This is a genomic window from Sphingobacterium sp. SGR-19 (assembly GCF_011043555.1).
Taxonomy (GTDB): domain Bacteria; phylum Bacteroidota; class Bacteroidia; order Sphingobacteriales; family Sphingobacteriaceae; genus Sphingobacterium.
Genome location: NZ_JAAKGS010000005.1, coordinates 115,344 through 230,686, shown reverse-complemented (window position 1 = coordinate 230,686; position 115,343 = coordinate 115,344). Strand labels below are relative to the sequence as shown.

At 43.3% G+C, this 115,343-nt stretch carries 98 protein-coding genes and 1 riboswitch (2 of these 99 cut by a window edge); of the genes, 33 read left to right on the top strand and 65 right to left on the bottom strand.

Going from position 1 to position 115,343, the window contains the following annotated elements:
• The 7 genes from G5B43_RS11730 to nagA all read right to left on the bottom strand — a co-directional run.
• Positions 1–2,276 carry the 5' portion of a SusC/RagA family TonB-linked outer membrane protein gene (locus G5B43_RS11730; RefSeq protein ID WP_165294940.1) on the bottom strand. It extends 1,177 nt beyond the left edge of the window, so only the first 2,276 of its 3,453 coding nucleotides appear in the window; its start codon is at positions 2,274–2,276; the stop codon falls past the left edge of the window.
• A 219-nt stretch (positions 2,277–2,495) separates the two neighbouring features.
• On the bottom strand, positions 2,496–4,259 hold the full coding sequence (locus G5B43_RS11725; RefSeq protein WP_165294939.1) for a RagB/SusD family nutrient uptake outer membrane protein: 1,764 nt from the start codon (positions 4,257–4,259) through the stop codon (positions 2,496–2,498).
• Between the two features lie 2 nt (positions 4,260–4,261).
• Positions 4,262–7,600, bottom strand: a complete 3,339-nt coding sequence (locus G5B43_RS11720; RefSeq protein WP_165294938.1) for a SusC/RagA family TonB-linked outer membrane protein — start codon at positions 7,598–7,600, stop codon at positions 4,262–4,264.
• A gap of 211 nt (positions 7,601–7,811) precedes the next feature.
• Positions 7,812–9,035 (bottom strand): exo-beta-N-acetylmuramidase NamZ domain-containing protein, encoded by a 1,224-nt coding sequence (locus G5B43_RS11715; protein ID WP_165294937.1) that lies wholly within the window; start codon positions 9,033–9,035, stop codon positions 7,812–7,814.
• A gap of 249 nt (positions 9,036–9,284) precedes the next feature.
• Positions 9,285–9,449, bottom strand: a complete 165-nt coding sequence (locus tag G5B43_RS11710) for a hypothetical protein (RefSeq protein ID WP_165294936.1) — start codon at positions 9,447–9,449, stop codon at positions 9,285–9,287.
• Between the two features lie 79 nt (positions 9,450–9,528).
• Positions 9,529–11,199, bottom strand: a complete 1,671-nt coding sequence (locus G5B43_RS11705) for a glycoside hydrolase family 10 protein (protein WP_165294935.1) — start codon at positions 11,197–11,199, stop codon at positions 9,529–9,531.
• 37 nt (positions 11,200–11,236) lie between these two features.
• On the bottom strand, positions 11,237–12,355 hold the full coding sequence (gene nagA / locus G5B43_RS11700) for an N-acetylglucosamine-6-phosphate deacetylase (RefSeq protein ID WP_165294934.1): 1,119 nt from the start codon (positions 12,353–12,355) through the stop codon (positions 11,237–11,239).
• 252 nt (positions 12,356–12,607) lie between these two features.
• On the opposite strand from nagA, the gene G5B43_RS11695 reads away from it, so the two are divergent.
• The 5 genes from G5B43_RS11695 (at position 12,608) to recG (ending at position 17,422) form a co-directional block, all read left to right on the top strand.
• Entirely contained in the window at positions 12,608–12,994 is a 387-nt protein-coding gene (locus G5B43_RS11695; RefSeq protein WP_165294933.1) for a RidA family protein, read from the top strand.
• A 3-nt stretch (positions 12,995–12,997) separates the two neighbouring features.
• Entirely contained in the window at positions 12,998–13,951 is a 954-nt protein-coding gene (locus G5B43_RS19615) for an EamA family transporter (RefSeq protein WP_165294932.1), read from the top strand.
• Between the two features lie 71 nt (positions 13,952–14,022).
• Positions 14,023–14,742 (top strand): hypothetical protein, encoded by a 720-nt coding sequence (locus G5B43_RS11685; RefSeq protein ID WP_165294931.1) that lies wholly within the window; start codon positions 14,023–14,025, stop codon positions 14,740–14,742.
• Between the two features lie 130 nt (positions 14,743–14,872).
• Positions 14,873–15,286, top strand: a complete 414-nt coding sequence (locus G5B43_RS11680; protein WP_165294930.1) for a hypothetical protein — start codon at positions 14,873–14,875, stop codon at positions 15,284–15,286.
• Positions 15,287–15,316: 30 nt separating this feature from the next.
• Positions 15,317–17,422 (top strand): ATP-dependent DNA helicase RecG, encoded by a 2,106-nt coding sequence (gene recG / locus G5B43_RS11675; RefSeq protein ID WP_165294929.1) that lies wholly within the window; start codon positions 15,317–15,319, stop codon positions 17,420–17,422.
• Between the two features lie 4 nt (positions 17,423–17,426).
• On the opposite strand, the gene G5B43_RS11670 is transcribed toward recG, so the two are convergent.
• Positions 17,427–17,651 (bottom strand): helix-turn-helix domain-containing protein, encoded by a 225-nt coding sequence (locus G5B43_RS11670; protein WP_105718292.1) that lies wholly within the window; start codon positions 17,649–17,651, stop codon positions 17,427–17,429.
• A gap of 132 nt (positions 17,652–17,783) precedes the next feature.
• On the opposite strand from G5B43_RS11670, the gene G5B43_RS11665 reads away from it, so the two are divergent.
• Together G5B43_RS11665 and G5B43_RS11660 are read left to right on the top strand one after the other, a co-directional pair.
• Positions 17,784–19,577: a hypothetical protein gene (locus G5B43_RS11665; protein ID WP_165294928.1), complete on the top strand. Its 1,794-nt coding sequence runs from the start codon at positions 17,784–17,786 to the stop codon at positions 19,575–19,577.
• Positions 19,578–19,684: 107 nt separating this feature from the next.
• The gene (locus tag G5B43_RS11660; RefSeq protein WP_165294927.1) at positions 19,685–23,164 is read left to right on the top strand and encodes a DEAD/DEAH box helicase; all 3,480 of its coding nucleotides are present in this window, start codon (positions 19,685–19,687) and stop codon (positions 23,162–23,164) included.
• A gap of 6 nt (positions 23,165–23,170) precedes the next feature.
• On the opposite strand, the gene G5B43_RS11655 is transcribed toward G5B43_RS11660, so the two are convergent.
• Complete coding sequence (locus G5B43_RS11655) at positions 23,171–23,722, bottom strand: hypothetical protein (protein WP_165294926.1); 552 nt, start codon at positions 23,720–23,722, stop codon at positions 23,171–23,173.
• 178 nt (positions 23,723–23,900) lie between these two features.
• Here G5B43_RS11655 and G5B43_RS11650 point away from each other — a divergent pair, with 178 nt between their 5' ends.
• From G5B43_RS11650 to G5B43_RS11625, 6 genes are all read left to right on the top strand, one after another.
• Entirely contained in the window at positions 23,901–24,299 is a 399-nt protein-coding gene (locus G5B43_RS11650) for a hypothetical protein (RefSeq protein ID WP_165294925.1), read from the top strand.
• A 138-nt stretch (positions 24,300–24,437) separates the two neighbouring features.
• On the top strand, positions 24,438–24,944 hold the full coding sequence (locus G5B43_RS11645; protein ID WP_165294924.1) for an RNA polymerase sigma factor: 507 nt from the start codon (positions 24,438–24,440) through the stop codon (positions 24,942–24,944).
• Positions 24,945–25,009: 65 nt separating this feature from the next.
• Entirely contained in the window at positions 25,010–25,552 is a 543-nt protein-coding gene (locus G5B43_RS11640; RefSeq protein WP_165294923.1) for a hypothetical protein, read from the top strand.
• A gap of 77 nt (positions 25,553–25,629) precedes the next feature.
• Positions 25,630–26,820, top strand: coding sequence for a GTPase HflX (gene hflX / locus G5B43_RS11635; RefSeq protein WP_165294922.1), 1,191 nt, complete (start codon positions 25,630–25,632; stop codon positions 26,818–26,820).
• A gap of 2 nt (positions 26,821–26,822) precedes the next feature.
• Positions 26,823–27,518, top strand: a complete 696-nt coding sequence (lipB, locus tag G5B43_RS11630; RefSeq protein WP_165294921.1) for a lipoyl(octanoyl) transferase LipB — start codon at positions 26,823–26,825, stop codon at positions 27,516–27,518.
• A gap of 16 nt (positions 27,519–27,534) precedes the next feature.
• The gene (locus G5B43_RS11625) at positions 27,535–27,954 is read left to right on the top strand and encodes a 6-pyruvoyl trahydropterin synthase family protein (RefSeq protein ID WP_165294920.1); all 420 of its coding nucleotides are present in this window, start codon (positions 27,535–27,537) and stop codon (positions 27,952–27,954) included.
• Here the strand turns inward: G5B43_RS11625 and G5B43_RS11620 are convergent.
• The 6 genes from G5B43_RS11620 to G5B43_RS11595 are packed head-to-tail and all read right to left on the bottom strand — an operon-like array spanning position 27,949 to position 34,152.
• On the bottom strand, positions 27,949–29,277 hold the full coding sequence (locus tag G5B43_RS11620) for a DUF58 domain-containing protein (protein ID WP_165294919.1): 1,329 nt from the start codon (positions 29,275–29,277) through the stop codon (positions 27,949–27,951). The two genes, G5B43_RS11625 and G5B43_RS11620, sit on opposite strands and share 6 nt — an antisense overlap.
• Complete coding sequence (locus G5B43_RS11615) at positions 29,277–30,272, bottom strand: AAA family ATPase (protein WP_165294918.1); 996 nt, start codon at positions 30,270–30,272, stop codon at positions 29,277–29,279. The genes G5B43_RS11620 and G5B43_RS11615 overlap by 1 nt, the downstream gene beginning before the upstream one ends.
• Complete coding sequence (locus G5B43_RS11610) at positions 30,269–31,483, bottom strand: DUF4350 domain-containing protein (protein WP_165294917.1); 1,215 nt, start codon at positions 31,481–31,483, stop codon at positions 30,269–30,271. Before G5B43_RS11610 ends, G5B43_RS11615 begins: the two co-directional genes overlap by 4 nt.
• Complete coding sequence (locus tag G5B43_RS11605; protein WP_165294916.1) at positions 31,474–32,292, bottom strand: hypothetical protein; 819 nt, start codon at positions 32,290–32,292, stop codon at positions 31,474–31,476. Before G5B43_RS11605 ends, G5B43_RS11610 begins: the two co-directional genes overlap by 10 nt.
• Positions 32,282–33,199, bottom strand: a complete 918-nt coding sequence (locus tag G5B43_RS11600; protein ID WP_165294915.1) for an ABC transporter permease — start codon at positions 33,197–33,199, stop codon at positions 32,282–32,284. The genes G5B43_RS11605 and G5B43_RS11600 overlap by 11 nt, the downstream gene beginning before the upstream one ends.
• Entirely contained in the window at positions 33,190–34,152 is a 963-nt protein-coding gene (locus G5B43_RS11595; RefSeq protein ID WP_165294914.1) for a stage II sporulation protein M, read from the bottom strand. Before G5B43_RS11595 ends, G5B43_RS11600 begins: the two co-directional genes overlap by 10 nt.
• Before the next feature lie 247 nt (positions 34,153–34,399).
• Here G5B43_RS11595 and G5B43_RS11590 point away from each other — a divergent pair, with 247 nt between their 5' ends.
• Positions 34,400–35,128, top strand: a complete 729-nt coding sequence (locus G5B43_RS11590; RefSeq protein WP_165294913.1) for an RDD family protein — start codon at positions 34,400–34,402, stop codon at positions 35,126–35,128.
• Between the two features lie 3 nt (positions 35,129–35,131).
• Here the strand turns inward: G5B43_RS11590 and trmB are convergent, their stop codons facing one another.
• Positions 35,132–35,779 carry a tRNA (guanosine(46)-N7)-methyltransferase TrmB gene (gene trmB, locus G5B43_RS11585; protein ID WP_165294912.1) on the bottom strand — a complete coding sequence of 216 codons (648 nt, stop codon included), beginning with the start codon at positions 35,777–35,779 and terminating at the stop codon, positions 35,132–35,134.
• Positions 35,780–35,835: 56 nt separating this feature from the next.
• On the opposite strand from trmB, the gene G5B43_RS11580 reads away from it, so the two are divergent.
• Complete coding sequence (locus G5B43_RS11580) at positions 35,836–36,771, top strand: GDP-L-fucose synthase family protein (protein ID WP_165294911.1); 936 nt, start codon at positions 35,836–35,838, stop codon at positions 36,769–36,771.
• Here the strand turns inward: G5B43_RS11580 and G5B43_RS11575 are convergent.
• The 3 genes from G5B43_RS11575 to G5B43_RS11565 are packed head-to-tail and all read right to left on the bottom strand — an operon-like array spanning position 36,768 to position 38,015.
• Positions 36,768–37,292: a hypothetical protein gene (locus G5B43_RS11575; protein WP_206367331.1), complete on the bottom strand. Its 525-nt coding sequence runs from the start codon at positions 37,290–37,292 to the stop codon at positions 36,768–36,770. The genes G5B43_RS11580 and G5B43_RS11575 overlap by 4 nt on opposite strands.
• Entirely contained in the window at positions 37,267–37,686 is a 420-nt protein-coding gene (locus G5B43_RS11570; RefSeq protein WP_240904852.1) for a hypothetical protein, read from the bottom strand. Before G5B43_RS11570 ends, G5B43_RS11575 begins: the two co-directional genes overlap by 26 nt.
• Before the next feature lie 59 nt (positions 37,687–37,745).
• Entirely contained in the window at positions 37,746–38,015 is a 270-nt protein-coding gene (locus G5B43_RS11565) for a YtxH domain-containing protein (RefSeq protein ID WP_165294909.1), read from the bottom strand.
• A gap of 229 nt (positions 38,016–38,244) precedes the next feature.
• Between G5B43_RS11565 and G5B43_RS11560 the strand changes: the two genes are divergently transcribed.
• Complete coding sequence (locus G5B43_RS11560) at positions 38,245–39,783, top strand: YifB family Mg chelatase-like AAA ATPase (protein WP_165294908.1); 1,539 nt, start codon at positions 38,245–38,247, stop codon at positions 39,781–39,783.
• A gap of 6 nt (positions 39,784–39,789) precedes the next feature.
• Here G5B43_RS11560 and G5B43_RS11555 read toward each other — a convergent pair whose 3' ends face one another.
• From G5B43_RS11555 to rsfS, 4 genes are read right to left on the bottom strand one after another with little or no spacing between them, the layout of a single operon-like run.
• Positions 39,790–40,419: a rhomboid family intramembrane serine protease gene (locus tag G5B43_RS11555; protein ID WP_165294907.1), complete on the bottom strand. Its 630-nt coding sequence runs from the start codon at positions 40,417–40,419 to the stop codon at positions 39,790–39,792.
• Positions 40,420–40,431: 12 nt separating this feature from the next.
• Positions 40,432–41,079 (bottom strand): lactate utilization protein C, encoded by a 648-nt coding sequence (locus G5B43_RS11550; RefSeq protein WP_165294906.1) that lies wholly within the window; start codon positions 41,077–41,079, stop codon positions 40,432–40,434.
• A 17-nt stretch (positions 41,080–41,096) separates the two neighbouring features.
• Entirely contained in the window at positions 41,097–43,151 is a 2,055-nt protein-coding gene (gene ftsH, locus G5B43_RS11545; RefSeq protein ID WP_165294905.1) for an ATP-dependent zinc metalloprotease FtsH, read from the bottom strand.
• A gap of 40 nt (positions 43,152–43,191) precedes the next feature.
• Positions 43,192–43,566: a ribosome silencing factor gene (gene rsfS, locus G5B43_RS11540; protein WP_165294904.1), complete on the bottom strand. Its 375-nt coding sequence runs from the start codon at positions 43,564–43,566 to the stop codon at positions 43,192–43,194.
• Positions 43,567–43,594: 28 nt separating this feature from the next.
• Between rsfS and G5B43_RS11535 the strand changes: the two genes are divergently transcribed.
• From G5B43_RS11535 to pfkA, 4 genes are all read left to right on the top strand, one after another.
• A complete protein-coding gene (locus G5B43_RS11535; RefSeq protein WP_165294903.1) occupies positions 43,595–44,389 on the top strand; it encodes a biotin--[acetyl-CoA-carboxylase] ligase in 795 nt (264 codons plus the stop codon).
• Positions 44,390–44,540: 151 nt separating this feature from the next.
• Entirely contained in the window at positions 44,541–44,990 is a 450-nt protein-coding gene (locus tag G5B43_RS11530; RefSeq protein WP_206367330.1) for a protein-disulfide reductase DsbD domain-containing protein, read from the top strand.
• Between the two features lie 77 nt (positions 44,991–45,067).
• Positions 45,068–46,780, top strand: coding sequence for a protein-disulfide reductase DsbD family protein (locus tag G5B43_RS11525; protein WP_165294902.1), 1,713 nt, complete (start codon positions 45,068–45,070; stop codon positions 46,778–46,780).
• Positions 46,781–46,807: 27 nt separating this feature from the next.
• Complete coding sequence (pfkA, locus tag G5B43_RS11520) at positions 46,808–47,782, top strand: 6-phosphofructokinase (protein WP_165294901.1); 975 nt, start codon at positions 46,808–46,810, stop codon at positions 47,780–47,782.
• A 29-nt stretch (positions 47,783–47,811) separates the two neighbouring features.
• Here the strand turns inward: pfkA and G5B43_RS11515 are convergent, their stop codons facing one another.
• Positions 47,812–48,498 (bottom strand): response regulator transcription factor, encoded by a 687-nt coding sequence (locus G5B43_RS11515; protein ID WP_165294900.1) that lies wholly within the window; start codon positions 48,496–48,498, stop codon positions 47,812–47,814.
• Between the two features lie 13 nt (positions 48,499–48,511).
• Positions 48,512–50,371, bottom strand: coding sequence for a sensor histidine kinase (locus G5B43_RS11510; RefSeq protein WP_165294899.1), 1,860 nt, complete (start codon positions 50,369–50,371; stop codon positions 48,512–48,514).
• Between the two features lie 125 nt (positions 50,372–50,496).
• Here G5B43_RS11510 and G5B43_RS11505 point away from each other — a divergent pair, with 125 nt between their 5' ends.
• The 3 genes from G5B43_RS11505 to G5B43_RS11495 all read left to right on the top strand — a co-directional run bounded on the left by G5B43_RS11505 (position 50,497) and on the right by G5B43_RS11495 (position 52,484).
• Positions 50,497–50,871, top strand: a complete 375-nt coding sequence (locus G5B43_RS11505) for a hypothetical protein (RefSeq protein WP_165294898.1) — start codon at positions 50,497–50,499, stop codon at positions 50,869–50,871.
• Positions 50,872–50,925: 54 nt separating this feature from the next.
• Positions 50,926–51,576, top strand: coding sequence for a 4'-phosphopantetheinyl transferase family protein (locus G5B43_RS11500; protein ID WP_165294897.1), 651 nt, complete (start codon positions 50,926–50,928; stop codon positions 51,574–51,576).
• 77 nt (positions 51,577–51,653) lie between these two features.
• Positions 51,654–52,484: a UDP-2,3-diacylglucosamine diphosphatase gene (locus G5B43_RS11495; protein ID WP_165294896.1), complete on the top strand. Its 831-nt coding sequence runs from the start codon at positions 51,654–51,656 to the stop codon at positions 52,482–52,484.
• On the opposite strand, the gene G5B43_RS11490 is transcribed toward G5B43_RS11495, so the two are convergent.
• Positions 52,481–53,002 carry an NADPH-dependent FMN reductase gene (locus tag G5B43_RS11490; RefSeq protein WP_165294895.1) on the bottom strand — a complete coding sequence of 174 codons (522 nt, stop codon included), beginning with the start codon at positions 53,000–53,002 and terminating at the stop codon, positions 52,481–52,483. The genes G5B43_RS11495 and G5B43_RS11490 overlap by 4 nt on opposite strands.
• Positions 53,003–53,222: 220 nt before the next feature.
• Here G5B43_RS11490 and G5B43_RS11485 point away from each other — a divergent pair, with 220 nt between their 5' ends.
• The 5 genes from G5B43_RS11485 to lepB are packed head-to-tail and all read left to right on the top strand — an operon-like array spanning position 53,223 to position 57,982.
• On the top strand, positions 53,223–54,020 hold the full coding sequence (locus G5B43_RS11485; protein ID WP_130142573.1) for a ParA family protein: 798 nt from the start codon (positions 53,223–53,225) through the stop codon (positions 54,018–54,020).
• A gap of 1 nt (position 54,021) precedes the next feature.
• On the top strand, positions 54,022–54,939 hold the full coding sequence (locus G5B43_RS11480) for a ParB/RepB/Spo0J family partition protein (protein ID WP_165294894.1): 918 nt from the start codon (positions 54,022–54,024) through the stop codon (positions 54,937–54,939).
• On the top strand, positions 54,939–55,721 hold the full coding sequence (locus tag G5B43_RS11475; RefSeq protein ID WP_165294893.1) for a DUF5683 domain-containing protein: 783 nt from the start codon (positions 54,939–54,941) through the stop codon (positions 55,719–55,721). The genes G5B43_RS11480 and G5B43_RS11475 overlap by 1 nt, the downstream gene beginning before the upstream one ends.
• Before the next feature lie 18 nt (positions 55,722–55,739).
• Positions 55,740–56,480, top strand: a complete 741-nt coding sequence (dapB, locus tag G5B43_RS11470) for a 4-hydroxy-tetrahydrodipicolinate reductase (RefSeq protein WP_165294892.1) — start codon at positions 55,740–55,742, stop codon at positions 56,478–56,480.
• 8 nt (positions 56,481–56,488) lie between these two features.
• Complete coding sequence (lepB, locus tag G5B43_RS11465; RefSeq protein WP_165294891.1) at positions 56,489–57,982, top strand: signal peptidase I; 1,494 nt, start codon at positions 56,489–56,491, stop codon at positions 57,980–57,982.
• Positions 57,983–58,012: 30 nt separating this feature from the next.
• Here the strand turns inward: lepB and G5B43_RS11460 are convergent, their stop codons facing one another.
• Positions 58,013–58,732, bottom strand: a complete 720-nt coding sequence (locus G5B43_RS11460) for a pyridoxine 5'-phosphate synthase (protein ID WP_165294890.1) — start codon at positions 58,730–58,732, stop codon at positions 58,013–58,015.
• Positions 58,733–58,819: 87 nt separating this feature from the next.
• On the opposite strand from G5B43_RS11460, the gene cdaA reads away from it, so the two are divergent.
• Positions 58,820–59,614, top strand: a complete 795-nt coding sequence (cdaA, locus tag G5B43_RS11455) for a diadenylate cyclase CdaA (protein WP_165294889.1) — start codon at positions 58,820–58,822, stop codon at positions 59,612–59,614.
• A gap of 8 nt (positions 59,615–59,622) precedes the next feature.
• Here the strand turns inward: cdaA and G5B43_RS11450 are convergent, their stop codons facing one another.
• The 4 genes from G5B43_RS11450 to metE form a co-directional block, all read right to left on the bottom strand.
• Entirely contained in the window at positions 59,623–64,215 is a 4,593-nt protein-coding gene (locus G5B43_RS11450) for an efflux RND transporter permease subunit (protein ID WP_165294888.1), read from the bottom strand.
• Between the two features lie 8 nt (positions 64,216–64,223).
• Positions 64,224–65,354: an efflux RND transporter periplasmic adaptor subunit gene (locus tag G5B43_RS11445; protein WP_165294887.1), complete on the bottom strand. Its 1,131-nt coding sequence runs from the start codon at positions 65,352–65,354 to the stop codon at positions 64,224–64,226.
• 174 nt (positions 65,355–65,528) lie between these two features.
• Positions 65,529–65,900 carry a hypothetical protein gene (locus tag G5B43_RS11440; protein WP_165294886.1) on the bottom strand — a complete coding sequence of 124 codons (372 nt, stop codon included), beginning with the start codon at positions 65,898–65,900 and terminating at the stop codon, positions 65,529–65,531.
• 144 nt (positions 65,901–66,044) lie between these two features.
• Positions 66,045–68,357 carry a 5-methyltetrahydropteroyltriglutamate--homocysteine S-methyltransferase gene (gene metE, locus G5B43_RS11435; protein ID WP_165294885.1) on the bottom strand — a complete coding sequence of 771 codons (2,313 nt, stop codon included), beginning with the start codon at positions 68,355–68,357 and terminating at the stop codon, positions 66,045–66,047.
• A gap of 78 nt (positions 68,358–68,435) precedes the next feature.
• Positions 68,436–68,535: riboswitch (SAM riboswitch) on the bottom strand.
• 159 nt (positions 68,536–68,694) lie between these two features.
• On the opposite strand from metE, the gene G5B43_RS11430 reads away from it, so the two are divergent.
• The gene (locus G5B43_RS11430; protein WP_165294884.1) at positions 68,695–69,864 is read left to right on the top strand and encodes an alpha-hydroxy acid oxidase; all 1,170 of its coding nucleotides are present in this window, start codon (positions 68,695–68,697) and stop codon (positions 69,862–69,864) included.
• Positions 69,865–69,898: 34 nt separating this feature from the next.
• Here the strand turns inward: G5B43_RS11430 and G5B43_RS11425 are convergent, their stop codons facing one another.
• The 34 genes from G5B43_RS11425 to G5B43_RS11260 form a co-directional block, all read right to left on the bottom strand.
• Positions 69,899–70,945, bottom strand: coding sequence for an AI-2E family transporter (locus tag G5B43_RS11425; protein WP_165294883.1), 1,047 nt, complete (start codon positions 70,943–70,945; stop codon positions 69,899–69,901).
• A 36-nt stretch (positions 70,946–70,981) separates the two neighbouring features.
• On the bottom strand, positions 70,982–71,761 hold the full coding sequence (locus tag G5B43_RS11420) for an enoyl-CoA hydratase/isomerase family protein (protein WP_165294882.1): 780 nt from the start codon (positions 71,759–71,761) through the stop codon (positions 70,982–70,984).
• 4 nt (positions 71,762–71,765) lie between these two features.
• Positions 71,766–74,300, bottom strand: a complete 2,535-nt coding sequence (locus tag G5B43_RS11415; protein WP_165294881.1) for a DUF5686 and carboxypeptidase-like regulatory domain-containing protein — start codon at positions 74,298–74,300, stop codon at positions 71,766–71,768.
• 416 nt (positions 74,301–74,716) lie between these two features.
• Complete coding sequence (locus tag G5B43_RS11410) at positions 74,717–76,105, bottom strand: NADH-quinone oxidoreductase subunit N (RefSeq protein ID WP_165294880.1); 1,389 nt, start codon at positions 76,103–76,105, stop codon at positions 74,717–74,719.
• Positions 76,106–76,124: 19 nt separating this feature from the next.
• Positions 76,125–77,570 carry a NuoM family protein gene (locus G5B43_RS11405; RefSeq protein WP_165294879.1) on the bottom strand — a complete coding sequence of 482 codons (1,446 nt, stop codon included), beginning with the start codon at positions 77,568–77,570 and terminating at the stop codon, positions 76,125–76,127.
• Positions 77,571–77,586: 16 nt separating this feature from the next.
• Positions 77,587–79,506 (bottom strand): NADH-quinone oxidoreductase subunit L, encoded by a 1,920-nt coding sequence (gene nuoL / locus G5B43_RS11400; protein WP_165294878.1) that lies wholly within the window; start codon positions 79,504–79,506, stop codon positions 77,587–77,589.
• A gap of 31 nt (positions 79,507–79,537) precedes the next feature.
• A complete protein-coding gene (gene nuoK, locus G5B43_RS11395) occupies positions 79,538–79,867 on the bottom strand; it encodes an NADH-quinone oxidoreductase subunit NuoK (RefSeq protein WP_130142591.1) in 330 nt (109 codons plus the stop codon).
• Positions 79,867–80,373 (bottom strand): NADH-quinone oxidoreductase subunit J, encoded by a 507-nt coding sequence (locus G5B43_RS11390; protein WP_165294877.1) that lies wholly within the window; start codon positions 80,371–80,373, stop codon positions 79,867–79,869. The genes nuoK and G5B43_RS11390 overlap by 1 nt, the downstream gene beginning before the upstream one ends.
• A 1-nt stretch (position 80,374) precedes the next feature.
• The gene (locus tag G5B43_RS11385) at positions 80,375–80,899 is read right to left on the bottom strand and encodes a NuoI/complex I 23 kDa subunit family protein (protein ID WP_165294876.1); all 525 of its coding nucleotides are present in this window, start codon (positions 80,897–80,899) and stop codon (positions 80,375–80,377) included.
• Between the two features lie 4 nt (positions 80,900–80,903).
• Positions 80,904–81,941, bottom strand: a complete 1,038-nt coding sequence (nuoH, locus tag G5B43_RS11380; protein WP_165294875.1) for an NADH-quinone oxidoreductase subunit NuoH — start codon at positions 81,939–81,941, stop codon at positions 80,904–80,906.
• A 13-nt stretch (positions 81,942–81,954) separates the two neighbouring features.
• Positions 81,955–82,965 (bottom strand): 2Fe-2S iron-sulfur cluster-binding protein, encoded by a 1,011-nt coding sequence (locus tag G5B43_RS11375; RefSeq protein WP_165294874.1) that lies wholly within the window; start codon positions 82,963–82,965, stop codon positions 81,955–81,957.
• 28 nt (positions 82,966–82,993) lie between these two features.
• Positions 82,994–84,340 carry an NADH-quinone oxidoreductase subunit NuoF gene (gene nuoF / locus G5B43_RS11370; protein ID WP_165294873.1) on the bottom strand — a complete coding sequence of 449 codons (1,347 nt, stop codon included), beginning with the start codon at positions 84,338–84,340 and terminating at the stop codon, positions 82,994–82,996.
• Positions 84,341–84,342: 2 nt separating this feature from the next.
• Positions 84,343–84,867 (bottom strand): complex I 24 kDa subunit family protein, encoded by a 525-nt coding sequence (gene nuoE, locus G5B43_RS11365; protein ID WP_165294872.1) that lies wholly within the window; start codon positions 84,865–84,867, stop codon positions 84,343–84,345.
• Positions 84,860–86,095: an NADH-quinone oxidoreductase subunit D gene (locus G5B43_RS11360; RefSeq protein WP_165294871.1), complete on the bottom strand. Its 1,236-nt coding sequence runs from the start codon at positions 86,093–86,095 to the stop codon at positions 84,860–84,862. The genes nuoE and G5B43_RS11360 overlap by 8 nt, the downstream gene beginning before the upstream one ends.
• Positions 86,096–86,111: 16 nt before the next feature.
• Positions 86,112–86,615, bottom strand: a complete 504-nt coding sequence (locus G5B43_RS11355; RefSeq protein ID WP_165294870.1) for an NADH-quinone oxidoreductase subunit C — start codon at positions 86,613–86,615, stop codon at positions 86,112–86,114.
• Positions 86,608–87,162: an NADH-quinone oxidoreductase subunit B gene (locus G5B43_RS11350; RefSeq protein WP_165294869.1), complete on the bottom strand. Its 555-nt coding sequence runs from the start codon at positions 87,160–87,162 to the stop codon at positions 86,608–86,610. Before G5B43_RS11350 ends, G5B43_RS11355 begins: the two co-directional genes overlap by 8 nt.
• Before the next feature lie 25 nt (positions 87,163–87,187).
• Entirely contained in the window at positions 87,188–87,568 is a 381-nt protein-coding gene (locus G5B43_RS11345) for an NADH-quinone oxidoreductase subunit A (RefSeq protein ID WP_165294868.1), read from the bottom strand.
• Between the two features lie 105 nt (positions 87,569–87,673).
• Complete coding sequence (locus G5B43_RS11340; protein WP_165294867.1) at positions 87,674–89,413, bottom strand: tetratricopeptide repeat protein; 1,740 nt, start codon at positions 89,411–89,413, stop codon at positions 87,674–87,676.
• Positions 89,414–89,566: 153 nt separating this feature from the next.
• Positions 89,567–90,529 carry a PstS family phosphate ABC transporter substrate-binding protein gene (locus G5B43_RS11335; RefSeq protein ID WP_165294866.1) on the bottom strand — a complete coding sequence of 321 codons (963 nt, stop codon included), beginning with the start codon at positions 90,527–90,529 and terminating at the stop codon, positions 89,567–89,569.
• A gap of 232 nt (positions 90,530–90,761) precedes the next feature.
• A complete protein-coding gene (locus G5B43_RS11330) occupies positions 90,762–91,637 on the bottom strand; it encodes an energy transducer TonB (protein ID WP_165294865.1) in 876 nt (291 codons plus the stop codon).
• A 19-nt stretch (positions 91,638–91,656) separates the two neighbouring features.
• Positions 91,657–92,208 carry an ExbD/TolR family protein gene (locus tag G5B43_RS11325; RefSeq protein WP_165294864.1) on the bottom strand — a complete coding sequence of 184 codons (552 nt, stop codon included), beginning with the start codon at positions 92,206–92,208 and terminating at the stop codon, positions 91,657–91,659.
• Between the two features lie 19 nt (positions 92,209–92,227).
• Positions 92,228–92,878, bottom strand: coding sequence for an ExbD/TolR family protein (locus G5B43_RS11320; protein WP_165294863.1), 651 nt, complete (start codon positions 92,876–92,878; stop codon positions 92,228–92,230).
• A gap of 97 nt (positions 92,879–92,975) precedes the next feature.
• Positions 92,976–93,809 (bottom strand): MotA/TolQ/ExbB proton channel family protein, encoded by an 834-nt coding sequence (locus tag G5B43_RS11315; RefSeq protein ID WP_165294862.1) that lies wholly within the window; start codon positions 93,807–93,809, stop codon positions 92,976–92,978.
• A 434-nt stretch (positions 93,810–94,243) separates the two neighbouring features.
• Positions 94,244–94,591 (bottom strand): translation initiation factor, encoded by a 348-nt coding sequence (locus G5B43_RS11310; protein ID WP_165294861.1) that lies wholly within the window; start codon positions 94,589–94,591, stop codon positions 94,244–94,246.
• Between the two features lie 4 nt (positions 94,592–94,595).
• Complete coding sequence (locus G5B43_RS11305) at positions 94,596–95,474, bottom strand: diacylglycerol/lipid kinase family protein (RefSeq protein WP_165294860.1); 879 nt, start codon at positions 95,472–95,474, stop codon at positions 94,596–94,598.
• 354 nt (positions 95,475–95,828) lie between these two features.
• Positions 95,829–98,192, bottom strand: coding sequence for a GH92 family glycosyl hydrolase (locus tag G5B43_RS11300; protein ID WP_165294859.1), 2,364 nt, complete (start codon positions 98,190–98,192; stop codon positions 95,829–95,831).
• A gap of 25 nt (positions 98,193–98,217) precedes the next feature.
• Positions 98,218–99,420, bottom strand: coding sequence for a glycoside hydrolase family 76 protein (locus tag G5B43_RS11295; protein WP_165294858.1), 1,203 nt, complete (start codon positions 99,418–99,420; stop codon positions 98,218–98,220).
• A complete protein-coding gene (locus tag G5B43_RS11290) occupies positions 99,417–100,616 on the bottom strand; it encodes a glycoside hydrolase family 76 protein (RefSeq protein ID WP_165294857.1) in 1,200 nt (399 codons plus the stop codon). Before G5B43_RS11290 ends, G5B43_RS11295 begins: the two co-directional genes overlap by 4 nt.
• A 4-nt stretch (positions 100,617–100,620) precedes the next feature.
• Complete coding sequence (locus G5B43_RS11285; protein WP_165294856.1) at positions 100,621–101,763, bottom strand: SusE domain-containing protein; 1,143 nt, start codon at positions 101,761–101,763, stop codon at positions 100,621–100,623.
• Between the two features lie 18 nt (positions 101,764–101,781).
• Positions 101,782–103,386, bottom strand: coding sequence for a RagB/SusD family nutrient uptake outer membrane protein (locus G5B43_RS11280; protein ID WP_165294855.1), 1,605 nt, complete (start codon positions 103,384–103,386; stop codon positions 101,782–101,784).
• Between the two features lie 11 nt (positions 103,387–103,397).
• Positions 103,398–106,406: a SusC/RagA family TonB-linked outer membrane protein gene (locus tag G5B43_RS11275; RefSeq protein ID WP_165294854.1), complete on the bottom strand. Its 3,009-nt coding sequence runs from the start codon at positions 106,404–106,406 to the stop codon at positions 103,398–103,400.
• 33 nt (positions 106,407–106,439) lie between these two features.
• A complete protein-coding gene (locus tag G5B43_RS11270; RefSeq protein WP_165294853.1) occupies positions 106,440–107,492 on the bottom strand; it encodes an ROK family protein in 1,053 nt (350 codons plus the stop codon).
• Between the two features lie 4 nt (positions 107,493–107,496).
• Positions 107,497–108,657, bottom strand: coding sequence for an MFS transporter (locus tag G5B43_RS11265; protein ID WP_165294852.1), 1,161 nt, complete (start codon positions 108,655–108,657; stop codon positions 107,497–107,499).
• A gap of 25 nt (positions 108,658–108,682) precedes the next feature.
• Positions 108,683–110,407, bottom strand: a complete 1,725-nt coding sequence (locus tag G5B43_RS11260; RefSeq protein ID WP_165294851.1) for a class I mannose-6-phosphate isomerase — start codon at positions 110,405–110,407, stop codon at positions 108,683–108,685.
• Positions 110,408–110,535: 128 nt separating this feature from the next.
• Between G5B43_RS11260 and G5B43_RS11255 the strand changes: the two genes are divergently transcribed.
• From G5B43_RS11255 to G5B43_RS11245, 3 genes are all read left to right on the top strand, one after another.
• Complete coding sequence (locus tag G5B43_RS11255; protein ID WP_165294850.1) at positions 110,536–111,270, top strand: GntR family transcriptional regulator; 735 nt, start codon at positions 110,536–110,538, stop codon at positions 111,268–111,270.
• Positions 111,271–111,492: 222 nt separating this feature from the next.
• The gene (gene metK, locus G5B43_RS11250) at positions 111,493–112,752 is read left to right on the top strand and encodes a methionine adenosyltransferase (protein WP_165294849.1); all 1,260 of its coding nucleotides are present in this window, start codon (positions 111,493–111,495) and stop codon (positions 112,750–112,752) included.
• A 396-nt stretch (positions 112,753–113,148) separates the two neighbouring features.
• Positions 113,149–115,343, top strand: the 5' portion of a protein-coding gene (locus tag G5B43_RS11245) for a SusC/RagA family TonB-linked outer membrane protein (protein ID WP_240904851.1). Its footprint extends 757 nt past the window's final position; the window shows 2,195 of its 2,952 coding nt (coding positions 1–2,195); it begins with the start codon at positions 113,149–113,151; its stop codon lies beyond the right edge, outside the window.

Sequence of the window (115,343 nt, the reverse complement as noted above, 5' to 3'; positions counted from 1 at the left end):
CAAGTAATATCTCTTGAAACCGCGCCCGGTGTTCCCAACTGGAAAAACTGCTCACCTCCAGCGTTCAACCACGAGTTTTTCGCAATCCCCATCGTTGGGACATAAATAGAGTTGGGAACAGACTGGTCTCCAATGACGCCATACGATGCTCTTAATTTCGCAAAACTCAATACCGGTTTGAGTGGCTCCATAAAGCTTTCTTCCGAAACAACCCATCCGGCTGAAACACCTGGAAACCAACGCCACCGGAGGTGCTTCGGAAATTTTGAAGAGCCGTCGTATCTCAGATTGGCTTCAACCAAATATTTATTTTTATAGGCATAATTTACGCGTCCGAAGAAACCGACCTGCGAATCCCAGTTTGCTCCACCTCCAGAAGTCTCGGTACCTACCCCCCAATTCAGCTGCGGGTTCTCGTTATTGATTAGATTTGATCGTTGCGACCAATGGCCTTCCCATGCATAGGCAACAATATTCGTTCCCAACATGAATTTCAACGCGTGATCACCCTTATCTAGATTATAATTAGTCAGTGCATTTACCGTATGACGTTTATATAAGTACGAATCCCGATAAACATGCGTTTGCTCCTTAGTTGTGTGGTCGGTCAAGGGGAACTGCCAGGCTGGCATACCGCCACTCTCTACAGGAACACCATTTTCGTCCACGTGTATACGATTGCCATTCTCATCACGTAATTCTTGCACGCCATACCACGTCGTTTTTGCCTGTACATATGGCAGAGATTGACTGAGGTTTGTACTTTCTGTGTTATATGCATAGTCTGCAACAATATCCCAATTTTTCATGACATTTATCGTCGTTCCAAAATTGAGATTCAAAAACCGTTTGGCATGAATCTGATCATGCGAATTTCTGGCAGAAAAGGCTGGGTCAATTATGTCTTCCCCATTCTCCTGCACACCTACTGGGAATAAGCGACTCCAACGATATAGGTACAACCAAGGATCCGCCCCGAACCCTCCCGAATTCAATGAAAAAGGATTACGCTTTCTGCTATCTGCATATCGCGCCCCTCCACGTAAAGTCAAAAAATCATTGACTTCATGTGACAAAGTTAATGTTCCGGTAAGACGTCGGAAATCATCATGTGGTGCAGGTTTCATCATTCCTTCCTGCCCCATATAACCTACACTTAGATTATAATTAGTCTTCCCTGATCGTCCATTCATCCCTAAATTATGAATATTCGAAAACGCATTATCTTTAACCATTGTCTCCACAGGATCGTAGATCCGGTAACCAAATTTCTGCGTTCCATCCCACGACCAATCACGGCCGTAAACTACAGGGTCGTCATAATTGACTACATCTCCCCATTTCTCCTGCCATTCTTTTATTTTCTCAAAACTGTTTCTGTCAATTCGCCAAAAACCTCCAGCAGGTCCTGCCTGTTTCATGTTCTCATGTGCGTCCAGTGTATATTCTAACCCATCAATACCCGCAACATCGATTTTCTTAAAAGGAGACTGTACAATTAGGTTATTAGAATACGTAAAGTTTGTCTTATCTGTTGTTCCCCCTTTTTTTGTTGTGATCAAAATCACACCAAAAGCAGCTTTCGCCCCATATATAGCACTAGATGCCGCATCTTTCAACACCGTAATCGATTCAATATCGTGTGGGTTAACATATTGGATACTCGGTATCTCGACATTATCCACTAAAATCAGCGGATTACTACCTCCATTAGGAGATCCGACCTGTCCCCTAATTTTCATAATAGCATCAGATCCTACTTCTCCACTTGGCACCTGGATATTTAACCCAGGGACCGTTCCTTGTAATCCCCGAGCCAGATCGGGAATAGGCCTGTCACCTACTACCCTATCCATACTCACATTACTGACAGCGCCTGTCAAATGTTCGCGCTTCTGCGCACCATATCCCACAACCACGACTTCTTCCAGTGGGTTATCCTCCACTTGCAGGGTCACATTAATGGAATTGCTAGAAACCACAATGTCCTTGGGCTGATACCCTACATAGCTGAAACGCAATGTTGCACCTATCGGAGCGTTGATTGAAAAATTTCCGTTGTCGTCCGTAAAAACAGAGGTCGTTCCACCCACTATGCTTACGGTAGCTCCTGCTATCGCCCCTTCAACACCTGTGACCTTTCCCTTAACGATGTCTTGAACTACGTTATCCAGTAATAAGGGAGCTACTCCTCCATTCAGAGAACCTTCCCTTGCAACAGATCCCGTCGTCGCAATCAACCCTAAAGCAACAGAAAATAAAAACGATTTTCTCATAGCTAGTTAGTTAGTTTATTTTAATAATGATTACTTCATAAAAGGTTTTCATCTTGCGTATTTTATCATAATTTAAACAAGAAACGCTAAAACCTGCACTAATATAAACAAAAACATAAAATAAAAAAACTTTTTTGCATTTTTTTAAGTGATTTTGTCAATAAATAAAAAAACACGCACAAAGGCGTGTTTTTTCACATCTAATACAAAATGCAATAGCTATTGTCTTGGCCATCCGAAGTTTTGTTCCAACTCAACACCATTACTTTCATAAAGTGAAATCTGATCGAGCGGAATCGGGTCGAGATAAAATTTATCCTCGACCGTTCTTTTAATAGAGGCTGACGGTATGATATACCCCTCATTTGCACCATCTATTGTGATACCGTTCAACTGTTCAGACGTATAATTTGCTTTTACAATGTAAGCACCCCTATTGTTCGTTGGATTTTTCTCTGTATCGGCGTATTCCAGCTTTTTCCATCGGCGCAAATCGTTCAGCCGAAGCCCTTCAAATATGAGCTCGGATCGACGTTCGCGTCTTATTTCCCAAAGAAGGCTTGAAACGCTTGGGTCGCGTGCGGGGTCGTCATACGGTGTCCCATTTACGGCAGGACGTCCACCAGACAATTCTAAGCGCGGTAAGCCTACTCCGTTTCTATCTCGAAGAACATTGATGGTTTTGTCCAGATCGTCCTGCGTTAATACTCCAAGTTCCGCCGACGCCTCAGCGTAATTCATAAGTACCTCGCCGTAACGGATAATAGGCGCGTCGGTAATATTCAAGGAACCTGTTCCCACGGTTTGATTCCTGAGGCTTTCGTTCAGAAATTTCTGTACGGCGTATCCCGAGAGGGCAAAGTTGCTCACCACATTCATCATGCGCAGTTGCGGTGCTATAGTCTGTTGTAAACGCCCGTCACGATCACGCAGCGCATTAGCTACCGTCCGGTCGTTTTCGTAAAGCGGCGATAGACCTATAGGCAGTCCGTCTGTCAATAGATAACTATCTAGTGCATTTTTGGACATCCCAGCCTGCGGTTCCAGATTATTATAAGACATCGCGCTGTGCGACAAAATTCCTTCCGCATATTCTTTGAACAGTATAACCTCCCTATTTCCTTTAAGTGACTCCGAAGCAAACAAGCCACGATAGTCGTTGGAAACCGAGAAAGCACCACTCGTGATCACTTGCTCAGCAGCCCATTTAGCTGCTTCCAAATATTCCGTTGCTTTCGCTTCATCGATAGCGTGGTATTTCAACCATGTTCCTTCAAATAGAAATACCCGTGACATAAAAGCCAACACTACATATTTGTTCACTGCTTGCTGCGCCGGTCCGTCACTGGCACGTACATGTTCGGCAGCAAATCTAAAATCTTCCAGCACCTTGTCCATGACATAAACCCTGGAGTCCCGCGGCCGATACAAGTCAGGATCATCTTCGGTCAAAACCCGATCAATATATGGCACATCACCGAAAGCATTGACAAAATTTGCGTATTCTAAACCGCGGAAGAATCGCCCTACACCCAGCCAGTGGTTCTGAACTTCTTCAGCGAGCTCCGCAATCGGCACACTATTGATAAAGTGATTGGCCTTACGTATACGCGAATAATAAGAACTTACGCCCGTGGGGATTTGGTTTGCAGGTAGAACTGGCGACCAGCCGCCGCCCGAGGTCGGCACATTGATTATAAACTCGTCCACAACAATCTCATTCGGGCTTATCGATATAAAATCATCGTTGATGAACTGCCCGTCATACAAGGTTCCCCTACCAAAACCACTACCATATCCTTTGAAATAGGAGTTATAAAAACCAAAGGTGTAGGTCCGGATGTTGTTTTCGGACGACCAGAACGCTGGATCCGTCAATTGATCTAGCGGATCTTTCGTTAAAAAATCATCGCCCAAAAAATCTTTAGAGCAGGATGTCATCGATAAAATACCTGCTATGGCTATATATTTAAGTAGTTTCATCTCTAAAAAGTTAATTGAAGCCCTAATGAAAATGTTCTGCGGTACGGGTAGGAGCGACCGAATGTATTTAGATCATTGCCTGATCGACCAAAAGCATTGGAATCATCTCTTCCTTCCACGGTATAATCTATTTCCGGGTCAACCGGAACGTCTAAATTATCAAATTCCAACAGGTTCTCGCCGGAGAAGAATACCCTTAATTTCGAAATTTTCGCCTTATCCATCACCGATGACGGTAACGTATACCCAAATGTTAGATTTTTCAATCGTAGGTAGGACATATCCATCAGATACCTTGTTTGTGGCATATGGTTAAGGGTTGTATTGCTCTGATTCTGGTTTGTTGGTCGATAATAAAAAGCGCCGGTATTCTCTGGCGTCCAATAATCCATTTGATGTGTATACCAAGCCTCTGCCGGTCGCCAACCAGGCACAACAAAATCTCCACCTGCCCAAATATCGCGTTGTCCAACACCCTGTAAAAAGAACCCTAGATCAAACCCTTTGAAATCGAAATCTGCACGAAAACCATACTGATACCGCGGATTAGAATTACCGATAATTCTCCGATCGCCCGGATTTTGCACCGTACCATCCCCTACACCAATCACACCATCTCCATTCAGATCTTTATATTTTACGTCACCAGGTCCAAATTTAAACGTAGTCGTCTCGTAAAAAGATTGTGAAGGAATTCCCTCCTTTAACATGTAGGAACCGTCGTCATGGATAATGAAATCATCCGTCTGGAATAGGCGATCCGTTTCGTAGCCCCAGATTTCGCCGATAAGCTTACCTGCATAGTTTGTGGATGTACCATTGGCATTTATTTGTGCTTGTCCATCAAACTTGGTGATTGTCTCTTTGAAATCAGACAGCTGGCCTGCCAGTCGCATATTCAAACCGTTGCTAAAGCTGTGATTATAGGCCAACTCCAATTCCCAACCGTTGGTCTGCATTTCGCCAAAATTACGTAAAGGAGAAAGTGCTCCAAAGCTCGATGGTAGAACCACGCCTCCGGTAATCAGATCAGACACCGTTCTTCTGAAGCGATTGAACGTTACATTAAACTTATTTTGGAAAAATGCGGCATCGATCCCGATCTCTTGTGTGGTCACAGTCTCCCATGTTAAATTTTGGGAAACAACAGTAGGCGTGGCCATCGTATTCTGGTTCACCCCATCGATTACCCAACCCGTTGCTGCCTGGCTCAACGTAGACAGGTATAATCCCGGCGGCACAGTCTGATTGCCAACACTACCCCAGGAAGCTCGTACTTTTAAGAAATCCAGATAGGGTTTTGACCAATCCATAAACTCTTCCTGAGAAAGGACGTAGCCGGCAGACATAGCAGGAAAAAAGCCCCAAACGTTTTCTTTATTGAATCGAGAGGAACCATCATACCGAGCCAGTACTTCGAAAAGATATTTATTTTGGTAATCGTAATTGATACGTCCGAAAAAGCCGAGCGTGGACCAATGCGATGCGCCCGAACTTGTCGTCTGATCGCCAGTTGCCAAACCTAGTTGTGGATAATCCTGATCCAGCAATCCGAGCCGCTGGCCCCAAATGTTGTCCGATTCCGCTAGCTCGGCATTCGCTCCTGCCATAAACTTAAAGTTGTGTGCGTCATCAAAGCTTTTATCGTAGGTTGCATACATATTCGCAACATGCCGGGTACTCATACTACGGTCTTTTCGAGCTCTGTTATGTGCTGCTCCGGTATACGTTATATAATCAAAATCTGTTTTGTTCCAAAAATCCCACCCCGTTACGCTACCACCGTTGGTATCAAACCGGTTGAGATACTGTGAATAGGTATAATCGGCATCCAAGGTTAAACCCTCCATGATGGTTGCTTGTCCCCCAAATGAAATACGGGTCATGTTCAGCGTTCTGACATTCATATTTGCCTGTTGCACATCGGTAATCGCATTCCGCATGGGCAGCCCGTCAATCGTTCCGTAAGGGAAATTTCGTGGCCAACGATACATATAGAAGATCGGTTCGTAAACATCACCGTTGAAAGAATATGGTTTGGTTACATCCGAAGCTGAATACAATACTTTTGCAAAACCTGTCAGCCATTCATTGATATCCGCATTTATTCCGAGATTAAAATTATAGCGGTTGTATTTGTCCGGGTTTTCTTTCAATATACCCGATTGGGAGACCAATCCAAATCCGGCGTTGTAGTTTACTTTATCCGATCCGCCGGTAATGCTCAGGTTATGGTTTTGTTGCGGCGTAAAGTCACGCATAAACATACTTTCTGCATCCCATGGCCGGTGGAAATAAAGAAATCCATCTTTCACTTCCCAATCTCGTCCTTCTACCATTTCCAAACCTAGATTTTGCCCCCCATATAGCCGCTCCCATTCTTCCATCTTCTCAATGGCATAGTCATCGTAACGGGTACCTAAATTGTTATAACCCGTTAGTGATGGATTTGTCCGTTGTTGTGCAAGCAATCCTGCCCTCGCTCCTTCTGCACCGCCGGCAATAACGGGTGTAGTAGTCGGTTTCTGAAGCGCAATGTTATTCGAGTAATTGATGGATGTCTTCGTGTTTCGTTTTCCAGACTTCGTCTTAATCAAAATAACACCCCATGCGGCCCTAGAACCATAAATAGCTGCAGATGCATCTTTGATTACCGACATGGTTTCAATATCCGTCGGATTAATCATGGATAAACTTGGCACTTCCACACCATCGACCAATATCAATGGCGACGCGCCTCCTTGTGTCTGTAACGATCCGCTTACGCCACGTAGTCGAATGGTAGGATCTCCTCCAAGCTCTCCGCTTGGCGTAGACACGGACAAACCAGAGACGGCACCTTGCAAAGCTCGTCCTACATCTGTGATCGGACGCGTTTCAAAAGTCTTCTCCGTATCAACAGTTGATACGGCACCGGTAATATTGGAACGTTTCTGCGAACCGTATCCTACTACGACTACTTCATCTAACGCCGTGTCGTCTGCATCGAGCACCACGTCTAATGTATTGCTCGAAACCACGACATCTTTCGCAAGATATCCTAAGAAAGTAAAGCGTAAGGAAGCTCCTATTGGAGCCTCGATCGAGTAGGATCCTGTTTCATCAGTACTCGTTGCTATTTGCCCTCCGATTACGGCGACAGTCACGCCCGCTAAAGGCCCGTTAGCGTCTCTAACCACACCTTGCACCGTATGTTGCTTTTTAGAGATGTTTCCCCTCAATCCGTCTTTGGGTAAAAACACATCTATGTCTTCCCCTTTTATCGAACCGCCAAAAACGGTCGACGTGCTGGTGAGTGAGAACGCCGCTAAAGCAACGGAAAATAGTAAAGATTTTCTCATAGCTAGCCAGTTTGTTTTCATAATGATTGTCTACTTAACAGGATTTTCAATGCGCGTTTATCTTCACACAGAAAATAAAAAACGCTAAAACCTGCACTAAGTTAAATAACAATATTAAAAAAGCAAACTTTTTTGCGCATTCTATTGTGTTTTTATTTAAAAACAAAAAAAACACGCACAAGGCGTGTTTTTCAAATTTGTTTAACGATCATTACTCAAAATCGGGATACAATAGATATTTTTTCCGCATTTCCTTATAAGCATTCAGCTCTCCTGTCCAACTATTACGAATTTCGCTTTCCGTCTTTCCCTCAATAATTTGTTTTCGTAACTCGTCGGTTCCCGCCAGTTTATCAAAAAACTCCGGGCGAGCAAAAAACTTATTTTTATCCGGCATTTTATTATAGAAGTCCAACAAGTATTTCAAGGTGAATTTTTCATTAACGGCATCTACATTCCGTAAATCAATGCCGTAACACAAGTTACCTTGCTGTTCGACGTGTGCTGCCATTCCTGGCCGTGTACCCGGCGTAAAGGTAAATTCGCCAAATACGGGATCTGGATAACCCACCACTTGAAACGGCCAATCTGTACCGCGGCCTATACTGATATCGGTTCCTTCGAAAAGACAGAGCGACATATACAGTCTAACCGATGTATAATTTGGTAAACTCGGCGATGGAACCACCGGCAACTCATACGGTGTGCTATGATCCCAGTTCTTGACGGGAATTACTTCCAAATCACACTGCTTGCCATCGTCCAACCAGCCTTCTCCATTAATCATTTTCGCCAATTCACCTACCGTCAAGCCGTGAATCATGGCTATTTTATGGTAGCTTATATTCGCTTTAAATTTATCGTCTTTCCGTACGGGGCCATCCACTTGGTCTCCGTTGGGATTGGGTCGATCCAATACGATTACTTTTTTACCCTGATCTGCACAAAGTTGCATCACACGATGCATAGACGCCACATAAGTATAAAACCGCGCGCCTACATCTTGTAAATCGAAAAGCATAACATCTACGGAACCTACTATGGAATCTGCTTTCGCATTTTCACCATACAACGTGTGTAGCGTAAGTCCGGTCTTTTTGTCAACGGTATTATCCACTTTTTCGCCACGTTCAATATCACCTCTAAATCCATGCTCAGGCGCAAAGGCAAATTTTAGGTCTACATTTTCCCGTAGCAATACGTCTACCAAGTGTTGCTTCTCTTCTCCCACTATTGAAGTCTGGTTGCCCATCAAGCCGACTTTCTTCCCTTTTAGTAGGGGTAGATAAGCTTCCAGTTGATCCGCAGCGGGTATTATTCGACTGTCTGACAACGTGTCGGTTTCTGTATTTTCTTTGCTGTTTTGCGTGTTTCCTCCGGCACATGCCGTGAAAGTTACTGTCAAAACAAATAATAAACAGGTAAGTCTTTTCATATTTATGCGTTTTTGTTTCTACAACAAACATAAACAAGAAATGTGATATTTAAAAGAACCATTTCTTTCGACAAATTCCGTACTCCTTTTTTCTTGACAAAAAAGGAGACAAAAAGTCAAGGCTGAATATAGTTTTACTATTTTCTTTGGCTATTCCTAAACAAAATAAAACTCACTTCGTTCAAACATTATTTTGTTTTTAGGGGAATACCCTGCATAAAAATGGACGTAAAACAATAAAAGGCCAATTTAACCCACAATGGCACGAAATAGTTTTGATCGCATGTGGTTACGCCACTGCACCATCCCCTCCTTAACATCCATTGTCGCATCGCAGATGTTCGAGATATGTAGATATCCATCCTTAGTACTATCCACTATCTCAAACATCTGAAGCGACGATTTTTTTTGCATACTTTTTTTGAGGTAAAAAAAGTATGAGCCACGTCGCGGCTTGAGCGACATGAAAAATGTATAATTTAAATGTTCTTTTTTATATGACGTTTTTAGCTATATAATCACTTTCATTACTCAAGCGATCAACAGCTTTCACGGCAACGGTTTTCAGCGATTTTCCGTTTTTGATCTTCGGGAAACTTTTCTCTGTCTGTTGTCCATCCAATATCTCATATTCCCATACATCTCCATATTGCGCATAGACAACCCACTGGAAAACTTCATTAGGCTGTTTGTGAAGCCACTTCGCAAAGATACTGCTGGTTTCCTTTGTCAGCAATAAGCTTGGTGTTAACAACGGGTTGGCATGGAGCCAAGGCGATCGTGGGATCAAAGCTTGTTTGCTATACGGGCCAGATTTCACCGCCTGTACCATGTTAGGACTATTCGTCAATCCGGCGATACTCCAATGAATAGCACCTACACTGCTCGGAATTATTTTTCGCGTCTCTTCAATCTGTCTCACGATCTCCCGAGGTCTGTTTGGCGCCCTTACTTCTACCGTATTTAATCCCGGCCAAAGATGTCGCTTATGCGTATTTTCTGATTCCCACCATCGCAGAAGAGACGTAAAGCTTTGTCTCGGCGGATCGATAGGCCAATATAATTGTGGTGCAAAATAATCTATCCATCCTTTATTCAACCATAGCTTAGCATCTGCATAGAGTTCATCGTATTGGGAAGAACCTGTTACACCCGCAGGATAGCCCGGCTTCCAGATCCCAAAGGGACTCAAACCAAATTTCACAAAATTCTTTTCAGCTTTTATTTCGTTATACACGCGTTCTATAAAACGGTTCACGTTATCCCGACGCCAGTCTGCCCGTGACAATGTTCCTCCTGACCGACGATAGGCGTTCCACGAAGCATCGTCAGGGAAATCCGCCCCTCCATTATAACTAGCATACGGATAAAAGTAGTCATCAAAATGTACGCCGTCGATATCATAGCGTTTTACAATATCCAATACGACTCTGGCAGCATGGTCTTGTGTTTTCGGATTTGCCGGATCAAACCAATACATGCCATTTTTTAGACGAACGACCATATCGGACGCTTTGCGTACCATAGATGCATTGGTCACCGCCCCACCTGTAGCATGATGGGCGCGATAGGGGTTCAACCACACGTGAAGTTCCAATCCGCGTTTGTGTGCTTCCTCGACCCAAAAAGTTAACGGATCATAGTAGGGATTCGGACGTTTGCCAATTTCGCCCGTCAAAAAATAAGACCATGGTTCATGTGGGCTGTCATACAAAGCATCTGCAGAAGGTCTGACTTGAAAAATCACTGCATTAAAATTGTTCTCTTTTAACAAATCCAACAGCTGTATGGCTTCTCGCTTTTGTGCTTCGGTCGAGTAATTTCCCTTCGTTGGCCAATTTATATTAGCAACCGTAGCGATCCAAGCACCTCTAAATTCGCGATCGACATTTGGTAAATCAACGCGCAAGGGAACTTCTATTACAGGCTTTTTTTCTTGACTAGCAGGCTTTGCTGCTGGAACAGCTTTTGCTTTTGCCAAGGCAGCTGCTGCTTCCTCTTCTTTCGCGGCCTTCGCCTCTTCACTTTCCGCTACGACAACCTCTACCGCCGGTGATTTCAATTCCTTCGCGGCTCTTTTATTCTTGCGGGAAGCACAAGAAAATAATACGGTAGACAAAATCAATGCGACTATTGCTGTGTTTTTTATCGGTCTCCAATTCATAGGGTACAAAACTAGTGTTTTTATGTATATGTAAATGTTAAACCACAATCTTTTCACCTTTGCAATACACGGAATGAATATTAAAATCAGTATCAAACACCAAAACGTTTGCTAATGATCCTGCATCAAGATTACCTATATCGGATCGTCCGATTAAATTCGCCGGATAGCAGGTCGCCATCCGAATAGCCTCCGCCAATGGAATATTAACATGTTGCACACAATTTCGTATAGCACCGAGTAGGGAAAGAGCAGACCCGCTAAGTGTCCCGTCCGGCAAGGTATAATGATTACCGTTGAGAACGTGCTGATAAATCCCCTTATCGCATGCCGCCACGGCATCTGTAATCAAGAACAAACGTTTACCCATCAATTCTTTCGCGATTTTAACAGCTTGAAAATCCACGTGTACACCGTCTACGATAATCGACGCCGAAACTTCGGGATGCCGAAAGACCGCCCCAGGAAGACCAATGTCCCGATGATGGAAGGATGACATCGCATTCCAAAGATGGGTTGCCGCTTTTATACCGTTATCAAAGCCCTGTGTGCCCTGCTCAAAACTGGCCGCGCTATGCCCTGCGCTAAGCAATATCGATTGCTCCAAAAGGAAGTCTCTACTTTCCGTATCAAATTGTTCTGGAGCAATCGTCATCATGACGACAGCCCCCTCATGGGAATCTAGCAAGTCCGCTATTAACTCGACGGACGGCGATATGATGAGCTCCGCAGGATGCGCACCTCTTTTGAGCGGATTGAGGAATGGCCCCTCTAAATGCAGCCCTAAAGCAGATAGAGGTTTATAGCTATTAAATACGCGTATTGCCTCTTTAAATACGTCCGTAGTATTTGTTGCTAAAGTTAACACAAAAGAAGTGCAACCTTGCGCAAGGAGTCGACGTTCAATCCGAGCGATACTCTCCGTTGTCAATTCGGCTGAAAAAAGGTCATCACCGGCACCATATATCTGCAGGTCAACAAGTCCGGGGCAGAGATTGGCACCCTTTACATCCACCCGCTCTGCTTCTGCAGGAACGGACGATACAGGGCATATTCCAACAATCTTTTCTCCTTGCATAACCAAGGCATGATCTAAAAAATCATGCTCTCCGTTGAAAATATGACCGTTCACCAATGCAATTTCCTTTTTTTCCATTTGAATTCTTTTGTGCTAAGTTATTGAAGATGTAAACTTACACAAAGTTTAAAACGGATTAATACGCCCACTTTTGATTTTCTAGATTTTCCATTGTAAATTAGCCCTGTTATGCAGCTAAAAGAAACAAGACCGCAACTTTCGAAATCCTCCCGATTTAACAGGAAAGCTATGCGCATCATGAATATCATTGCTATTTCGGTTTTTATCTTGGCCATTATCTATAAAATATTTTTTTCAAAATAACGTACCATGTCACAAAAACAAATACTCAATACGGAGAATGCTCCTGCAGCAATCGGCCCTTACAACCAAGCTATTAGAGCCGGAAATACCTTGTATGTTTCCGGACAAATCCCGTTGATTCCCGAATCGATGGAATTAATCACTAGTGGTGTAGCCGATGAGACCCATCAGGTATTGAAAAATGTGCGAGCAATCTTAACGCATGCTGGGTATACGCTAAATGATGTCGTAAAAGCCAGCATCTTCATTGCTAATATGGATGATTTCGCTACCATCAACGAGGTATATGCACAATATTTTACGGAAAGCCAGCCCGCACGGGAAACTGTAGCGGTTAAGACACTTCCTAAGAACGTTAACGTAGAAATATCCGTTATTGCGTGGAAAGCTTAACGCGTGGAACAACAATCAGAAAAAACGGCAAGTCGCAAGAAATATTTTCTCGCGGCTTTTTTCGCTCCCCTAATTTGGGGATTCATGGCCATTTCGGTACGATGGGTAAAGGAATATCCGGCAGAAGATATTTTATACTATCGGATCCTGGTTGCCCTCATCGTTTTATGGTTATTTATCCTTATATTCCGATTCAAGTCCTTAAAACGTGATATAATCGTTTTTAAACAGTTATCACGCCGGCAGCGGAATCAAACGATTGGACTAACCGTATTGGCTTCGGTATTGATTTTTGGCAACTGGTTCGCATACATATATACCGTCAACCATATCAGTGTACAGTCGGCGGCATTTGCCTATCTCATCTGCCCGCTTATTACTGCCATTGCAGCGTTTTTCATTCTCAAAGAACAATTAAGTCCTTTAAAAAGGATGGCTCTTGGTATAGCACTGATTAGTGCCGTTACGCTGGCAAGCGGTTCGTTTATTGATGTACTTTGGTCGATGAGTATTGCCTCGTTATACGCCCTCTATTTAATTGTTCAACGCGCTTCGCAAGGATTTGATAAACTGAATATGTTGGCCGTTCAACTAACGCTCTGTTCTTTATTTGTTGTTCCGAAGCTTTTTATTAACCAACATTCTTTTCCTACGGCACCTTTTTTTTGGTTCAGCATACTGACAATAGCTGTTGTTTTCACTATTATTCCGTTATTTTTCAGCATGTATGCGTTAACACGCATATCATCTTCTACTACCGGTGTTCTCCTTTATATCAATCCGCTGATTGCATTCACATTGGCGATCACCTACTTTCAGGAGACCGTTGCAGCGTATAAGTACCTGGCTTATTCTTTTATTCTGTTCGCTATTATTCTTTTTAATTGGGAGACATTAAAAAAAATAATAAAACGCAAAAGAGGACACATTCCCAATGAAAGTTTCAAATATCATTAATTCATTATGCTGTGTAGCATCCTAGATTTTCTCTACGTTTATAGAGCTAACTTAACTAAATAATATAAACGATGAAAAGAATTTTACTCTTTGTTACGCTATCCATCCTATTATTCGGTTGTAAGAAAGAAGAAAAAACAGCAGGGGAATGGTCTACGTTGGCAATTGAAAAGCGACAGGAAATCGATAATCTTATTGCCCATACTGCTTGTAATGATATTAGTGAATGGTCTGTCTTTACACACGGAGAACCATATAGCTGCGCTCCGACACATTTCCCTATGCATCCCTCCATAAAAAAGGAATTTGACAAGCTATGGGCAGACTATCTCTATTTCGACCGAGAACACACAAATGCGATGATAAAGCAGGGCATTATCATTGATCCTTGTTGGAACGACATATGGTTCAGTTATGCACCGCTACGGATAGAATGTAGGGATAATAAGGCCTCTTTGGTTTTTATTAGTGACCTGGATGTGGAAGAAAGCTATGCAGAAATAGCGAAAATCTATCCCCGCATCGAGGCTTATCTTGCTGAGTTGACTTGTGAAAGCAATGAAGGCTGGACATACGCGATGCTATATAACAACGATTGTAGCGCTTCATACATTCCGGTTAGGCGGACAAACGAACGTCCTGCCATAAGAACCGACATCGAACTGTATAATGCCCACCGCGCCAATATTGTCAACAAGGAAAAACCGGACTGTAGCGACCGTACCTATGAATATCCCGATGGTATCATCTGCGAAGATGGCAAACCCGTGGTAAACACTAAAACAAACTAAACATGCTATCAGCAACCAACGGTTGCGGCACAAAAATTGGGTTCTCTTTGTTAGAGAACAGCACAAAACGTAGCATTTTATATAAAATGCACGTTCTTTTTATAGATGATAAACTAAATGTGTATATGCCATGAAAAGATTTTTAATATTATTGATAACGCTCGGGATTGTAGTAGCTTGTGCGAAGTCTGAAACCAGCAATCAAGAAGCTGACCGAGAAGAACTGGCCGAAATGCGACAGGAAATATTAGACATGATAAATGCAATACCTTGTGAAAATTCGGAAGATTGGCGTCCACAGGCATTGGGGAGCAAAGCTTGTGGGGGACCACAGGAATATGTCCCTTATCCGGAGGCCGCCGATAGCTCAGGCGAACTACTTGACTTAATAGAAAAATACACCGAATCGGAGTCAGCATACAACAAAAAACATAACGTTATTTCCGATTGTATGTATGTAACATCTCCTACAGGCGTCCGCTGTGTAGACGGTAAGCCCGAGTTTTTCCATACAGAGGCGGCCCCACCAGTGCTATCTGAATAAATAATATTTCGTAAATTAGCCGTCTTAGGAATGGCTAATTTATCTACAATAACCCCGATAGAATACCTAAAAGGTGTAGGTCCGCAAAAAGCGGATGTACTTAAAAAAGAGCTGCAGGTTTTTACTATTGGTGACTTACTATCCTATTACCCCTTTCGGTATATCGATCGCACGCAGTTTCACAAAATCCGCCAATTGCACCCCGATATGATCGGCGCACAGGTTTTGGGCCGTCTTATTTCCATACAGGAGGTTGGAGAAAAAAGAGCGAGAAGGTTGGTCGGTCAGTTCCGAGACGATACCGGAAGCATCGAACTCGTGTGGTTTCAAAGCATCACCTGGCTTAAAAAAAGCTTGAAAGTAGGATCGGCCTACATCATTTATGGCAAACCCTCCGAATTTAACGGACAGATTTCCATCACACATCCGGAGATGGAATTGTTTAATGCGCAGGAAAAGAAAATTGGTAACCTAACCATGCAGCCGGTATATTCGTCCACCGAAAAACTCAAAAAATTTAACCTTGATACCCGAGGGATACAGCGCCTGCAACAAGCAGCTTTAGAAACGGTTTTCGGTACTTTGCAAGAACCTCTTCCTCCTTATTTGCTGGAAAAGCATCAATTAATGGATTATGCCAAGGCTATGCTATCCATCCATTTTCCGCAAAACACACAAGATTTAAACGCTGCCATCCGACGACTGAAATTTGAAGAATTGTTTTTTATTCAACTCCGGTTATTACGCAACAAACAGTTAAATACGCAAAAATATAAAGGCCATCGGTTTGACAGGGTAGGCAATAAGTTCAATACTTTTTTTAATAAACGGCTTCCTTTCCCGTTAACCAATGCCCAAAAACGGGTCATTAAGGAGATTCGGCAAGACACAAACACGGGGGCGCAAATGAACCGCTTGGTACAGGGAGATGTAGGATCAGGTAAAACAGTGGTGGCATTAATGTCCATGCTGATAGCTATCGACAACGGCTATCAGGCTTGTATGATGGCACCGACCGAGATTCTCGCACAACAGCATTTCGCAGGAATTCATGCATTGCTTGGTGATGAACTTTGTACGGTTAAGTTGCTCACGGGCTCCACACCAATCCGGGAGAGGCGGTTGATACATCAACAATTGGAAGATGGCACGTTGGAGATCCTCATCGGAACACATGCGCTCATTGAGGATAAGGTGAAATTTAAAAACATCGGTTTTGTGGTTATTGATGAACAGCATCGATTCGGCGTAGAGCAACGGGCAAAACTATGGCGCAAGAATATTATACCGCCGCACATGCTCGTGATGACCGCAACACCTATCCCCCGAACGCTCGCTATGACCATGTATGGCGATCTTGATATTTCTGTCATCGATGAGCTCCCAGCGGGTCGTAAACCGATAAAAACCGTCCATTTTTACGAGAATCAACGCCTACGGGTTTTCGGCTTTATGCGAGAGGAGATTGCCAAAGGGAGACAGATTTATGTCGTGTATCCTTTGATCAAAGAAAGTGAAAAGATGGATCTGCTATATCTCGAAGCAGGTTTGGAGAACCTGCAGCGCGAGTTTCCTTTGCCACAGTACAAAATCAGCATTGTGCATGGTAAGATGCCCGTCAAGGACAAGGATTTTGAAATGCAGCGTTTTGTAAAAGGCGAAACACAAATTATGGTTGCTACGACTGTTATTGAGGTCGGTGTCAACGTGCCTAATGCCTCCGTGATGATCATTGAAAACGCAGAACGTTTCGGGCTATCACAGCTGCATCAGCTTCGCGGACGTGTAGGTCGAGGTGCTGAGCAATCTTTCTGTATCTTACTAACAACGCATAAGCTGAGCAAAGAAGGGAAGACGAGGTTAGAGACGATGGTACGCACTTCAGACGGTTTCGAAATAGCAGAAGTCGATTTACAGCTCCGTGGACCCGGCGACATTTCCGGCACGCAACAGTCTGGTGTGCTCGAAATGAAAATCGCTAATCTTGCTTCCGATCAAGCTATTCTTATAGAAGCACGAAATAGTGTTATGGAGATCTTCAAGGAAGATCCGGCACTTTCTTTGGAGAGGAACGTGCTGTTGGCACATTATCTTAATCAGCGATCGCCCGGCATTTCGTGGGATAAGATTTCCTGATATATTATTCTTCTTCGCTGACAAGTTGTAGGTGACCATATAACTTATTGAGAACCTCACAAGGTTCCGCGTCGATTGCTTTTGCAATAAGATATAATTCTTCTGCCCTCAAATGTGACGATGTGTTTAATGAAAGTTCATTTATACGGGCTTTGCTCAGCCCCGTCCGTCTGGCTACCATCGATTTATTTACGGATCGCTTTGCTAAAAATTCTCCTAACGCTGTCATGATATCTATCAAATGGTTTGCCTAAAACTACTGAACGTATAGAAAAAATGTACAAATAATTTTATTATTGAAAGTTAATTTATACATTTGTATAGACAAACTATACAATTGGTAATTTTTATAAATCAAATTATGGCAATAGATAAACAGCTTTTAGTAGAACGGCTGATCCAACGGATAGATCTGGATCGGATTTTTCTTTTCTCTTACTCCTTTTTGGGCAAAGAACAACAGCACCTGATTTTAGTCATGAAACCGGAGGATGGTGTTTCTCCGAAGGTGATGAAACCCGTCATTGAGCTTTGCCTTATCGATATGGAGGGGTTATCTTTTGAACTCATTCCCTTTGGTGAATGGCGTAACAAAGTTCGCCATGGAGGACTTTACTATGCTTACGCTTCGCTGCCACAGCATGAAATATACCGTTCACCTCGTAAGGCCACAAAATCGCTTACTGTTCATGAGATTGGTGGCGTTATTGAATTGGCTGGTCAGTGGCAGATGAAGATGAAAAAGGAAGGGGAGGAATTTCGGGATGGAGCATTGAAGTTTGCTGAGCATGGTAATTATTTGAAAGCTACCTTTATGGTGCATCAGAGTTTAGAATCTTTTCTACGTCTACCGCAGGCTATGATACAGGGAAACACGAATAATCAGCACAACTTAGAGAACAGAATGCGAACCCTAAGCACCTATATCCCTGCATTCAAATCGGTTTTGTTGAGCGAAGCTTTTATGGACATCGAAACCTTTCGACTACTTGATAAGTGCTATCACGCCGTGAAGCAAAATAGAGATTTGGAGATAACCGCTTTCGATGCCTCTTATCTGTTTGATAAGTGCTGTGAAATCTCGAAAGCAATAGAGATGCTCTATCAGTTCTTCTTGGATGCGCTGAAGGCCGAACAGCAAACTCGTTTGGAACAGGCCGCACAGCAGGCAGCGTTAGCGGAAGAAAAGAAAAACGCAGCACCAATTACGGCAAATGCCGGCGGCACGACACACATAAGGTGCGAAGACTTTTCCGGTTTTCCTTGGCCAAAAGAATATACGGACGACGTCCATGCGTTGTTAGATAAGGTTCGTGGCAACCACAACCCCGAACAGGTGAGTTTATTGAATTACCATACCGGTGGTTTTTCGGGCAGTAGTCCATTCCGTTTGGAAGGCGCTGAAGAGCGAGCGGGTGTGAAGGTGGAGCTTTATCTCGTCGTGCTGATGAAAAATACGGGGCCTTTTACCTTTAAAACCATGCAGGTGGGCGTCGCGAGTGCGCTGGTGGTTTTTCTAGATCTTAAGTATGTGGAAAAAGGCTTGGCTGAAGGGAACAGATTTGTACATACGGTATGGACGAAGGGGCTTGTCCTACGGAGGAAGTCGACTTTTGAGCCTGCTTTTGAATTAGGGGACATCGATTGGCAACAGGAATGGGAACTTGCGGATAAGATATGGAAAAGAAGCAAGACAGTCCTGATTAATTTAGTCAGTACGGCTAGAGATGCCCAACCGCTTTTTATTGACTCCGGCCTTTTGATGTTACGTAATATGTTGGAAATTGGCGCATATAGCTTTCTGCGGGTAGCCATAGGCTACATACCGAAAACGAAGAATCTCGACGAGCTACTGGATTGGACAGGTGTCGTTGGCAGACAGCTATCGGATTATTTGTTGGATAAAAGTGAGATTCAAGGCCAAATGTTACACCTCATACTTCATCCCAAAACACTTTGGTGGAATCCAGATATACTGGATTCTTTGGAAGAAGTAACACCAGACCTTTGTCGCCTGCAGGCGGAGAAATTGACTAATATGTTTGATCGGCTCTGCTGTGGTGCTATTGAAAAAATTAAAAAACAAGCCATCAGCGTAACCGAGAGGGATTCGGTGTCACCTTCGGCAATGGAAGTTAAACAGGATAATAGTTAAAAAGCTATTCAAAAAAAGTCCGCAGGATGCCGTACTCTCATGGCATCTGATACGGTATCCCTGTTGGACTTTATTATAAACTGAAACAATGAAAAAAAAAAGACTTGATGACCTCTGAAACAGAGGCAAAAGCTACGGCTTTGCCTAAACGCAGAGCTGACGAATCCTATTTGATCCCTTGGGAGGATGGCGAACCTTTTAAATGTTCCAAGGAGTACGTGCTTCAATTTTATAAAGGACGGAAAAACGTGAAAGACTCGGTATTCTCTGGGAACTTTAATGACTTTTACTCTTTTGATGAGTACAGTATCTCCGTTAGGGAAAAAGGTGATGAAAAATATACATTGTATCTCTCGTTGACCAAAGCACACCTGTCGATTCGCTGTAGCTGTGCAAAGCAGGCCGAAGCATTGTGTGAACATGCAGCCGCGGTGCTTTACGAAAAGATATCGTCCTATAATGATTTTTATTTTAATGACCTATACAAAGACGATTTATTAGCTCTTCCACAGAAGTTCCGTTCGATGTTGAGCATTGAACTAGAAGAAAATTGGAACGACGTCGAATTGCAATTGCGGAATAATTCAACTTTCGGCCGTATCTACAACTTTAGCATTACAGAAGGATATGATCGCGAAGCTTGGCACTACAGCCCTTTACCTTATCGAGGAATCAATATCACGGCTACAAAATTTGAAGAAGTAGCATTTTTCGTTATCACAGATGGCTTATACTGTGGCCTCCCTTATGTTTTGCCCTATATTGAAAAAAACAAACAAGGTCGTAATCTTTCAAAAAGTTACCTGTTCTATGAAGGGGCGGAACCGGAGTTATTGTCTCCGCATGACCTATTTAAAGAAAGGATTTGCAAAAAGATGCTGGAGATTGCCGATGATGACAACTATCAAATAAACGGCATACCTCTAGACGGGGACTCCAATCGTCATGACTATAGTAAGGCGCTGGGGATATTGCGGGAATGGCGTACGCTCATTTCGTCACTAAACGACAAAGAAACATTGTGCTTTACCGAACTTTGGGGATATACATACAGCCCTTATCGGGCAAAACTAAAAAATGTGTATCGCAAAAAGGACATACCTATATCCTTGGCCAATGGAGTTATAAAATTGCAAATCGATATGGAAGACCACCCTTCTTATCTCCGTGTAACATTCACTCTTTTCTATCAAGAGGAACGTATAGAAACCCCTCAATTTTTATCTGACAACCATTGTTTCTTCTTATTGGTCGCAGAGAATCACGTCGTTTTTGTGGATGATCTTGATCTGGAGAAAGTCATCAGGGAAGCACGGAAGTCGGACTTCATTTTAACCGTCTTCGAGCATGATCGAGGAAAGTTTTTGGAAGAAAGTCTTATCCCCCTTTCCAGAAGGTATGCGATGCAGATCGTGCTTAAAGGGAAAAGAGCAAATCCTATCGTGCAGGCTAAAAAGCCGAAGCGGATCGTTGATATTGACGTCGCGGATGAGACGCTTCTGGTTCGATCCAGTGTTTCCTATGATCGGTTTGGGGAACACCCTTTGGCTCCGCATGCCAATATCTTGATTAGGACGAACGAGGATAAACAGTATATATATGCACCACGCCATGCCGAGACCGAGCGCGCGTTTTATACCTTCCTACAACAGCAACACAAAGCTTGGTCAGAGCAGCGGCACGAAAGTACGTTCTCGTTACCAATGGATAAGATTGACCATACACAATGGCTATCTATATTTTGTGAACGGTGCAAGCAGGAAGGTATCGAATTGAGAATGGATACAGTCCAGCGGGGATCTTCCTATTATCCGCACCCCTTGAATTGGGAAGTGAGGGATGTGCGTTTTCAGGATAATAAATGTAAGATTTTATTTGTGCCCAAATTTCGAAATAAGATTATCCCCCTACCCGAGTTTGAAAATATGATTACGAAAACAGCAGCCGTATATGACTTAGGAAAGAACCAGTATGGTGTCATCCGTTCCGCCGATATCGGACTATTTAGGCCTATCTTTCTAAGCGCGGAAATTGACGGCGATTATATAATCCTTAATTCGTTGCAGATGCTCTCTTTCCAGACCATCTTGGAGCAGATTGACAGCAAGATTGTTGACGATAGTATCCGGGAACGTCGCGAGCGGCTAGCTAAATTGGAAGAAATTCCACAGTTACCAGTTCCTTCGACGGTCCAGGCAACGTTGCGCCCGTATCAGCTTGCCGGATCCAGTTGGATGGCCTTTCTCAACGAATTTCAATGGGGAGGTCTCTTAGCCGATGATATGGGCTTGGGCAAGACGTTGCAGGTCATCACGCTCCTGGAACATTTTTATCAGGCTCATCCACTTGCTTCTGCGTCGTTGGTGGTTGTTCCCAACTCCCTCCTGTTCAACTGGCAGAATGAATATCAAAAGTTTGCTCCAAACCGAGTGATCATTGTTTACTATGGCATTACCCGTCAAAATAGTACAGACTTTGACGCGGGCGTTATTGTTTTGACTACGTACGGGACACTGTTGTCCGATAGTGATTTTTTTGCTGAGAAATCCTTTTCTTATCTGATCATGGACGAATCTCAGCAGGTGAAAAATCGTAATTCGAAGCGTTTCGAGAGTTTATCACGGATCAATGCGCAGTACCGGATTGCCATGACGGGCACACCGATCGAAAACGGTATTCAGGATATCTATTCGCAAATGAGTTTGGTTAATCCCGGCTTTTTTGGAAATTACCGGGCCTTCAATAAACTATACAAAGGCGCAACCGATGCTGATACTGCGAAAGAAACACTTAGTAGTCTACAAAAGGTCATACAGCCATTTATCTTACGACGTACCAAAAAACAGGTGGCTTTGGATCTACCGGAAAAAACAGAAACTATCCTATATATGGATATGACGCCAGCGCAACGTAAGGTGTATCAGAAATACCGGAAGACATTTCAGGGAGAGGTACAACGTAGCCTAGAAAGCAAAGATTCTGGAAAATCCAAGTTTATAGCCATCGAGGCATTGATCAAACTGCGGCAGATCTGTAATTCTCCGAGTTTACTAAAAGGTGAGTCGCTTGATAAAAATGCGGTCAAGTTGGATTATATCGACGAGATTATTGATAATGTGACGCCTGGACATAAGGTTTTGTTGTTCTCATCTTTTACGGGAATGCTGAAGTTAGTTGCAGAACGTATCGAAGAGCGAGGAATAGAATTCGCTTATCTTGATGGAAAGATGTCGCAGGACAAAAGGCAAAATGCTGTACAGACTTTTCAGGAAAAAGAAAGTTGTCGGGTTTTTCTGATCAGCCTTAAAGCGGGTGGCACAGGGCTCAACCTTACTGCAGCGGATTATGTGTATATCCTTGATCCCTGGTGGAATCCGGCTGCCGAAGCGCAAGCTATCGATCGTTGCTATCGTATCGGTCAGGACAAGCATGTGAATGCCTACAAAATCGTGTGCCGGGATAGTGTAGAAGAAAAGATCTTGGCCTTACAGGAACATAAGAAGAAATTGGCCGACGGACTGATTTTGGATGAGACCAATATCATGAAGTCGCTTACTAAGGACGAGTTGCTGAAATTGTTTGAATAAATCTGATTAACATTCCTGTACGCCACCTCTATCATATATCTCCCGCAGAACCTGCGGTAGCTTGAAGAGAAGTTCCCTTATGGGAATGTATTCCAGATCTAAGGGTAGTTCATCCATATTATCTTCACTGTAATCTCGACGTCGAAGAAGATAGTCCAGCACGGCAAGCCAGTCTTTGAGATTTTTAAATCCAAAGAATGTACGCAGTACCTTCTCGGGAAATATTTTGTTTCCTTCAATTTCTGCTTCGAAAATTTCCTTGCAGCTGTATTGAAACAGTCGATCGCTTGGTATGGGTTTTAATGCAGATTTCTTTAGAATCACATAGGCTATTTCGATCATCTGACCTAATTGGTGATGCATAAACCCATACTCAAAGGCTGTACTTGTTCGCATGGGTGGATAAAGGGAACTATTGATCAGATAATTGAAATTACTCGACCAATTCAACCCCCATTGCTGGACGACTTCTTTCAAAAAACGGTCGGGATCCTTAACGTACTCCTTGTCTAAATAGCGGAAATGTTTTGCTTTTAGTTTCTTTTGCGTATTTTTCATCTCGTTAATTTGTTCTTTATTGGTGATTCAGCTTGCATAAATCCCGTATTGTCTTCTGTATATGGCAATTTATGCAGGTTTCATCATAAATCAGTTTACAAAGGTGTTTAGATATTTTTCTATATTGACAGAGCAAATATAAGATAATAAAATATCTTACTAAAATTTTTAGATAAAAATGTCGAATATTAAAGAACGGGTATTACAGATAGCAGAAAGTAAGGAAATAAGCAAAACAGATTTCTTCAAGAACTTAGGACTTTCCTATGCTAATTTTAAAGGCATACAAAAGAATACCGGATTAAATTCCGACGCGGTAGCTATTATTCTATCCAAACATTCCGACATCAACCCTGCATGGTTAATTATCGGAGAAGGACCCATGTACCGTCATAAAGATGCAATCGTTCGAGAAGAGGAGGTGCGTTATAACGAACCGGTCGTTGTGAACGAGATCGAACATACACTGATCGATGCCCTTAAGCTCGTGATATCCTCTCAGGAAAAAACGATATCTTCCCTTGAAAAGCAGGTGACTATATTGGAAAGGGAGCTCCAAACGCTACAAAATAAGTAGCGAAGATACTCATTGCATACCTTCCCTGCTGGTCACGGTCGCTTTCGCCATTGTGAAAGCAGTCAAGCGAGATGATGTTCTCAAAAAATCGTCCTATTTCTGTAACATATTCCTCTCATTTTCGACATATAAGATATCATGACCGAAAAATTGGAACACTGTTTTGTCAGTCTCTTGGAGGAACACCAGAATATACTCCATAAAATATGCGCCCTCTACACGGAGGACCATGAAACGCATAAGGATCTTTTCCAAGAAATGACCATCCAGTTATGGCAATCTTTTCCGAAGTTCAAAGGCGATTCTAAATTTTCGACCTGGGCCTATCGGGTCTGTTTGAATACCGCTATCTCCTTATACCGACACAATAAGAAAAACATAGTCACTGTAGAATGGGACACCTCCCTGTACCAGCTACGTCAGGAAGAGTACAATCCAGAACATGAAGAGCGCCTCAGGGTACTCTACGCTTCTGTCCGACAGCTCAATGATATTGAAAAGGCGCTTGTATATATGTACCTGGAGAACAAGGATTATGAGGAAATCGCGATCACCCTCGGCATCAGCGAAGGAAATGCGCGGGTAAGAATGAATCGGATAAAAACAAAACTAAAAAACATACTAAATAGACAAGGAGGGTTATAATGGACGGATTGGATTTATTAAAACAGCATTGGAACAGGAACGACAGTTTCCCAAAACTTAACAAAATGGAATTACAGCAGATGATTCACCGACGATCTTCTTCCATTATCAAATGGATTTTTGTCATCAGCATTCTTGAGCTGTCCGTTGGCGTAGGGCTCGCTTTTTTATTGCCTATAGAGGAAAAGCAGACGTCTTCTTTCGAACAATACACCTCGCTGCTACTGGGTATTATTTTTAGGGCTACTATCTTTTTCTTTATCTACATTTTCTTTAAGCATTATAGAAAAATAAGGAATAACACGAACACGAGAACACTTTTGGAAACAATCTTGAAAACCCGTCAAGCGGTAGATCATTATATCAAATTCAACATCTACTTTGTTATCGCTTATACCGTATGGTCAGGATTGCAACATATTGTTAAAGTCTTTAACCACAAATCGATAGGAGAAGGCATTCTGGTGACCTTGCTGGTTATTATTGTTTCCATTCCTATTATTTTAATCACTACGTATTTGATGAAACATTATTATCGAATCCTGTACCGCCGGTTGATCCATAAACTCCATGATAATTACGAAGAGCTCATCCGTATGGAAGGGTAGCTCCTTACATTAGCACAAAAACCATTATCTTTGTAAGCTTGTTCTTTGTATACAAGCGAATAGAGAATTGATCATACATGGGAAAAACTAAAATATACGATACAGCACTTAAACCCGAAACAGCATTACTCGTTTCGGTGATAACGCCAGATATTTCAGAACAAAACGCAAAAGACTACCTTCAGGAATTGGAATTTCTTGTGCAAACGGCAGGGGGAGAAGTGAAAGATGTTTTCACGCAAAAATTGGCAAAGCCGGAACATGCCACTTTCGTGGGATCGGGTAAGCTGGAAGAAATCAGGCAGTACGCGGATGCCGAGGAGATTGACATGATCGTATTTGACGACGAACTATCGCCCTCGCAGCTCCGTAACATAGAACGTGAACTCAAACGTAAAATCTTGGACCGTTCCAACCTCATCTTGGATATTTTTGCCAAGCACGCGCAAACGGCACAGGCAAAGACACAGGTTGAGCTGGCACAGCTACAGTATCTATTACCTCGACTAACCCGTATGTGGACTCACTTGGAGCGTCAGCGCGGGGGTATCGGTATGCGTGGACCGGGAGAATCCCAGATTGAAACGGATAGACGGATTATTCTGAACAAAATATCGCTGTTGAAAGAACGCTTAAGGGTCATCGACAAACAGAATGAAACCCAGCGTAAAAACCGGGGCGAGCTCATACGCGTGGCGCTTGTAGGCTATACCAACGTCGGGAAGTCGACCATATTGAACATGATCTCCAAGTCGGATGTGCTCATGGAAAACAAACTGTTCGCGACGCTGGATACAACCGTACGGAAGGTAGTCATTGACAATCTACCTTTCCTGCTTTCGGACACAGTAGGATTCATCCGCAAGTTGCCCCACCATTTGGTGGAATCCTTTAAATCTACTTTAGACGAGGTACGCGAAGCAGATGTACTTATACATGTCGTGGATATATCCCATCCTAATTTTGAAGACCATATTGCTGCCGTAAACGAAACGCTAAAGGACATCGATGCATTGGACAAACCAATTATTACGGTTTTCAACAAGATAGATGCTTATAAACCTCCCGTAGCGGTCGATGAGAACGGTAAAGAAATTAAAGTTACGCTTGATGAGTTTAGGAACTCCTGGATGGCAAAAAACTCCGATCCGGCTATTTTTCTGTCTGCAACGGAGAAAACCAATGTCGAGGAATTCAAACAGAAATTATACGATATTATCTCCAAAATGCATACAGCAAGATATCCTTATAATAATTTGCTGTATTAACCATGAACAAACGAGTACAATTTATGGATTGGGGATTGGTCGATTATCAGGAAGCATGGGATCGCCAAGAGGAGATATTTACCAAGACGGTAGCTGTTAAGAACGAGAACCGCATAAATGGGACAACCGACTCCACGCCCAATCATCTCATCTTCACGGAGCATCCCCATGTGTATACATTGGGCAAAAGCGGTCATGAAGAGTATTTGTTGCTCGACGAAGTGGGGTTAAAAGAGAAAAACGCCAGCTTTTATAAAATTAACCGCGGCGGGGACATTACCTATCACGGGCCGGGTCAAATTGTAGGGTATCCCATATTGGATTTGGATAATTTTTTTACGGATATCCACCTGTATCTGCGTATGTTGGAAGAAGCCATTATCCGCACATGCGGCGAATACGGAATACAGGCCGGACGCTATGAAGGATTTACGGGTGTATGGATAGATGCCGACAATGACAAGGCGCGTAAAATCTGCGCGATGGGTGTCCGCGCTTCCCGGTGGGTCACAATGCATGGATTTGCTTTCAACGTGAACACAGACCTCAACTATTTCGGCAATATCATCCCTTGCGGCATAGATGATAAGGATGTTACTTCCCTGGAACGCGAACTCGGGCACAAACTGGATATGGACGGGGTTAAAAGTAAACTGAAAGGTCATATCGCTGATTTATTCCAAATGGAGTTGTTGTAAACACTACCTTTGTACTATGATTCTTGCGGAAAGATACCATGATATATCCTGTGGACACCGGGTGGTGGGGCATGAGGGTAAATGCCGGTTTTTACACGGCCACAACTATCGTATACATTTTACGGTGGCGGCTGATCAGTTGGACGAAATCGGTCGGGTTGTTGATTTCTCCGTGATCAAAACCACCCTTTGTGCGTGGCTGGAAGAACATTTTGATCACAAGTTTTTAATTTGGGAAAAAGATGAGTTATTGCCCCAATTGCAGGAAGTAGCAGGTGATAGCCTAGTAGTCGTCCCTTTCAATCCTACAGCCGAAAACATCGCACAGTACCTGGTGGAACATATCGGACCGCAACAATTTAAAGACTATCCCGTCAGGCTCGTAGCTTGCAAGGTAGAAGAAACAGCGAAGTGTTCTGCGACGTATAGCTTATAACAACCCTCTTGCCTTAATTTCCAAATATTTGTTGATGGCATTAATGGTTAGGTTTTCTGGCGACGTATAGATTGTCTGGATTCCCTGTCTATGCAGTTCTTGGATAACAAGATGTTTTTCGTATACAAATTTCTGTGCAATAATCTGATTATATACGTCAATGGTTTTCTTTCCCTCTTTTTTCGCCATATCGATTAACTCGGTATTCTTGAATACGACCACCACCACAATATGTGTCTTGGCCAGCATACGTAAATAGGCCATCTGACGTGACAGCGCATCTATCGTTTCAAAATTGGTATACAACATCAATAAGGAGCGCTTATTGATATGTTTATTACAGAAAGCGTAGAGGTTGCCAAACTCCGACTCTTCGAATGCAGTCGTTATGTTGTAGAGTTTTTCAGAGATCAGCTGCATCTGGTTATTACGTTTCTCCGCGGGAATATGGTCTGATACCGCCTTGGAAAACGTCAGCATACCTGCACGGTCCTGTTTTAGGATAGCTGCATTCGCCAGCACCAAGGTCGAGTTAATCGCATAATCCAGTAACGTCAATCCGTTGAAAGGCATACGCATGACCCGTCCTGTATCAATGAGCGCATAAATAGGCTGTGATTTTTCTTCCTGATATTGATTAACCAATAGTTTCTTATGCTTGGCCGTTGCTTTCCAGTTGAGATGACGATACTCATCTCCTCGCACATATTCGCGTATATGGTCAAATTCCAGTGTAGCCCCAATTTTTCGGATGCGCTTAATCCCCAATTCCACCAATCTATCCGTTGTTGCTAATAATTGATATTTCCGCATCTGGATAAACGAAGGATAGCAAGCCAGTGCGAGAGGCTCATTCAATGTGAATTTTCTTGCAAACAATCCAAGTCTCTGCACTAGGGCGTGGCATCTTCCGAAAGCATAAATACCTCGCGAGGTTGGACGGATTTGATAACTGATGGCTTTGACTTCCCGAGGCAGAATCGTTGACTCCAATTCCACGTTCCGCAGTTGCAGTTGTATCGGAAACTCTTCCAACAGGCGGATACGGACTTTGGCAGGATAACTACTGGTCAACTGAATCTCCATATCATTCTCATCACCGTTCGATAGCTTTTCGGGATAATTTCGCTGTATAATTATTTTACTTTTTTGAAAGTAAAGAAATAGCATATCCCATGCACATGCCGCTATAAATAGCCAAAGAAGTGCAATCACGAAAGGGAATAACGCCTTGATAAAAAAGGACAGCACAAAACATGTCGCTAACAGGAGTAGCGTGTAGAAGAATTTATTGGTTACATACAGACTTCGGATAAAACGCATTATCTCGGGATTTCGATACTGTCTACAATCTGTTTAATGATATAATCACTCGTGAACCCTTCCATTTCCTTTTCCGGAGTCAGCAGCACGCGGTGCCCTAATATTGCCGGAGCGACATACTTCACATCGTCCGGTGTAATAAAGTCTCTTCCTTGAAGTGCGGCGCTTGCTTTTGAAGCTTCTAACAGCGCGATCGAAGCACGTGGTGACGCTCCCAGCGTAAGGTTCGAATTAGAACGCGTATGATAAACTACTTGTGCAATGTATGTCAAGACATCTTCGTGTACATATACAGATTTTATCAACTGCTGAAAACCAATCAATTCGTCAATAGCTAATACAGGTTGTACCAAATCTTCCTTATTGTTCGCTTTTTGCGCATGATGCTCACGCAAGATATCCAACTCTTGCTCTATCGCCGGATAATCAATATTAATTTTGAACAGGAATCGGTCCAATTGCGCTTCGGGCAAACGATACGTTCCTTCGTGCTCTATTGGATTCTGCGTAGCAAATACCACAAACGGTGTTGGTACGGGGTAGGTGATACCATCCACGGTAACCTGCCTTTCGGACATACACTCGAACAAGGATGATTGCGTTTTTGCCGGAGCGCGGTTTATTTCGTCTATTAAAACGATATGACCGAAAATCGGACCTTTTTTAAATTCAAACTCATTGGTCTTTAGGTCTAGCACGGAAGATCCGGTTACATCCGAAGGCATCAAATCGGGTGTAAACTGTATACGTTTAAATTGACCTTTCACCGCTTTGGCCAGCAACTTTGCTGTCAATGTTTTTGCGACACCCGGCATCCCCTCTATCAACGAATGGCCGGTTGCCAGAATAGCAATCAAAAGTTTATGAATGACCTCGTCTTGACCTATAATAACCTTCTTGACCTCCTGTTTCACCGCGTCCATCTTGTCTTTTAGGTCCGTGAGGTCTATTCTGTTTTCAAAACTGGGCTCGTATTTATTTCCTAGTTCGCTCATAGCATATTCGCTTTATGTTTAAAATCTTCGATTCTTTTATTTAACTCAACCAATTCAGCATCCGTAGACGTACTCACTTTTCGATATCTTAGAAGGAGCTCGATCAAGTTTTCGCACTCGTCTAACGGAACAGCGGTTTTCAACGACAATTGTCTTGCAAAAACTTCATCTTCCAATTGCAGAATATCCAGTTGAAAATGCGTTCGGATATCGTACAAAAAGTACTCTACTTTCTTTTGTATAAGGTTGCCCGGATTGCCGCTTTCATAATATAACGTGGCTATTGTACGCGCAAATTCCTTAGATAGATTTAGCTCCGGCTCGACGACTTGGACAGCTCGTTCTTCCCGTTTACTTTTAAACAGTAGAAATAGGATAAGCCCAAAAAGTAAAATATACCAAGCCTGACGCAGTCCGTCATTCTGCAACAATACACGTAAGGGTGTTTTTGCTTCCTCTGTTCCCTTAAAGGTACTATCAAACCAATAGACCTCCTTATTGGAAAGCAATTTCAACACAGCCGCTCCATATATATAATTCTCCTCCTTTAACATGTAGTAATTCGTAAACATCAACGGTTCCAGATGCAGAAGAAAGCGGCCTTTTCCTCTTTTTAACTCGATAAAATTAGGTATCTCCCGATCTTCCACGTCATAATACCCGATTATACGCGTATTGACCGTATCCAAATCGCAGAACAACCCGGGATACTCAAAGTCTTTATAATAAGCTGTTTTGCCATCCACCAGCGAGAATGGGCGATCTTCCACATTGATGACCTCATTAAAATTGTGGGGATAGTGGTATTGCTGCTTTATCCCCAATGTATCAAGTAAATAAAGCGGAAAACTATTGGCAGAAATAAAAACTTCTCCTCCCCTTTCCACAAATTTCAGTAGTTCTCCCGTCACCTCTTTACCTTCGTAAAACCCATTTACGATATAAACTAAACTACTTTGTTCTTTATCCGGTAAAAATGTTTTTAAAAAATCATAGTTTGTCGATGTGAAATCTTCTATCTGTATCTGTTTTTCCAAAATTTCGGGCAATTCTTCCCGCGTTACATATAAACCATAAGGAATTTTATCCCGTTGATCATACGTTTTCGACCAATCAATCTGCTTGTCGCTTGCCAAGTCAATAAACGCAATGGCCAACACGGTGATACCTAGCAATATAAACCCAAATTTCCCAGAGTTCTTCATCGCCATTTTGATTGAAAAGTTAAGAAATAAGGTACATACTCCTCATATTTAGCTTTGTCTATAGCTATATTGCCATACCACACGCGATTGTATATATTGACATTTCGGGTAAAATCTTGTTTTAATTCTTTATGCTCTATTTCTTCAATAAGCTCCACATGGGTTTTGGTGTGTTTCCAATGGATCAGCTCCCGCTTTGCTAATAATTGTATGTTCAAAAGATTGAGGTAACGTATAGCTAATGCAAAATCGCCCTCTTTTTGCGCCTTATCAATAAAACTAGCTAGATCAATATCCAGCAGGTTTTTCTCTACGAACCTTACTTCATCAGACACATCGTCATCATCTTTATCTTTAGCTAGCAAACGCTTACCGGAAAATAGCACGCGATAAATGATCCAGAGAAAAATAACCAACGCCACGACAGCCAGCAATTTATACACCACATCGGCAAATTGGAAATACGCTCTCGCGGGAAATAGATTGTCCAACATTCGCCCTAGCCTATCCAATATTTTCTTGAATAGACCTATACGATTGGGACTGTTCTTGTCATAATCAAACTCCTCGCCTTGATAGCGTCCAAGTAAATTGGTAAATGTTGCTGTATCCACCTGCGGAATCTGGCTCATACGGGGAATGGTGTCGTAATAGCCTTCCTCCATATAATCTACCCAATCCGGTGGGGCATATTCCGGCGCTTTCATGGAGACACTATCTTCCGATACCGGAGATAGAGATTCAGTAGTATCTTGTGCATGAGAATAAAAGAAACCCCAAAACAAAAGTAACATGACCAAAATTCTATTGCCCATCTTCCTCCTTTCCCAAATTTTGTATCTTTTCATAGACGTCTTCGCCGTATGTCACTTCTTTTGCGGTCTCATAAATAATCCCCGACACCAAAACCGTAAACATATAATACACGATATAAAGTAACACCAACAACGTAGCGCCAATAGAGGTAAACATGCGTCCAGCTACACTATCAAAAAATGTAGTCTCGAACCCAATGGTGTTGTATGCTATAATCCCGATAATAAGAGATGGTATTAACGTGAGCATCACCAGAAGTGTCTGGAACACCAAACTTACGACATATGAAGAAACGCTATAATCGACAATTTTTTTCTTTAAGACAGAAAAGCTTTGTTGTATGGCATTGCTGGCGGGCATATATCCCTCCCGATAGAACAAAAATGCGCAAAAGAACCAAACGCCTATAAAAGCCCCCAAAATTCCGACGGCAAAACTTCCGACCAATGGAATAAACATCAGGACAATCATAGCGAACATTAGGGGGATAAACAGAATAACGGAAGCTATAATACTGACAAGTAAAAATCTAAAATATTTGCCTAGGTTCGCTACAAAAGCCCGCCAAACGTCATTAGAATTGAAATCAGTTCCTCTCTTATTCTTCAGCAAGATAAAATATTCAATCGCCAGCCCAAAGAATACCATACTCACCACCAACAGCGTAAATAATGCCGCAATCGCAATGAATACCAAATCCACCGCTTCTGTCCAGCTTTGCGTTGTCGTTAAATTGATCTTGGTTGTTCCGTAATAGATAAGAATCAACATAATGCATAACGGCACGATAGCTAGCTTCAGGATAGTTTGAAAAAAATGCCTTAGCACCAACCGTAAGAGGTTGATGAAATCTTGGACAATTTCACTCAGTTTTCGTTCTTTCCGAAATTCGAAGTCTATTTCCATCCGTTAATTCTTGCCAGTTGATAAGGTCTGATTATATAGAAATAGATAATAGCCATAAATGAGGCTATAATAATACTGATACATAACCAAATGGAAACTTGGTAATGTCGTGTCACAAAGCCTTCTAAAAAGCCCGCTACGATAAAGAACGGAACCGTGCTTATTAACACCTTAGAAGCGGTTTTCATCGCTCTTTTGAACGATTCAAGTCTTGTATAGGATTTCGGAAACAATATACTGTTTCCGATAGCAAGACCGCAGCCCCCAGCAATGACAATTACCGACAGTTCAATAGCTCCGTGAATCCAAACAGCCGACATGGCTTCCTGCATGACGCCATATCGAAAAAATAAATGATGAAAAGCGCCTACCATGATGCCATTACTGAATAAGATATAACCTGTACCTATACTGTAAAATACGCCTAGTACGAAAGCCAGGAAAGCGACTCGAACATTATTAATCGTAATCGCCAAAGCGGAACCTAGCTCACTCCCTCCTTGATAAACGCCGGCAGGGTTTCCATCTTCGATGTTCGCTATACTCATGTCTACGTAGTAGTCGCCTAAGATTAACCGTACAAAATCCAAATCGTATTGAGCTGAAATAAACCCAATGGCTATCGCTAGGCAAAAAATGAGTAGGGAATAGAGCAGCGGACGGCGCAGTTGCCATATAGCCTCTGGAATCTCTTGTTGTACAAAACGCTTGAATTGGTTTTCTGATGATTTTTGATCGCGATACAATTGTTGATGGGCCAATATCGCCAGCTCATTCAGATAATCTTTCGTCTTTGATCGCGGATAAAATGTCTGTGCATACGCCAGATCATTCGTCAATTCCATATAATCGGAAGCCAAGATATCGGGATCTACATTGATCTTATTTCTCAAATTATTTTCAATTAGGATCCATTTTTCTTTATTTCCTTCAATAAAGGATGCTTCTCTCATTATATCTTTCTAATTTTCATCGGTAAAATTTTTCTTTTAATGGTGATGAAGCTATCAGGTTTATTCATTCCCTCATGTGGTTTATTCATTAAATGTTTGCTTTTCATTAGCATTCATGAGCTCACCACGTTCGGTTTGAATATACCATGATGGTTTCTTATCTTTAAATAAAATAACAAAGTAAATAGGAGAAGCTAAAGTTGCACCTACTCGAAGCTAATATAGGAAATATTAACGTTTTAATAAAATGCACAAACTCGCCATCAATACACCGCAGAACGTAAAATTTGAATACAACTTGGCTTCGCTCGGTTCCCGTATCATTGCGTTTGCAATTGACTATTTCATTATTACATGTTACGCCATCATGGTTTATTACTTGGTCTCACGGCTCGGCCTTTTTAATACCAGTGATCCTTGGTTGACAACAGGTGTTTATATGCTTATTTTGCTTCCTGCATTTTTTTATCCTTTTCTCATGGAGACCTTTTTTAACGGACAAACCATCGGAAAAATGATTATGCGTACTAAAGTTGTAAAGGTTGACGGCACACGTGCATCGGTATATCAATATTTTATCCGCTGGGTATGTACTATCGTGGATATCTTTTTATGCGCAGGGGCTCTTGGGATTAGCAGCATCATCGCCACCAAGCACGCACAACGGATCGGTGATATTGCTGCCGACACCACCGTCATCAGTACCAAACAGAACATGGCGCTGCAACAAACGCTATTTGCAGAGATTACACAAGAATATACGGTTACATTCCCTGAAGTAATGCGCTTGTCAGATAAAGATGCCAATACCATTAAAGATATATACAAAAAGGGGTACGAACGCAAAGATTACAATATCATACTCGCGCTAAGCAATAAACTTGTTGAATTGCTAGATGTAAAACCGCAAATGCGCCCCGAAGAGTTTATCGATGTGGTAATTAAGGATTATTATTACACATTTAGGGATCGATAACACTTAAAACCGCCACTGTACGTAATTGATATTTTTATTGTCTGCAAGGTACTTTCGCTCATAATACGTTTTGATGGAAAGTACATCGTCCACTAGATCAGAGTAATACAAATCGGTAGTTTCTTTGATTTTCGGAAACTTCAAGAGTGCAATCTGTTCCAAGGTATAGGCATAGAAGCCATCGTTATCTGTTTTTAGATGCATGATACCGTTATCCTTCAGAATTGTTTTATATTTTTCTAGAAACTTGGGGTTAGTTAGCCTTTTTTTCTCTCGGCTCTCTTGTGGTTGAGGATCCGGAAAAGTAATCCAAATCTCCGCTATTTCATTTTCTGCGAAATGCTCCAATATGGTTTCAATCTGAATACGTAGGAATCCCACGTTGTCAACTCCCTCTTCCAAAGCAGTCTTTGCTCCTCTCCATATCCGATTACCTTTATAATCGACACCTATAAAATTGGTATGGGGAAACATTTTCGCCAAGTTGACCGTATATTCTCCCTTACCACAAGCAAGCTCCAATACAATAGGATTATTATTTCCAAAGAATGAAGACGCCCATTCGCCTTTATAATCTTTCCCTGCGTCTAACTGAACTACATTTTTAAAGGTAGCTACTTCAGCAAATTTCCGTAACTTATCTTTACCCATTCTAAAAAATTTGTCCGCAAAAATAATCTTATATTTGCAGGAATCAATAGTTTAACGTGGAAAAAGAAGCTAAAATATTTGTTGCAGGTCATCGCGGAATGGTGGGATCGGCGATTGTCAGAGCATTAGAAAAAGAAGGGTACCATCGCCTTGTCAAACGCACCTCAAAGGAGCTTGATTTACGCAATCAATCTGAGGTCGCAGATTTTTTCGCTGAAGAACAACCGGAATACGTATTTCTGGCGGCTGCAAAGGTCGGTGGTATTATTGCAAACAACACCTATCGCGCCGATTTTCTTTACGAGAATCTCATGATCCAAACAAATGTGATTCATCAAGCTTATGTTCAGAAGGTCAAAAAACTGTTGTTCTTAGGCTCTAGCTGTATTTATCCGAAACTTGCGCCACAGCCTCTCCAAGAGGATTATTTATTGACTGGCACATTGGAACCTACCAACGAGCCTTATGCTATTGCAAAGATCGCTGGAATTAAAATGTGCGAAGCATATCGCTCGCAATATGGGTGCAATTTCATCTCGGCAATGCCTACTAATCTATATGGCATTAATGACAACTATCATCCCCAAAACTCTCATGTATTACCCGCTCTAATCCGCCGTTTCCACGAGGCGAAGATAGCAGGATTGAGCGAGGTGAGTATCTGGGGGACTGGTTCACCACTTCGGGAATTTCTATATGCAGACGACTTAGGTGAGGCCTGCGTTTTTCTAATGCAACACTACGATGAGGAACAATTTATTAATGTCGGCGTAGGTGAGGATATAAGCATCCGCGATCTTGCTTATCTCGTGCGCGAAATTGTAGGATACAATGGCGAACTCCGATTCGATACAAGCAAACCCGATGGTACTCCTCGCAAATTAATGGATGTCAGCAAATTAAATACACTAGGATGGCGACACAAGACATCCTTACGCGCGGGAATAGCCTTAGCTTATGAAGATTTTCAAAAAAAGAAAGCTAGCAATTAAATTTTATCCGTAAAACGTTCGTCTTCTAGAATAGCAGCTTGTTGCTCCATGACTGCTATTTTTTCTATCGTGTCTTCTTCTGGCTTTTTCTTCTTTTTCTTCTTTTTAGGCTTTAGAAAGGAAGTAACTTTATTTAACAATCCACTTATCTTCTCCTGATTAACCTGCCCTATGGCCGTTTCCGACGCCAATAAAACCATTGCTTTTTTTAACCAGCCCGCTCTTTTTAGCACAGTGGAATTTAACACAATTGGCGCTCCCAACTGTAAGATCCTCGTTAACCAATCGGCGTCTTTACTTCGCATTGCTTTGCCGACACTTGATGTAAGACCCTTTAACATGCCTACACCCGGCACCTGAGCGGCGAGCTGCTGAAAAAAACGAACAGGTGCATTCACCTTAACTTTCAACAGATCATATTGATCTGTCAAATAGGCTTCTTGTTCCTTCCTTCTCAGATTGAGCCGAGCAATCTCTGCTTGTAAATCACTTAAGTTATTTATTTTTGGTGAATTCTTCATTTACGCTTGATTTGATTTCCTCTTCTATCGTATCTTCATCCTCCTCTCCCTGCCATTTGCCTGCAACCTTACGAATAGTGATATTCATAAATATCTTCTCCAATCCAGGTTCAAAAGCACGGATAAGCAATACGAGTACAAAAAATATAACTCCTGTCAATAAAAATCCCAATGCATTGCTATCCAACACTTCGCTGAGATAAAAACCTAACGCCAACGACCAGAAGAAAACGATGAATAAAGTAAATATGATCTTAACAACATCCAGCACCAGAGAGCCGGCTATCCGTGAGCCTTTAGCTAGTCCTTTCAATTGCAACAGTTTGATCTGCGTATCGACATATTCTTTACCCTTCTGAAAGGTACCACTAAGTGAAAATTTTTCCTCTTCCATCAAATGTTTATTTTGGTATGCAATAGAGACACAAGATGCTGTGTCTCTATTGCATGGTATTAAGCGTGTTCTACTATCTCGTCATCGACGATAGCCTCCATCTCGGAAGCCCTCGACTTCACCAAACTGACCAACTTATCCTTGAGTTCGCTAAGTTGATCAAATTGTTCCTCCGCGCGCTCTTTAATCGCATCACCCAAATCAGACAATGACTCATTTATCTTATCTCTCGTTTCGGATCCTTTATCGGGAGCAAACAATAGTCCTACGACTGCTCCCGCTGCTAACCCTGCTAATAATGCAGTTACTATTTTACTGTTCTCATTCATATTTTTTGTCATTTAAGTAATTCTCCATTTCATCAAATTGAAGATTAATTAAGTTATAGACTTAACAAATAACCTTCGTAATCGTTTTAAAAATACAAAAGTATTTCGAGCTTCAGCTTCAAGCCATAAGAGAAAACAAAAATCTTGCTAAAAAGTAACATATCTCCGACTGTTCTTTTGCTTTTGCATTTTTTTATCTATCTTTAAGCAACCATTTTAACAGATAACTATGCTCGTCAAAACCTTCAGCAGTGCTGTGCATGGCATAAATGCAACTACCGTTACGGTGGAAATACTTGTTTGTCCTGGTATCCATTATCATATTGTCGGACTACCAGATAACGCCATCAAGGAAAGTTTGCATCGCATTGAAAGCGCTATCACAGCCGTCGGATATCGTATGCCTCGGCAGAAAATCGTTGTCAATTTGGCTCCAGCTAATATCCGCAAAGGAGGGTCTTCCTACGATTTATCGATAGCAATAGGCGTATTGGCGGCTTCAGGACAGTTGCGTGAGGCCTCACTTGGAGAATACTTGGTGTTGGGCGAGTTATCTTTGGATGGCGACATCCAGCCGATTAAAGGCGCTTTACCCATCGCCCTACAAGCCAAACAAGATGGTTTCAAAGGTATCATCCTACCTCTTGCGAATGCCCGGGAAGCGGCAGCCGTTCAAGGCCTAGAGGTCTTGGCGGCAAAGAGTTTAAAGGATGTTATCCCGTTTTTTAACGGCATACATCAACTGCAACAAATCCAAATCAATATTGAACATGAATTTCTACATCATATAAATAATTATGATGTCGATTTTGCTGATGTAAAAGGACAGGAGAATATAAAAAGGGCCTTAGAAATCGCCGCAGCGGGCGGGCATAATGTCATTCTAATCGGTCCACCCGGAGCAGGTAAAACGATGCTTGCCAAACGCCTTCCAACCATTCTCCCTCCACTTCATTTAGAAGAATCGCTTGAAACCACCAAGATCCATTCTGTCGCGGGGCAACTTAACGCGCTGTCTTCGCTCATGACAGTTCGTCCATTCCGAGCCCCACACCATACGACGTCTGATGTCGCTCTCGTTGGCGGTGGTTCCTCTCCACAACCTGGGGAGATTTCACTCGCTCATCATGGCGTACTGTTTTTGGACGAGCTTCCAGAATTCAAAAGATCCGTCCTAGAAGTCATGCGTCAGCCATTGGAATCTCGAAGTATTACGATTTCACGTGCTAAGTTCTCGGTTGATTACCCGGCGAGCTTTATGCTGATTGCTGCGATGAATCCCTGTCCGTGCGGATATTATAACCATCCTGAAAAAGAGTGTATCTGTGGAAGTACTGTTGTACACCGCTACCTTAGCAGGATATCAGGTCCACTATTGGATCGTATAGATTTACACGTCGAAGTAACGCCTGTCAACTTTAATGAACTCTCCAGTGTGAAAAGTGCCGAAAAAAGCGAAATTATCCGGGAAAGAGTTATACGAGCGCGTACAATTCAAGCGAAACGTTTCGCCAACTTCTTGAATATACACAATAACGCGCAAATGAATACGCCCACCGTACGTCAAATATGCCACGTTAGTCGTTCGGGTCAGCAGCTGTTACGATCCGCAATGGAACGGCTTGGGCTTTCAGCACGAGCGTACGACCGCATATTAAAAGTAGCACGTACCATAGCCGACATGGACGGCTCAGAAGAAATTGAAACCCAACATCTGGCAGAAGCTATCCACTTTAGAAGTTTAGATCGAGAAAACTGGGCAGGGTAACGAGGTCTAAAAAAACTGACTGATAAGATGGCTAATGGACCAAGGGTAAAGCAATATCGTCAGCCCTATTCCCGCAAGCGCACCAAATAAATGGGCATCATGATTGATATTATCGTACGCCTTTTTAGAAGCCCAGATACAATACCCTAAAAAAAGGAACGCAAACAAATAAGCCGGTATCGGGATAACCATAAATAGCCCAAGCATAGCCTTCGGCTGAAACATGATAAAACTAAAGAGTACGGCACAAATAGCACCCGATGCACCTAAACTATAATAACCCGGATTATTTTTCTGCCGGATCAACGTGGGTATATCGCTAAGAATTAAACTAACAACGTACAGCCCCGCAAAAAGCACGTGACCCAGCGCGCCACTGAACTGAACAAACATATTTTCGAGACCGAATCCAAAATAATAGAACGTCATCATATTAAAAATAAGATGCATCCAGTCTTTATGGATCAAGCCGCTCGTAAAAAGCATGTACCATTTTGACTTGTCTCTATGCAATGTATACGGATGTAGCATCAATTTCGTATACCATTGTGGATTAGAAAAAACATATAAACTCAATCCTATTGTCAATGCAAAAATGACGGAGGCAACAGGAGTGGCATAAAGGTAGTATAACATAAAGTCTGTAGATTAAAATCTGTCTTCTATCAAAAAGACGTATAGTTCTTTCGGACCATGCGCACCTAACACCAACATTTTCTCCATGTCTGCTGTCCGGCTGGGTCCAGTAATTGTCGAAATCACGGAAGGTAGCCTATCGGCATATTTTTCTTTCACGCGCTGTAACCCATGTTTAATATCCATAACCAATTGAGAGGTTTTGGCAACGACAATGTGAATAGGCGGATAGATACTCAGCCGGCGGCCAGCCTCATTTCCGTTACTCAACATGATACTGCCGTTGCGCGCAATCAGAGCTTCACATGTTGTAATTCCTGCATCTGCAGCTTCAAGCTGTTGATCGTTTGTATAAATTGGAAAGCCGTATTGTCCCAAAAGGTTCTGTATTTCAAGCTCCCAGGCCAAAATCTTTTTTATTTCCAGTTTCTCCGCTAAAAGTATCAGGTTTTCAATCAGCGAGATCTCACCATCGCAATACACAAAATTACCTGCAACTTGCGTAAATTCCCGTGCAAAGGTGACATCCAAAGGCTCTTCCTCATCTTTATAAAGTGGAGAATCTTCAAAGTCAGCATGTGGATTCTCACGCTTTTGTAACAAAGCTTGACGAATTTTTTTTAGCATCCGCTCTTTAGCAGTCGTATTTCGAATGTTCATGTACGTAACCCGCCGCCCTACTCTTCTGACTTTGTATCGTTGTTATTACTATCCTGGGGAAGATCCAACGGCAAATCAGTTTGTGGAACACCACCTCCGTCAACTCCACCGTTTACGAACTCGTCATACGTCGTGCGGTTCTCAAACGGACGTTTCCCTAAAATTTGCTCTAAATCACTTTGAAATAGAATTTCTTTCTCCAACAGCTTCTCCGCGATTTTGACAAGACCATCTTGTTTATCCAATAAAAGCTGTTTGGTTCGTTCATATACCGCGGAAATCAAGTTCCTCACTTCTTGGTCGATTAACTCTGCTGTTTGATCAGAATAAGGTTTGTGGAACTGTGTTTCTCCCGAACTATCACGGAAAGATACATTACCCACTTTATCATTCATGCCATATACAGCAGTCATGGCATAAGCTAGTTTTGTGATTCGCTCCAGGTCATTTTGTGCACCGGTACTGATACGACCGAACGTGATATCTTCCGCAACACGTCCTCCCATCGTCATACACATGCTATCCAACAATTGTTCTGTAGTATATAGAAACTGTTCTTTCGGCAAATACTGCGCATAACCCAGCGCCGCCACACCACGCGGTACAATGGAAACCTTAACCAGCGGATCCGCAAACTCCAAGAACCAGCCAGTAATAGCATGACCGGCTTCATGATAAGCCACAATCTTCTTCTCTTCAGGAGAGATAATTTTGTTTTTCTTTTCAAGTCCTCCAATGACCCTATCGATCGCATCTTGGAAATCCTGCATAGAAATAGAGGCTTTATTTTTCCGCGCCGCAATCAATGCTGCTTCATTACACACGTTAGCAATCTCTGCTCCCGCAAAACCCGGTGTTTGCGCCGAAAGTTTTTTTGCGTCCACTTCCTCCGATAGTTTCAACGGCTTTAAGTGTACATTAAATATTTGCTCACGTCCAATCAAATCTGGTTTATCGATAGAAATTTGTCTATCAAATCGTCCCGGACGCAACAATGCCTGATCCAATACATCTAAGCGGTTGGTCGCCGCCAAAAGGATAACGCCTAAATTAGTACCAAAACCATCCATCTCAACCAATAATTGGTTCAATGTATTTTCACGCTCGTCATTCCCTCCCATAACGGAGTTTTTACCACGTGCTCGTCCAATCGCGTCGATTTCGTCGATAAATATGATACAAGGTGCTTTTTCTTTAGCCTGTTTGAACAAATCCCGTACACGGGAAGCACCGACCCCCACGAACATTTCTACGAAATCTGATCCCGACAAAGAGAAGAAAGGCACTTGAGCCTCTCCGGCCACCGCCTTTGCTAATAATGTTTTACCCGTACCCGGAGGCCCTACAAGTAAGGCACCCTTCGGAATTTTACCCCCTAAATCCGTATATTTTTTTGGATTTTTCAGAAAATCCACAATTTCCATGACCTCTGTTTTTGCCTCTTCCAATCCAGCCACATCATTAAACGTGATGTTGATCTGGGATTCCTTATCAAAGAGCTGGGCTTTAGATTTTCCGATGTTGAAAATCGCACCTCCACCAGTACCAGCGCCTCCGCCCATACGGCGCATCAGCAACATCCATATTGCCACGATAATTAATAACGGAAGCATGAACGATATAAACCAACCCGCCCATGGGTTGGATCTGTTTTCGTAAAGGGGCTCTATACGTGTTTGTCCCTCAGGCAATTCCGTCTGTGAATTTTTCAACTTCTCGCTCAAAATCTCTGCAGAAGGTTCCGTAAACGTATATTGAGGTCCTACGTCAGGAGACAACAACAGCGCATTCGGACTAGGTGCTACATCTTTATACTTATCTTCTTTAAGTTTATCTTTTTTTATGTACACCTCAACCTCCACCAAATCATTGCTTTTAAAAGCGACAAGCTTTTCAACATCGCCTGGCAGCAATATTTCCTTCTCAAACTTTGAATAGGTAATTTCTTCGGTTTTATCGCTACTAAAAAAGTACTGCAGTCCAAAGAACCCGAGGATAATCAATATCCACAACCACATCATATTAAATTTGGGTGGAACAGGAGTTACTTTTTTACTTGGAATTTTCTTCATTACAATCTATTATATCTTATTTCTCTTACTTTCTAAACTTTTACGCGCTTCGGTACGTCTCAACCTGAGCGTCACCCCACAAATCCTCTATGCCATAATGGCTTCTTTTTTCCGTTTTGAAGATGTGAACAACGACATCTACAAAATCCAATAGGATCCACTCTCCATTGTTATGCCCTTCTTTCCGCCACGGCTCCTGCTCAAAGGCTTTATAAACCTCTTCTTCTATACTCTTCGCGATAGCATTAATTTGTGTTGCAGAATCCGCATGACAGATAACGAAATAATCGGATAAGGTAGCATTCACGTTCCGCATATCCATCCGCACTATATCATTGCCTTTTTTCTCTTGCATGCCGTGTACTACCACTTCTGCAAGCCTACCCGACAAATCCTTTTTTGTATCTTTATTCATTAAAAAATGTTAGTTTTGAGCGATATCTATGTCTTTAAATATTTTTCCCTTGCAAAATAATACATTTTCCCGACTTTACCTTAGACAAAATTTAATTGTATTAGAAGAGGTAACGTCTACCAACGATTATTTGAAAGAACTTTTGTCAAATATTACGCCACTTCCCGAGGCAACTGCCATTATGGCAACACATCAAGTAAAGGGGAGAGGTCAACGGGGAAATTCTTGGCTTAGCCAGCCTTCCGAAACGCTAGCCATCAGCTTTGCCCTATATCCAAAAGACTTCTTCATACAGCAATCGTTTAATTTAAATATGTTAATTTGTTTAGGCATCCAACGATGGGCATCGACACTACTTCCTAATGTACAGATCAAATGGCCTAATGATATCTTTGTCAATGGTAAGAAGTTAGGCGGCGTATTGATCGAAAACCAACTATCGGGTTCTCATATTCGTTCCAGCGTGATTGGTATCGGTATCAATATAAAACAAGAAACCTTCCCTATAGCAATACAAGACAAAGCAACTTCGCTTTATATCGAAAACCCGAAAGCATCAGCGCAATCCCTTGAGTATTACGCGCTGTCTCTTCTTTCAACGATAATGGCATGCTATGAAAGTATTGATTTACAGGATACACAGCGGCTTCTGGATGCCTATAATGAATGCCTGTTTAGAAAAGGGATTCCCGCGCATTACGAAATTGAAGGGGAAACCTGTTTAGGTATTATTCAAGGCTTGGAAAGCGATGGCAAATTAAAAGTATTAATTAACGAACGAGTGCGATTATTTGATCTCAAGGAGATCAGCTTTAAGCTATAAGCTTAGCGAATAGTCAGTTACAAAATTTACTTGTATATCGCTTATATGCTCCCTAAATTTGAATATATTTTCTCTGTCAGGTTAGATTAAACCTTGCAAGATCGGAATAGTCTGATATCAAGGAAAGTATTCATAAAAACAATTTATTAGAATGAAGAAATTAAGTTTACTAATTGTTGCCGTGTTATTTACCATGGCAGGTGCCATAGCCCAGATATACAACCCTGTAAAATGGAGCGTTGCGTCTAAAAAATTAAACGATAAAGAAGCGGTCGTATTTATTCGTGCCACTATTGATAAAGGATGGCATATATACGGAATGAATGTCCCTGACGGCGGACCGATTGCGACATCGTTTGCATTTACCCCATCGAAAGATTACAGTCTAAATGGTAAGGTTGCAGCTCCTGGACCACAGACAAAATTTGAGAAAGCTTTCGACATGAATGTCACGTATTATGCGAAAGAGGTCACTTTTCAGCAAAAAGTAAAACTAAACAAAGGCCAAACAACGGTAAAAGGAACAGTTGAATTTATGGCTTGTGATGCTGAAAAATGTTTACCTCCGGATGAATACGCTTTTAACGTCACAATTAAGTAGTATTTACGAATATAAAAAATGATAAGGCGGTAAGTTTACTGCCTTTTTTTTATTTTAGCGACTTATCTAAATCAGCTATGCGTTCATTATTTAAGTATTTTGTAGTCTTACAAATTTTAACTTTTTCCTTATATAATTCGTCATTTGCACAGCAAGATAGCTTAATTTCCTTTGATGACGTAGAGTTTACGGATGGCTCTGTTGATGCGGGGGAAGATACCCTGTTGGAGGTACCGGACGACCTCGTCTTTGAAGATGGATCGACAAGTGAAGACCGGGAAGAGGAGCAGGCAATAGATGCGCCTGTACAACCGGTGGATGCCAGCGAAACGGAACAGCAGTCCCTCTGGGGGATTTTCATTGCCGGGTTGCTGGGCGGTTTCGCAGCTTTTATCATGCCCTGCATATTCCCCATGGTACCGCTTACCGTCAGCTTCTTCACCAAGAAAGGCGGCTCCCGTGCCAGGGGTATATCACAGGCACTTTTATACGGGCTTTTTATTATCGTCATATATGTGGCACTGGGTATGCTCATCACCATCGCCTTCGGCTCCGACGCCCTGAATGCCCTGTCTACGAACGGCATATTTAACTTTCTGTTCTTTTTGATACTGGTCATCTTCGCGGCATCCTTCTTCGGTGCTTTCGAACTCACCCTGCCGAGTTCCTTTGTCAATAAGATAGATGCGCAATCGGACCGAGGTGGATTATTGGGATTGTTCTTCATGGCATTCAGTCTGGCGCTGGTATCCTTTTCCTGCACCGGGCCGATCATCGGCACGTTGCTGGTAGAAGCTGCCTCCAAGGGCGAGCGTCTGGGGCCTGCTATCGGCATGCTCGGGTTCTCCATTGCCCTGGCTATACCCTTCGTGCTTTTTGCCTTCTTCCCCTCGATGCTTAAGTCCCTGCCCAAGTCGGGCGGATGGCTCAACAGCGTTAAAGTGGTGCTGGGTTTCCTTGAACTGGCACTGGCATTGAAGTTCCTGTCCAACGTAGACCTCGCTTACCATTGGAACTGGCTGGACAGGGAAGTTTTCCTGGCCCTTTGGATAGCGATCTTCGGGCTGCTGGGGCTGTACCTGATCGGCAAGATACGTTTTGCGCACGACAGTCCGTTACCGCACCTGTCCGTTCCGCGCACCATGCTGGCGGTCATCGTATTTGCCTTTGTGGTGTACATGGTGCCGGGCATGTGGGGAGCACCGCTGAAGTCGATATCGGCATTCCTGCCACCGTCGGCAACACAGGACTTCGACCTGTCCACCGTGAACTTTGGCACCGCGGCAACCGGAACATCCAGCACGGGAAAGCAGAAGAAATACTATGAGATCTTCCACGAGCGGGGCACACCCAAAGGGTTTGACCCGTACTACGACTACGGAGAGGGGCTTGCCGCAGCGAAAGAGTTGGGCAAACCGGTGCTCATCGACTTTACGGGCTGGAACTGTGTGAACTGCCGCAAGATGGAGGCCAACGTATGGACCGATCCGAAAGTGGCGACGCTGCTCCGGGAGGAGTTCGTGATGGTGGAACTGTTCGTGGATGACCGGACGGAACTGGCCGCTGAGGAACAGTACGTATCGGAATACTCGGGAAAGAAGATCAACACCATCGGCAAGAAGAACAGCGATTTTCAGGCTTCTGCATTCAACAGCAATTCGCAACCGCTATACGTCATCGTGGATACAGGCGGGAATGTGCTGGTACCGCCTAGCGGCGCTGACTATGACGTGAACAGCTATGCAGCCTATCTACAAAGCGGCATTGATGCGTTTAATAGCAAGGAATAGAGATAAAAAAACAACAATCAATCTAACATGAGAACTATAAAAAATATTGCAGTTTTGACATCCGGAGGAGATTCTCCGGGAATGAACGCGGGTATTCGTGCAGTAGTACGTACGGGGATATACAACGATTTAAATATGTTCGGCGTGCTTAGGGGATATGATGGCCTGGTAAAAGGCGAAATCGTTCCTATGGACGCCAAATCGGTCGCCAATATCATTCAACGTGGCGGTACCATCCTTAAAACAGCTAGAAGTGAAGAATTCAAAACCTACGAGGGACGTAAACAGGCATATGAAAATATTAAAACGTTAGGTATTGATGCCTTGGTTGTGATCGGTGGGGATGGAACGTTTACAGGAGCCTCTAAGTTTATAGAAGAATTTGATATTCCTATCATTGGGATGCCAGGCACTATCGACAACGATTTAGCCGGAACGGATTTCACCATCGGATATGACACCGCTATCAACACCGTAGTTGATGCTGTTGACAAGATAAGAGACACAGCTGAATCTCATGATCGTGTGTTTGTTATTGAAGTTATGGGGCGTGACTCCGGGCTGATTGCATTACGTTCCGGTATCAGTACAGGTGCAGAAGCCGTATTAATCCCTGAACTGACCGTAGACTATGATGCCATCATGAAACGTCTGGACAAATCGCGTAAAAATAAATCTTCCCGTATCATCATTGTAGCGGAAGGCGATAAAGAGGGCGGTGAAGTAGTTGCAGATAAAATCAAAGAGAATTTTCCGCATTACGACGTTCGTCTTTCTATATTAGGGCATATTCAACGTGGCGGCCGTCCAAGCTGTATGGATAGAGTTTTAGCAAGTAGATTAGGCGTAGCTTCCGTCGAAGGTTTACTGGAAGGAAGAAGAGGAGAAATGGCGGGGCTTATCTGCGGACAAGTACAATTTACTCCGTTTAATAAAGCGATTAAGCATATCGATAAGATAAACGAGAACTTAACTAGAATTGTCGAAATTCTATCGTTATAAACAGAAGGGGCGCATCGGGTGCGCCCCTTCTAGCTTACCAGTAGTTTATATCCTTTTCCATGTACATTGACAATTTCCACATTAGGATCTTCCTTGAGATATTTACGTAATTTACTCAAAAACACATCCATACTACGACCAGTAAAGTAATTGTCGTCGTGCCAAATTTTCACTAAAGCCTCCTCGCGGGTAAGCACATCATTTTTGTTCAGGCACAATAACCGCAACAATTCAGCTTCTTTGGTGGACAACTTTTGCTGTTGACCTTTAAAAGAGATAATTTGGCTAGTGTAATCGAAGAAATAATTCCCAATTTCAAATTTATCTGCCAACTCTTCTTCTTTATCCTTGGATACACGCTTTAGCAATGCATTGATGCGAAGTAATAATTCTTCTACGCGGAATGGTTTGGTAATGTAATCATCTCCTCCCAATTCGAATGCTTGTGTTTTATCCTCCATCATACCTTTCGCTGTGGCATAGATGATAGGTATAGTTTTGTCCATTTTACGAACGTCTTTACCTAATGAAAAGCCGTCTTTTTTCGGCATCATCACGTCAAAAATACACAGGTCGTATTTGTCTTTACGAAAAGCTGTAAGCGCCTCCTCGCCATCTTGAGCTAACGTGACGTCAAATTTTCCTTTTAATTCTAAGTAGTCTTTTAGAAGTTCGCCTAAGTTCGGGTCGTCTTCAGCCAGTAATATTTTTTGCATACGAATGTCAGTTTTATGCTTCTCGATCAGGTGTAACACCTTTCAAAGGAAAAGTTAACTCAAAGACTGTGCCTTTGTCTTTTTCACTTTTCACCTGAATTTTACCGTTAAGCCGTTTTACAATATCATTAACATAACTTAGTCCTAACCCAAACCCTTTGACATTATGTACATTCCCTGTCGGAATTCGGTAGAACTGATCAAAAATCTTTTCCTTTTGATCTTTCGTCATGCCCATTCCCTTATCCGCAATCGTAACGACAACATGATGTTTCGCGTTATACGTTTTTACGGTAATCTCGGGGGCATCTTTGCTATATTTGATCGCGTTATCCACTAAGTTAAAAAATACATTGGATAAATGGAGCTCATCCCCGATGACTAAATCGTTCGGAGCAGATATGTCTGTATGGAGTACACCGTTAGCACGCTGGAGTTGTAGGTTCATACTGTCTAAAACACCGGAAACAACCGCATTGATGTGAACATCCACTTTCTCTATTTTTAAGTTCTCCTTTTCTAAGCGAGCAATATTTAATACCCGTTCAATATGGTTACCAAGCCGAACATTTTCATCATAAATAATATTAGCCAATCTATTTACACGCTTGCCGTCCGCGGAGATTTCGGGATCGCGGAGGGATTCACTAGCTATCATAATCGTTGCCACCGGTGTTTTAAATTCATGGGTCATGTTATTCATGAAATCCGTTTTCATCTCCGAAATCTTCTTTTGCTTGAAGATAATACTCAATGTATAAGCAAAAGCACCGATGAGCAACGCCAACAGTGCAATCATAGGCAAGAGCATATAGCTCATGGTATCGCGGATCACCGAGGATTTATTTGGGAAATAAATTGACAAAAGACCCGGTGAACTGTTCAAATCGTTTTCAAATAGCTTTGTACTGTATTTCGCGAATTGTTTTTTTGCATTCGGATTGTTGCTTTGCAGGGTTTCGTATATGATATAGCTTTGATCATCCCTCACTTCGATATTAAAAGGCACATAAATATCGCGTTTGTTCAATTCCGTATCCAGCTCCTTTTTTAAATATTTGATGTTCAAACGCTCGCGAAAAGGTTTTTTCGCAAGTAATATGCTCGACTCAATATCTTTTAAGATGTGTTCGCTTTTGCCCCCTATAATAGCTAATGTATCAAAAAGTGTGGTTGCTTGCTGCAGTTTCTTGGCGTTCAGTACGAGCAGCTCATTCTCCAGCTCCTGCAATTGGCCTGCGATTTCCCGATTTATTCGTGGGATCAACGTAGCTGTCTGCATGGCCTCTACCCTATTGTTTCTGAAATACGGAATAATAAAACGTGTACTATCGTCTTTCGCCGGAACTAAAGGCACCTCACGCTTCGCAGATAATTGTATATCGGTATCAATATATCCTTCACCCAAATATTTATTGACGACATTGAAGTCGATATAGGTCTGATATCGCTTTCTTCTTATATAGGTTTCGTAAAACGCATTGTTGACATAAATCGCATTCGGAACAAGTGCTTTTAAATTCTCTTCCTCTTCTCGGTAGCGCTGCTGATAATCAAATTGCTGCCGTTGCAGCTTTTTTATCTTCTCCTGAATTTGCAATTGGCTTGCCAAAAGCTGCTCATTACGCTCCCGCATAGCTTGGTCGGCCTTGAACTTCTCTTGATTAATACGATCCTGCTCGCGCGCAAATTCAAATATCTCTTGCTTTTCAATCTTGCTGGCAACCGAAGCGAGTGCCGCGGTAACTGCTTCATCAAAAAGTTGAGATTTCTGTTTAAAGGACTCTCTGATAAAATAATATTGCATGGCCATTACCCCTATGAGGGCAACAGACATTAACCATATGATCAGTGTGATACTTCGCTTCTTCATCCTTCTATCTACAAAAATAGGCAGGCTTTGCATTAAAGCTCAGCCTTTAACACTATTTAACAGCAATCGCCTATAAATCAACTTTTTTACGTAACTTTAATAATTGCAAACTTATTCATCATGATATGAAGTTCGTTTTTACGATATGTACAGGCATGTTATTCACGGTAGCATTTGCCCAACAAACCGAAAAAAAGGGAAGCGTTTTTCAGCATATTGGCATCCAGGGTGCGACGATAGACAGTTCAATACTCCTCTTAAAACCCGACACTGGTCGAGTGATAATTATGGGGAGTAGTAAAACTCGTAAATCCAAAAGCATGGAGATTCCCACACGTAGAGATGATATATCAAAAGGTTATACAACACCTGTAAGAAAACTATCTGGAAGAGGACTAGCCCCTATGCCGGGAACAGATAGTTTAGATAAGCATGACACAATTCCTCATCAGGTACCCCGACCGAAAGTTATCATCCGAAGAACACCGCAGAAAAAATAGAATATCACCACAACATCTTCGTATTCATGTTGAGACTTTTCCTTACATTTGGTTATGGCATTGGTATACCTTCGGGAATTAGATAGCGATACAAAATTTGCTATATGGAAAATAGAGGAAACAGCGGAAGAACTATTAGACCGTTTGCAGCTCGATGAACAAGAGAAATCTGTATTGGAACGTTTCAGCAAAGGGAAACGAACATTACACTGGTTGGCATCACGCGTCCTCCTTCGTTACCTCCTCAAAACGGACGAGTTTATTTTCTGCCCATCTGATGAAAACGGAAAGCCCTATTTACCGAATTATCCATATGAAATATCGTTTACACATTCCTACGACTATGCCGGACTGATCATGAGCCGGAAAGGCCCTTGTGGCATCGATCTCGAAATTGTTAAAGACAAAGTATTGCGCATCAAAGAAAAATTCATGAAACCTAATGAATTGGCTTTCATACAGAACGATAATACGGAGCAATTATACGCCTGTTGGTGTGCTAAAGAAGCTGTGTATAAACTCCAGGGCAATAAAGGTATCTCTTTTCTCGAAAACATGACTATCCTACCTTTCCAATATAAACCGCAAGGTGTCATGACAGTTATGCTCCGTAAAGGTAGATTAATGAAGTCTTTCCAAGTGTACTACGAAAAATTTCAAGACTATATGCTCGGTTACGTGGTTGAGCCCGAATTGAAGGCATGAAGAGAAGAATTTGATAATTTGTTAATTCTCAGCACATCTTAGGTTAACAAAAAAAGGTTTTCTTTGGAAAAACGAATATGAAGCGAAACGTTGAATTAGTCGTTATTTCCGATGTCCATCTAGGAACGTACGGTTGCCAAGCAAAAGAGTTGCTGCGATACCTGTCCTCTATAGCACCCAAAAAACTCATTCTCAATGGAGATATCATTGACATCTGGCAATTTAGAAAAAGTTATTTTCCTGAATCCCATTTACAAGTATTAAAATACATCTTAGATCTGGCCTATACCGACTGTGAGGTCGTGTACATCACCGGCAATCACGATGAGATGTTGAGAAAGTTCGGGAAAATGCAGTTTGGACGTATCGAATTGACCAATCGAAAACTTATGGATATCGACAACAAGAAAGTTTGGTGTTTTCATGGCGATGTTTTTGACGCTTCCATCCAACACACCAAATGGCTCGCCAAGCTTGGTGGCTGGGGATACGATCGCTTAATCCAACTAAATAATATCATCAATTGGGGATTGGTTAAATTAGGTTATGAAAAATATTCCTTATCAAAGCGTATCAAAAACTCTGTAAAAAAAGCGATAAAATTCATTTCGGATTTTGAAGAAACTGCATCGCACCTCGCTATTGAAAACGGTTATGATTATGTAATTTGTGGCCATATTCACCAACCACAAATCCGGCAAATAGAAACAAAGAAAGGTACCTGCACCTACATGAATTCTGGAGATTGGATCGAGAATCTCACCGCCTTAGAATATAATCAAGGCAGCTGGAAATTGTTCAACTACGAAAAACACAAAGATATGCTTGAACAGCAACCTATGGAAACCACACCATTTAAAAACAATGTAGAAGAGCTGTTAAACAGTATTGTTAACGGGCCTATCTAAAAACGTGCAATTTCGTCAATCTGTTCCTGCACAAATTTCGTCGTCAACTCATCGATAAGTTGATCATCATTGTCTAACTCATCATGTACTTTTGATAGATGGATTTTCAGTGGTAATACGTGCATACGCATGTAGTTACACACCCCCGTGAAATGGTCCACACCACGTATGTTCCCGTATTTCCCGGTAGACACACCTACCAGTGCCGCTTTTTTGTGAAAAAAAGAAGCGGGAAAAGAACATGCGTCTATAAACACCTTTAATATCCCCGGAAAACTCCCGTTGTATTCGGGAATGATAAAGACAAATTTATGTGCTGCAGACACCAAAGCCTGTATAGGTTTAAAAGCTTCGCTACGTTTCCCATATAGATCCGTAACCGTGATATCGCTTGGTAAGTCTGACAGCGAGAGCAATTCCCACGATTCCCCCTTCCGCTGTAGCTCCTGTTGATAATATTTAGCTATTTTTAAAGAGTTACTCCGTTCGCGATTTGTTCCCGATATAATTAAGTTCATATTATAAAATAGTGCTGTTATAAAAAGCCCTCATTCTAATAAAAGGGTAATGCTATTTTTTTGTATCTTAGCAACCTTAGCCGTTGGGTAAGGGCTTTTGCCAAAAATACGATTTTTAACATCATTTAAGCATTTGCTTTATCGTAGGAATGTAAATTTGGCAGTAACTTTGGGAAAGTTTTATTCGGTCGGCGTTTAGATAAAAAAGGGGTTGAATCTCATGGGAAAAATAATAGCAATAGCCAATCAGAAAGGCGGTGTAGGAAAAACAACAACTTCCATCAATTTGGCGGCAAGTTTGGCTGTTTTGGAGCATAAGACATTGTTGGTAGATGCCGATCCTCAAGCAAATTCCACTTCGGGAATTGGTTTTGACCCTCGGGTGATCAAGGCGAGCGTATATGAATGTTTAGTGAATGACCTACCTCCACGGGAGGCTATCCAACAAACAGACACGCCTAATCTTGATTTGCTACCTGCACATATTGATCTCGTAGGTGCAGAGATTGAAATGATCAATATGCATGAACGAGAGTTTAAAATGAAGAAGATGTTGGATGAAGTGAAAGACGACTACGACTTCATTATCATAGACTGTTCACCTTCTTTGGGATTAATCACTATAAATGCATTGACCGCATCCGACTCGGTTATTATTCCGGTACAATGCGAATACTTTGCATTGGAAGGCTTGGGAAAACTATTGAATACGATTAAAATCGTTCAAACACGATTGAACACCAGCTTAGAAATCGAAGGTATCCTATTAACGATGTACGATGTACGTCTACGCCTATCGAACCAAGTAGTGGAAGAGGTTCGTACACATTTCAGCGATCTAGTTTTTGACACCATCATTCAGCGAAATACCCGGTTAAGCGAAGCGCCTAGCTTTGGTATTTCCGTTATTATGCACGATGCATCATGTAAAGGCGCTATCAATTACTTAAATCTCGCGCGTGAAATATTACAAAAAAACGGTTTAGTTACGGAGAATTCGCAAACAGCAACAGTATAGTATGGCATTACAAAGAAAAACAGGATTAGGAAAGGGATTGGGTGCACTACTGCAAGGTGACGATGTGCAGGTGACAAAGAACGCGGGTAACGCAGATTCTGTAACGAAAGAAAATACCAATACGGCTGCCGGCAGTATCAACTTCATCAAGGTTAGCCAGGTCGCCGTTAACCCCTTCCAACCCCGTACGGATTTCGACGAACAGGCTTTGCAGGAGCTTTCCGAATCTATTAAAGTACAAGGGCTGATCCAGCCTATCACTGTACGCCAGGTAGGAAAAAATGAATATCAATTAATTAGTGGAGAACGTCGCTTACGGGCAGCGAAATTAGCGGGTATCGATGACATCCCCGCATATGTGCGTACAGCCAATGACCAGCAGATGCTGGAAATGGCGCTTATCGAAAATATCCAGCGTGAGAACCTCAACGCCATTGAAGTTGCATTGAGTTTCCAGCGCATGATTGAAGAGTGTAACCTTAAACAAGAAGAACTCGGCGAACGGGTAAGTAAAAACCGCTCTACCGTGACAAACTATCTTCGTTTGCTGAAATTACCTCCAGTCATTCAAGCAGGTATCCGTGATGGAAATATTTCTATGGGTCATGCACGCGCCTTAATTAATGTAGGCGAAGTAGAAAAACAGCTGTATGTCTATCAGGAAATTATCGACAAAGGTCTTTCTGTACGGATGGCTGAAATTTTAGTGCGTAATATACAGCAACAGAACAAGCCGAAGAAAGCTCCTGTAGGAAAGCAACTAGATTTCCAGTACCAGAAAATCGAGGATGATCTGGCTTCTAGGTTCTCTACCCGTGTAAAGTTAAATATGAAAAACAGTAGGGGTAAAGGAGCTATTGAGATTCCTTTTGAGAGTGAAGACGACCTAAGTCGTATCTTGGAATTATTGGATTGGTAATGCGCTATATATCCATACTGTTCTTCATTATTTCCGCGACGTTAAGCATATACGCGCAGGAGCAGGATACGACAACTAAAACCATAGATACTCCGGTAACAGATACCGTTAAAACGAAGATCGCGCTCCAGGATTCGGTAGATATGCCCCAAGACACCCTCGGAGCTGTCCAGGACAGTGTAAGGAAGGAAACCCGAAAAGAGCGCAGAGAAAGAGAAAAAGCAGAGAAAGAACGAGAAAAATACTATTATAAAGACATCAAAAAAGATTCAGCTCGATTGGAAATCGAACAGATTTCCCGCACAGCTTGGAGACGTTCTTTAATTTTACCAGGCTGGGGACAATACACCAATAAAGGATTATGGTGGGTTAAAGTACCTATTATCTACGGAGGACTGGTTACGGGATACGTCGTTTTTGATTACTGGCAATGGTATTATAAAAAATTTCTGGATGAATTGGATTATCGGATTACAACTAATGGTGATAAACAGGATCTCGACCTGTTATACTGGGAAACGGAGGGTCTGGTTCGACAAAAAGACTACGGACGACGGAACCGGGATTTAACGGTTCTGATTACAGCCGGTTTCTGGGGGCTGAATGTTGTCGAAGCCTACGTGGATTCCATGTTGAAATACAGATGGAATATCGGTTCCGACATGACCATGCGAATTCGCCCTACGCTTATCCCAAGCATGAATACAGGATTAGCAAGTTCGCACGCTTTGGGAGGCTTTAGTGTGACGCCTGGCATCAAACTTACAATGAATTTAAAATAAATTAACCAGTTATCAGATATGAGAGTAGTAATTTTAGGTTACGGAAAAATGGGCCAGCTTATTGAAAAGTTTGCGACGAAGCGTGGTCATGAAATTTTTCTCATTGTTGACAAAGACAACCGCGAATCTATTGCAGCAAGTGATATCGCTGACGCCGACGTCGCTATAGATTTTAGTGAACCTGCAGCAGCACTGGACAATATCCATTTATGCTTTGAAGCTAATTTGCCCATCGTAGTAGGCACAACAGGTTGGTATACCCATTTGGATGAAGTAAAATCGATATGCGAAGATGAAAACCAAACGATGCTCTACGGCTCTAACTTCAGCATCGGCGTAAACGTTTTTTTCCATATTAATAAACTGCTGGCGAAAGCAATGAGTCCTTACAAACAATATGATGCGCAAGTGGAAGAAATACACCATATCCACAAGCTTGACGCTCCCAGCGGGACGGCAATTACCATTGCGGAAGGAATTTTAGAAAACACTCCAAGTAAAACAAAATGGGTCAATGATGTTATCGGCGAAGGAGAGGAAGTTATTCCGAAACCAGACGAATTACTTATTGAAAGCCACCGTATCGAAGAGGTTCCTGGCACACACACCGTTTTATACAGTTCCGAAGTCGACCAAATCGAATTTAAACATACGGCGCATAGCCGTGCTGGCTTCGCTTTGGGCGCGGTAGTCGCTGCCGAATGGGTACAAGATAAAAAAGGGTTTTATCAGGTAACAGAAATGTTTGATTTTATTTAATGACAACTATGTATTATATCATTTTCGCCATATTAACGATTGCCACGCTATACGGCTTGTGGCTGCTCTTCAGAAAGGCTGGCAAGCAGGGCTGGGAAGCCATTATCCCATTTTATAGGGAATACGTCATGGCTCAATTGACTGCTCGCCCCACATGGTGGATTATCCTCCTTCTGGTACCGATCGTCAACATATTTATCTTTTACGCGTTGTATCTCGACTTTCTAAAAAGTTTCGGGAAACGCCGGTTCTGGGAAACTGTTGTAGCGGTATTATTGCCTTTTATATTTTTGCCAATATGGGGAAGAGATTCCAATGTGAAATACTTAGGGCAGTCGAATACAGAAGAATTCAATAAAAAATACCCATACAAAAAGTCTGTCGCACGTGAATGGGCCGATGCCATTATTTTCGCCACCGTAGCGGCGTCATTGATTAGAGGCTTTCTCATTGAGGCCTATATGATTCCTACTGGATCGATGGAGCGCAGCCTATTGATTGGTGACTTCTTATTCGTGAGTAAGCTCAATTATGGCCCCCGTATACCGATGACCCCCATTGCTTTTCCGTTTGCACACCACACGATGCCGATAACAGGTGGGAAAGCCTATTCTGAGATTATACAGCTACCCTACAAACGGCTTCCCGGCTTCCAGAAAATTAAGCGAAATGATGTCGTTGTATTCAATTTCCCTGCGGGAGATACCGTAGCTTTAGAATATCAAGAAACGACCTATGCAGATCTGATACGCGCTATGGGGAAAGAAGCAGTACACAATCAGTTTACTATCACAACCCGTCCTATTGATAAGCGCGAAAACTATATCAAGCGTTGCGTCGGAATGCCTGGAGACATTATATCGCTGGAACGGACAAAACTAATGATAAATGGTGAACCCGCCTTTACCCCGCCCGAGATGCAAACGAACTATTTAGTGTATACGGATGGATCTGGACTCAATAGAGAAAGAATGCACGATTTACGAATTGACTTCCAACAGGCCCCAAGTGATCCTAGTGTTTATGTGATGCACATGACTGTAAAACAGGCGGAAATGATCAAAACGTGGGGAAATGTAAGAGACGTTGAGATGATAGTCGATGAATACGATATCGCCTTCCCCCACGATAAACGTTATGATTGGACCATTGATAATTTTGGCCCCCTCACTATTCCCGCCGAGGGTTGGACGGTTACGCTGGATTCCCTTACAATCCCATTATACGGACGTGCCATACGTGCCTACGAAGGCAATACACTAGAGAAAAAATCCGACGGCTATTACATCAATGGTGAAAAAGCAACTAGCTATACATTCAAACAAAACTATTATTGGATGATGGGAGATAACAGGCATAACTCGTTAGACTCACGCTCATGGGGTTTTGTTCCCGAAGACCATATTGTCGGCAAAGCCCTGTTTACATGGATGAGTTGGGATGAAAAAGGCACATTTCTTTCTAAAATACGATGGAACAGAATATTTAAGGGAATTAATTAAAGGCTTAGATACAGGGCTTGGCCCCTGTATCTAAGCCTTTAATGCTAACAAATACCGTTTGATAGTTTCTTCTAATCCTAGATACAATGCGTCGGCAATAAGCGCATGGCCAATACTTACCTCGAGGAGTCCCGGTATACGTTCATTAAAATATTTTAGGTTATGAAGATCCAAATCGTGGCCGGCATTTAACCCAAGCCCCACTTCCTGTGCCTTTCGGGCAGCCTTTATATACGGCGCTATAGCTTTTTGATCATCGTAACCAAATTCCGCTGCATATGCTTCGGTGTAAAGTTCTATTCTATCCGTCCCCGTTTCTGCCGCTCCCTCAACCATCTCCTCATCAGGATCAACAAAAATAGACACCCGGATTCCACTATCTTGAAATAATTTCACCATATCTTTTAAATAATCGCGATGCTTGATAGTGTCCCATCCGTGGTTGGAAGTAATCTGATTAAGTGCGTCCGGAACCAATGTCACCTGTGTCGGTTTGTTTGCCAACACCAGATCTACAAATTTTTGTTCCTGGCAATTTCCCTCTATATTGAATTCCGTCGTTACTTCCGCTTTGAGATCATAAACGTCTTGATAACGGATATGCCTTTCATCGGGGCGCGGATGCACCGTTATCCCCTGTGCTCCGAAACGTTCACAGGCTAATGCCGCAGCCACTACATTAGGTATGTTCCCTCCTCTGGAGTTTCGCAGTGTAGCAATCTTATTAATATTTACAGATAGTTTTGTCATGGTGTTTCTTTTTTTGGATTTTCGTAAGGGCATAGCATGCTAAACCCTTACGAAAATCCAAAAAAAACCTTAAATTGCAAACAGATAATGAATAATCTTGACCCAAATATTCTCAGCGGCTTCCGCCTATTGGACATCATTGACATTTTACTGGTGGCCATTATCATCTATTATATCTATAGTTTGATAAAGGGTACTATTGCCGTTAATATTTTGATAGGGGTAGGTCTTTTCTATGGTATCTATCTGGTCGTGAAACAAATGGAAATGCGCCTGCTTACCGAGATTTTTGGAGGATTCATATCCGTTGGTTCGATCGCATTAATAGTGGTTTTCCAACAGGAGATACGACGATTTTTAATCCATATTGGAAAGAACATTTCGCTGCGACGGAAAAAGTTCTTCCTGTCTTTCCTGAATAATAAAAAAACGTCCCAGATTGACAATGGTGAACAGCTAAAGCCTATCATTGATGCCTGTCGTAGCATGTCTCGCTCCCGCACCGGAGCCTTGCTTGTATTCTCCCGCTATTTTGACGAAGAGTACTATCAATCGAGCGGCGAATACATCGATGCTCCCGTATCGAAGCGTCTATTGGAAAGCATTTTTTTCAAAAACAGCCCGCTACACGACGGTGCCGTCGTTATTGTCGACTTTCGCGTCATGACGGCGAGCTGTGTATTACCGTTGTCCGATAGCGAGGATTTACCCCCGCAATTTGGACTACGTCACCGGGCGGCCATCGGCGTTACCGAAGTATCGGAGGCTGTTGCGGTTATTATTTCAGAAGAAACAGGTGAAATATCTTTTGCTAAAGATGGAAACATCAATATGAACCTCAGCCCCGAGGAATTGGAGAAAATCTTAAGGGAGGAGTTATAGCAGTTCCCTTACTGCCATCCTCCTCCTAGTGCCTTGTATATGACGATTTCGTTTAACAATTCTTCTTTCTGTATCTCCACTTCGTCCAATTCGGCGGCTACCGCATCTTTTTGCGCCGTAATAATCTCCAAATAGGAAACCCGTCCGGCAACAAACAGTTCGTTTGCCGCATCCACAGCACCTTTGAGCGCTTCTACCTCCTCTCTGATATATTGCTGCCGTTGTTCGATATGGTCTTGGGTTTTCACAGCGTTTGATACCTCGTTATAAGCATGGAGCACTCGTTTCTCATACTCCAAAAAGCTTAGCCCATACATGGCTTTATAGGTTTCGTATTGGCTTTTTAACTGGCGTTGGTTGAAAATCGGAGCCGTCAGCCCACCAGCTAAACCATAAGTCAACGATTTGTCGATATTGACAAGCTTATTAAAGCTAAATGCCTGCAAACCTATAAAAGGAGATAATACAACACTAGGCAAAAAAGCCGCTTTGGCAAATTTTACATCCTGCTCTGCCCCGATAAGCTGGAAAGTAGCCTCCCGAATATCAGGGCGTAAAGCTAGCATTTGAAAAGGCGCCCCTACATCCAATTTTCCAAATAAAGGTTGATCGCCAAATCCGGCTTCCACTCGTTGAACTTGGGTATCGAAACTTCCTGTCAAATAGTTAATATGATGCTCCAGCAATGTGATTTCCTGTCTGGTTCGTTCCCGTTCTGCCCTCGAGTTAGCCAAAAAAGCTTTAAATTGCTGTACACCGAGCTGTGTAGCACGTCCCGCCTCTTTCTGCAATTCCGTGATTTCCAAAGCTCGCTCGTTCAACTCAATGTTATTGTCGAACACCTTAATCTTGGCGTCTAAACTCAGCAATTCATAATATGCAGAAGCGATATTAGTCACCAGTTCCGTCTCCACCAGTCGTCTTGTCTCATTTTCCGCCAACAAACTATTGAATGCTGCATTTTTCTGTGCGCGTAGCTTGCCCCACAAATCCAGTTCCCAAGAAGCTCGAACACCGACAAAATAGTCGGGCAATACTTCCGGAATCTGTTCGTCGTCTTTTAAATTTTCCGAAAATCCGGTATCATAGTTACCAATACCCTCTTCCGTATAGAAACCGTATTTTCTCAATCCAGCTTCCGCAGCTAGATCTAAACTGGGTAAAAGAGCCGCTTTTCGTTGCTTAAAGCTCGCCTGTGCAATCTCAATGCGCTGAATAGCTTGCTGCAAATCATAATTATAGACCAACGCGGAGTCGATCAACTTCCTCAGATAGGAATCCGTAAACACCTCTTTCCAAGGTTGATAGGCAATATTTGTCGTGTCGGCATTTACCGAGGTGAGGCTATCGTGATCAAACTGCGTCGGCAGTTCTGCATGTGTTCCTTTTTCCAGTTGCTTTGGCACGCTACACGATACAGCCAACCCCGTACCCACTAGTAATGTTACGACCAGAGGGGCTTGGGGTATCATTTTCTTCTTCTTCTCATCCTCTTTCTTCTTTCTTTTCTTACGCGAACACATCACGTATAGTCCGGGAATAATAATAACGCCAAATAACGTCCCGATTAACATACCACCAACGGAGGCCGTACCTATCGTTCGATTTCCAATAGCTCCGGCACCAGTTGCCAGCATCAATGGTATCAATCCGGCGATAATCGCGAATGATGTCATCAATATCGGACGTAACCTAACATAAGCACCTTCGATCGCAGCCTGTAATACACTCATACCCTGCTTTTGTTTCAACACCGCATATTCAACGATCAAAATTGCATTCTTTCCGAGGAGACCGATCAGCATGACCATTGCCACTTGGGCATAAATATCGTTTTCTAATCCAAGTAATTTCAAGAACAGAAAAGAGCCAAATACACCTGGTGGAAGCCCGAGGATAACCGGCAGTGGTAACAGAAAACTCTCGTATTGCGCGGACAGCAATAAATACACGAACACCAAACAGAGCGCAAAGATGTAAATTGCCTGATTGCCAGAGATAACCTGCTCTCGTGTCATACCTGCCCACTCTATTGCGTATCCCTGAGGCAAATCTTTTGCTAACCTCTGTATCGTCTCAATCGCTTGCCCCGTGCTATACCCCGGTGCCGGTTGGCCGTTCAACATGGCCGACGTAAACATATTGTAGCGTGTTATTTGTTCAGGTCCGTACACACGTTTCATCTGGATAAAGGAAGAATAACGTACCATTTCCCCGTCGTTCGTTTTCACAAACAGGTCCAGCACGTCCTCCGGCCGTTGACGATAATGCGGATCGGCCTGCACCATCACTTTATACATCTGCCCGTAACGGATAAAATTAGTAGCATAAAAACTTCCCATTAGCGTTTGTAGCGTTGTCATGGCGTTTTCAACCGAAATTCCTCTTTTGGCCGCCATATCATAGTCTACCTCTAACATATATTGAGGAAAGCTTACATCGAAACTCGACGAAACTCCTTCTATGGATTCCGTATTATTAAGTGCTGTTACAAATTCATCAACGACCTTTGCCGTCTGATTTAAATCCTCATTTCCACTACGATCCAATAAGCGCAATTCAAAACCCGATGCATTACCAAATCCCGGAACCGTTGGCGGTGGAAAGAACTCGACCCTAGCGTCGGCGATATGCGCGGTCTTTTCCTGTAACTCTCGCATCACATCATCCACCGTGACGTCTCGTTCATCCCAAGGTTTAAGATTAATCATACCCATACCATAAGATGCCCCTGACACCTCGGTTAACAGGCTGTATCCCGCGAGCGTAGAAACGGTCTCGACTGACTCCAAATTTCGGGCAATCTCGCCCACCTCGTTCAATGCCCGTTCTGTGCGGTCTACCGTCGCACCTGGCGGAGTTGTTACATTTATATAGACCATACCTTGATCTTCAGTAGGAATAAAGCCCGATGGCAAGATACTGCTAGCACCCCAAGTGGCAACAAAAAAGAAAATAAGCATTCCAACGGTTACCATCCTGCGTCCGGCAATACGGGTTAACAAACTTCGATAGCCATTCGCTGTTTTATCATACGATGCATTGAATTTCTTGAAGAACTTATTTAACCAGCCTTTGGATTCTTTCTTTTCATGCGGTGATTTCAAGATTAGCGCGCATAGTGCTGGTGTCAATGTTAGGGCATTGATACCCGAAATCACGATCGCCGCCGCTAAGGTCAGGGAGAACTGGCGGTAGAATACCCCCACTGGACCCGAAAGAAAGGCTACCGGTATAAACACCGCCGACATCACCAAAGTGATAGCAATAACAGCGGAACCCACTTCTTTCATCGCAGCAAGTGTAGCCTCCATAGGGGGCAGATGTTCCTCCTCCATTTTAGCAAAGACGGCTTCGACGACGACAATACCGTTATCCACGACAATACCGATTGCCAGCACCAACGCAAACAACGTCAGCAAGTTAATGGAGAACCCCATCATCAGCATAAAAAACATAGCCCCGATCAAACTTACTGGCACAGCAAGAATGGGTATGATGGTAGCTCTGAAATCCTGTAAAAAGATAAAGACGACCAAAAAAACAAGAATAAATGCTTCCAATAACGTCTTCACCACGCTAGACATCGATGCGTCCAGAAAACGGGAAACATCGTATCCCATACTATATTCCATTCCCGGTGGAAAAGTCATAACCTTTAACTCTTCCATGCGGTCTTTTACACGTTGGATTACGTCCTGAGCATTTGATCCGGGCAACTGTTTCATCATAATGGAAGCCGACGGCCGTCCATCTGCTTTAGAAGCCATCTCATATTCTAATGATCCAAATTCTACCTCAGCCACATCACGGATCCGTAAGATCGAACCGTCAGAGTTGGCCCGAATAGGTACATTAGCATATTCCTGAGGTTCGGTAAACCGGCCGGGGTAGCGCAACACATACTGTTGCATGTTTACCGTTTTATCTGATCCAATTCCCGTTTGTCCCGGTGCCGCCTCGATATTTTGCCGGCGTAAGGCTTCAATTACCTCTTCTGTGGATATCTGATACGCCGCCAAACGATCCGGTTTCAGCCAAACACGCATAGCGTAATCCTTAAATCCCATAATTTCGGCAAAGCCGACACCCTCGATTCGCTTCAGTTCTTTAAGGATATTGATATCTGTAAAGTTATATATGAATCGTTCATCCGCCGTCTCATCGGAAGTATAGATATTGAGATACATCAACATACTGTTTACTTCCTTTTCGGTAAGTACACCCGCACGTATTACTTCTTCAGGCAGCTCATCTATTACCGTCGAGACCCGATTCTGTACATTTACCGCTGCGATATCTGGATCGACACCAACGTTAAAGGCTATTTGAATAAGTGTAGTTCCATTATTCGTGGTTACGGTATTCATAGAAGTCATACCAGCGACTCCATTAATTGCTCTTTCCAACGGGATAGCAACTGCATCGGTACTCACCTCTGCATTTGCCCCAGTATAACTTGCAGTTACCACCACTGATGGGGGCACAATATCCGGAAACTGTGTAACAGGTAAAGTAAATAGAGCTAAAAGCCCTAATAAGGTGATAAAAATCGAGATCACCAACGATAGTACCGGTCGTTTTATATAGGTTTCAAACATGTGCTGAATTAGTTTATATCTATTTTTTGGATGTTCTTATTTTTCTCCATCGGAATTACCCGCATACCGTCACGAAGCCCCTGTACGCCTTCGAAAACAATTTTTTGATCTTCGTCCAAACCGCTAGCGACGATATAGTAGTGACCGACACGCTCTCCAGCTCGAAAAGGCTTCATCTGCACCGTAGAATCGTTATTTAATACATATACGTATGCCTTATCCTGAATCTCCACTACCGATTTTTGATGCACAAATTTTGTGTCCCCTGTTGCTACAGGAACCCCTATTTTACCCGACGCACCGTGTTTTAGTAACCCTTCCGAGTTTGGAAATTTCGCCCGTAGTGATATAGAACCTGTACCGGGATTAAACTCGCTTTCCACAATTCTCGCTTCTCCCGCATGGGGATACTCCTCACCATTTGCCAGAACGAGCTTGACTTCTCTTTTAAATGTATTTCGTCTAAAATTGGAATCGCTGGCAAGATTCAGATATTCCGTTTCCGAAATATCAAAATATACATTTACGACACCTAAATCAGATATCGTTGTAATCAGGGAGCCTTCTTCCAACAAAGAACCTTCTTTCAATAGAATCCGATCAATACGGCCATTGAAAGGAGCACGTATGCGTGTTTGGGACAACTTGGTATGCATCTGATTTTTCACTGCCTTCGCTTCTTCTATTTTGGAAAGCGCAGCTTTATACTGTACCTTGATAAGGTCAGCCTCTGTCGAGGATACAATATTCTTTTCAACCAGCTTCTTGATCCGTTCTCTCTCCAGTTCTACTTTCTTTGCTTCGGAGATGGCAATATTGAGTGCTGCATCTGCTTTCGCATAATCTGCCTTATATTCTTCGTCATTCAGTTGGAAAAGCACTTGCCCTGCTTTTACGATCGCACCCTCATCAACATATATCTTTTCCAGAAAGCCCGTCAATCTTGACCGCAGCTCGACATTCTTGTTAGCCTGAATGTCTGCAATATATTCTTGATAAATCGTGGTGTCCATTACCATAAGATTCACTACCGGCACCTGAGTTGTTACTTCTACTTTGTTTTCTGTACTCTTAACGGTACAACTACTAGCAAACAACACCAATCCCATTATCGGGAATACCAATGAAAGCATCTTCATATAAAGTTTTATTATTTAAAAAGTGAATAAGTATATGACTTTTCTACTGCGATTATATCGTAGCTGTCACAACATTCCCGTTGTAAACAAGAACGCCATAGGAATTACATTAACTTCTTGAATATCCGCTGCTGCGAAAATATTCAAAGAATTAGGAAACTATTGGGAATAAAGCTAAAAGGGCTGTAGCCTATATAAGTGGGTGTAGTAGCCCGGTATAATCCGACGCTTCTTTCCATCGTAAACCGGATGTTTGATGTATGAGGCCAGCTGTTTAAAGGAAAACAAGATAGCAAGCACAAATACAAAGAAGGATAATACTGGTCCTTGAAATTCAAAGACACGATATTTATCGTAGAGAATCTCCACATCGTCTGCTTCGTGGTCAAGAGGGAGGTTCAACAAATCGTCAAGGACGAACTCCAAAAGAGATTCACCATTCAGAAGTGAGTCGTCATGCCGTATAACAGACACCGTTTCCGGCTGATAAGCCAGAATGTTCAGGTAGCACAATAATACCAAAGCGTGAACGATCTTAAACCACATTTGACGCAAAAATACTAAGCTTACGTGAAGTAGTCCACTTCCTATTGTAAAAAAAATGTTGTCCGGACCTTTGTATCAAAAACGATACAGCCCGAAGAATCCTCCGGGCTGTGTCTACTTTTATAATACTAATTACCGTGAATATTATTCTGCACGTAATATCTTAGCTGCTTCCACCATAGATTCCAACGCCGCTTTGGTTTCTGGCCATGCACGCGTTTTCAAGCCACAATCAGGGTTTACCCATAACTGTTCAGCAGGTACGACCGCCTTCGCTTTGCGAAGCAAGTGTACCATCTCCTCCGTGCTCGGCACGCGAGGCGAGTGAATATCGTACACACCCGGACCAATATCATTTGGATATTTGAAATCTCCGGCAAAGGCGTCAAGCAATTCCATTTGTGAGCGGGATGTTTCTATCGTGATTACGTCCGCATCCATTGCCGCGATGTCTTCAATGATATCATTGAATTCCGAGTAACACATGTGTGTATGGATTTGTGTATCATCTTCCACGTTCGATGAAGAAACGCGAAACGCACGAACAGCCCAGTTCAAATAACCTTGTTGATCCGCCTTACGTAACGGAAGCCCTTCGCGAATAGCTGGCTCATCAATTTGGATGATTTTGATACCCGCTTTTTCCAATGCCTGCACTTCGTCCAAAATAGCCAAAGCAATTTGGTAAGTCGTTGTCGAACGCGGTTGGTCGTTACGTACAAACGACCATTGCAAAATAGTAACCGGTCCAGTCAACATTCCTTTGACCGGACGGTTTGTCAAGGATTGTGCATAAGCAGACCAACGAACCGTCATGTCTGCCGGACGATAAACATCACCATAGATAATCGGAGGTTTTACACAACGGGATCCATAAGACTGTACCCATCCGTTTTTAGTGAACGCGTAACCTGCCAATTGCTCGCCGAAGTATTCCACCATGTCATTGCGCTCAAACTCGCCGTGCACCAAGACATCGATATCCAGCTCCTCTTGCAAACGGATAGTTCTTTCGGTTTCTTCCGCGATCTCTTTGTCATATTGCTCCTGCGTAATCGTACCTTTTTTCAAGTCTGCTCTCCACTTACGGACATCTTTCGTTTGTGGAAAAGAACCGATCGTGGTCGTGGCAAAAGCAGGCAAATTAAATTTCGCCTGTTGCGCCGTTTTACGAGCGGAAAACGGAGAGGTACGTGTCGCGTCGTCATCCGTAATATTTGCTGTACGCTCTTTTACTTCCGGTTTGTGAATCAGAGGTGATGTTCGGCGGCTTTCAGCAGCCGCTTTGTTCGCTTCAAAACGTTCAGCCGTTTTTGCATCCACCTGACCCTTAGCTAATACCGCCAAGTCCTTCACTTCTGCTAACTTTTGTTTCGCAAAAGCCAACCAGTTTTTCACCTCAGCAGGCAAAGATTCTTCATTATCTTCGTTGTCCAAATCAAACGGAACGTGTAGCAATGATGAAGAAGGCGCAACCCACACACGGTCAGCACCTAGTGCATCCACTGCCTGTTTGATTTTTACCAATGATCTCTCGTAGTCGTTTTTCCAAATGTTTCGACCTTCAACCACTCCTAAAGAAAGTGTCAAAGATGCAGGAACTTTTGATAAAATAGTATCTAGTTGATTTTCTCCACGAACAAGGTCAAGGTGAAGCGCGTGAACCGGCAAATTCACCGCTGTTTCTTCATTGTCACGGAGAGCTTCGAAATAAGTTGCAACGATTAATTTGATGCCTTTGGCCGCGGCAGCCAATTTTTCAAACACTTTACCGTATAAACCACGCGTAGTGTCATCAATATCCAATGCCAAGAAAGGTTCATCAATCTGCACATATTGCGCACCGGCATCAGCCAACTTCGCTAAGATCTCTTCATAAACAGGCAATAATCTATCGATTAAATCAATACGATCGAAGCCTTCTTCCTTTTCTTTACCTATTAAAAGATAAGTTATCGGGCCAATCAATACAGGCTTCGTTTCGATACCCAATGATTTAGCCTCCTTGTATTCGTTCAAGAATTTCTCCGACGTCAACTTAAACGTTTGGTCTTTCGTAAATTCTGGAACAAGATAGTGATAGTTCGTATCAAACCATTTGGTCATTTCCATCGCCGTGACATCCACGCCCCCCTCTTGGAAACCGCGTGCCATCGCAAAATATAGGTCTAAATTATATTGGCGATCAATTTTGTTTAACAGCGAATTGTAACGAGCTGGAATAGCCCCTACTGTTAAAGATAAATCCAAAACTTGATCATAAAAAGAAAAGTCATTAGATGGAATCAAGTCGATACCTGCTTCTTTCTGTGTCTTCCAGTTGCCTTCACGGATTTTAAGTCCAGCTTGCAATAACTCTTCCGCGCTGATTTTCTTAGCCCAATATGCTTCATTGGCCTTTTTCAATTCGCGGAATGCACCCACTCTCGGGTATCCTAAATTGTTTGTTAATAACATAATTATGTACGTTGTTGTGTTAAAATTTCTTTTTTACCATTTGCTTTTGGAGAAAAGGACACCAGAACGAGTGTGCTCAGCTTATCTTTCTCCCGAAGGAGTAGAATGTAGCACCTTGTCAAGAGACAGGTTGCTAAGGCTTCACAGGGTCTACTCCCTCGGCCTTTCTCTATAAGCGGGGCTAAGATAATAATAAAAAGGAATTTAACAAAATTTTCTTTATGCTCCTTTTTTATAAAAAGGAGCGCAAAAGTATGGACTAAAGCGACACACAACAGGATGGTACTTTATAAAATAGTACGTATATTCGCTCCGCTATATTAAAATACCGTTCAAAATGAGTAAGAAAATCGTATATCGATATAATTCGCGATATCCTTCCATCGCCGATTTAAGGAAGAAGGCAAAATCCCGAATTCCCAAATTTGCATTCGATTACCTTGAAGGCGGTTGCAACGAAGAATGGAACTTGGCCAAGAATGAAAGTGATTTCGACGACATTGTGCTCAAACCGCAATACCTCCGCGTATCTGGCGATATCGATATGTCCGTCGAACTTTTCGGGAGACGTTACAGCGCACCATTTGGCATTTCACCCATTGGCCTCCAAGGACTGATGTGGCCCAATGCACCGGAAATTTTAGCCAAGGCCGCTGCGAAAAATGACATCCCCTATACGTTAAGCACCGTCTCTACCAGTAGCATCGAACGCATCGCCGACGTCTCGGAGGGTAAGGCGTGGTTTCAACTTTACCACCCAACCGAAAATAGACTTCGCGATGATATATTACGCCGTTTGGCGGCCGTACAATGCCCCGTTTTGGTGGTCTTGGTCGATGTTCCATCCTTTGGACTTCGCTATCGCGAAATCAAAGCTGGTTTGTCGATGCCACCCAAAATGAATATAGCCAATATCACCCAAGCCATGATGCGTCCGCTATGGGGTATCAAAACCCTGCAACATGGCATACCTTCTTTTGCTACCCTAAAGCCTTATATGGAAAAGGGGCTCGACCTCGCACAGTTAGGTAAGTTTATGGACCGCACTTTTACCGGCAAGGTCGATATCGAAAAAGTAAAAGCCATTCGCGACATTTGGAAAGGTGCACTCGTCGTAAAAGGTATTACAAGCGATGAAGACATGGAAGCGGTCATCAGTATCGGTGCGGACGGTGTGATTGTATCCAACCATGGTGGACGTCAAATAGATGCGGGTGAGTCTTCTATCCACTCACTGATACACCTCGCGAGCAATCCTACTTATAAAGAGAAAATTAAAATTATGCTGGACGGCGGTATACGCTCCGGTGTCGATCTCGCCCGCGCACATGCCGTAGGTTCCGAATTTAATTTTATGGGGCGACCTTTTATGTATGGCGTAGGTGCTTTAGGCGACGACGGCGGAGAACATACTATCAGCTTGTTCAAAGCGCAACTATATCAGGTGATGCAACAACTTACGTTAGAAAATGTGGGGCAATTTCCGGAGAGATTATTGAAAAGGTAAAATTAAAAAACAACCCGTCAACGGCGGGTTGTTTTTATTCCTTTTTTCCTTCCAGATGCTGTCGTTGTAACGACAGACGCTTATTTGCCTTGTATATTTTAACCGCAATCAGGAAATAAGCCAATAACAGTGGGCCATATACCAGTCCGATAAGTCCAAACAGCGGAAGTCCGATAATAACACCTATTACCGTAATCAACGGGTGAATATTCCCAATCTTTTTACTAATAATAAAGCGGAGCACGTTATCAATATTGATAACCAGACCAAACCCCCAAATAAGCAACCCCAATCCCTGCCAAGTTTGTCCTTGGGAGAGCAGTATCAACACTGCCGGCACAAAAATCAACGGCGGGCCCAAAAGCGGAATAAAAGACAAAATAGCACAAATAACGCCCCAGAACAAGGGATCGCCCACATCAAAAATCCAAAAACCAATCGTTAAACATGCACCTTGAACAATAGCAATAACGGTCTGTCCCACAATATTCGAATACGTAATATTTTTCAGTTCCGCCCCGAATACGATCGCCTGCTCCTCATCGAAAGGTAAATAATACAATATCCCGTTTTCAAAACCCCGGTAATTAACAAACAGAAAATATAAGATGAAATACATCACCGTTATTTCCAGAAATATGTTTGCCGCACCCCCCAGAACCGCCGTTAGCAATGTCCCAAAATAAGCAGCACTTGATTCGAGTTGTTCCTGAAGCAAATCGGGTTTTCCCAACTTATCGCCGGCGAATTGGTTTATCGCATCAATAACTTGCTCAATCCAGGCGGGGTTTTCCTGCAGTTCTATCGCTTTTCGAACAAGCATACTCCCTATTCCTACAAAGGGGAGCACGATAATAAAAATAGAAAGGATGATAATAACCACCGCGGACAACGGTTTCGGCCAGCGCCATTTCTCGATCAAGAAAATGTTTAACGTCCGAAAGAGCGTATACATAACCAACGTGCCGAGAAACGCACTAAAAATCCCACGTGTGGCGTATAACAGTATACCGCCCAAAGCTAGGACAATCAAGAGAATAATGATATTTCTCTCTTTTTGGGAAAAAACAGGATTGTTCATACAGTTAATCGCGTCTATAACTGATGAACAACGATATTAAAAGTTTGGTTTTCGCTTTTCCAAGAAAGCCGCTACCCCCTCTTTAAAATCCGGCGTATCAAAAGCATCTGCAAACGCGTCCATTTCTTCTTCATAGCCTTTTTCTGGCTGCATAAGCCCTATATTCACGACCCGAATAGCGGCAGCGATCGCTGTTTGCGAACGCAGATACATTTTCTCCAACAGTTTTTCACAAGTAGCAATCAATTCCTCCGGACGCACTATGTGATTAACCAAACCCCATCGTAATGCATCTTGTGCGTCGATCATGTCGCCTGTCATAATCATTTCTAGCGCTTTTCCACGTCCCACAAGCTGCGGCAGCCGCTGCGTACCGCCGTATCCCGGAATAATGCCTAAGGAAACCTCTGGAAGCCCCATCTTCGCCTGTTCACTCGCCACGCGGATGTGGCATGCCATTGCCAACTCCAAACCTCCGCCCAACGCAAATCCATTAATAGCCGCAATCACTGGTTTGGGAAACGTATACAATTCATCCATCACCTCTTCTTGCCCAGATTTTGATAATTGCCAAGCATCATCAGATGAAAACTCCTGAAATTCTTTAATATCGGCCCCCGCTACAAAAGCTTTATCTCCTGCACCGGTTAAGATGATACCCCGCACATCGTCATTCGCTTTAAGTGTCGCCAATATTTCCGCCAGTTCTTTTAAAACAAGGGTATTCAGTGCGTTCAACTTATCCGGTCTATTTACCGTGATATATGCCGTTTTATCTTTGATGTCCAACAGAAAATAAGTAGGTGTCTCTTGCATGGCATTAGAAATTTAAATGAAGGCTTACCCGATATCTGTCCTTGTCGGCGTTTGGTAATCCCGTATAGTTTAACCGTCGTATATATTCAACGCGCAACAGACGGAAAATATTATCAATACCTACCTTTCCCTCCCAATATGGAATCTTATTATCGAGCACATGTGTCATAATATGTCCGTCGGCATCTCTATCAAAATGAACCACATCTTTACTGATATACGGGTTGTTAACATCGCTCAGCCGCCCATAAAACATTTTACCCCCCCAAATCTCTCGTAATTTAAGCTTCTTTATCAACGGAATCTTATTCAGGATAAATCCTTCGAGTTGATGCTCAAATGCCAAACGGATATATTCGTCTGCTACAAATTCCATGCTGCGCATCATCGAGAAGTCTATTTCATGACGTGTGTCCTCATCCCGGAATATATTCGGCATTTCTAACAATGGATAAGGTAATGTACCCCAGATTTTCCCTCCGCTCAACGTCGCATCGGCAAAGCCGAATTGATTCAAAAAGAAGCGTTTCGAAACAGAAGCACGTACAGCGTCAAATGCATAATCTCCGTTCCAAAAACCTTTTAAGCCTCGGTTATATTGAATATTAAACACCGGATATTTCTCTATAATCGTATTTCGTGTCAAATTACGGTAGTAGAATTTTTCCTTCGGAGCCCATCGTAATACAAATTCCACTTCATTGGTATTTATATTGGATATATTGTAGGAGTTGTCACCTGACGAAATAAATTGTAAATCCCCTATTGCACGCCTACGATGATGGATAAAAGAGCTTTGCAGGCTCACGTGATTGCCAAATTCTATCAAGTGTTTAAGTTGGTACGCATGGGTGTCCATCCATTTCGTCGGGCGGTTGCTTCGTATAGATTGAAAAAAACTATCTCCCTTTTTGAAACCTAGCATCCTACCCGGATCGAAGATATCATGCTGCACGGCCACTTGCAGGTAGTGGGCTGGAAAAGTAGCGACTGATTTGCCATTAAGGGAAAATGTCGGCCGTACGAAATATTTCATCTCACCATCTTGTGTCCCATAGGCTAAATATCCCTCGATAAATACCTTTTCCGAAAATCCGAGCGTCGTCCGTCCACTAAGCCGTATCCGGTTACCCTCGATATTATTCCGTGAATACAAATATTCCAACGGCCCAAACTCCACAGGTCCTGCCGGATAGAATCCCTGCGCTAACAAATAGCCAGCAGCAAGCATCGTCCTAAATGTACGGTTATTGTTCAGTGAATCTACATTGGTGTAAACTCTGTTTTCGACAGGTGACAGCTGCACCGGACGTTGGTGATGGACAAGTTTTTCATTATCTCTTGCCGATGTCAATATCTCAGTAGGTGCTCCCTTAAAAACATCGTCCGAAAAAGAGGGAGAAAAATCGTAATCATAATTGTGCGTAGTCCTACGGCCATAAACGGCATCGCTTCGGTTGGTCCCAAACATGATGTCGACATCGCTACGAACCAAAAACATGTATTGTTCATCATTCGGTCTGAATTGCAAATCAATCGTTATGTCATTGATCCAATTCAAATTTGCCTCCTTGTTTGCGCGCAAAGTAGCACCTTGTACCGCAAATCGCCCATCTGTTGTAATCCGGAGCTTTCCACTAAGCAAAAGATCCGTCTTGTTTCTCGGCTCAAAATTCAATTCTATTAATCGGCCGTCTTCCGTGTCAATGGTGTCCGCAATATAATACTTATAAAAAACGGGTGCGTTGTTCGCTATCGGACTTAGGAATAACTTATTTATCAGAAAGATATTTTCATCATAGATCTCTATATCCTGAAAAAGATAGGATAGATACGATTGAATATTATGATTATTTACATACCGGTCATCAAAATCCGTTTGTTTGATAGATTTTACTCGTTTTTTAAAGCTTTTGGGATCATTCTTCGAATAGACATCACTAAGCTGCTCCTGCATAAATATCGTTAGCAATTTATTTCCGGGTGATGTTAATGTGTCTACATTATCGAAGAAAAAGCTCAAGCTTCCCATCCGTTTATTATACTGCTCCGATGGATTTACGAGGCCAAATTGAAGTTTGTCATACTGCTGGAAGGATAGTCTAGGTTGGTTTTCCAAGCGGTTGGAGCGTTTACTCTTGATCACCTGATGAATAAGATCTACCGCCGGATTTCGATTTCGATATTTCTGTCTACGGGAGATCTCAATCGCATCGATAACATGCTTATCACTTTCGAGTGCAATTTGCACATGTTCCTGTGTCGAATCAACACGCACAAGCATTTCTTTATAGCCAATAGCAGACACGAGGAGCCGCAACGGAAGCGTACTCTTCGTCGTTAGGAGAAATTGCCCTGAAGCACTACAGGATGTCCCGTCGGATGTACCATGCACCTGTATACTAGCCTGTGGAATGCCTTTTCCTGTAGCATCATCTATAACTGTTCCACTGATTTTTTGTTGAGCCACGCCTTGCTGTATAGCAACGCCAAGGGTAAATATCCATATCAACAATTTCAGCAAGCTTATTCTACTCATATCCAAAATGGCACTGCCATAAAGATAGGATTTGTTTTCTTTTTTTCTTGACAAAAAAAGAAACAAAAAAGTCAAGGCTGAGAACGTTTCCGCTATTTTTCTTTGTCTATTCCTAAACAAAATAAACTCGCTTTGCTCAAACAGTATTTTGTTTTTAACGGAATAGCCCTCAGAAAAACGGCCGCGGAAAAGTTCAAGGCCGTTTTAGTCCGCTTAACCACCATCAATTATTGACCACGTTCATTTACGCCCAATACACCACCCCTTCTTAACCTTTAAGGTCGCATCAAAAGCTTTGGCAAATGTAGGATTCATCCCTAGTACTATCCCTAATGCCAAAGGTTTTAAGCGACGAGGTTTATGAACATGTGTTTATTTTGGTGTTCATGAGCTCCCATTGGTCGGTTTGGTTCTTTTTACGGGAAAAAGAACAAAAGAATACTATCCGGATAAACACCGATGATCAGTGTCAATACGGCGGCAATAACCAATACTACCTTATAACTAGTTGGCACATGTTGTTCTGTTACTTCCTCCTCCGGTTTACGGAAATACATATTGACGACTACATGCAAATAATAGTATACCCCGATTGCAGCATTAATAACAGCTAAGATCAACAACGTGATGTTATATATTCCCATCACATTATTGAACATCATAAACTTACCCATAAAACCGGCCGTCAACGGAATACCAGCTAGCGAAAGCATAGCTACGGTCAGTATGAAAGCCAACAGGGGCTGTTTTTTCGCTAACCCATTGAACGACTCAAAGTTCTCTGAGCCGGTGCTGCGTTTGACCAGAATAAGCATACCGAAAGCAATCACGGAAGCCAACGAATACGCTGTTGCGTACACCAGCATACCCGACGCGGAAGTTGCGCCGACAGATACGATGGCAAACAGCATATAGCCTGCATGCGAAATACTCGAATAAGCCATCATCCGCTTAAAGCTAGACTGTAGCAAGGCGGTGATATTTCCTACAAAGAGCGTGATAATGATAATCGTAAGCAATACAGGTGTCCAAAAGTCGTGCAGCGGAACCAATACCGTGCTGAATAGCCGTAGAAAGCCGACAAAAGAAGCGACTTTTACGACCGTACTCATAAAGCTGGTAATCAATATTGGTGCGCCATCATACACATCCGGTGTCCAAAAGTGAAAAGGTGCCGCACCGACCTTAAAACATAAACCACATAGTAACAGCAACACGCCACCATAAAATAAGGGAGAAATCTCGGAAGATGTCTGTACATAGGCTTGCAATTCCGTTAGGTCAAATGTACCCGAAGCCCCGTACAATAGTGTGATACCAAAAAGGAGAAATCCTGTAGAAAAGGCTCCCATCAAAAAGTACTTCAGTGCCGCTTCATTCGAAGCAAGATCTGTTTTCCGAATCCCCACCAGGATATACAAGGCAACCGACATCACCTCAATACCGATGAACAGCATGGCAAAATTATGATAGGCATTAACCAACAACGCGCCTGTCAACGAAAAGATAATCAAACAAAAATACTCCGAAAGATACGTACTGATGTTCTTAAAATATTCTTTAGAAAGTAAAATAACCAATCCAGTAATCACCACGCACAAGATAGAAAAAGACAATGCTAAGCGATCAAAAATCACCATCCCGTGAAACTGCGGCAGTGCTTCGCTGTTCCATCCCGCCACCAGAAAGCCTAGTGTCACGACCAATCCCAGCAGCGTTACAGGAAGCAGTGCGTTCTTTGCTTTGAACAAGCCCAGATATAACACCACCATCCCCAAGATACACAATGTAATAATTGCCCCCATAATATTCTACAATCGCTAATTAAAATTTAATTTGATTCAATAAGTTCGTTACCGATGCCTCTGACAGCTGTAAAATTGCTTTCGGCCATACACCTAAAAATAAGGTAAAAAACACGATAACACCCAACACCAATACTTCGTATCCTTTTATATCCAATACATTTACATAACGTTCCGGCAATGCACCTAACATCGATTTTTGATACAAGCGCAACATATAGACCGCTCCCAAAATTAAGGTCAGCCCGCCGAATACAGCATACCATACCCCGTAATCAAACACACCTTTCAGTAATAGAAATTCACCGATAAAGCCATTCGTCAGCGGTAAGCCTACCGCGCCCATCAGAATAATAAGAAATAACGTTGCCAAACGAGGGGTCTTGCTCGCCATTCCTCCCCATTCCGCCAATGTACGCGTTCCCGTGCGCTCTTGTAAGATATCAATGATAAAAAATATCCCTATTACACTCAAGCCATGGTTCACCATCTGAATGATTGCTCCTTGCAATCCTTCCAGGTTCCACGAAAATACACCGGCTGAAATAAGACCGACGTGTGCAATAGAAGAATAAGCGATCAGACGTTTAGCATCCTGCTGTTTAAAAGCGATTATAGAAGCATACACGATCCCGATAACACAGAGAACCATCACCACTTGGCTATAAGCCAAAGCACCAAGCGGGGCAACCGGTAATAGCCAACGAATCAATCCATATACACCCATTTTAAGCATAATACCTGCCAATAGCATTGTTCCCGCTGCCGGTGCATGCGTATAGGTATCAGGTTGCCAAGTATGGAACGGGAAGATCGGAATTTTGATGGCAAACGCCAGAAAGAACGCCCAGAATATCCAGCGCTGTGCAGACTCCGATAAGTCCAATGCCGCGAATGCACTCCATTCAAAGCTTGGTGTTGCACTTTGATTGTACAGATAAATCAGCGCCACCAACATCAACAAGCTTCCAAAAAATGTGTAAACAAAAAATTTAAGATTAATACGAATGCGGTCGCCATCGCCCCATAACGCACAGATAAAATAGATAGGAATCAAAGCCACCTCCCATCCAACATAGAATGTGAAAGCGTCTAACGCCAAAAATACAAGCAATAATCCGGCTTGCATAAACGAGATCAACGCAAAGAAATTACCTTTATGCGCTTTTCGAAACGAAGACAATACAATGAGTGGAATTAACCCATTTGTCAACAATAACATGGGTAGACTGATACCATCTAAGCCAATATGAAACTGAATTCCCAAGGACTCCACCCACATCCAACGCTGCTCGAACTGTATACTCGCATCCGGTATGAATCCGCACAAAAAAGGGATAGAAAGCCCCAATTCAAGCAACGCAGCAATCAATGCTATCCATTTTGCCCGTACTGCATCCTTTACAAAACATAATACTATTGCTGAAATAACAGGTACTAATAGTAATATAAATAGGTTACTCATTGTTTAATTGTCAAAATTATATACTAAATACGGCATAAAGTAAGATCGCAATCACACTGATCACCATCATCATGATATAAAAGCCCACATGGCCGCTTTGCCACTGCCTTACTCCTTTTCCAGCTCCAACAAAGAAGTTACCCACCCCATTTACAAATCCATCTATTCCCGAGCGATCTACGTATTTATAAAAGCCAACCGATAATCTGTTCAATGGCTGCACAACAAGCGCATCATAAAACTCGTCCACATATAATTTGCGAAAGGATAGCTTATGCAATCCTTTTGACGCCTGCGTATCCGCTGTAGGGAGCGTTTCTTTTCTTACATACCGGTTGTAAGCAACAACGGCCATGATCAAAGCGCCACCAGCAGAAACTCCCATCAACAGGTACTCTGTACTATGACTTAACGACAACGTTTCTGCATGCGCACTCCCCGCCTCAAAAATCGGCGCCAAGAATGCCGCTAAGCTATGGTGTCCACCCAATGCTTCCGGGATATTGATAAAACCACCAATTACAGATAGCACGGCCAAAACAACCAGCGGCACAGTCATTTGCCAAGGGGATTCATGCAAATGCTTTTTCTGTTCTTCCGTTCCTCGGAACTTACCAAAAAATGTCAGGTACAACAAACGGAACATATAGAACGCTGTACATAAGGCAGTCAAAAAGCCTATCGCCCACAAAACAGGTTGGTGCTGAAACGCATGCGCCAATATCTCGTCTTTGGAAAAGAACCCAGCAAACGGCGGAATACCACTAATTGCAATCGTTCCAATAAACATCGTGATAAACGTGACGGGCAGCGCTTTTCTTAAACCACCCATTTGGCGCATATCCTGCTCATCGTGCATGGCGTGGATGACCGATCCTGCTCCAAGAAACAGCAATGCTTTAAAAAATGCGTGCGTCAGAACATGAAAAAAAGCCCCGGTGAACGCACCTACCCCGAGGCCCAGAAACATGTATCCCAATTGGGATACCGTAGAATATGCCAATACCTTTTTAATATCAGTTTGTGTAATCGCTATAAACGCGGCTAATAATGCGGTTGCTAACCCGACAACAGCCATTATTTCCATGGTCACCGGAGAAAGCGTGAATAAGATATTCGAACGAACAACCATATAGATACCTGCTGTTACCATGGTGGCCGCGTGGATTAAGGCAGATACCGGCGTAGGACCTGCCATCGCGTCGGGTAGCCAAGTAAACAACGGAATCTGGGCAGACTTGCCCGTTGCGGCTACAAATAACAAGAGCGTGATGATGAGTAGCATAGAACTTCCCACCGGCATGCTTGCTGCAGCAGCAAATACCGTTCCGTACTCCAAGCTGCCAAAAGTCTCCAAGATAAAGAACATCGCGATAAGAAAGCCCAAATCCCCAATACGGTTCATGACGAAAGCTTTCTTGGCAGCCGAGGCATAAGAAGCGTTTTTGAACCAAAATCCAATCAACAGATAAGAGCAAAGTCCTACACCTTCCCATCCAATGAACATGACCAGGTAATTAGAGCCTAACACCAGAATGGTCATGAAGAAGATGAATAGATTGAGGTAGGCGAAAAATTTTCCAAATCCCGCATCGCTGGCCATATAGCTGCACGAATATAAGTGAATCAAAAAGCCTACGCCCGTAATAATCAAAAGCATAATAGCACTCAGCGGATCCGCTAAGAAAGAAAGCGCTACATGCAGTTTACCGACCGTAAACCAGTCGAAGAGATGTACATATATTTCTCCGGAAGCACCGGCTTCGCGTGCTGCGGCGATTTCGAAGTAAACGAACAAGCTTAATACAAAAGAAGCGAGTACCGCTCCACAGCCGACTATAGCCGTAAGCGCTTTCGGCACACGATTACCCATTAATCCATTTATTACAAAACCTATAAAAGGTATCAATGGGATCAGCCAAATTAATTCAGACATACAATTTCTTACTAAAAATTCTCCTATTCAATTACCAACGCAATTTACTCAACGATTCAATATCCACCGACTTGGTATTTCGGTACACCATGATAATAATCGCCAGGCCGACAGCCACCTCTGCTGCCGCCAACGCCATGATGAAAAATACGAATACCTGTCCTGTCGGATCGCCCCGATAGGCGGAAAAAGCCGCCAACAACAAATTGACAGCATTCAGCATCAATTCGATGGACATCATAATGATGATCACATTCCGACGGATAAGTACGCCCGTAACACCGATAGCGAAAATGATACTACAAAAAATGATGTAGTGGTTGAGTGGAACACCCTGAATCTGCGTTACAATATTCTCCATTATGCTTTTTTAATCTCTTTAACTTCCTTTTTTGCCAATAATACCGCTCCAATCATCGCTATCAACAATAAAATTGCCGAAATCTCAAAAGGCAGCAAAAATTCATTGAATAATACATTACCCAAATGTTTCACGAGTCCAATATCCGTATTGCCGGTCACGATCTCGTTGGATGGTTCGATTACACGAAAAGCCCCTAGAAGCGTCGCAAACAGGCACATCCCAGCGATGACACCTATAACCTTCACCAAGTTAGACTTCATGGGTTCGGTATCCCCGTTGAGATTCAGGAGCATCAGGACAAATAAAAAGAGCACCATAATGGCACCCATATATACAATAAAATTGACTACCGCCAGAAATTGCGCGTTCAGTAAAATATAATGAACCGTCAGCGTGAAAAACGTAACTACCAAATACAGCACGCTGTGTACTGGATTTTTGGTGAAGATCGTCATCAACGCGAAAAAAATAGCAACAAAGGCAACAAAATAAAATAGGGACATGCTAGTTTGTTTTTTCCGGGTTTAGTTTTGTAATATCAAATACGGGCTCGACTAACTTGTCTTTGCCGTAAATAAAATCCTTTCTTACATAGTCTGCCGTCACATGTGGGCCATCCAGATAAATCGCTTCTTTTGGACACGCCTCTTCACACAGACCACAAAAAATACAACGTAGCATATTGATTTCATATACCGCCGCATATTTTTCTTCACGGTATAAGTGCTCTTCTTCTTTTGTGCGTTCCGCAGCTATCATCGTAATTGCCTCTGCCGGGCAAGAAAGTGCACAAAGTCCACAGGCAGTACAGCGCTCACGTCCCTCCTCATCGCGCTTCAACGAATGCAGCCCACGGAAATTCTTCGAATAAGGCCGCTGCTCCTCCGGATATTTCACCGTTGGGATTTTCTTGAAAAAATGTCGTATCGTAATACCTAAACCCTTTGCAATAGCGGGTAGATACATGCGCTCCCAGAAATTCATGGGTTTCTGCTCAATAACTTTCTTTCTATTTGATAAAGATTGCATAGTCTTAAAAATAAGTATCCTTCACCACGATCACCACTGCTGTCAAGACAATATTTGCTATCGCCAGCGGAATCAATATCTTCCATCCCAGTCCCATCAACTGATCATAGCGGAAACGGGGCAGTGTCCAACGTACCCACATGAAGAAAAAGATAAAACCAAAGATTTTAAGGAAGAATACCAATACGCCGATAATCGTGATCCAATTCTGCGACAAGCCTAATTCATACATGAACGGGAAATTATACCCTCCAAAATACAAGGCCGCCATTAGAGCCGAAGAGACAAACATATTGATATACTCGGAAAACATATAAAGGCCGAGTTTCATGGAAGAATATTCCGTATGGTATCCTCCTATAAGTTCTGTTTCACACTCCGGTAAGTCAAATGGCACACGATTACATTCCGCAAACGCACACACCATGAATATTAAGAAACCCAATGGTTGTGCCCAAATGTTCCAGTTGACAAATCCGGACTGTTGAGCGACAATTTCCCCCATAGATAACGTTCCCGTCACCATCAAAAGGGCGATAATGGAAAGCCCCATCGGAATCTCATAGCTAATACTCTGTGACGCTGCACGAATAGCTCCCATGAGCGAAAACTTATTATTGGATGCCCAGCCTCCCAACATAATACCATATACACCCAATGCGACCACACCAAAGATATAAAGTACACCTACGTTGATGTCTGCAACCTGCAGAGCCACCTCACGTTCGCCGATTGTCAGCGTCTGCCCCCATGGGATAACGGCCGAACTGATACAGGCCGTGATAATAGCTAAAGTAGGCCCTAATATAAACAACGGTTTATGTGCTCCAGCCGGGATAATCTCCTCTTTAAAAAAGAACTTTCCGCCATCACAAAGTGGCTGCAAAATCCCTCCAAATCCAGCACGGTTGGGTCCATGGCGATCCTGCATAAAACCTGCTATTTTACGCTCCGCCAACGTCGAGTACATCGCGATGACCAAGGAGATCGTGAAAACAATCACCACCAAAATCAATTTTTCTAAAATAAAAGCTCCTTCCATGTATTTCCTTTGCTTATTTTAAACGTTCCGTTCTTGCCAGCTGCTCTTCATTGGCTTCCTGCAATTGCAGGTTCTTTTTGATCACCGCTGGCGGATTGAATACGTCATAGTGATTGGCGTCGATGACCGATTGCTTGCTGATTGGGGTAGGCTCTTCCAATACCCAGTTCGCTGTTTTCTTTTTTTCAAAACGACAGGTATCACAGATAAACTCTTCCACCTCGTTATATTCATCTTTACGAGCTGTTACACGCAACACATCTTCACCCTTATACCACAAAGTGACCTTGCCAGAGCATGTGGGGCAATCGCGGTGCGCATCTACCGGCTTCGTAAACCACACCCGGTTTTTGAAACGGAATGTCCTGTCCGTCAATGCACCTACGGGGCATACATCAATGACGTTTCCGATAAAATCATTGTCCAACGCATTCTCGATAAAAGTAGAGATTTCTGCATGGTCGCCGCGGTTAATGATACCATGTTCCCGTTTGCCTGTCAATTGATCTGCCACGTAAACACAACGGTAGCATAAAATACAGCGGTTCATGTGCAACTTTATTTTATCACCTATATCGATAGGTTCGAACGTGCGTCGTTTAAACTCATATCGTGTTTGAGACACGCCGTGCTCATAACTCAAATCCTGTAGCTTACACTCTCCTGCCTGGTCACAAATCGGGCAATCCAGTGGATGGTTGATCAATAACATCTCCACCACACCTTTGCGTGCTTCCAACACATCCGGCGACGTGATATTCTGCACTTCCATTCCGTCCATCACGGTCGTCCTACAGGAAGCGACCAATTTTGGCATCGGGCGCGGGTCTTTTTCCGACCCTTTGGAAACCTTCACCAAACACGTACGGCATTTTCCGCCGCTACCCTCCAGCTTCGAGTAATAGCACATAGCAGGAGGCACAATGTCCCCGCCGATTTGACGCGCCGCGTTCAATATCGTCGTTCCCGGCGCTACTTCCACCGGAATCCCATCTATCGTTACCTTAAATTTTTCGTCTGCCATTTGTTTATTTCTTTAACTCTCCACTCCGTCACTCAACACTCGTTACTCCCTCAGTCACCAATCCATAATTCCTTGTCTGTGCTTCCTGCGGGTTCAAAATATGCCATTCAAATTCATCCCGGAAATGCCTTATGGCACTTGCTACCGGCCAGGCCGAAGCATCTCCTAACGGACAGATAGTATGTCCATCGATTTTTTGCTGGATGTCCCACAAAAGATCAATGTCAGAAATATCGCCATAACCATACTCGATTTTGTGCAGTACCTTTTCCATCCAGCCTGTTCCTTCCCTACATGGAGAACATTGTCCACAGCTTTCGTGATGATAAAAACGCGTAAAATTCAGCGTGTTGCGCACGATACATTGATCCTCATCAAACGCAATAAAACCACCCGACCCCATCGCCGTACCCGTTACAAAACCACCGTCTGCCAATGACTCATAGGTCATTAGCCGGGGCTCGCCCTTTGCCGTCTTCAGCGCCAGGTGGGTCGGTAGAATTGGCACCGATGAACCACCGGCAACCACGGCTTTCAAACGCTTTCCATTGGCTATACCGCCACAATATTCATCGGAATAAATAAATTCTTCCATGGGCAAGCCCATTTCAATCTCATATACCCCCGGACGTACCAAGTTGCCCGACGCCGATATTAATTTCGTACCTGTACTGCGCTCGATGCCGATTTTCGCATATTCTTCCCCACCATCATTCACAATGGGCACAGTGGCGGCGATCGACTCTACATTGTTCACTACGGTTGGGCAACCATATAATCCTGCCACCGCAGGAAAAGGCGGTTTAATCCGCGGATTGCCTCGTTCGCCTTCGAGCGATTCTAGCAAAGCCGTCTCTTCTCCACAAATATATGCGCCCCCGCCAGGTTGAACATGTATTTCCAAATCGTAGCCTGTACCCAATATATTTTTACCAAGGAAACCCGCTGCCTTCGCCTCCGCAATCGCTTTTTCTACGATACGAATCTGGGGCATCATCTCTCCCCGGATATAGATATACGACGTATTGGCGCCCAATGCATAACTGGAAACGATCATGCCCTCAATCAGTAAATGAGGAATATAGGTCATTAAATACCGATCCTTAAAGGTACCGGGCTCTGATTCATCCCCGTTGCAGACTAAATAACGTGGAACACCTTCCGGTTTCGCCAGAAAGCCCCATTTCATCCCTGTAGGAAATCCTGCGCCACCACGTCCACGAAGTCCAGACTTCTTAACCTCTTCCACTACATCGTCTGGCGACATCGTTTTGAGCGCTTTTTCCACTGCACGATAGCCTCCCTTTTGACGATAAACCTCAAAAGTATGGATATCCGGAACATCAATATGTGCCAACAATAACTTACGTGCCATACTTATATCGTTTGTGCTTTTTGCTTCAATTCATCAATCAATTGATCCACCTTCTCTTCGGTCAGGTTTTCATAAAATGTGTACTCGGGCCCGATCTGTAATACAGGAGCAAAGCCGCAAGCCGCAACACACTCCACACCTCTCCAAGAAAATAGGCCATCCGCTGTAACCTCTCCTTCTTTAACACCCAGCTTATCTTCTATATGTTGCATGATACGTTCGGCTCCCACTAAACAACAAGGGCCTGTACGGCAGATTTCCAACACATATCTACCTTTAGGTTGCAGAAAAAACATGGTATAAAATGTGGCCACCTCGTATACTTCGATGGGTCGTATATCTAGATACGCAGCAACCTTATCCATCGCATCCACACTCAGCCAGCCGTATTCAGCTTGCACCAAGTGTAAGATAGGCAAAAGTGCTGATTTCTGCCTGCCTTCCGGATAGCGCGCTACCACCTCCGCAAACTTCTCCAGCAGTGGTGCACTAAATTCCACAATCATATTTTCTTTAACACTAAGCATCTAATTCTCCTGCAATAACGTTTAAACTACTCATATTGATAATCGCATCAGAGATAAGCATCCCACTGCTCATAGGAGCAAACATCTGGTAATTGACGAAAGATGGTCTTCTAAAATGTAAGCGATAAGGTGCTCGTCCTCCATCGTGGATAAGATAAAATCCTAATTCACCATTTGCGCCTTCGACAGCGTGATAAACCTCCGATTTTGGTGTTTCCCATTCCCCCATGACGATTTTAAAATGATAGATAAGCGCTTCCATATTGGTATATACCTGTTCCTTCGGCGGCAAATAGAACTCGGGGACATCGGCATGAAATACGCCCGTAGGTTCTTTTTTAATCTTTTCCAATGCCTGCTCGATGATGCGCAGCGATTGCCACATCTCATCATTTCGCACCATGAAACGATCGTATACATCACCGTTTGTGCCTACCGGAACATCAAACTCAAATTCCTCATATGATGAATATGGTGCCGTCGCCCGTACGTCATAATCAACACCCGTCGCACGAAGGATCGGGCCTGACCAGCTGTAGCTGAGGGCGTCTTCTGGAGTAACCGCAGCCACACCCGAAGTACGTTCAATGAATATCCGGTTACGGACAAACAAGTTTTCAAATTCTTTCAACACCGGCGGGAAACGTTTGATAAATTCTTCGATCTTACGGAAAGCAACTTCGTTAAAATCACGTTCAAACCCCCCGATACGCCCGATATTGGTCGTCAGGCGCGCACCACAAATTTCTTCGAAAATTTCATATATAAACTCCCGCTCCTGCATCACATAGAGGAATCCCGAGAAAGCTCCTGTATCCACACCTAAAATACCGTTACAGATAATATGGTCTGCAATACGTGCCAATTCCATCACAATTACGCGCATGTATTGCACCCGTTTCGGCAGTTCAATGTCCAACAACTTCTCTACCGTCATATGCCACCCCATATTATTTATCGGCGACGAACAGTAGTTCAACCTATCCGTCAATGGCGTTATCTGGTAAAAAGGACGGTGTTCCGCAATTTTCTCAAAAGCCCGGTGTATATAACCTATTGTAGACACACCGCTCACAATGCGTTCGCCATCAATCTGTACCACATTCTGGAATACTCCGTGCGTAGCCGGGTGTGTGGGTCCAATATTAAGGGTGATAAACTCATCCTGCGGGTCATTATCGAAAAATACGGCCGCATTCGGTGTTATTCTGGTTATCGGTTTACTCATTTTACGCTGCTAGGGTTTAACGTCCAAAATAAAAATCTTTTTTATCCACCCGGTTTGGGTCCTCGAGCGGATACTCCTTTCGCATGGGGAATACGTCCAATTCATCCATATTTAAAATCCGTCGCAAATCGGGATGACCTTCGAACACCACCCCGAAAAAATCGTAGGTTTCGCGCTCCATCCAATTCGCGCCATTCCATAAGGGAGTAGCCGAAGGAATCGTCGGCGTAGGTCCACTGATAAATACCTTTATCCGCAGACGCAAATTCTGCAATAGATTATGCACATGGTATACTACACAGAAATCGCGTTCCTCATTCGGGTAATGCACCGCGGTAATATCTGTCAAGTAATTAAAGCGCAAAGACGCGTCATCCTTTACAAAACCAAGCACATCCAAGATAGATGTTGCCTCCGTCGCTACCGTCAACAAGTCATGCGGTTCCGCCACGACCCGAACCTGGTCTCCAAACTGTTCCTGCAGGCGATCTATAACGATTTGATTATTCAACTTATCCATTATCTGTCGCTATTCCATATTTTTCCAACAATGCCTTATATTCCGGCGTATTCCGGCGGTTCAAAGACTCATTCTTCACGATTTCCTGCAATTTCAATACACCGTCCAATATCGCTTCGGGGCGTGGAGGACAACCCGGCACATATACATCTACCGGAATAATTTCGTCTATACCCTGCAATACCGAATAAGTATCAAAAATCCCTCCGCTGGAAGCGCATGCACCGACGGCTATCACCCAACGCGGCTCTGCCATCTGCGTATAAACCTGCTTTAACACGGGCGCCATTTTTTTAGCTATGGTCCCCATGACCAACAGCATATCCGCCTGTCTCGGCGAGAAGCTCGGACGCTCAGCCCCAAAACGGGCCAAATCGTACGTAGATCCCATAGTGGCCATAAATTCAATCCCACAGCACGAAGTCGCAAACGGAAGTGGCCACAGGGAGTTCGCCCTAGCCAACCCGATCACTTTATCTAAAGACGTCGCAAAAAATCCAGCTCCTTCCACACCTGGGGGAGCTTCTGCCAATGTCACTTTACTCATGATTCCTTTGTTATTTTCACAAACACTAATCCCACTCCAACGCTCCGCGTTTTACTTCGTAGATCAAACCGAGAACGACAATCCCCAAGAAGATCCCCATTTTCCATAAACCATCCATCCCCATCTCCCTAAAATTGACCGCCCATGGGTACATAAATATAACCTCCACATCGAAAACGACAAACAAGATCGCAGCCATAAAATACTTAACGGAAAAAGGCTGTCTTGCGTTACCGATTACCTCAACCCCGGATTCGAAAGCGCCCAGTTTATTTTCGGTACGAACTTTCGGCCCAATCAAATGTGTACCGACAATAGTTAAAACACCAAATGCCACGGCTACGCCCAATTGTATCAAGATGGGTAAATAATCTATTGGAGTGCTTTCTAAGTTTACACTTTCCATAATATCAGTTTTCTAATGTACTTCTCTTCCTAACAAATATATCATTTTTTCGCCACAAAAAAAGGGGCTCTGAACAGCCCCTTTCTTATTTGTTATGATTCTAAATTACAGTTGATCAACGAATTGCCCAGCGAACTCATCATCCGGGCTAACCTTAATAGTTTCCTGGAAATGTGCCTTCGCTTTTTCAGTTTCTCCTTTCAAATAAAAGTAGTAACCTAAGTAGTTGTTTGCATCAACAATGTAGGAATTCTTTGTCGTTTCAGGCACCTCGAAATTCTGTATTTCCTGTAACAATCTGGTGAAAGAATCTACGAACAGTCCCTTTGCATTTTCAGGGTCATACATGACACCGTCCAATGCAAGCTCAGACAAACCTTTGTAGTACAAAGAATTTATTAAATATTTCTTTTTTACATCGTCTTTGTCTGTTGCTATAACGTTACTGAAAGACTTAACAGCTTCATCAAGTGTTGGCTTCGCTGCTGTGATCTTCTGCACACCCAATTCTGGCGTAATTTCCTCACCTTCTGCCGGAGACACCAATTTGGACCCTTTGGTATATTGACCAAGACCTACGAAGTAATTCGCATCATAGTAATAATCAGATGAATCCTGTGCAGCAGGTATACGGAAAATCTTAACCGCTTCCTCTATCTCACCGTCCTGATACTTAGCAAATGCGGTTTCCGCAATCTCTGTTTCCAAGTTATCGTCTTCCGTTTGTTTTTCTACCGCTTGTTTCAATAACTGTTCACCTTTTGTAGAATCACCAGCGCTCAAGTTTGCTAAACCAGCATACAAGTAGTCACGTGGAATCAAACGTTCCGGCTGTACTTTTTCGAATAAGATATTCATATTCTCTGCGGCTTTCACATAATCTTTATCTTGGTTATAAGCGATATATCCCAAATAACGGTAAACTTTAGCATCTACACCCGGCATCGTAGCCAATTCCTGAGCAACCGTTTTTAATTCAGCGTAGTTACCGGAATACACCAAGAAGTCAGCATAACGTGTTTTTGCCTCAACCGAAGCGTCACCTGTTAAACTGAGGTATTTCTGATAGTATTCCAACGCTTTCTGGTTGATCTCGCGGTAATCATCTTCCGGTGCCTTCAACGAAGATAGATAGTAGGTTTCTGCAAGTTCGCGGTAAAGCGGTGCGTAATCCGGATTCTCGCCCGATAATTTTGTCAACGACTCGATAACCACATCATACGCTTGTGCTCTTCTCGAAATCAAAGCCTGTCCAATTTTCGGAGCCAATAAACTCTCATCGAGATATTCCGCATCACGGTAATTTACGAACGCTTGGCTACTCTCGCCCATACCAGCATATGCATCACCCAATGCGATCAATATATCCGGATCCTTCTCGTTTTTTCCTTTTGCCTGCGTTAGGTATTCGATTGCCTTTGTATAATCGGGCTCCGGCGCCTTAATATAAGCCTGCCCAACATAAAGCAATGGTAAATATTCTTTTCGACCTAAATCAGAAACAGCTGTTGAAAATTTCGTTTCAGCCGCTGCTTTGTTGCCTTTCATCAAGTCGACAATACCCAATCCTACATTGTTTAATTTTTCTTTCGGCGCATTGGTCACCCCTTGATTAAATACATACTCGGCAGAATCTATCTTATCGTTGATCAAGTGAATTTGGCCAAGATAAAACCAATTTTCTCCATCTCTTGCTTTCTTCTCCACCAAATTCTGAAGCATACCTTTCGCTTCATCATATCTCTCCTCATCTATAGCGGCTTTGGCATCCTTTAAACTCTGCGCACTTACAGACCCTACCGTACCCGCCAGTAATAGACTTAAAAATAATTTACTCTTTGTCATAATCTATTTGTGTTCTATTTTTCTTTTTTTTAATAACTATCTACGAATTTAATACGAATTATCGCAAATCTAAACGAATAATACAATTTTTTGTTGTGCACCCCCGCCTTTTATTTGACTACCTATCCCTATAAATGTTTAATTTGTCGTAATTTATAAGTTAATCTCATCCCTTATAATGATATCGCGTCCTGGCATTGTCGCGGGCACCAAGCCCGATTTTAATACGATGCGTTGTCCCCTGTCACCCGTCAAGAACGCAGAAAATCCAATTCCCAGCCCTAAATTAGGCTGGTAGTTCAGCACATAAAATGTGCGGCTCAGCGGGTACTGCGCTGCTGCAATAGTGGACTGATTGGGCCTATAATAATTATTATCCGCGCCCTCTCCAATCGTGTTCTGCACGCTCAAGATACGAATATTATTTTTATTCGGAAATGAAGAGATCAAATCTAAATAGACATTATACCCTAAAATTCCAACTTTTCCCGGATCGTTTGCCACCGCTTCAAGCACTTTTTCGCTGTCACCTATAGCTTCCACAAAGTTAGACGCTACTTTTTCCAATTTACCTAAGTCCTTCAAGTGCCTAAATGTGCTGGAATTAAGATTATCGAAAATAATTTTTTTACGGTCGGTACTTTCTCCCTTCATTGCATTCACCAGATATTCAATAGTAACGGTTGTATCTGCAAGTTTAGTATTGTTGATCACCACAATGGCATCTGTCCACACTGGAAATATTCTCGGTTTAATCGAACGCTTCTTGAAATAATCACGTTCCGTTTCATTCAATTCCCGTGCTAAAACGGCCACGCCCGCCTCATTGGACAACATCGCTCGAATAGCCAGTAGTTCCGGCTTTACGATGAGGTTCAGTCGGGCATTGGGATAAGCCGATAAAAACACCTCTTCCTGTTCTTTCACAAGCGGATAGACCGTTTCATCCACGGCGACGTTAAGCGCCCCCGCCAAAACGTCCTCCTTAGGTGTAGTTTCCTTCATCATCGAGTTATCGTCCATTGCAGACCCTTTTTCCGTCCGAGAACAACGCGAGCAGCCAGCCATGCTCAGTAGTACGACTGCTAAAATGCTTATATTGAATATTTGTTTCATCAAAAATTATTCTGCCACAATCTTGCAAAGCGTAAAAATGAATAAACAATGAGCAGGATGCCGAACATATTCTTATACGTAGGGTCGATATCAAGCGGAAAATTATCCCAAAAAATAACCAAGATGCCCAGAATAAAATAGAAGGCGAACATCGCTAGCCCCAAAATAGACAGAAATCGCTTTGTTGGCGATTTCTGACTAAATTTTCTTGTGTTGTTGCGCAAACCCATGCTTATTGTTGAAGATTCAATGTAATAGGCAAGGTATAAGCTACACGCACTGGACGACCATTCTGAATACCCGGTTTCCAAGGTTTCGCTTTTTTCAACACATTCACGGCAGCTGTTCCCGTACCATACGACAAATCTTTTACAACTTTGATGTCCGTTAAACTACCATCACGCTCTACAACAAACGAAACAACAACCTGACCTTTTACCCCAGCATCAATAGCACCTTGCGGATAACTATAGTTACGTCCCACCCACTCACGAAAAGCGTTCAAGCCACCATGTGGTTCGGGGTTCACCTCTACCGCGGTAAAGATTTTGTCTGCGCCGCCATCTGGATCTCCGGTAGCACTACCTGTAATCTGTCCTTCGACTTTCTTCGGACCAAACTCTCCTGTAGGCACACCCGATGCTCCTTTTGTACCTTTCAAGGTAATACGTGCTGGTGTTTTATTTTCTTTCTTAATTTCTTCTTGTGATACCACTTCCTCTTTTACCTGACTTTCAGGCACCACCTTCGGCTCGGGGAAACGCACCAAATCTTCCGCTGGCGGTTCCTGTGCGATACGTTGCGGTGGTTCTTCCTCCTGTGGAAGTGGTTCCTCTTCCTCTTCTTCAGGCTCCGGTATCTCCAAATCCTCCAGCGTCACCTCCGTTATAACGGGGGCTTCTTCCACTGGTTTATCCGGGAACACCTTAATGTTAAACATTTTTGGAGCACTCAAAACAAGAACGATCGAGACAATCGAGAATAGCGCAACGTTGGTTGCTCGCGGGGCGAACTTACGCAAGTCATAGGCGCCATATTCCTTATTTCTATTCTCAAAGACGACGTCAAGCCATTCTCTTTTGAATATATCTAATTTAGAACCAAACATATTTTACTTAATTATGCGATTAATCGTTAAAAAGACCTTCGCTTTTCAACACTTCTATTTCGTCACTATTGATCTTGGAAATCATGTAGCGTTTCACATCCACAATCCGCATCTCGTCCAAAATATCCACGAGATTACGTTGTACAGATTTTTCGCTAGGCCTGATCACAACAATCAAATCTTTACCTCCTGCACGCTGAGGAACCTCTTTCTGCATTCTGAGCAATACTTGACGAATACCTTCTTTACCATAATCTACCGTAGTCGGTGGGTAAATCGGTTTCGCTAATTGTCCATAATACCAGGAAATCTTGTCATCCGATCCCAACAAAAGGGTGATGGAACGATTGTCCGCAATTTCCAGATTATCGTTTTGATCCATCTTGTTTTTGTCCGGCATCGCCACATCCATGGCCTGAGGAGTATTTAGTGACGTTGTCAGCATGAAGAAGGTAATCAATAAGAAGGCTAAGTCTACCATCGCGGTCAAATCGACCTTACCGCCGGATTTCTTGGCTCTTACCTTACCACCTTTTTCACCTTTACCACTATCTTGATTTAATTCTGCCATTTTCTTCTCGTTTATGCGTTTAGTTATCCTGCCTCAAACCCGTCACAAAACTAAATTTGTTTTGCTTCTGGTTACGTAACGTTTCAATAATTAAGTTGATAGCCGGATATTTCTCTTCGGCATCAGCTTTGATCGCTACTTTCATCGGCCCCGGATCCACAAACCCTTTTTCGTCTTCGCGTGAGCGGTTGAACTCGATCGTGGCCCGACGCGCCTCCTGTACCCAAGAATACAGCTCGTTTGAGGCCGTCTCTGTACTATCTACAGGGATACCCGGCTGTATACTTTCCGTCCGTTGGTCATTTGGCAACGAAAGCAGCTGACGTAAATTCCTTACCGGAACGCCAAATTCGTCCAACTGTCTGAATTTTTCGTATTCCTCTGCAGAAAAATTAACACTGTATTTCTGCGATATATTCTTTAAGGTAAGTTCCCGCACGTTTGGGTTCTTGATACCGAAGAATATTTTACCGTTCGCCACCGAAATAATCCCCAAACCATCATCTGGTAACTTTTCGGGACTTGACGAAGCTGGCGTATCCACCACCAATACTTCGGGCTGGCGTGCTGTTGCCGTCAATACGAAGAATGTAAGGAGCAAGAACGATACGTCACACATCGCCGTCATGTCGATGGAGGTACTGGCTCTTTTTACTTTTGCTTTACCCATTTTTTCTTTACTTCCTTAGTTAAATCCTTATTCGTTTACATCTATGATGCATGCTTTTCACAAATTCCATAAAAGAATTTGAAAAAAACATCTTTTCTTATTTATGGTTTGCAGCGTACGTTTGCACGATGGAGAAACCAGCCTCATCGATAGAATAAGTCAACTTATCAATTCTTGCTGTTAAGATGTTATAGAACACGATAGCGAAAGTAGACGTCGCGATACCTGTTGCCGTGTTGATCAAGGCCTCGGAGATACCATTTGCCAACTGCGCTGAATCTGGAGCACCACCTGTTGCCAAGGCCGCGAAAGCTCTAATCATACCGGTTACCGTACCCAATAGACCAACCAACGTACCGATAGACACCAATGTTGCAAGAACGTTCATGTTTTTCTCTAACATTGGCATTTCTAACGCAGTTGTCTCTTCGATTTCTTTCTGGATAGCTAAGACAGATTTTTCTGAATCCATGCCAACGTTAGCTGAAACATCTTTATATTTCAACAAGCCAGCTTTTACCACGTTTGCTACAGAACCTTTTTGCTTATCGCACTCGGAGATAGCCGAATCAATGTTACCGCCGTTGATCAAAGACTGTATTTTTCTTACGAAGTTACCTACGTTACCCGTACCCGAAGCTCTACCGATAACGATAAAACGCTCTACAGCGAATACCCATACCATTAAAAATAGACCTAAAAGGACAGGTACTACCGCGCCTGCGTGGTAAACCATTCCGAAATAGTTACCAGGGAGGGGTTGATTTTCTGGATTGTTGTCGATAAAGTTTGAAGGATCTCCCATTACAAATTTATAGACGACGAAACCAATCACAAAACAAATGATGATTGCTAAACTCGCAAATAAATTACCTGAATTTCCGCTTTCTTGTTTTTTAGCAGGAGCAGTAGTTTTTGGTGCGTTTGCCATTTTACTAATTTTTAGATTTTACTGTTGTTTAATATTTAATTGTTTAATTCAATTTGTGCAATTCAAAAGCACTTATTCTGCCATAAAAGCAAAACAAATATACTATTTTGTGTTAAAAATAAAATTTTCTTGACATTAATTTATACATCTTTCAATGCGTCACATATTAGTAAACCATCAGCGGTTCCATGTCCTTCCTAATATGATATTTGCTATACGGATTAACGTTAATACCGCGCTAATATTTTACAATGAAAATCATTTTTTTTGGTTTATGCAAATTAAAGAATTATTAATAATAAAAAATAAGTAAGTATTCACTCACAAAAACATAGCCTACTTTCGGCAAAAACCTGCATCAAGTGATTGTCATAATTTCAAAGCCAACGATCAGCTTTCCGTCACATTCCGTTTAGTTTTTGCATTGTAAACATCTATCCTCCAACCGATTTCACTGGATACCCATCGTTTTTGAGCAAATCAAAGATCTTTTGTTTGACATCGCCTTGAATCAAAATTTCGCCGTCTTTTGCAGCTCCACCGACGCCACATTTTTGTTTTAACTTTTTTGCCAGTTCGTTCAAATCACTTTCGGTTCCTATGAATCCTTGCACAATTGTAACAACTTTTCCCTTGCGTGCCTTGCGATCCAATAGTACTTTTAGTTTTTGCTGCGAAACCGGTAATGTGTCTTCTTCTTCGTCCCTTTCAGCGTTTACAAATTCAAAATTATCCGCCGTGGAATAAACGATACCTTCAAAACGTTGTTTTTTCTTCTTCATATTACTAACAAATAACTTTCAATGATCTCGGTTTGATCGTAATCTCCAACGTCTTCCCCATTTCAACGGGTTCCCCATCTACGTGTACCGGCCCTTTTTCGTCCCGCAGAATGGTAATTTCCTTTCCGGGAATTATTTCCACGTACTCGGATTGGTCGGCACTTTTCGTGAACAAATGGAAAACCATTTTGGGAAATAGATAGAGCGGAAACTTTTTTACGATACATACGTCAAGCAGTCCGTCATTGATCGATGCTTGCGGTGCAATATAAGCATTGTTGCCATACTGTGGAGAATTTGCCACACTAACCATAAAGGCCTCTCTCTTATATTCCTTCCCGTCTATCTGCAATGTATAAGTGCTGGGTTGGAAATCGCTCAACACGTTGATCGCTGAACGTAAATAGCCAATTGGGCCTCTAATATTATCTGCAGCAAAGCGGTCGCTTACAGAAGCATCAAAACCCAATCCGGCAATATTAAAGAAATGCCGTCCGTTGACCACGCCTGTATCGACTTCGGACGTCTCAAATCGATTGATCCTTCTGATAGCCGCCGATTCGTTGAGCGGAATCCCTAGGTAAAGTGCCAAGCCATTTCCTGACCCTTCGGGGATGATACCCAATGGCATATCAGTTCCTAAAATCGCAGATCCCAGCTCGTTGATCGTGCCATCGCCTCCCACGGCTATTACCGCATCATATCCTTCCTCGATTGCCGACTTCCCTAGTTCAAAAGCGTGGTTGGCATGATCGGTAATCTTAAATGTCGGATCAAACTTCTCCAAGTCGAGCACTTCCAAGACTTGCTTGTTGAACGCCGTTTTCTTTTTCCCCCCGGAAATCGGGTTGATAACAAACAATATTCGCTTACGTTGACGCATATCTTCATCCGAAATAGGTTATAAAGATAACGTTATTTCTCTTCTTTTTTTTCCTCAAAAAAAGAAGCAAAAAAACTCGTCGCTGTTTTTTGTTGAATCCTTATTAGATAGTGCAAAAAAGGGAATTTCTGCATACTCAACAAAAAAGAGGCGACATCCGTGGTTAAGGAAGGATCGTGCAATTGCCTACCTAAAACCTCATCGTGTCAATATCCAGATGCGACATCAAAGGTTAATTGGGGTTTGTGCAATACCGCATATACTTGCTATATAAAAAAGTAGAGACACCGTGTTGGTGTCTCTACCCGTAATATGAAGAGGCGCCCTTATAGGCGAAGAGCGCGAAGCAGAAATCTACTCCTGTAAATCCGTATTTGGTTCGCTTCCCATCTGCAGTTTCAGCACACCGCCATTTACCACATCCGCGAATGGGATGGATACCGATTGCTGTGCGTTGCCGTTTTTGTTTACAGATTGTACATAGATATTCTCTGGTGAATTATTCGCTACTTCGATCACAAACGTATCGCCTTTATAATATTTTTTATTCAGCTTGACCTCGATACGATCAAATATAGGGCTACCAATCTGGAATTGTGGATCGACCTGTGTTAGGCCTTTCACATCAAATATGCCCATACCAGCCATCACATACCATGCACCTAATTGTCCTTGGTCCTCATCCTGGCCGTAACCATAGCCATGAAGCCCATCAACGCCATAAAATTCATCACAGATTGTACGCACCCATTTTTGGGTTAAATAAGGTTTCCCAGAAAAATTGAACAGCCAAGATACATGCAGGTTTGGCTGATTACCGTGATTATAAAGTGCGTGTACACCTGCGAAAGCATCCACTGTTTTACCTCCACCAAAAGTGTTTTTCTGCGAGCGCGTGAAAATACTGTCGAGGCGATCGTTAAACACATCTCTACCTACCTTGTCAATCAATTTCCCGGGTTGGTGAGGCACATAAAATGTGTATTGGATCGCGTTACCCTCCTGAAAACCTGCCCATGCGGCCATCGGATCAAAATTTGGCAAGAAATTTCCGTCTAGCGTGCGCGGACGAATAAGTTCGGTTTCCGTATCAAAGAGATTCTCCCAGTTCGATGCCATTTTAGAAAGACGCTGATAATCCGCTTCCTTTTTTAAGTTTTTCGCGAATTGCGCGACAGCATAACTACTAAACGCATACTCCATGGTGTGGGAGGCGCCGAATACCGACCCTTCATCCTGCTTCGTAATAAAATAATCGTCACTTGGAATATAGGGGCAATAACCGCGTTCCACAAATGCTGCGACATCCAGTTTACCTGCACCGGCCGGTCGGTTTTGACCATCTATCTCATTCTTTAGCGCGGCCTCATACCCCAATTGATAATCAAAATCACGGATTCCACAATTGTAAGCAGCAGCAATTGCCAGACTAGTGAAGTTTGTACCTACACCTGAGACATATTTGCTGTTAGCGATACCATCTCCCAGCCAGCCCGTCTCTTTATATACCAATAATTGGCTCTGCACCCAATCGGAGTAATATTCCGGATAGGCCAATGCCCACAGCTGGGTAAGGTTCCAATATCCTCCCCAGATGGCGTCCGTATTGTAGTAATTAAAGGCCGGCTGTTTATCTTCGTCTAGCTCAACGAACCCAACTGTACCATCATTTTTCGGATAAGCACCGTTCACATCGTTAGCAAGGCCACGTCCCAACAAAGCGTGATACAGCCCCGTGTAAAACTTAACCCTATCTTCTTTACGGCCGCCCTCGACTTTTACACGCCCGAGCATGTCATTCCACCGGAGCGAAGCATCATCTTTGACCGCGTCAAAGCTCCGATCGGTAGCTTCCATCTCATAATTCTGTTTTGCATTTTCGATCGAGGTATACGATTGGCCAATCTGTACGGTAATCTGTTCATCAGCTGCTGTCTCATATTGAACAGCCAAACAAGCGCCCACTCCCTTTATTTCCCTTGCCGAACCGACAGAATCTGCGCGCAGGAAGGTCTTGACGTCGTTGAAAGGTTTGCTCAATTTGGCATAAAAATACATATTCACGGTCGCATCCGGCTGATACTTTTTTACATATTCAGGCTTTGTCACAACATACCCTTCAATAGTAGTCTCGTCAACCGCTTTGATATAGGCGTCACTTACCGCACCGCTTTCGCCTAATTTATTTCCGATATCGAACAAGATATAAGACTCTTCAGACTGCGGAAATGTGTAACGCTGATAACCAACCCTGTCGGTCGCCGTAAGCTCCACTTTTGTTTCGTATTTATCTAGCAAAACACGGTAGAATCCAGCGGTAGCATACTCGTTCTCTTTTTTAAAGGGGGAGCGGTAGCCCTCGGCAGGATTTTCGAGCGTGCCCGGCGTAGTTTTTAACTCTCCGACAATCGGCATTAGCATAACGCCACCGATCTGAAATTCATGGAAACAAGCAAAACCTTCTATAGAACTATGGCTATCCTCATAGCCAACCGCTTCCCAACCATTGGCATTCCCATAGGAACCATTTGTGGACGGCCCTAGTTTGGCCATTCCAAATGGCACAGCGCCTGGCGTATAGAAAAACCACCTGCTGTGTATGGAGCCGATGTTGGGATTCACGTAGTTAGATAGTCTTTCCGTCACTTCTTTCTCCCCTCCGCAGGATGACACCACGAACGTGCAAACTATTAGTAGTATTGATAAATGCTTCTTCATATTATTTATATTGCTGACATTCTTTTTACTTGCCTTGTGCTCTAATCAATGCGATGCGAGCATACAATTCCGCCATACAGGATGTATCAAGCAACCATTTTGGCTTTTTCTGTTCGTCCTTTTGTCCCGTCCAATCGGCATACGGCAGTCCAATTTCGTCTCGAGCGTGCCTCCATGCCCAATCGGCCCGCTCGATCACCGCATCCACATATTTCGTGTTTTTGTCAATTTCATACAGTTCTTGATACCCCCTGAACAACACCAATGTAAACCAAGGAATATCTTTGACATAGGGAATATTATCCTTCGTATAGCCGAAATAGTATTTGTAAGATCCCTCTGCTAACGCCCGAGCGTCATCAAGATATCCTCTTTCGCCCGTAATTTTGTAAAGCCTAACGGCCGACTGGATCATGGTTCCCGTATTATACGTATACGCATGTTTCTGAACCTCAGCTTCTTTACGCCCTGTCGTTGCACCATCTGGAATAAGCAGTGCGTTCCAAATGATATCCAAGTTATCATCACGCAATGCTTCCATCATCCAATCATATGATTTTATGGCATATCGAAGATACTCCTTTTCACCGGCAGCTTGATAGATCTTTAACGCCAATACGGTCGCCTTGCCATTGCTGCAGGCAGGTTTCTGATCGCGTACGCCTTCAAGCCAGGAAACTCCCCCTCCAAAATCATCCGTCCATCCACTCTCGATGAAGGTCATCACGTCTTTCGCTTTCGTTAGATAAGACGCGTCTCTCGTCATCATATAGGCATCGATGTAATCAATCCCCACCAGCCCATTATCGTCATAATAGCGATCCACTGTTTGGAACTTCGATGGATACGCTTGATACCCATAAGGGGTTCGGGTCTTATCCAAATATTCCTCCACCGCTACCACCATCGAATCCAGATAAGGCTTATAGGTTTTCCGATCCAGTTCCATGAGTACGTTTACAGACGAAAAAACGCCGCTCATCGGCCAGAGATAAGATACCTCCTGCGCTTTATGTCCGCTCTCTTGAAAATATGTAAGATCCGGTTTGTAACTATTGGGATAATACTCAGCAAATAACCCATGTTCAGGCACGCGATATTTGTCCCACACCAGGTGAAACGTTTCCTTAGCCCGCTGGAGATAGGTGTCCTCCGGCTGAGCGTGTGCTAAAGGCGACAACAGATACAATGATAACAGTAATAACAACTCTTTTCTAATCCCCATCATTCTTTCGTTTCTCCCCGGTAAAGCGCTAAAGCGCCATATGACTCCACCACAGCACCTTGCATAAGCAAGGAGTAATACCTACCTGGATTTGCACCTGTCCAATCTTCATAGAAAAACCCAACATCCGTGCGCGCCTTTGTATAACCGTTGTTTATAAAATTATAATACGTATTAATGTATGTATCGGCGCGTTCGTCATATTCCGCCAAATCAATATATGCCCGCAACAACTTTGTGTTAAACCACGGATCAGTATCGGTATAGGATAAGATGCCATTACGCGTTTTTACAAAATAATCGTATGCCCCCTGCGCTGTCGTTTTTGCTTCTTCCAGATACTGATTATTTCCCGTAATCTCCGCTAAACGAATGCCATTCTGTACCATTACCCCCGCATTATACGTCCACAACCGGGTATTGATTGTACCATTCGCATTCACATCATTCCAGTAACATTTTGTAGCCGGATCGTAAAGATTGGCTCGTAACCAACTGTACAGCTCTGTTGCCAGCGCTAGCACATGAGGCTTTTCTGCTTCCGGACACACCTCATAATACATAAGTAAAAAGAGCGTAGCATAACCGTTAGAACAAGTAGGCTTATTCGCTTCCGCAGACGACGGATTGTACCGAAAATCTTCGTTCCACCACAATGCTCCGCCCAAGCGGTCATCAATACCACTTTCCAGAAAAGGCACAATCCGGGCAGCTCGTTCAATGTAAGTTTGATCTTGCGTAATGTGGTATGCCTCGAGCAGATTTACGCCGATAATGGAATTATCGTCATAAAAACGCGTCCCTCCACCAATGCTGCCATTTGTGGAAGATCCATACCCACCGATATTGCTTCCATGCGCAGTCTGCCTATAGTACTTCTCAAACCCATCTACTATTCCATTATAGCCCACCTCGTACCCCAACTGATGAAGTTGGGAAGCACCGCTTACAACCGCATCATAAGGCCAGAGATAAGAGTACGTCGCATCGCCCGACTGTGCAGGATAATGTTCCTTATACAAACTTCCAGCTTTATAATACTGGTTAATAAGATCGAATATCTCCTTAGCCCGCACAGCGGAATTCACCGTCTCAATCGGCGACGGATCCTTGATATCCGGTTTAACATAGGGTTCCGACCCATCGTCACAACCGACGATGGTGAACCCCAGAAATAAAATATATAATATCTTCTTCATCTGTTTATAAATTACTGATATTCGAAAACTCATGTACCATCAGGTTTTCCTTATTCGTATGGATGGTAATTGTTGCCCTTTTGGAATTCAGGTCCCCCTTCATCTTCCAAAGATGGTCCCATTGACTCCAGGTAAACTCGCCGAGTTCATAGAAAGATAAGGGTTCGCCGCCCGTCGGCCGCTCAGAGCTAACACCGTCCATTCTTCCCCAACATTTGTCCGCACCACCCACAGTAGCGATAAAATAATAACGTTCTTCAATCCAACTCAACCAACTAGGCGGATTTGTCTCCGGCTTGCTTGGGTCAATAAACCGGATCGGACGGTTCGCCGCAACAAACCTACCGTCGCCTACATAATCCAGCTGACCGATGACATCGTAGGTTGCCCCCCAGATACATCGCACGTTCGATATGATCTCCGTTTTGACGGTCAGTGTATTAAAATCCACTGTGATACGATAGGGATTCGTATTTGCTGCCACCTGGATTGTCCCCACACCCTCTTTAAGCTTGCCATCCTCCAGATAATATCCAAACTCTTCCTCCCCCACTTTCCCTTTTAATTCCAACTCGCCATTGCCCGATACTTTAGAATAAAGGATATAGATTCCGTCTGCCGCTTTGCGGAACAACGAACCTTCAGCCCCATTACTTTCGTTACCTTCGCCATATAAATATAAGTTATTAGGCATATTATCTATACCCTCACCACGCGTTACTTCGATGTCTTTTCTTCCATCCGTCGCCTTCACATCGCCGCCCTTCGAGGTCAATACCGACCAAGAAATTTCTCCCGTCTCTCCGGGTGCGATGCCGACCTTGCGTGCAATCGTATTGAGTGTGGCGTGTGTGATTGTCAGCCTCGGGTTCGCACCGAAATCGCTTTTTATCCGTTCCACAGGATTGGATAAGTCCGCGCCCTTCTTTGCAAAGATCACTTCATATAATACATACGAACCATCATCGGCGCCCCCACCATTCCAAGAAAAGACAATATTATCGGTTGATGTCACATCGAGCACCACCTTTGCAGGCGAGGCTAATTCAGTGGGCACCATAAAATCGGTGGAAAGCTGGTATTCTTTTCCGCAACTGCCCAACAAGAGCAGAAAAGCAGCTATAATCGATAAAAATAGATTTTTCATAATATTCGTTCTATAAGGTTACCATTCGGGGTTTTGTGTCAGGTTGCTGTTTAAATCCCGCTCATTCTGCGGAATAGGCCACAAATAGTGTTTTCCGGCATCAAACCGCCGGTTCTCCACCCGCACATACCCATTATCTGTACCCGCAGCATCGCCGGTATATAAGCCGTGACTCCATCCATTGAGTACTTGTTCGGCAATTCGCCAGCGGATGATATCTTTATGGCGTAATCCTTCCAGCGCCAACTCGCTACGCCGCTCACGTCGCACGATCTCTTTCAAGTCGCCTCCAGTGGGAAATTCCAGCGCCCTCGGTTCCGTAAATCCAGCCCGAACACGCAGCGGCCGTATCGTCCGGTTCCATTCAGTGGACGTCAACTGACCCTGCTCAGCCAGCGCCTCAGCATGCATTAACAAGATATCAGCATACCGCATTAAGATAATATTGAGGCCTGACAAAAGATTGGAACGGTACGTATTATCCCAATATTTTTTGATGTAATAACCCGTAGCCGACGCATCTGAAGAGAAACCAAATCCATCGGGAGCCGCCCCTCTTCTGCTGTCGATAGCATGTTCCGAGCCGTCCACCAAAGTATACGAGTTGCCCGTATAGATGACCGTAGCAGCCAATCTTGGATCCCGATTAGCAAAAGGATCCGCTGGATCGAAGCTAGACGATGGAGCCTCTGTTATCGGATATCCATCCAGCGTGATATAACTATCAACCAACTCCTGCAAAGGAGAAAGTTGCGAATACCCCCCCAGCGATGGCGGAAGAAAATGATACTGCACCGAATGTTCGCGATCTACCGGTTTATACTGCACGTCCAACAACACCTCAGCGTTATTTTCATGCGCAGTCGTGAACAGGCCTTCGTAATCACCATGCAACGAAAACCCACCTTCATTTATAATTCGGTTTGTGATAGGTATCACCTCGTTATACCGTCCTGCACCTTCAAACAAAAGCATACGCGCTTTAAGCCCCATGGCCGCCCAACGCGTTATCCGCCCCGTGTTTTCCGCGTCGTACGAAGTCGGAAGGTAATCATTGTCAATCACCTCAGATAGCTGCGTTAGCAAGCTATTGACAATTTCAGATTTCGCCGTACGGCCGATGGTTTTCGATTCTTCAATGGAGATAACCGTTGTAAAAAAGGGAACATCACCAAACTTCGAGTAAAGCTCAAAGTAATGGTACGCCCGAATAAAAATAGCCTCTCCCCGATAACGGTTGCGCAGCTCGTCGCTTAATCCGGGAACACGGTCTAGATTATCAAGAAGCTGGTTACATTGATGGATACCGCTGTACCGATAGTCCCACACAGACCGTACGTAATTGTCCGCTGTAGAATACGAGCCATTACCAATGGCCTGGTTATGGCTGCTATTCACCTTCGTATAAGCGTTGTCGGTCATGGCGTCGGCATACAGCACTTCATCCGCATTGTTCATCCCCTGATAACACTTATTGATCATGTACATCGCCGACTCCGGTTTATTCCAATATTCAGTATCGGTCTCTCTATCATGTGGTGTGAGGTCAAGATCGTGGCATGCGCCCAAAAACAGGCATGTGATCGCGATTGCTAGGCAAGATCGTTTTATGTACTTGTTCATAATTTTTACGTTTAAAAGTTAAGGTTCAACCCGACGGAAAAGGTACGGTTTACTGGGTAAATACGACCACCCCCGTCAGCAGTCTCCGGATCCCATCCACCTTTCATGTCAGAGAAGGTCAACGCATTCTGTATGCTGGTGTAAATACGGAGACGGCTCAACGAGACCCTATCCGTCCAGTGCTTCGGAAATGTGTAACCCAATTGCACGTTTTTGAGTCGTAGGTAAGCCGCATTCTCTATCCAAAAACTTGACTTCGCGGCGTTGTTTGCGGATTCTGCGCCCACAGTCAGTCGCGGATATGTAGCGTCTGGGTTAGTCGGCGTCCAGCGATCGATATGAAAATCAAATACGGGGCCTTCATTATTGTTGTGGAACGCTTCGACGGACTCTCCTCGTAACCACACCTGTCGTTGTCCGACCCCTTGCCAGAACATCGAGAAATCAAGACCTTTCCAACCTACAGCGTAGTTAAATCCATATAAAAAGCGAGGGAATCTATTGCCTAATACAAAACGATCGTCATCTTCCCTCACGATACCATCACCATTTTTATCCAGATACCGCAGATCACCCGGCTTCGGCGTGATTCCGTCCAAATGAGGCCCTTGAGCTACTTCCTCCGTTGTTTGAAAATATCCATCCCATCGGTACGCATAGTACGAGTTTATAGGATACCCCTCCCGCACAATGGTGTTTACATCAAAACCACTGATCCATTCCGTGCCTTTCGTATCCATTACTTTATTTTTGCTATCCGATAAATTTCCCGATACCGTGTGGTTCACCGCGCCCGTATTAAATTGGTAACGCGCAGCAATCTCCCATCCCTTATTCCGTACCCTCCCCGCGTTCTGTATTGGTGTACCGCCGCCAAACAAGCCCGGTACCGGAATCGCGATCAGGATGTCGTACGTATCGTTGACATAATACTCGCCCGACAACGTCAATGCATTATCTAGAAATCCAAGATCAGCTCCGATATTGAACATCTGTGTTGTTTCCCACCTTAAATCCGGATTCACGGCGTCGAACGAGGCAACTGGATACATCGTGTTACCAAAATTATAGCCTTGGGAAATATTCACATTAGCTTGATACTGGTAGTCTGCAATGCGGTTGTTTCCGACCAATCCCCAAGAAGATCTGATTTTAGCAGAAGGCATGATGTTCTTCAACCCTTCAGCATAAAAACCTTCTTCCGATATATGCCATCCGGCAGACATCGAAGGAAACCAAGCCGACCGATTGCCTTTCCTAAACTTGGAAGAGATGTCGTCCCGCAGGTTAAACTCAAAGAGATACTTATCCGAAAAATTGTAGTTCATACGCAGAAATGCCGAATAAATAGACCATTCATGCTGCCACTCCTGATTACCGGTATTCACGGTTTGCAAGCCGCCCATGATATCATAATTCGACTCCTCCGTGATCCGGAACGTTTCGAAACGATTGTCTGTCGATCCTTCATATGAATACCCGGCTATGGCGTTCACCGTATGGCTTCCCCAGGTTTTATCGTACGAAAGAATCAGGTTGGTCGTTATATTTTGTATACGCTGCGAGCCATTGGTCGATCGGTTCTCCAAATCTCCCGAGCCCGGTATCGCCTTGCGGTTTTCTTTCATCCGGTTGTAATACAATTGGGTACCGACCATTCCGCGCAGCTTCAACCCGTCCCATAATTTATATTCGGCATTCAGAATGCCCGATAAATCATCGTTCGCACTTTTGCGCAACCCTCCTTGTTCCAGACGAGCTAGGGAGTTGGAATTGCTACCGCTGGGGTAGTTATATCCGCCCTCCGCGTTGCGGATCGGATATATCGATGGCATCCGGGTTGCCTGCTCGATGAGCCAATCTGTCCAATACGCATGATCTTTCAGTGTATTACGAGCATATGCCGCTCGCAGGCCTACCTTAAAGCGGTCAGAAACTTCTGTTTCAATGTTTGTACGAAAATTAAACCGTTCCAGCCCGTAGTCTGGTCCTTTAAACATGCTCTCTTGATCCAGGTACGCCGCCGAAATCAAATACGTCGTCTTATCACCGCCCCCCGAAAGCGATAAATTATGGGATTGCTGTGGTGCCCTGGTACGGTATATTTCCTTCATCCAATTCGTGTTCGGACCATTTGCTCGGAAATCCGCTATTTGTTCAGCTGTGAACTGCGTCGGACGGCCCGAATTGATCAGCGCTTCATTTCGAAGCTCCGCATATACCCATGAATCGACAATCTGCGGCATAAACGTGGGCGTCTGCTCCGCAAAAATATAATCGTACGATACACGTGAAACGCCTTTGCTTCCCTTCTTGGTAGTAATAAGAATTACGCCGTTGGAAGCACGGGAACCGTAAATGGCAGCCGAAGCTGCATCCTTCAGTATCGAAATATTTTCGATATCCGCCATATTTACATTTTGGATATCACCCAATATACCATCTATAATGACCATGGGATCGTTGTTATTCAACGTATTTATACCGCGAATATTGATAGCGGGACGACTCCCCGGCTGCGAATTACTCTGTTGAATGGTCAAACCCGGTGTGGTACCCTGCAAAGCCTCTACCACATTCACAACAGGTCTGCTTTCCAGCTCTTTCATATTAACCGAAGAAATTGCGCCAGTGACGTTACCTTTCCGTTGGGTACCGTAGCCGACGACGACGACTTCATCCAGTTGCTCGTTTGTTTCCATTAGTACTACGCGCATGCTCGATTTCCCATCCACCGGCACCTCTTGGGTAACATAACCAACGTAGGATATCTGCAGGATTGCATCCGTGGTAGACAGATTCAACATGAACCGGCCTTCAGCATCCGTTCGCCCCGAATTCGTTCCCCCCACTTCTTTTATAGATGCGCCGGAAATAGCCACGCCAGACGTATTGACAACGAGGCCCGCTACCGCGTGTTGATTCTCCTGCGCCGCTACTGAAAATGCCTGAGTACCCAATACAACGAGTACCAGGCACCGCAGCAGGATTTTGATTTTTTTAGTTAACTGCTCTTTCATATGATCATAATTTAATGTTTAGCTTTTTATAATTTAATCCGCCAATTGATGCAAAGCATAAGCGTAGGCTCCTAGTGAAATGGCCGTGCTCGTTCCTAGCGATGTCGTCATAATAAATGTTTTTTTATGGGGGTTATAATTGGTCGTTGCCTGTTTCAAACTGTCTTCATCCTGCGCATCGACTACCTCCATCTGTAGGCGCGACAAGTTATCACCGGAAAAGGTAGATAAAGAAGACCTGAGTTCGCCTATTAGCGCAGGCATAATATATTTCGCTGCGCCGATAATTCCACCGCCTATGACAATGATCCCATCTACAACGGTCAATAAATGCGCAATAACATCGCCAGCGACCTCACCCAATTGGGCAAAACTTCGCACAGCCGCCTGCCGGTCGCCCGGTATTTCGCCCTCTGCAATACGAAATATGTCGTTAGGCGTCAACGTTTCGTCCACCACAGCAGCATATTCGTTATACACGCGAGTGATAGCGCGTCTACTTACACTTTCTTCGGCTATTTTATCGGGGTAAAGTTTATTGCGGAACACCCACACATCGCCACCACAATCGTTGTCACCCGTCAACAAACGATTATCTATCACGACGCCCGATCCAAACCCGGTTCCAAACGTGACACCAATAAGGTTACGATATTCTTTATTGTACCCCATTTTTTTTAATCTTTCATTTAAGGCTGGGAGCGCACCTGCCAACGCTTCTCCATAAGCGAAGAGATTACCGTCATTATTGATAAAAACGGGAATCTGAAAATGTTCTCGCAAAAACGGACCGAGCGGAACGCCTCCTCGGAAAGACGGAAAATTCGGTAAATCATGAATGATTCCGTTCTTGTAATCCGCCGGACCTGGAAATGCGAAGCTGATCGCAACTGGCGCTTTTGGCAAGAGATTCCTGATGTGTGTAAACCCATCAATCAACGTATCGAGACATTTCTGCAGATCATCCGGATAAGCCGGTAAGCAATAAGGTTCCACTATTTCAACATTACCTTGAATAGCCGAGAACACCATATTTGTACCGCCGGCGTCCAATGTCAATACAATGCGGTTATCGTGATTATACATATGGCTAGTATTTAAATTTATACGAAATTGAACCGATGATTACCATACTGACAAGAATCACCAACAGACCAATCGTGAAGCTCGTCAAGTCCGTAATCAAGCCTTGCAACGGCAAAACCAGCGCGCCGCCAGATACCCCCATAATCATCAATGCCGAGATTTCGTTGGCATGCTTCATATCATGTTGCATGGCCAGTGAAAAAACAATCGAAAATACATTCGCACAGGCCAGACCGACTAGAGCAATAGACAGTAATACTACCCATAATGAGGAGCCGAATAGTATACCTATAAAGCCTAAAACAGCCAATGCTATCGTCCCGCGCAGAAATTTTACGGCCGATAGTTTAACCAGCAGGATCGCCCCCACAAACGTACCGACGGTTCGGGTTGCAAAATAAAGACTAGTGCCCAGCGCAGCGTCTTCCAACGGCATAGCGAGGCGATTCATAAGCAACTGCGGGATACTGGTGTTCAAGCCAACATCGATACCTACTATTAGCAAAACAACAACGACACAGCGAATGAGAAACCCATTGCGTAGCAAGGCAAATATCTTGCGAAAGGAGGACGAGCTTACCGTAGTGTCTGCTTTTGGTTCATTGGGGTGCATTGTATGCAGTACAATGATAGACAGTACCGTTGCCAAGCCGTAAAATAAAAACGTAAGACGCCAATTGCCCAGCTGTACAGCAGCCGCACCCATCAATATCGGACCCAAAAAAGAAGAAATTGCCTTGATAAACTGCCCCATGGTCAGTGTGCTGGTCAGTTTTTCTTTACGCACGACAAATGCGGCCAACGGATTCAACGAAACCTGTAAAACCGTGTTTCCAATTCCGAGCAACGCAAAAGCGAGCAATATCCCCCCGTAACTATAGCTCGCAAACGGAATTCCCATAGCAATAGCCGTGATGATCAGCGCAACAGATACCGTGTGCTTGCGTCCGATTCGGTCCATCAATAGTCCTGTGGGTACAGCACATATGGCAAACCACACAAATACCATCATCGGTATCAGGCTAGCCGTAGTATCCGACAGCAAAAAATCTTTCTTCACATAATTGGTCGCAATTCCCACGATATCGACAAACCCCATGATAAAGAAATTGAGGAATATCGGTATCAGTACAAGGGATGGTTTATTTTGTTGGTTGTTTGGCATAGTGTTTTGGTTTTAATTCCCTTCATCAAATTCTGACCGATGCTTTAATCGTCATACAAGTTTTACCCGTTGAAGCCCCATGTGGTCGAATACGATAGGTCCCAACGGCTGCCGGAATAATAAACGTTTCCGCATAATGGATAATCATTGGATCGAATGCACCCGTAGGACTTTCTACGATAATTTCATCGCCATCTACGAGGTTCAGTACATTCACACTGTCCTGCGTATCATGCGTAACCGGAACCGAAAACGTATGCCGACGCGTTTCAATAAACTCACTTTTGTGCAGCCCCGTCTTTTCTTCCATCCATCCATCACCTTTATCCACAACCTGCACATTGTTTACCAGCTGCGTCTTCGTGTAATCGGTGTCGCAATTCCAGTCGAGCACCTGTTTACCCCGCTGAACATTGATGGGCCGAGGTTTTCCGTCTAGGCCCAACCGCTGCCAGTCCCACAGCTTAAATGTGAATAGATTGGGCGTCGAGCTAATCTCGAGCACCACCGCGTTTATACCCGAACAGTGGATTGTTCCTGCTGGAATAAGAAAGTGGTCGTGTTTCTTCGTCGGTATTTTGTTCACATATTTTTCCGCATCGAAAACCAGCTCTCCTCGTTCTGCTTTCTCCAGCTCGTTTATCATGACATTCCGGTCCACGTCCTTTTTGAAGCCGAGGTATACATGGGCATCTTCTTTTGCATCCATGATATAATAACTTTCGTCTTGCGTATAGTGCAATCCGAAATGATCACGCGCATACTGGGTAGTTGGGTGTACCTGAAGGCTGAGGTTACCCCCGCCGACCGTGTCCAAAAAATCAAAACGAATCGGAAAGTCCTTCCCAAATCGAGCTTCTACCGGCTTTCCTAATACCTCACCACTCTTTGTATAGACAAGATTTACAGCAGGCATCTCGAACACCATATTATCGATATTAAAGAGTAGGCTATTCTCCTCGGGCACACAATCAAAGCCCCATCCGTAATTCACTTTCGACGCGTCGAGCGCAAATTCATCCTTCATCCATTGACCGCCCCAAGGTGCAGGATCAAAGAACGGTACCACGCGGAATGGCGACGCCGCTGCTTTGTCCATACCGGCATAGAATGTCTGCCTGTCTATCATCTTCGGTTCATTTGGCACCACCGTATCCAGCCAATAGTCAACGTTGCTATAAATCGACCGCTTATACTTATCCAGCACCCGCCAGTCATTGAATAGCCCACGTTTATACTGGTGAGAAAAAGGAGCTTTACTATTATCGATGCCCAAACCTTTAGCCTGCCGCTTACGCATCCGTTGCTGTATTTCCCAACGCGGCATATCCGCATAAACTAAGATATCCGCATCAACCACCAACCGCGCACCCGGACCAAGCACAATAACACCTCCGTTGGATGCTGCAATTGCCTCCCGCGCACATTCCAGTTTCTTCTCGTCAAAATATTCATCTAATGTAATATTGGAGTTATACCCGAACAACGTATCTTCGGTCATAAATCTATCAGTTAAGGCTGCTACGTCTGCCTCGGAAATAAATAAGTCGCTGGTTTGCAAAAAGATATCCGGTTTGAGTTGCCCGAACTGCGTTTCCAGCTCTTCTTGGCTTATCCCGGTATAACAGTCGATTGCGATGATACCGTTGCTGTTGCTTTGCTTTGTTAAAACAGCAATAATCGCATCCCACCCCTTCACAGCAAAACCGTCTAAATTGATTGCAGGCTTCTTCTTGTACGTACTTACCATGTCTATAATTGTATTATTGTTCAGATATATGTTTAGTATGTATGCACATACTAGTTCAGCAAATATGAATACTTTTATTTTATCATGCAACATTATTCTTCTATTTTTTTTACTTTTGTAGAAACATTATGAATTTAAAAATCGACCATAACAGCACAAAACCTCTTCATAAACAGGCAGAAGAGCTTATCCGAAATCTGATCGATACGCCCGAATATAGAGATGGACAGTATCTTCCCAAAGAAGTCTATTTGTCTGAACAATTGAAGATATCCCGAAACACCTTACGACAAGCGATCAGCACATTGGTTACCGAAGGACTGCTCGTTCGTAAAAAAGGTGTAGGAACACGTGTCCAAAAAAAGAAAATATTTAGCGGGGCCAGTAATTGGCTAAGTTTTTCCGAGGAAATGCGCATTCTAGGGATCGACATCCATAATTTTGAATTACAGATCATCCGGCATGAAGTCTCTGCGGAAGTCGCAGCTTTCTTTGGCATCGAGGTGGGTACAAAAGTAATGCGGTTAGAGCGACTTCGGGGAAAAAAGGATGCACCGTTCGTGTATTTTATTTCGGAATTTAGCCCACAGATTCCCATTTCGGCATCGGAAAATTTCAATCGTCCGCTGTACGAAATTCTGGAAAGAGATTACGGGGTGGTCGCTTTCACCTCAAAAGAAGAAATAAGCGCCGCAGCGGCCGATCCCTTTATCGCTGCCAAACTGGAGATTAAACAAGGAGAACCCATCCTTATCCGCAAACGCTACGTTTACGACATCAATAACAACCCCATTGAGTTCAATGTTGGATGTTACCGGGCGGATTCTTTTACTTATACGATAGAAAGTAAAAGGAATATATAATATACATAAAAATTTGCTTCCATTCGCATTATTCGAATAAAGAATTGTACTTTTGTCAACGAAAAATGTGGACTGATTTGCGTGCTGCATATTGACCAATATGCCAGAAGGAGATTGCAACCACAGTAAAAAAAAAGTGCTAAAACCAGAATTACAGTCGTTTTTCCACTTCTACTCTGACAACTCCTTTCGTACGTTTAATCAAAAAAGAAATATGTAGTAATGGCTTATTTATTTACATCCGAATCGGTGTCGGAGGGACACCCTGACAAAATAGCGGATCAAATCTCCGATGCGCTGATTGATAATTTCTTAGCTTGGGACGAAGATGCCCGAGTGGCTATCGAAACCTTAGTAACGACTGGACAAGTCGTTTTAGCCGGCGAAGTGAAATCCAACATCTATTTAGATGTGCAGAAGATCACCCGCTCCGTTATTCAGAAAATAGGGTATACTAAGTCCGAATATATGTTTGAGGCAAACTCCTGTGGCGTGCTGTCTGCTATTCACGAGCAGTCCGCGGAGATAAACCAGGGAGTCGATCGCCAAACAAAACAGGAGCAGGGTGCCGGCGACCAAGGCATCATGTTTGGGTACGCGAGCAACGAGACGGAGAACTATATGCCATTGGCTTTAGACCTTGCTCATCGGTTATTATACGAACTAGCTGCATTACGCCGGGAAAATAAAGATATTACCTATTTGCGTCCAGACGCGAAGTCACAAGTAACACTGGAGTATAGCGACGACCATAAACCACAACGTATCGACACGATTGTCATCTCCACACAACATGACGAGTTTGCTACTGAAGCAGCGATGGTGGAGAAAATTACAGACGATGTTAAAAACATCTTGATTCCACGTGTAAAAGCACAACTGAAACCGGAGTTACAGGCATTGTTTACCGACAATATCAAGTTCCACATTAACCCTACAGGAAAATTTGTCATCGGCGGACCGCATGGCGATACCGGTTTGACGGGGCGCAAGATTATCGTGGATACCTATGGTGGAAAAGGAGCACACGGTGGCGGTGCGTTCTCGGGAAAAGACCCATCCAAAGTAGATCGTTCGGCAGCATATGCTACCCGTCATATCGCTAAAAATCTTGTAGCAGCAGGCGTTGCAGACGAGATACTGGTGCAGATATCGTATGCCATCGGCGTGAAAGATCCTATGGGGATCTACGTGAATACCTATGGCAAAAGCAACGTCAATTTCAATGACAGCAAAATTGCCGAAAAAATAGGGGAGATATTCGACATGACTCCGTATGGTATCGAAACCCGTTTAGGACTTCGCAAACCGATGTATTCGGAAACAGCAGCTTATGGACATATGGGAAGGACACCAAAAACGGTAACCAAAACATTCGAAAGCTCCAACGGCGAGAAGAAAACCGTGGAAGTGGAATTGTTTACCTGGGAAAAATTGGATTACGTGGATGTCATTAAAGAGGCGTTTGGGATTACATCTTAAAATCTGCGTACAAGAAGATAGATTAAGGTTACTTTACGATACAGTAGAGTAACCTTTTTTTATTCCTCCTAAGCCTAATCGCTCTTTTCTGTACAAAATCGAACCATTTCTGAACAAACCTATACCATTAGGTTAGGCACCTTCGGCTACCTTTGTGCCATGCCGGGACGTCATCACTCCCGCTAACCGCTATAAACAAAAAAGTTAAACAATTAAACCCAATGCCTATAGAGATACATAAATATCTATTAAAAAAACCTGAGTTCATTTAACAACGAAGCCAAAAAATGAAATATTTTTTAGCGTTAACCAAACTAAATTTATATGATTAAGGAAACTAACATAAAAATAAAAACCTGCATGCTACTCTTTTTCTGTGTCCTGTGGACAACGGCTATGCACGCACAGCAAAATTTAATTAAAATCACAGGAAAAGTAACTGACGCGCATGGAAATTCACTAACCGGCGTCACCATTCAAGTGAAGGACAGCGATACCAGCACACGCACTGATGAAGCAGGTAATTACATCTTGCAAGCTGTCTCATCGTCTATATTGATCTTCTCCTACGTAGGCTATAGTAACCAAGAGGTGCCTGTGCATGCCTCGGGCATCATGAATATAACGATGACTGGCGAAGCCGTACTAGACGAAGTGGTGGTGGTTGGGTATGGTACCACACGTAAACGCGACCTTACGGGAGGTCTTTCCGTCGTCGGACAAAAAGAGTTATCTATGGTATCAACAACTAACTTAATGGATCGTCTGGTTGGACAAGTTGCAGGTCTAAATATTACGACTTCAAATGCCGCTCCCGGCGCCAGTCAAACGTTGTTAATCCGTGGTGAGAATTCATTATCAGCAAGCAACCACCCTTTAATTATCTTAGACGGAATACCGTATAGCGGCTCATTGGTAGACTTGGATCCCAATACCATTGAGAATCTTACGGTACTAAAAGATGCTTCGGCAGTAGCTATTTATGGTTCCCGCGGATCCAACGGCGTCATTTTGGTTCAAACGAAAAGAGGCGTAGCAGGTAAACCACAAGTCGGCTATAGAGGTCAGATTGGTGTAGCTGAACCCATGCAATATATCCAGGTCATGGGGCCAAATGAGTATATCCGTCTGCAACAAGATATAGGGCGCTTAAAGGAAGGTCTTTCCGGCGATCAATTGGATCCCATCGCCGGCAGTATCATCAGCCAAAGCGAACGCGAAAACTACGTTAATGGAATCACACACAACTGGCAAGACTATATCTTTCGTAAAGGAATCACCATGGATCACCAGTTAAATTTTTCAGGCGGAACAAGCAGCACAAAATATATGGTGGCAGCTTCGTCCATGAAACAAAACGGCGTTGTTTATAACGCCCGATTGCATCGACACAACATTTCCGCAAACATTGATCAAGTGTTCAATGACTGGCTAACTACGGGTATAGGCACCCAATTTGTACAACGGGAAGACGGCGGTGTTACGCCAAATATCGAGCACGCTATCAAGCAGAGTCCCTATGGCAAATATATAGATGAAACGGGCAGGTACGTCACAGAACCTATGGAATATTCACTCATTACGAATCCGATGCTAAATGTCAATGCCGATCAGAACAGGACCAACCGCAATTTCTTTATCAACGGATATGCAAATATACAACTTCCGATAGAAGGTTTATCCTTCCGCTCCAATCTCGGATATAATTACCGCTCCAACTTCACGGGAACTTATTACGGTAGAGACACATTCATTGGCCGCGAACAAGCCGGATTGGTTGGCGGGAATGCCAGCATCAGCAATGCACACAGTACAGACTATACCTGGGAAAACATTCTGCGTTACGAGCGGGAGATTGGTGATCACCGATTTGATGCGACCGGTTTATTCAGTATACAAGAAACCAAAAATGTTTCATCAGGGCAGACGGGGCAAGGTTTTGTGACAGACAACACCAGTTATTATATGATGGAAACTGCCGAGCGCAACCAAACCATATCTTCGGGATTAACCGAAACCGCCTTATTATCCTATATGTTTCGTCTAAATTACGGTTACAAGGGCCGGTATCTGGCAACGATTACCGGACGTACAGACGGAGCCTCCGTATTTGGCACAAACAACAAATACGCCTTTTTCCCGTCTGTAGCCCTAGCATGGAACGTAGCAGAAGAAAGCTTTATCAAGGATAACGCAGATTGGATGGACATGCTGAAACTGCGTGTTTCTTACGGCGCGAACGGAAACCAAGCCATTACACCATATCGTACATTGGATCGGCTGTATTCCAGTGTAAAATACATCTGGGGAGACGGTGGCCTACCCGTAAACACCGCTTATCTGCCTAGCGATGGTGTAGGGAATCCAAACCTGAAGTGGGAGACAACCCGCACCATCAACCTCGGCATTGACTTTCAGTTCTTCAATAATCGCTTAGGTGGAACCATCGAAATGTACAGATCCAATACACATGATCTACTGATGATCCGTACTGTCCCCATTATGAATGGTTTTGGACGTATCTGGGATAATATTGGGCAGACCCGTAACACCGGTATCGAAGTAGCATTGAATGCCATTAACATCCGTAA

Coding starts and splice junctions, on each gene's coding strand:
- G5B43_RS11500 (WP_165294897.1), top strand. CDS start 50,926: ATGGCATTGGTATACCTTCGGGAATTAGATAGCGATACAAAATTTGCT.
- G5B43_RS11360 (WP_165294871.1), bottom strand. CDS start 86,095: ATGAGTAAACCGATAACCAGAATAACACCGAATGCGGCCGTATTTTTC.
- G5B43_RS11695 (WP_165294933.1), top strand. CDS start 12,608: ATGTCACAAAAACAAATACTCAATACGGAGAATGCTCCTGCAGCAATC.
- G5B43_RS11300 (WP_165294859.1), bottom strand. CDS start 98,192: ATGAAGAAGCATTTATCAATACTACTAATAGTTTGCACGTTCGTGGTG.
- G5B43_RS11350 (WP_165294869.1), bottom strand. CDS start 87,162: ATGAGTAAAGTGACATTGGCAGAAGCTCCCCCAGGTGTGGAAGGAGCT.
- G5B43_RS11460 (WP_165294890.1), bottom strand. CDS start 58,732: ATGACAAAACTATCTGTAAATATTAATAAGATTGCTACACTGCGAAAC.
- nuoE (WP_165294872.1), bottom strand. CDS start 84,867: ATGCTTAGTGTTAAAGAAAATATGATTGTGGAATTTAGTGCACCACTG.
- G5B43_RS11610 (WP_165294917.1), bottom strand. CDS start 31,483: ATGGCGATGAAGAACTCTGGGAAATTTGGGTTTATATTGCTAGGTATC.
- G5B43_RS11385 (WP_165294876.1), bottom strand. CDS start 80,899: ATGCAATCTTTATCAAATAGAAAGAAAGTTATTGAGCAGAAACCCATG.
- G5B43_RS11665 (WP_165294928.1), top strand. CDS start 17,784: ATGGCAATAGATAAACAGCTTTTAGTAGAACGGCTGATCCAACGGATA.
- G5B43_RS11445 (WP_165294887.1), bottom strand. CDS start 65,354: ATGAAGATGCTTTCATTGGTATTCCCGATAATGGGATTGGTGTTGTTT.
- G5B43_RS11575 (WP_206367331.1), bottom strand. CDS start 37,292: ATGAAGAATTCACCAAAAATAAATAACTTAAGTGATTTACAAGCAGAG.
- G5B43_RS11295 (WP_165294858.1), bottom strand. CDS start 99,420: ATGATGGGGATTAGAAAAGAGTTGTTATTACTGTTATCATTGTATCTG.
- G5B43_RS11555 (WP_165294907.1), bottom strand. CDS start 40,419: ATGTTATACTACCTTTATGCCACTCCTGTTGCCTCCGTCATTTTTGCA.
- G5B43_RS11615 (WP_165294918.1), bottom strand. CDS start 30,272: ATGAGCGAACTAGGAAATAAATACGAGCCCAGTTTTGAAAACAGAATA.
- G5B43_RS11515 (WP_165294900.1), bottom strand. CDS start 48,498: ATGCAAAAAATATTACTGGCTGAAGACGACCCGAACTTAGGCGAACTT.
- G5B43_RS11375 (WP_165294874.1), bottom strand. CDS start 82,965: ATGGCAGACGAAAAATTTAAGGTAACGATAGATGGGATTCCGGTGGAA.
- G5B43_RS11410 (WP_165294880.1), bottom strand. CDS start 76,105: ATGGGGGCAATTATTACATTGTGTATCTTGGGGATGGTGGTGTTATAT.
- nuoF (WP_165294873.1), bottom strand. CDS start 84,340: ATGGCACGTAAGTTATTGTTGGCACATATTGATGTTCCGGATATCCAT.
- G5B43_RS11600 (WP_165294915.1), bottom strand. CDS start 33,199: ATGGAAATAGACTTCGAATTTCGGAAAGAACGAAAACTGAGTGAAATT.
- G5B43_RS11660 (WP_165294927.1), top strand. CDS start 19,685: ATGACCTCTGAAACAGAGGCAAAAGCTACGGCTTTGCCTAAACGCAGA.
- G5B43_RS11640 (WP_165294923.1), top strand. CDS start 25,010: ATGGAATTACAGCAGATGATTCACCGACGATCTTCTTCCATTATCAAA.
- G5B43_RS11325 (WP_165294864.1), bottom strand. CDS start 92,208: ATGGCAGAATTAAATCAAGATAGTGGTAAAGGTGAAAAAGGTGGTAAG.
- nuoL (WP_165294878.1), bottom strand. CDS start 79,506: ATGTCTGAATTAATTTGGCTGATCCCATTGATACCTTTTATAGGTTTT.
- G5B43_RS11715 (WP_165294937.1), bottom strand. CDS start 9,035: ATGAAAAGACTTACCTGTTTATTATTTGTTTTGACAGTAACTTTCACG.
- recG (WP_165294929.1), top strand. CDS start 15,317: ATGGCTAATTTATCTACAATAACCCCGATAGAATACCTAAAAGGTGTA.
- G5B43_RS11725 (WP_165294939.1), bottom strand. CDS start 4,259: ATGAAACTACTTAAATATATAGCCATAGCAGGTATTTTATCGATGACA.
- hflX (WP_165294922.1), top strand. CDS start 25,630: ATGGGAAAAACTAAAATATACGATACAGCACTTAAACCCGAAACAGCA.
- G5B43_RS11355 (WP_165294870.1), bottom strand. CDS start 86,615: ATGGATAAGTTGAATAATCAAATCGTTATAGATCGCCTGCAGGAACAG.
- lepB (WP_165294891.1), top strand. CDS start 56,489: ATGTATTATATCATTTTCGCCATATTAACGATTGCCACGCTATACGGC.
- G5B43_RS11550 (WP_165294906.1), bottom strand. CDS start 41,079: ATGAACATTCGAAATACGACTGCTAAAGAGCGGATGCTAAAAAAAATT.
- G5B43_RS11305 (WP_165294860.1), bottom strand. CDS start 95,474: ATGCGTCAACGTAAGCGAATATTGTTTGTTATCAACCCGATTTCCGGG.
- G5B43_RS11710 (WP_165294936.1), bottom strand. CDS start 9,449: ATGCAAAAAAAATCGTCGCTTCAGATGTTTGAGATAGTGGATAGTACT.
- G5B43_RS11595 (WP_165294914.1), bottom strand. CDS start 34,152: ATGAGAGAAGCATCCTTTATTGAAGGAAATAAAGAAAAATGGATCCTA.
- G5B43_RS11590 (WP_165294913.1), top strand. CDS start 34,400: ATGCACAAACTCGCCATCAATACACCGCAGAACGTAAAATTTGAATAC.
- G5B43_RS11560 (WP_165294908.1), top strand. CDS start 38,245: ATGCTCGTCAAAACCTTCAGCAGTGCTGTGCATGGCATAAATGCAACT.
- pfkA (WP_165294901.1), top strand. CDS start 46,808: ATGAGAACTATAAAAAATATTGCAGTTTTGACATCCGGAGGAGATTCT.
- nuoH (WP_165294875.1), bottom strand. CDS start 81,941: ATGGAAGGAGCTTTTATTTTAGAAAAATTGATTTTGGTGGTGATTGTT.
- trmB (WP_165294912.1), bottom strand. CDS start 35,779: ATGGGTAAAGATAAGTTACGGAAATTTGCTGAAGTAGCTACCTTTAAA.
- G5B43_RS11255 (WP_165294850.1), top strand. CDS start 110,536: ATGAATTTAAAAATCGACCATAACAGCACAAAACCTCTTCATAAACAG.
- G5B43_RS11320 (WP_165294863.1), bottom strand. CDS start 92,878: ATGGGTAAAGCAAAAGTAAAAAGAGCCAGTACCTCCATCGACATGACG.
- G5B43_RS11480 (WP_165294894.1), top strand. CDS start 54,022: ATGGCATTACAAAGAAAAACAGGATTAGGAAAGGGATTGGGTGCACTA.
- G5B43_RS11335 (WP_165294866.1), bottom strand. CDS start 90,529: ATGAAACAAATATTCAATATAAGCATTTTAGCAGTCGTACTACTGAGC.
- G5B43_RS11680 (WP_165294930.1), top strand. CDS start 14,873: ATGAAAAGATTTTTAATATTATTGATAACGCTCGGGATTGTAGTAGCT.
- G5B43_RS11655 (WP_165294926.1), bottom strand. CDS start 23,722: ATGAAAAATACGCAAAAGAAACTAAAAGCAAAACATTTCCGCTATTTA.
- G5B43_RS11720 (WP_165294938.1), bottom strand. CDS start 7,600: ATGAGAAAATCTTTACTATTTTCCGTTGCTTTAGCGGCGTTCTCACTC.
- G5B43_RS11345 (WP_165294868.1), bottom strand. CDS start 87,568: ATGGAAAGTGTAAACTTAGAAAGCACTCCAATAGATTATTTACCCATC.
- G5B43_RS11280 (WP_165294855.1), bottom strand. CDS start 103,386: ATGAACAAGTACATAAAACGATCTTGCCTAGCAATCGCGATCACATGC.
- nuoK (WP_130142591.1), bottom strand. CDS start 79,867: ATGGAGAATATTGTAACGCAGATTCAGGGTGTTCCACTCAACCACTAC.
- G5B43_RS11260 (WP_165294851.1), bottom strand. CDS start 110,407: ATGGTAAGTACGTACAAGAAGAAGCCTGCAATCAATTTAGACGGTTTT.
- G5B43_RS11625 (WP_165294920.1), top strand. CDS start 27,535: ATGATTCTTGCGGAAAGATACCATGATATATCCTGTGGACACCGGGTG.
- nagA (WP_165294934.1), bottom strand. CDS start 12,355: ATGGAAAAAAAGGAAATTGCATTGGTGAACGGTCATATTTTCAACGGA.
- G5B43_RS11450 (WP_165294888.1), bottom strand. CDS start 64,215: ATGTTTGAAACCTATATAAAACGACCGGTACTATCGTTGGTGATCTCG.
- G5B43_RS11505 (WP_165294898.1), top strand. CDS start 50,497: ATGAAGTTCGTTTTTACGATATGTACAGGCATGTTATTCACGGTAGCA.
- G5B43_RS11290 (WP_165294857.1), bottom strand. CDS start 100,616: ATGAAGAAGATATTATATATTTTATTTCTGGGGTTCACCATCGTCGGT.
- G5B43_RS11565 (WP_165294909.1), bottom strand. CDS start 38,015: ATGAATGAGAACAGTAAAATAGTAACTGCATTATTAGCAGGGTTAGCA.
- cdaA (WP_165294889.1), top strand. CDS start 58,820: ATGAATAATCTTGACCCAAATATTCTCAGCGGCTTCCGCCTATTGGAC.
- G5B43_RS11570 (WP_240904852.1), bottom strand. CDS start 37,686: ATGGAAGAGGAAAAATTTTCACTTAGTGGTACCTTTCAGAAGGGTAAA.
- metK (WP_165294849.1), top strand. CDS start 111,493: ATGGCTTATTTATTTACATCCGAATCGGTGTCGGAGGGACACCCTGAC.
- G5B43_RS11340 (WP_165294867.1), bottom strand. CDS start 89,413: ATGACAAAGAGTAAATTATTTTTAAGTCTATTACTGGCGGGTACGGTA.
- G5B43_RS11420 (WP_165294882.1), bottom strand. CDS start 71,761: ATGCAAGAGACACCTACTTATTTTCTGTTGGACATCAAAGATAAAACG.
- G5B43_RS11650 (WP_165294925.1), top strand. CDS start 23,901: ATGTCGAATATTAAAGAACGGGTATTACAGATAGCAGAAAGTAAGGAA.
- G5B43_RS11330 (WP_165294865.1), bottom strand. CDS start 91,637: ATGTTTGGTTCTAAATTAGATATATTCAAAAGAGAATGGCTTGACGTC.
- G5B43_RS11685 (WP_165294931.1), top strand. CDS start 14,023: ATGAAAAGAATTTTACTCTTTGTTACGCTATCCATCCTATTATTCGGT.
- G5B43_RS11275 (WP_165294854.1), bottom strand. CDS start 106,406: ATGAAAGAGCAGTTAACTAAAAAAATCAAAATCCTGCTGCGGTGCCTG.
- G5B43_RS11265 (WP_165294852.1), bottom strand. CDS start 108,657: ATGCCAAACAACCAACAAAATAAACCATCCCTTGTACTGATACCGATA.
- G5B43_RS11475 (WP_165294893.1), top strand. CDS start 54,939: ATGCGCTATATATCCATACTGTTCTTCATTATTTCCGCGACGTTAAGC.
- G5B43_RS11425 (WP_165294883.1), bottom strand. CDS start 70,945: ATGAACAATCCTGTTTTTTCCCAAAAAGAGAGAAATATCATTATTCTC.
- lipB (WP_165294921.1), top strand. CDS start 26,823: ATGAACAAACGAGTACAATTTATGGATTGGGGATTGGTCGATTATCAG.
- G5B43_RS11430 (WP_165294884.1), top strand. CDS start 68,695: ATGAGTAAGAAAATCGTATATCGATATAATTCGCGATATCCTTCCATC.
- G5B43_RS11645 (WP_165294924.1), top strand. CDS start 24,438: ATGACCGAAAAATTGGAACACTGTTTTGTCAGTCTCTTGGAGGAACAC.
- G5B43_RS11670 (WP_105718292.1), bottom strand. CDS start 17,651: ATGACAGCGTTAGGAGAATTTTTAGCAAAGCGATCCGTAAATAAATCG.
- G5B43_RS11535 (WP_165294903.1), top strand. CDS start 43,595: ATGTCTTTAAATATTTTTCCCTTGCAAAATAATACATTTTCCCGACTT.
- G5B43_RS11620 (WP_165294919.1), bottom strand. CDS start 29,277: ATGCGTTTTATCCGAAGTCTGTATGTAACCAATAAATTCTTCTACACG.
- G5B43_RS11390 (WP_165294877.1), bottom strand. CDS start 80,373: ATGTCCCTATTTTATTTTGTTGCCTTTGTTGCTATTTTTTTCGCGTTG.
- G5B43_RS11510 (WP_165294899.1), bottom strand. CDS start 50,371: ATGAAGAAGCGAAGTATCACACTGATCATATGGTTAATGTCTGTTGCC.
- dapB (WP_165294892.1), top strand. CDS start 55,740: ATGAGAGTAGTAATTTTAGGTTACGGAAAAATGGGCCAGCTTATTGAA.
- G5B43_RS11605 (WP_165294916.1), bottom strand. CDS start 32,292: ATGGGCAATAGAATTTTGGTCATGTTACTTTTGTTTTGGGGTTTCTTT.
- G5B43_RS11415 (WP_165294881.1), bottom strand. CDS start 74,300: ATGAGTAGAATAAGCTTGCTGAAATTGTTGATATGGATATTTACCCTT.
- G5B43_RS11490 (WP_165294895.1), bottom strand. CDS start 53,002: ATGAACTTAATTATATCGGGAACAAATCGCGAACGGAGTAACTCTTTA.
- G5B43_RS11310 (WP_165294861.1), bottom strand. CDS start 94,591: ATGAAGAAGAAAAAACAACGTTTTGAAGGTATCGTTTATTCCACGGCG.
- G5B43_RS11525 (WP_165294902.1), top strand. CDS start 45,068: ATGCGTTCATTATTTAAGTATTTTGTAGTCTTACAAATTTTAACTTTT.
- G5B43_RS11405 (WP_165294879.1), bottom strand. CDS start 77,570: ATGAGTAACCTATTTATATTACTATTAGTACCTGTTATTTCAGCAATA.
- rsfS (WP_165294904.1), bottom strand. CDS start 43,566: ATGAATAAAGATACAAAAAAGGATTTGTCGGGTAGGCTTGCAGAAGTG.
- G5B43_RS11440 (WP_165294886.1), bottom strand. CDS start 65,900: ATGTGGTTTAAGATCGTTCACGCTTTGGTATTATTGTGCTACCTGAAC.
- G5B43_RS11530 (WP_206367330.1), top strand. CDS start 44,541: ATGAAGAAATTAAGTTTACTAATTGTTGCCGTGTTATTTACCATGGCA.
- ftsH (WP_165294905.1), bottom strand. CDS start 43,151: ATGAAGAAAATTCCAAGTAAAAAAGTAACTCCTGTTCCACCCAAATTT.
- G5B43_RS11270 (WP_165294853.1), bottom strand. CDS start 107,492: ATGTATAATCACGATAACCGCATTGTATTGACATTGGACGCCGGCGGT.
- G5B43_RS11495 (WP_165294896.1), top strand. CDS start 51,654: ATGAAGCGAAACGTTGAATTAGTCGTTATTTCCGATGTCCATCTAGGA.
- G5B43_RS11705 (WP_165294935.1), bottom strand. CDS start 11,199: ATGAATTGGAGACCGATAAAAAACACAGCAATAGTCGCATTGATTTTG.
- G5B43_RS11485 (WP_130142573.1), top strand. CDS start 53,223: ATGGGAAAAATAATAGCAATAGCCAATCAGAAAGGCGGTGTAGGAAAA.
- G5B43_RS11315 (WP_165294862.1), bottom strand. CDS start 93,809: ATGGCAAACGCACCAAAAACTACTGCTCCTGCTAAAAAACAAGAAAGC.
- metE (WP_165294885.1), bottom strand. CDS start 68,357: ATGTTATTAACAAACAATTTAGGATACCCGAGAGTGGGTGCATTCCGC.
- G5B43_RS11285 (WP_165294856.1), bottom strand. CDS start 101,763: ATGAAAAATCTATTTTTATCGATTATAGCTGCTTTTCTGCTCTTGTTG.